Origin of the sequence: Microbacterium candidum, from assembly GCF_030315975.1 — a bacterium.
Lineage (GTDB): Bacteria > Actinomycetota > Actinomycetes > Actinomycetales > Microbacteriaceae > Microbacterium > Microbacterium candidum.
This window is the reverse complement of the sequence record NZ_JASXSZ010000001.1, coordinates 1-114,403: the sequence shown is the minus strand read 5'-3', so window position 1 is coordinate 114,403 and position 114,403 is coordinate 1. Positions and strand designations below refer to the sequence as shown.

The window sequence follows — 114,403 nt, the reverse complement described above, 5'->3', positions numbered from 1 at the left end:
TGCTGTCGTGGTCGGGGCCGCTGGCGGTGGGCGCGTCGGTCACAGTGCATTATTCGGTGACCGTGAACACACCGGACAACGGGGACAAGCAGTTGAGGAACCGCGTGGAGACTCCGACAGACAGCGGGGGAAACTGCGCGACGGGTTCGACGGACCCCGTCTGTCATATCGAAGTTCCCGCGAAGACGTTCGCCGTCGTCAAGACCGCGTCGTCATCGGTGACGGAGGAGGGGTCTGCGGTCACGTACACCCTGACGGTCACGAACACCGGACAGGTCGACTACACGACCGCGTCGCCGGCATCTCTCACTGATGACCTGACCGGCGTGCTCGACGACGCGACCTATAACGCGGACGCACAGGCCTCGGCCGGGACGGTCGCTTACACCCGTCCCGCATTGACCTGGTCGGGACCGTTGGCAGTGGGCGCCGTCGTGACCATCACGTACACCGTGACGGTGCAGGCCCCGGACACCGGCGACCACATGTTGACGAACGTCGTCATGAATCCGCCGGAATCGGGCGGCAGTTGCGTCCCGGGGAACACGGATCCCGCGTGTCGCAATGAGGTGCCGGTGCGGGCATACACGGTGGCGAAGAGTTCTCCGTCGGCGGGCTCCGTCTACCCCGGTCAGACCGTCCCCTACACGATCACGGTCACGAACACCGGCGGCGTCGCGTATACGGCGACCGACCCGGCGATGCTGTCTGATGACCTCAGCGGCGTGATCGATGATGCGACCTATCAGGGCGACGCGGCCGCATCGTCGGGCATGGTGTCGTACACCGCGCCGGTGCTGTCCTGGTCGGGTGCACTCGGGCTGGGCGAAAGGGTCACGATCACGTACACCGTCAAGGTCAACGATCCGCCGACGGGCGACGGCACATTGACGAACGCCGCCGTCCCGAACAGCGAAGGCGGGCGGTGCTGGAACCACACGCCAGGCCCGTGCGCACCCGTGGTGCGTCAGATCGCCCGGTACACCGTCACCAAGACGTCCTCGGCCACTAACGTCGTACACCCCGGCGACACCATCAGCTACACCATTACGGTTCACAACCCCAGCAATGGTGACTTCACGGTCGCGAACCCTGCGGGATTCACCGACGACCTCGCCGCCGTCGAGGACGATGCGACATACAACGGCGACGCCGCCGCGTCGGCGGGCGCCCTGGCCTATCAGAGTCCGACGCTGTCCTGGACGGGCGCGTTGGCCGCGGGATCGACAGCGACCGTCACCTACTCCGTCACCGTGCTCGATCCGGACACCGGGGACGGAATCCTGAGCAACGCGGCGACCCCGAAGACACCAGGCGGATACTGCGCGGATGGCTCCGCGGGACCCTGCGCGCCTGTGGTGCGTGACGTGCAGTCGTTCCACGTCGTCAAGACGGCATCCCCGAGCGGCCCGGTCCACCCGGGCGAGACGGTGTCCTACACGATTGCAGTCCACAACACCGGTCAGGTGCCCTACTCCGCGCAACAACCGGCGTCGTTCATCGACGACCTCAGCAAGGTGCTGGACGACGCGGCGTACAACGCCGACGCGACCGCCACGGCGGGCTCCGTCTCCTACCGCAAGCCCGTGCTCACCTGGTCGGGCCCTCTCGACGTCGGCGCGACTGTCACGATCACCTACACCGTGACCGTAGCGAATCCCGACGGTGGCGACCTCCATCTCATCAATCCAGTGGTCACCCCGCCCGGCATCGGCGGGAACTGCCCCGCAGGCTCGACGGACGCCGCGTGTTCCGTGACTCTTGACGTCTACTCGCTGCTTGTGGCGAAGAAGGCCGACACCACCCTTGCGGCCGCGGGTCAGAAGGTGACGTACACGATCACTGTCACCAACACCGGCCACGCCGCGTACACGGCGGCGGACCCTGCCGCGTTCACCGATGACCTCGGCAAGGTCGTCACGGGCGCAACCTACAACAGCGACGCCAAAGCGACCACGGGAACGCTCGCGTACCAGGCGCCGAAGCTCTCGTGGTCCGGCCCGCTCGCGGTGGGAGCCACTGCGACGGTCACCTATTCCGTCACCGTCGACCAGTCCGTCAGCATGGGTCAGACGCTGCGGAATGCCGTGGTGACGACGACGGATGGGAACTGCGCGGCAGGCTCAACCGATCCGGACTGTGAGGCGACCGTCATCGGAATCGTCATCCCGCCCTCCATCCTCGCGGTCACGGGAGCCGACGCCAGAATGCCTGCCATCGTCGGCGGTCTGCTGCTTGCGACCGGTCTCCTTCTGCTGACCATCCGTCGGTGGCGACGCAACACACGATGAACGCGCGCGGAACTGCACACGCCCGTCTGCGTGGATGCTGATGGTGACGACCGGGCCGAAGAGGGAAGGTGATCATGCTGCGCTGCCTCTCCATCCCTCACCGTTCTCGGACATGTTGCCGGGACTGCTGTCCGGACTCGCCCTGACGATCGCCGGCTTCGGCGCGCTCCTGTTCGGTCGCCGATTCGGTCGCGACCGTCAGGCGAGCTGACCTCGAGTCCTTCGCCGAGCTCGAGCGTCGCTACAGATTCAGCGACCCACCCGACGTTTCCGCCGATTGCCCAATCATCGAATGATGCTATCGTAGGATGTATGCGGGGTCCGGTGGGATCTGCGCGCGGCGTCGAGCAAAGGAGCCAGGCGATGCCACTTGGGCGACACCAGCGGGCTTTCCTTCCGTCACCGCCACTAGTGGTTCACCGCCTATCCGGTCACCCTCAGACACGCGTGGGCATCAATCGAGGAGCTGTTCGATGATCGTCGCCGATGAGACCAACGGGTTCACCTGGGGGAACGACAGTCTGCAATTGAGATTCCGCATCCTCGACGACGGCATCGTCACGCTCGAGACGATCAGCGTCCGCGATTCGACGGGCGGTGTGCGCGTGACGCACGGCGCGCGAACACCGCTGATCGAGGTCAGGACGGTCACCCACGGACCGACGAATCCGGCGGGAAGGGTCGTGGACTCCGCGATCGGCAGATCTCTGGTGTATCGAGGCCACACGACTCCTGCGTCGGACTCGCCCTGCCTCGTGCTCGAGGTCGGCGACGAAGAGCGGAAGGTCGGCGCGACGTTGACACTCTGCATGCCTGGCGAGGCAGCCGCCTTTCGGGCGTCCGTCACCGTCACGAATGAGGGGACCGACGCGGTCTCCCTTCTCGGGGTGTCATCTCTCGTCGTCGGTCTCGCCGTCGATTCACGAGCAGTGACGGTGATGTCGGCGGATAGTAGGTGGGGTGCCGAGTATCGGTGGCGAACCGACCGACTTCGGCCGGGCCTCCTTCCGCTGCTGCCGCCCGGGGTCTTCGAGAAGTGGCGCGACGACAAGTGGCTCAACAATGCCTTCCATGTCTCGTCGGAAGGCAACCTCTCCACGGGTCATCACGTGCCGACCGGTGTCGCTGAAGTCGACGGCGGGCCGTCGATTGCATGGGATGTCGAGGCGCCGAGCTCCTGGCGATACGAATTGGGCGACATTCCGGGTGGCGGCGTCTACATCGGGATGGAAGGGCCGAACGATGTCTTCGGACAGTGGTCGATGCGACTCGAACCGGGTGAGTCCTTCCGGGCGGTTTCGGCGTCCATGGCATTCGCAGCCGGAGGGTGGCAGGATGCGATCGGGCAGCTGACGACGCACCGGCGAGCGTCGCGCACGACTCGCGAGGTCTTCGAGACTGCCCCCGTCGTATTCAATGACTACCTCAAGGCGCTGAACGGCGACCCTTCGGAAGAGCGCCTCGAGCCGTACATCCATCGAGCGCATGAGCTCGGCGTCGATGTCTTCTGCATCGATGCGGGCTGGTACGACGATGATGCAGAGGGTTGGTGGGACAGCGTCGGCGAATGGCAGCCGTCTCAGCAGCGATTCCCCAACGGCCTGAGCGCCACGCTGGCACGTATTCGCGCCCTTGGGATGGTGCCCGGACTGTGGGTCGAGCCAGAGGTCATCGGCGTTCGCAGCCCACTCGCGAACCAGCTCCCGGAAGAGGCATTCTTCCAGCGGAACGGGTATCGCGTCGAGGAGCTCGGCCGATATCACCTCGACTTCACGCACCCCGCGGCCATCGGTCACCTCGACCGCACCATCGATCGCCTCGTGTCGATGGGGGCGGGCTATTTCAAGTTCGACTACAACGTCGCAGCGGCCCACGGTAATGACTCTGCGAACCGGAGCGCCGGACAGGGCCGACTCGAACATGCCCGGGCCTACCTGCAGTGGATTGATCGAATCCGCGAGCGACACCCGCATGTCGTACTCGAAAACTGCGCCTCCGGTGGCATGCGCACCGATCCGGAGACTGTGAAGCACTTCCAGCTGCAGCAGAGCACCGACCAATGGGAGAACCAGGCGGTCGTCCCCATCTCGATCTCAGGCCTCATGTCGGTGCCACCCGAGCAACTGGCAATGTGGTGCTTCCCTGACGTCGATGATGACAATGGGCGGATGCGCTTCGCGCTGGCATGCGCCCAGCTCGGCCGGTTCCATCTGTCCGGCGCCATCGATCGGCTTGAACCCGGGCAGCTTCAGATGGTGGCCGAGGCGATCGCCGCCTACAAGAACGTCCGGCGGGGAGTCATCGATTCGCGTCCGTTCTGGCCTATCGGTCTTCCCGAGTTCGAGGCAGACTGGATCGCGGGCGGCCTGATCCATGAAGACTTCACGAGAGTGGCGGTCTTCCGGCGGGGTGGAGATCAATCGAGGCAGCGACTGAGGATCTCCCATCTTGCGGGGTGCATGCCCACGATTACCTCCGTCCTCGAGAACGACGGCAATTCGTGGTCGTGGGATCCTGTCGCGGGTGAACTGGAGGTCGCCCTCGAAAGTGCCCCGGACGCGCTCGTTCTGGACCTGCGATCACAGGATCGCGTGACCGGCTGACGCGGCACCGTCCGACGGTCGACCACGGCCACCGCTCGAGCGATCGCTGACGGAACGGCGCGGGCTCGCACCTGCCCAGGATCCGTCTCGCACACCACAGGCTGGAAGATCGCCACGCACGCCTTGCGGGAGCCAGAAAAGCAGCATGCGCGGCGAACATTCAAACGCCGCGCGCGAATGGGGCCATAGGCCCGGAGCATGATCCCCGGGCCCGCGCTAGGCCCGTTGCCGTGTCAGGCTCCAGACCTGAGGCATCCCGACGCCCTCGGGCGGATCGACGAAGCGTTCGACGTGCCGGCCGATGACACGCTGCCAGTCCTCGTTCGCAGGATCGGTTCCGAGCGCGACAATCGCGGCGGTGAAGTCGTCGCAGTCGACCAGATGGAACAGGTGGCGCCCACTGCGCCAGATCGTCCAGTCGTGGATGTCGAGCCGAGCGAAAGCGGCCACCAGATCGTCGGGGATCGCGGCGTGGTCCTCCTCATAGGCGACCTCGTGGCCCTCCCGGAGTATGGAGTGCAGAGCGACGCGCATGGCGTTCCTTTCGCGGCTAGGGGAGGACGGGGGCTCAGCGGCGGAGACGCAGTCCTTGCATCCCGCCGTCGACGGCGATGCTCGTGCCCGTCGTCGAGCCCGCGCGGGGGCTCACGAGGTAGGTCACAGCGTCCGCGACCTCGTCCGCGGAGACGAGGCGTCCGTGCGGCTGGCGAGCCTCGAGCGCTATGCGTTCGGCCTGCGGCGACGGCGCAGATGACAACAGCCGATTGATCCACGGCGTGTCCGCGGTGCCGGGATTCACGGCGTTGACGCGGATGCCCTCCGACAGGTGATCGGCGGCCATCGCGAGGGTGAGCGAGAGCACGGCGCCCTTCGTCGCGCTGTACAGTGCCCGCTGCGGGATACCGGCCGTTGCGGCGATCGATGACGTGTTGCAGATCGCGGCGGCGGGCGAGCGGCGTAGGTGCGGGAGCGCGGCGCGGGAGACGCGCGCCATGCCGACGACGTTGATGTCGAAGACGCGATGCCACTCGGCATCCGGGTTCGTCGCGACGTCGCCCTGTGCGCCGATGCCGGCGTTGTTGACCACGATGTCGATGCGACCGAACTCCTCTGCGACCCGTTCGACACCGGCGCGGACCGAGGTGTCGTCCGTGACGTCCACGCGCACAGCGAGGTCGGCATCCGGCGCAATGTCCGGATTCACGTCGAAGACGGCGACGCGTGCTCCCTCCTCGCGGAGGCGGCGAGCGATGGCGGCGCCGAGTCCCGATGCACCGCCAGTGACGATCGCCACGAGGTCGGTCATGCTTGCGGTCATTCTGCGGCTCCTTCGGAGAGTGCGGCCGAAAGGGAGGAGGCGGTGGGCCCGGCGATCATCACCTGTCGTTGCCGTCCGAGGCCGTCGATCTCGAGTTCGACGATGTCTCCCGGTGCCAGGTAGGGGAAGCGGCCGGACAGGGCGACTCCCTCAGGGGTGCCGGTGAGGATCAGATCGCCGGGCTCGAGGGCCAGGTACTGGCTGAGCTCCCACACGATGTGATCGATGCCGAAGATCAGGTCGGCGGTCCGGGAATCCTGGCGCGGCTCACCGTTCACCCAGCTGCGCAGGCGGACATCGTGGGCGTCGAACTCGTCGGGGGTCACGAGCCAGGGGCCGGTCGGGCAGAATCCAGGACCGGACTTGCCCTTGGACCATTGCCCGCCGGAGAGGCCGAGTTGCCAGTCGCGCTCGGACAGGTCGTCGACGACGACGAAACCGGCGATGCGTTCTCGAGACTCTGCGGGAGACCCAAGGTATGAGGTCGGGACGCCGACGACGATGCCGAGCTCCACCTCCCAGTCCGTCTTGACGCTCCCGGCAGGGATCGCGACGCAGTCGTCGGGGCCGACGACCGTGTTCGGCGACTTCATGAACATCACCATGTGCTCCGGGGGAGCGGAGCCGGACTCAGCGGCGTGGGCCGCGTAGTTCATGCCGATGCAATAGACCGCGGAGGGGCGTGCGATCGGGGCGCCGACGCGGAGGTCTGCGGCACCCGGGAGCAGTGCCAGGGAGCCCGCGGCGAGAGCGCCGCGGACCCGCTCGACACCGCCCGAGGCGAGAAAGGCGCCGTCGATGTCGGACGTGAGCGGACGGAGGTCGTAGACGTCATCGCCTACGACGACGGCGGGGATCTCCGCGCCGCGGGGGCCAAGTCGAGCGAAGCGCACGATACTCCAAAAGATCGGAACTCTAAGATGCGCCGGCTCGGCGCTGGCCCGATTCTGACACACCATGCCCGTGATTGACAACCAATACATCTGATGTTTATCGTTACATCGGAAAGGAATCCATGTCTGTCATCACCGCCGTCGACACCATCGACATCCGGTTTCCCACCTCACTGAGTCTGGACGGCTCGGACGCCATGAACCCCGACCCCGACTACTCGGCGGCGTACGTGGTCATCCGCACCGATGCGCCCGACGGCCTCGAGGGCCACGCCTTCGTGTTCACGATCGGTCGGGGCAATGAGGTGGCGGTGGCGGCGATCGAGGCACTGTGGCCGCTCCTCCTGGGACGCGACCTGGAGGCACTCTTCTCCGACATGGGCGCCACGGCCCGGTCGCTCACCGACGACTCCCAGCTGCGCTGGCTCGGACCGGAGAAGGGCGTCATGCACATGGCGATCGGTGCGGTCGTCAACGCGTTGTGGGATCTGCGTGCGAAGCGCGCGGGCGAGCCGCTGTGGTTGCACCTGTCGCGACTGTCGCCCGCGGCGATCGTCTCGCTCGTCGACTTCCGCTACCTCAGTGATGCACTCACCCCCGTCGAGGCCCTTGAGATCCTGGAAGCGGCCGAACCGGGCAGGGAGGCGCGCATCGAACAACTGCGCACGGCGGGGTACCCGGCCTACACGACGAGCCCCGGCTGGCTCGGCTACTCGGATGAGAAGCTCGCGCGGCTCTGCCGCGAGGCCGTCGACCAGGGCTTTCCCCAGATCAAGCTGAAGGTCGGCGGGAACCTCGCCGACGACCTGAGACGGATGCGCGTCGCACGCGAGGTCGTCGGCGACGACTACCCGATTGCGATCGACGCCAACCAGCGGTGGGACGTCGCAACCGCCATCGAGTGGATCGCGGCGCTGGCCCCGTTCCGGCCCGCGTGGGTCGAGGAGCCCACGAGCCCCGACGACATCCTCGGCCACGCCGCGATCGCGTGCGCGATCGCGCCCATCCCCGTGGCGACCGGCGAGCACGTGCAGAATCGCATCGTCTTCAAGCAGCTTCTGCAGGCGGAAGCGATGGGTGTGATGCAGATCGACGCAGCCCGCGTCGGCGGGGTGAACGAGAACATCGCCAACCTGCTCCTGGCCGCGAAATTCGGCGTGCCCGTCTGTCCGCACGCGGGCGGCGTCGGTCTGTGCGAGGCGGTCCAGCACCTGTCAATGTTCGACTTCGTCGCCGTGTCCGGCAGCATGACCGGGCGGATGATCGAATACGTCGACCACCTGCATGAGCACTTCGAGGCGCCCGTCGAGCTCCGTGATGCGCGCTACGTCGCACCGTCGGCGCCCGGCGCGGGAACCGAGATGCGCAGGGCGTCCATCGAACGGCACACATGGCGTGGCGCGTTCGAGACCGAAGAGAAGGAGACCATGCAATGACCCCTGGGTTCGGCCCGCTCGGCTTCGGTGCCGCTCAGCTCGGGAACCTGCGCCGCGTCGTCAGTGACGACGAGGCGACCGCCGGCCTTCAGACGGCGTGGGATGCCGGCATCCGCTACTTCGACACGGCCCCGCATTACGGGCTCGGTCTCTCCGAGCGACGGCTCGGTGGATTCCTCCGCCAGCATCCGCGCGATGACTACATCGTCTCCACCAAAGTGGGGCGGCTGCTCGTGCCCAACCCCCGCTACAACGGCGGGCGCGACATCCTCAACGGGTTCGACGTCCCCGATGACGCCGTACGAGAGTTCGACCCGAGTCCCGACGGCATCCGGCGCAGCGTTGAAGCGTCGCTCGAACGGATGGGGATCGGCCGCATCGACATCCTCTACCTGCACGACCCGGAGGAGTACGACCTCGAGCGAGGCCTGCGAGAGGGGCTTCCCGCGCTCGCGGCGCTTCGCGACGAAGGCCTCGTGTCGCAGATCGGGGTAGGTGTGAACGACGCCGCCGTCGCCAGCCGCGCCGTGCGCGAGGGCGACATCGATCTCGTCATGATCGCGGGCCGATGGACGCTGCTGGACCAGTCCGCCGCTGAAGAGCTCCTGCCTGCGTGCGCACAGCACGGCGTGAAGATCGTGGCTGCCGGGGTCTACAACTCAGGTCTGCTCTCCCGGCCGCGTCCTTCCGAGGATGCGCAATACGATTACGCCGACGCGCCGCCGGAGCTGGTCTCCCGCGCCTGCCGGATCGCCGACGTGTGCGAGAGCTTCGGTGTCGATCTGCCGACAGCCGCGGTGCACTTCCCGAGCCTCGCACCCGAGGTCGCGACGGTCGTGGTGGGTGCTTCGCACCCCGACGCGGTTCGTCAGAACGTCGAGCGGATGGGCGTCGACGTGCCGGACAGTCTGTGGACGGCCCTCCGAGATGAATGGCTCATCGCCTCCTGAGCTGCTGAGGCACGCAATTCATGTCGTCGGCGCGAGACCGTAGAAGCGCTCGGCGGTGCCGGTGTCGACGGCATCTCGATCGGCTCCGACGGATGCGGCCACGCGCAGCACGCGGTCGCGCCATTTCGCCGGGCGCAAGCCCGCCCCCAGGCGGGCGCTGACGGGCCAATCGCTGCCGATCATCGCCCGTTCGGCGCCGAAGAGCTCGAGGCCGGCGGTCACGAACGCGTCACCGTTGTGGTCCAGCGTCGAGCGGTCGGCCGCTTCCGGAGCGAGCCCGGAGAGCTTGACATGAGTCAGCGGGCGCTCCGCGAGCCGGCGCATCGAGTCGAGCCACTGTCGGCCGGCCGCATCGTCGATCCCGGCGTCGACTGCCGGCTTGCCCAGGTGATCGATGACGACTTTCACGTCGGGCACGCTCTCGAGAAGCGGTGCGAGGGCCGTGAGCTGCCCGCGATGCACGCACGCGTCGAAAGTCAGCCCGCGCGCGGCTAGCACCCGAAGACCCGCGCGGAGGGCGTCGTCGTCGGCCCAGTCGCTCTCGTCCTCGCCCTGCAGCAGATGACGCACGCCAACGACGCCCGGCACCGTGGCGAGCGCGTCGAGGTGGTCGGACAGATCGGGCGAGCGCAGATCGGCGCCGGCGACGATGCCGCGCAGGCCCGACCAGTCGAGGTCGGCCACCCAGCGCGCCTCGTCGAGCGACTGCGTGCCTGCGCAGTCGGCCTGCACGAAGATCGCGCCGTATCCGGATGCCTCGCCGTCCAGATCCGAGGGGATGAAGGGCCGGTCGAGAATCGGCGCCTGACTCAGCCACGGATAGTCGAAGCGCCTCGGATCCCACATGTGGACATGAGCGTCGATCACGATGCGTCTCGCAGCCACTCGTCGATGCCCGCGACGTGTGCGAGCATCAGGGCCGACGCGAGCTCGGCATCGTGGCGGGTCAGGGCGCCCAGGATGGCGGCGTGCTCGGAGATCGTGCGAGCAGCGGCTCCGCGCTGGGTGATCCCACGCCAGATGCGTGCGCGCACGGTCGCGCTGGACATCGATTCCGTCAGGCGACTGAGGTACTCGTTCCCGGTCGCCTCGACGATCGCCTGATGGAACCGCACATCGTGCTGCACGAGCTCCTCGATCGTTCCGTCCGCGTTCGCCGTATCGACGATGTCCTGGAGGATCGTCATGTCCTCGTCGTTCATCGTGTGCGCGGCGAGCGCCGCGGCAGCGGGTTCGAGGATGCGGCGCACCGCGAAGATCTCGAGGACGGACCGGTCGGTATGCAGGTCGACGACGAACGACATCGCTTCCAGCAGGAGGGCCGGCTCGAGGCTTGTCACGTAGGTTCCGTCGCCCCGGCGCACGTCCAGGACGCGGATGAGCTCGAGCGCCTTGACGGCCTCGCGCAACGAGCTTCGCGACAGGCCCAGACGCTCGCTGAGGTCCTTCTCGGGAGGAAGCCTCTCACCCGGGCTCAACTCGCCCGAGATGATCATCTCCTTGATGCGTTCAATCGCCTCGTCGGTCACCGCCATGGGTCGAGCCTAACGGATCGATCACAAAAGATCGGATGTCTATCGGCTCGTCCATTTGCGTCACGGCGTGTCGTGCCGCCAGGTCCACAGGTCGCGGATGTGCCGGTCGAGCGCGACGACGGCGTCCTCGACGCGTCCGTCGCGCAGGGCGTTGTAGATGTCCCAATGGTCGAGGTTGGCGGCGTCGTACATCGCACGCGGCTCTCGCACCAGACGCTCGTTCGGCGGCATCTCCTCCATGAGGAGCATCACGATGCTCGACTTCAGTTCGTTGCCCGAGCGCGCCCGATAGACCCGATGGAACGCAAGATCGGCACGCTGCAGATCGGCGAGCTCGGAGGAGGCGTCCATGACATGGAGACACTCGTCCATGGTCGCGAAGTCGCCTTCGGTCAACTTCGGCGCTGCCTCCGTGATGAGCGTCGTATCAAGCTCTGCGCGCAGCGCGATCGCATCGTCGGCAAGGCGAGAGCCGATGTCGTAGGTGAGTGCGACAGGGAGGACTCGAGGGTCGAGGATGCTCCAGAGCCCCCGATCCCGGACGACGGTGCCGTCTCCCTGCCGTATGGACACGAGGCCTGCGGCCTCGAGCGACTTGACTGCCTCGCGGATGACAGTTCGGCTGACGTCGAATTCCACGACAAGAACAGGCTCGGGGGGCAGTTGCGTCCCAACGGGGTATGCCCCCGAGACGACGCGGCGTAGCAGCTCATCCGCGATCGGCGTACTGAGCCGCTGCCTTCTCCGCACCGGGCGGTCTGCGCTCGCAGATGTCGAGCCGCTCGTCATCGTCATGTCCTGAGTCTGGCGCGATCGGATCGAAAAGAAAAGGTTGAACGTCAAACATCAAACGTGTAACGTCTGCGTCAGTTCGATGATGACAGCGAGGAAGTGCTCAATGAAGATCACCCACATCGAGACGTACCCTGTGCGGGTGCCTCCCGTCGAGCCGCCGTTCCGGTGGCGGGCGGGTTTGCCCGGCAGCGCGGAGTACGGTCCCGCGGAGGGTGTGGTTCTGCGGATCGGGACGGATGAGGGCGCCGAAGGGGCTGCGTTCTTCTCCCGGATGAGCGCGGTCGCGATGGTCGAGTCCCTCGTCGAGCACGTGTACCGGCCTGAGTACCTCGGCAAGGACCCGCTCATGCGCGAATGGCACTATGACCGGATGTGGGAGCTCGATCGTCTGCACGAGTTCCCGCTGCCCGTTTTCGGCCTCTTCGATGTCGCTCTGTGGGATCTTGCCGGCCGGGCCGCTGGCCTCCCCGCCTACAAACTGATGGGAGGCATGCGCGAGTCCCTCCCCGCATACGCCTCGACCGTCACCTTCGGCACGACCGAGGAGTTCCTGGACGTCGCTTCACAGTGCATTGAGTTGGGGTATCCCGCGATCAAGCTCCACGCGTGGGGCGACGCGAAGCGGGATGCGGCTCTGTGCCTCGCCCTGCGGGAACACGTCGGCGACGAGATGGACCTCATGTACGACGGATCGGCGGGCTTCGATCTGCCCGACGCGATCTATCTCGGGCGGGCGCTCTCCGATGCGAACTATCGCTGGTACGAAGAGCCGATGCGCGAGTTCAGTGTGAGTGCCTACCGCGAGCTCGCCCGTGCGGTCGATGTGCCGCTGCTCTCGGCGGAGACGTCCGACGGGGCGTACATGAACAGCGCCGACTTCATCGCGGCAGGGGCGGCGACGTTCGGGGTCCGCACGAGCGCCGGGCTGCGCGGCGGGATGACGGGGGCCATGCGCACTGCACATCTGGCGGATGCGTTCCGCATCCGCGCCGAGGTGCACGGCGGAGGCATCCACGCCGAGCACCTCTGCATGGCCATCTCGAACACCACCTACTACGAGTCGCTGGTGCACTGCAGCACGGTCACACGGGAGGCCGTCGTGGATGAGAACGGGCTGCTGCATGCCCCCACCGAACCCGGAATCGCACTTCCCCCGGGCCTCGACTATCCCGAGGCCGTCCGCCACTTCGCCCGGGTTGCATAGACGCAGTCCTCGCGATCACCAAGAAAGGGCAATCACAGTGAATCACATCCTACAGAAGCGCCGTCTCCGGACGGCTGCGGGCGCGGCCGCGGCGATCGCGGCTCTCGCCCTGCTCGCCGGCTGCGCGAGCGCGACCCCCACCCAGTCGAACAGCGCGAGCGCATTCACCCCGGTCAAGCAGGACGACTCGGCGGCGATCAACGTGCTCGTCGACCCCACGCGGCAGGCGGCGGTCGAGGCCTACCAGAAAACGCATCCCGAGGTGAAGATCAACATCGAGACGTTCGATGGCCTGGGCCTGCAGACGAAGATGTCTCTGTACGACAAGTCGGGATCCGGCTGGCCGGATGTCGTCTTCTCCCCGGCCACGTCCGACTCGGCGTGGGCGTTGAAATCGAGCGGTGGCGGGGCGCAGCCGTACGCTGCACCGCTCAATCAGGGCCTCATCCCGAAGTCGACACTTGCCGGCTGGGCACAGGGTTCACTCGCGCCGTGCGAGGCGAACGGGAACGTCTACTGCCTGCGAAACGACATCGCCCAGACGGTGCTCTGGTACAACAAGACGATGCTCGACCAGTGGGGCTACACCCTGCCGACGACATGGGAGGACTTCCAGTCGCTCGGTGAGAAGATCGCCAAGGAGCACCCCGGCTATCTCGTGGGCGAGTTCGGCGACGCCAACATGCTCGACGTGTACTTCTGGGCCAGCCGCTGCGCGGTGCAGGAGCGTACCGGCGATCCGAACACGATCAAGATCGACATGACGTCGGCGCAGTGCACGAAGACGGCGAAGATGATCGACGCCCTCCTCGACTCCGGCGCGATGGGCAAGCAGAGCTACTTCGAGAAGGGCCTGGACGGGTCGAAGATGGTCATGGCCGTCGGCCCGTCGTGGTTCGGCAAGTACCTCTTCGATGCGACCTACAAGATCCCGGCAGGCCAGATCGGCATCGCCGACCAGCCGCAGTGGGCGGGCGACTCGACCGCGTCGAACGGCAACGTCGGCGGCGGCATCTGGATGGTCTCGTCGCACAGCCAGAACCTGAAGAATGCGACCGACCTCGTCACATGGGTCACGAGTGACACCGGCTTCCAGAAGACGGCGCCGACCTACCCCGCGAACACGGCCGCAGCGCAGGCGTGGCTGACCAACCCGGACAACATCAACTACTTCGCGACCCCCATCGCGGAGCCGTTCCAGAAGGCGGCCAATCAGGTCTGGAAGGGCTGGGCCAACACCACCTTCCTCGACCAGGACCCGTTCAAGAACGTCGTGGAGACGGGAATCAACGCAGGCAAGAGCGTGGAGTCGCTGATGCCCGCCTGGCAGACCGAGCAGATCAACACCGCGAAGGCGGCGGGCTACACGGTCACGAAGTAGGAACCCCCTGGTGTCCGGGTGGCGGCGTCGCCGCCACCCGGACACACCATCACCCGAGAGAGAGGCCCGCACTGGTGAGCACCCACACGCAGCTGTTGGAACGCTCGGCGCCGCGCGAACGGAACAAGACGCCGCGGAGCAAGGCGCAGCGCACCGCAGCACCGCGAGAGCGGAGCAACAAGACCGGCTACCTGTTCGTCGCCGGGTACACGATCCTGCTGATCCTCTTCGGCATCGTCCCCACGGTCTATGCGTTCGCGCTGGCGTTCACGAACGACCAGTGGCAGTTCACCGGGCTCGGGCAGTTCATCGTAGTCGTCACCGACTTCCGATTCGTGCGTTCGATGGCGAACCTGGCCAGCTACATTGCTCTCTGGCTCACCGTCATCGTCGTGTTCGCCGTCGGTCTCGCGCTCGTGCTGCGCAACCACATCCACGACCGGATGTCGGTCTTCTGGCGATTTCTCTTCTACCTGCCCGGCGCCCTGGCCGGCGTGGCGAGCGCGCTCGTGTGGATGTTCATGCTCTCGCCGCAGGTGAGCCCGATAGCACCGCTTCTGCAGGCGATGGGCTGGACGGACTTCGGGAAGATCGTGCAGCCGCAGAACCTCCCCGCCATCTTCACGGTGATGGCGTTCTGGGTCGGCGCCGGCGGCTGGATCATCATCATGTATGGCGCGGTGAACAACATCTCGGACGAGGTCATGGAGGCGGCCCGCATCGACGGCGCCTCGACGTGGCAGCTGGCCTGGCACATCCAGATCCCGATGATCCGCCAGTGGATCGTCTACATGGTGATCCTCGCTTTCGCGGCAGGCACCCAGATCTTCGTTGAGCCGCAGATGCTGGGCGTCGCCAGCAAGGTGGTCGACGTCACGTGGTCTCCCAACCAGCTCGCCTACCAGTTCGCGTTCGGCCCGATGTCGAACGCGAACGCGGCCGCCGCCCTCTCCGTGCTGCTGCTGATCGTCGGCCTCGTGGTCGCGGTCGTCCTGGTCACCCGATCGGGGCTGTTCGATGTGGAGGCGGAAGACTGATGAGCGAGACACGCAGCATGGTGGCTCCCGGGGCGTCCGGGACGATCTCCGCAATCCCTCAGCACGGACGGCGCCAGCCCGCCGGCGCCATCCTGGTCTGGCTGGTCCTCATCGTCTTCGGTGTGTTCTTCGTGCTCCCGATGGTGTGGCTCCTCCTCGCTCCGACGAAGTCCGAATACCAGGTGGAGCACCTCTTCCCCCTCGCCTTCGGGTCGTTCGCGGCGGTCGGCGACGCCTGGAACCACCTGGTCGCGTTCCAGGGCGGGATCATCTACCAGTGGTTCGGCAACTCCGCACTGTATGCGTTCGGAGGCCTCGCGCTGTCGCTCGTCTGCAGCATCCCCGCCGGGTACGGCCTCGCCCTCACCCGCTTCCGCGGGCGCAAGCTGCTGCTCATCGTGACTCTCATCGTCATGATCATGCCGGCGACGACGCTCGTCATCCCGCTGTTCCTCGAGCTGAACGCGATGAAGCTCATCGGCACGCCGCTGGCGCTGATCCTGCCGTTCGCGTTCTTCCCGTTCGGCGTCTACCTGACGTACATCTACTTCTCGACGAGTCTGCAGCGCTCGATGCTGGAGGCGGCACGGATCGACGGGGCGAACGAAGTGCAGATCTTCTTCCGGATCGCGCTTCCCCTCGCCCGCCCGATCATTGCGCTCGTCGCGTTCTTCAGCTTCGTCGCGAACTGGCAGAACTTCTTTCTGCCGTATCTGGTGATGCCCTCGAGCAGCCAGCAGCCCATCCAGGTGGGTCTGAGTCAGCTGATGTCATCCTCGTCGACGTTCAACCCGGGTGGCACCGCCAACCTCGGCATCGACACACCCGAGCTCGCGCTCGCCATCCTGATGTCGGTCATCCCCGTGCTCGTGCTGTTCCTGTTCGCACAGCGGTCGCTCGTCGCGGGCATGTTCGCCGGCGGCACGAAGGGGTAGGGAAGAGACGAACGGAGAGGAAGCTGCCGTCAGCTCCTCTCCCGCAGGGCGCGGATGGACCAGCCTGCCGCCACCGAAGAGTGCGGGGCGACCATGTGCAGATCGCGCTTCGAATTGAAGGCGTCCGGCGGGCATGTCATCGGTTCGATGGCGACGGCGTGTCGGTAGGATGCGCCATCCGCGACGTCCGAGGTGTACACCTGCACCCAGGGGCACCGGGTATCCCAGCTCACTTCGACGCCACCCCCGCTTTCACCTACGACGCTCACACGGGAGATCCCGTCCTCGTCCCGGCCCAGGTCGGTGAAGGCATGATTGACCGCCAGGCCGGTCAGACTTCGAGGTGAGCGGAAGTCGAGGCCGGGTTCGTCCTTCGTCGGCACGATCGCGAGTGGCAGCAGCCGATCCTCCGAGATCCGGAGAACAGCTTCTGCGGGGACGTGCAGCGTCCACCCGTCGACCGCTCCCGCCTCGTCCGGCCCGGCGAGCACGTACGGATGCCCACCGATTCCGACCGGGGCGGAAGAGCTGCTGTTGTTGATGACGCGGATCTCCTGCGTCAAGCCGTCTGCTCCGAGGGAGAATGTGACTCCGATGTCGAGTTGCCACGGATATCCGGTTTGAGGCTCGACAGTGCCGATCAGCACGACTTCGCTCGCCGTATGGCTCACCGACCGGAAGTCGAGCGACGCCGCCAATCCATGGATCGCGTTGCCGAGCAACGGCTCGGTGAGCGGGAGCTGGTAGCCCACGCCCTCGATCTCGTAGTGCCCGTCGGCGATTCGGTTCGGCCACGGGATCAGTGCCGCGCCGCGCATCGCAGGGCGGGGCTCGTCTGCGTCGAACGGCGCGATGATGTCGGTGCCGTTCAGAGTGAGTGTGCGCAGAGTCGCTCCCACGCTGGCGATCCGGGCCTCATAGCCGGCGGCGCGAATCGTGTGCTGGATACCCGAGATGTGCCGCGCCACGTCAACGTCCTTGTGCGGTCGACGCACCGGCCAGAATGAGGGCTCCGTCGATCCGGCGGGGGACGTCCGAATCGTTGCGCAGTTCCGTCGGCAAGACGTCCTCGGGCGCGTCCTGCCAGGCCAGGGGTCGCAAGAAGCGCCTGATCGCCGTGGCTCCGACCGAGGTGTGCTGCGTGTTCGTCGCAGGCCATGGGCCACCGTGGTGCTGCGCCCAGGACACGCGAACGCCTGTCGGATATCCATTGAAGACGATCCGCCCGACGCGGTCCTCAATGGCATCGACGACGGCGGCCCTGAAGTCCTGCTCTTGGGGCTCGGAGTGGATGGTCGCGGTCAAGGAACCAGGTACGGCATCCAGCGCCGGGGGAATCTCGGAGACATCGCGATATCGGACGATGACCGCGAGCGGTCCGAACACCTCCTCCGCGACCTCGCTCGTGAAATCGTGCGCCGGAATGACGAGCAGGGCCGGGTTCACGGAGAACTCGGTCTCGGGCCCGCTCCCGCGTGCAGCAGTCTCCGCGCCGGCATCGACGAGGCGCCCGGAGATCTCCCGGTAAGACGTGGCGATGCGGTCATTGAGAAGGACGTGCGAGCCTTCGCGAGATACGGCCGCCACGAGCGCATCGACGAGCTCCGTCGCCGCCCCCGGAACGAAGAGCAGCCCTGGCTTGGTGCACAGCTGACCGCTGGAGCCGAGCACCGACTGGATCAGCCCCTCAGCGATCTGCGTGGATCTCGCGACCGCCGCCTGCGCGCTCACGATGAGCGGGTTCAAGCTGCTCAACTCGCCGTAGAACGGAATCGGCTCGGCCCGACCGCGAATCACCTCGAGCAGCGCCTCGGCGGTCGACTGAGATCCGGTGAACCCCACGGCGCGGACGGCGGGGTGGGCGACCAGTGCGCGCCCCGCCTCCTGGCCGTAGACGATCTCCAGGGTGCCGGGAGGGGCGCCCGCCGACCTTGCGGCGGCGTCGAGTATCTCGAACGAGAGCCGCGACACTTCGATGTGCGAGCTGTGGGCTTTGAGGATCACCGGATTCCCGGCCGCCAGCGCAGAGGCCGTGTCTCCGCCGGCCACGGAGAACGCGAAGGGAAAGTTGCTGGATCCGAACACGGCGACGGGTCCCAGCGGTACGAGCATCCGCCTGATCTCCGGAGCCCGACCCGAGGGGCTCTCCACCGCATGATCGATGGCCGCTTCGAGGTAGCTTCCTTCATCGACGACGTCCGCGAACAGGCGGAACTGGCCGGCAGCGCGTGCGACTTCGCCTTCGAGGCGCGAACGGGTGAGTCCCGTCTCGGCGAGGGCCGCGGAGACGAGTTCCTCGCCACGTCGGGTGAGAGCATCAGCGAGCGATCGGAGCAGATGGGAACGCCACGCGCGTGGTTCGGAGCGCAAGACGTGCGCCGCGGCGGTCGCACGTTCCAGCGTGGCAGCCACCTCGTCATCGGATGTCGGTTCGATGTCGACGGCGGTTCGTCTACCCGAACGAGGGTCGGTTGAATACAGCATCTTGCCTCCAGCGGACATCAGCCGGTGAACGGTTGGACGGGCAGGCCGCGCGTGTTGTGATTGCGGACCTCGAAGACGGCACCGGCACCCGACTCGGGTCGTTCCAGCGCGTAGCTCGAGGTGGTCACGACCAGCCGGTTCAGATCAGGCCCGGCGAAGGTCAACGATGTCGGCTGGCTGACCGGCAGATCGACCACCTCATCGAGAACTCCTTCGGATGTGTAGTGGTGGAGGGCGCCACCTCCGTACATCGCGACCCAGACGCCGCCCTCCGAGTCCACGGCCAGGCCGTCGCCGGCGCCGGGGCCCGTGAGGGCCGCCCACGTCGTCCGGTCGGTGAGGCTTGTTTCGGGAGACCATCGAAATCGTTCGATCACTCGCGTCCCGGAGTCGATGTAGTACGCGAAACGTCCGTCGGCTGTCCAACCCAGTCCGTTGGAGACGCCGAGGCCAGTCAGGATGCGGCGGACGGAGCCGTCGGGATCCACTCGGAGGAGTTCTCCGAGGCCGTCGATGCCATCCCATGACGTGGACCCGATGAGCAGTCCCCCATCGGGGGCGCAACCTCCCTCGTTCGGTCTCACTGCGGGGTCGCTCCAGAGTTCGGAGACCAGCGTGAGGTCGGCGTCGAGGCGATCCTCGCTTGCCGCGAGCAATCCTCGATCGGTCACGCACACCCACCCGCCGGGCGCGCGCGGGCGCGTGAGCGCAACCACGTCTCCGACCTTGTGACGCGACGCTGTGCCATCGCCATCGATGGAGACGATCGTGCCCTCCAGCATGTCGAGCACTCGCAGCGAATCCCACGTCGGCGACCACACCGGCCCCTCGCCATGGACGCAGACGACATCGGTGATCTGCACGACTTCCGATGTCATCGCGGTGCTCCGTCGGATCGAGCCCGCAGGCCTCGCGCGCACATCTAGCTCGCCCAGTCGAGCACGAGCGGCCGCACACGACGGAGCATCTCCAGCAGGCCCCGTCGGGTTTCCTCCGAGACGCCCTCCAGAGGGGCTCTGCAGGCATCCGATCCGATCACGCCGCCCTCGGCCAACGCGATCTTCGCAGCACGCAGACCGCATTGACGGTTCTCGAACTGGATGAGGGGCAGTGCCCGCTCCCAACGGGACACAGCGTCGTCACGATCGCCTGCGAGGAAGGATCGGACCGCGGGGACGAGGAGATCCGGCAGCAGGGCGCTGCACATCGTGCCGACTGCTCCCGCATCAAGGTCGGGGATTAGAGTGACCGACTCCTCGCCGTCGAACAGGCCAGGCAGATCAGCGCCGGCGGACGCGGCGACGTCGCGGATCTTCTGCGCGGCGCGCGCGACCTCGATCTTCGCGTATCGGACCGTGGGGATCTCACGTGCAAGTCGACTCAGGAGGTCGACCGAAAGCGGTGTTGCGCTCATCGGTGCGTCCTGGATCATGACATCGATGTCGAGGCCGTCGGTGACTCGCTTGAAGTACTCGACCACGTCGTCGTCCCCACAGCGCAACGTGGTCCCGAAGAACGGCGGCATGAGCATGACCATGTCGGCGCCGGCGTCGCGGGCCTCCCGGCTGCGCTCAGCGGCGATGCGTGCGCTGAAGTGACTGGTCGTCACGACGACAGGCACTCGCCCTCGGACTGCTTCGATACTGGTGCGCATCACACTCGTGCGCTCGCCGTCGTCAAGAGAGAACTGCTCGGAATAGTTCGCGAGGACGCAGATCGCGGCGACTCCCGAGTCCACGAGAAAGTCCATCACCCGCCGCTGACCGATCTCATCCACGGTCTCGTCGGCCTTGAATATCGTGGGGGCGACCGGCAGCACGCCGGTTAGGATCTCAGGTGACACAGGCACTCCTTGCGCTCGATGATCGAATCATAGGATGATTGATCTATGAGCGCCACCCCTGTTCTGCCACCCCAGCGCACGCGGCACCGTGCGATCGTCGACGAGCTCGGCTCGGCCATCGTTGCCGAGCGCCTTCAGGGCACCCTGCCCGTCGAGGACATTCTCTGCAGCCAGCTCGACGTGAGCCGCGGCGCGCTGCGCGAGGCGATGAAGGAGCTCGTCGCCAAGGGCCTCGTCGAAGTGCGTCCGCGGACGGGCAGTCGCGTGCGAGAGGAGTCGTCGTGGAATCGCCTGGACCCGGACGTGATCCGGTGGTGGTGGGCTGCAGACCCCGACGGTGTCGGTCGGCACGTTCACGAACTCCGGGAGCTGCTCGAGCCGGCGACGGCCGTTCGCGCGGCGGCCCGGGCCAGCGATGAGGAGCGCGCGGCGCTGCTGGACTGCGCTGCGCGCATGCAGACCTCTGAGGGAGAGGACTATGTCCGCGCGGATGTCGACTTCCACATCGCGCTCTGGCAGATCAACGGCAATCCTCTGCTGGGCTCGATCGGTGCCGCGCTCTCAGCGGTCCTGCATCACGTCTTCCTCTGCTCCGCGACCGCGGGGCGGACGGCGGCGGCAGCGGACCTGCACAGGGCGCTCGCTGATGCCGTGAACGCCGGAGATGGCGCCGCGGCCGATGAGATCGCACAGGCGCTGCTTGCCGTGGCGAGCGCGGACTTCGCGACGGCCCGGAAAGGAAATTCATGAAGATCACGGCCATCGACACCCTTGTCGTGAACGCTGAACTGCGCAATTGGGTGTTCGTGAAGGTGTCCACCGATGTCGACGGATTGGTCGGGTGGGGCGAGGCGACTCTCGAGTGGAAGGCACGAGCTGTCCAAGGCGCGGTCGCCGACCTGGCTGACATCGTCATCGGGCAGGACCCCCGGAGGGTCGAGTTCCTCTGGCAGGCGATGTGCAGAGACCCCTTCTTCCAGGGCGGGGTCGTGACCATGAGCGCCCTGTCCGGCATCGATCAAGCTCTCTGGGACATCGTGGCGAAGCACTACGACGTTCCGGCCTACGAGGTCCTCGGCGGCAGGGTCCGCGACAAGCTGCGCATGTACGACCACCTGGGTGGCGGAAGCAGTTCGAGCGTCTACGGCGCGGCGGATGACGAGTTCGGTGCGGCGGCGCTCCGGTCCCGAGAAGACGGCTTCACCGCACTCAAGGTCCTGGCCGTTCCCTCCGGGACGGGCTTGCCCTCTGCCCCGGATCTTCGGCGGACCGCCGACATCATGCGATCGATCCGCGACGCGGTCGGCGATGACGTGGATGTGATGGTGGACTTCCACGGGCGGCCGTCGGTGGGCGCCGCGATCGCCTACGGTCGCGTGCTCGAGGAGTTCGACCCGTGGTTCATCGAAGAACCCGTCCAGCCGGGCAATTCTGCGGGATTGGTCCAGGTCCGCGATGCGCTGCGCGTTCCGATCGCCACCGGCGAACGCCTCATCAGCCTGCAGGACTTCCGCGACCACCTCGCCGTCGGGGCTGCAGCCGTCCTTCAGCCCGACATCTGTCACGTGGGCGGCCCGACCGCACTGCGAAAGATCGCTGCGATGGCCGAGAGCCATCACATTCCGCTCGCACCGCACAATCCGCTCGGCCCGCTCGCCACGGCCGTCAACCAGCACGTCGCATTCGCAACACCGGGCGTCATGATCCAAGAAGTGATGCGTTCCGACGTCCCCTGGCGCGACGAGGTTGTTTCCCCCGCTGCCCCGATCGTCGACGGCTTCATCACGGCCCCGGCCGGTCCGGGATGGGGCGTTTCCATCGACGAGGAAGCAGCAGCGCAGCATCCGTATCGCCCGGAACCCCAGCTGGCCGTGCGCGGTGCCGATGGATCGGTGGCCGACTGGTGAACGCGAAGCGCGTCGTCATCGTCACGGGCGCTGCACGCGGCATCGGACAGGCCATCGCCGGTGCATTCGGCGACAGTGGCGACACGGTCGTCCTCGTCGACCGGGATCCCGACGCACTGCACTCGACGGCATCGGCTTTGGAGCAAGGCGGTGCGGATGTGATGGCGCGCATCGTCGATGTCACGCGATCGACCGACATCGACCGATTGATGAGCGATGTCATCGAAGAGCGGGGCCGCATCGACGTCCTGGTGAACAACGCGGGGAAGAACACGTACTTCGATGCCGTGACGATGACGGAAGACGATTGGGACTCGGCGATGGACGTCGACCTGAAGTCGGTGTGGCTCATGGCTCGGGCGGCACTTCCATCGCTCATCGAGAGTCGCGGTTCGATCGTCAATGTGTCATCGATCCACGCGCGACTGACCACCCCCGGGATGTTCCCGTACGCGGCTGCGAAAAGCGGCGTGGAGGGACTGACGCGCAGTCTTGCCGCCGACTATGCGTCCGCCGGGGTGCGGGTCAACGCCGTGGCGCCCGGGTGGACCCAGACCCGGCTGGTCGATGAGTGGGCGGCCAGGAGTGACGATCCTGACGCCCTCTCGAAGGTCCTGCGGGCTCATCCGTTGCAGCGGATCGCCACTCCGGAGGATGTCGCCGCCGCTGTTGAGTTCCTGGCGAGCCCGGGTGCCCGGGCCATCACCGGGGCCGTCCTGCCCGTCGACTGCGGGCTGTCCATCACCTTCCGGGTCGACTGATCAGTTCCGGGGCCCACGCCTCGATCCCAGAACGCGGACGCATCATGTCGTCCCGACCGTTGGATTCGCCCCGCGCCATCTCCCCAGAAGACGCGACGATCCGTCGACTTTCCGCTCGAGCGGGACCACATAGGGGGATCGTTCCGCGCGCCCGTGCGGCCTGGTCCGCCGCGGGGAGACACGGGGGCGATGACGCCCCGCGGCCGCCTGACCTCGCTGGGGTGGGGGGTTGCGAAGTTTCAGCGAATCATATAATCATTAACCCAAGAGGGTGTGGGAGGTTCGTCGGTGATGACGACCTGACGATGAGTCGCTGCTGTGTGGAAGGTTCCGGCGCTCACGTTCGGGCCGGCCGTCTGGGTGCGATACCGATCTTGGCCTCCGCGCCACTGCCGCCGGCCGTGGTGCGTATGTCTCATGCGAGAGGGGAAATTCGTGCGTAGAGGACGTCTTCGGGGTGTGTTCGCACCCGTGACGCGGCGACCCGTGCCCGTGGTCGCGTCGAGTCTGCTTGCCGTGGCGATACTGTCGACGGGCCTGCTCGCGCCGGCGAGTTACGCGGACACGGCGACGAACTACTATGTCGATCCCGTGAATGGGAGTGATGCCAACGCGGGCACCTCGGTCACGACCGCGTTCAAGACGATCGGCGCCGCGCAGAGCGCCGTCCGGTCCGTGAATGCGAGCATGGCCGCGGACATCGACGTGAATCTTCTCGGTGGCACGTACACCGTGCCGAGTACCGTGACGTTCACGCCCGCGGACTCGGGGGCAAACGGACACGTCATTCACTGGCAGGCCTACCAGGGGCAGACTCCCGTTATTACGTCGGCGCAGACGATCACCGGCTGGACACAGAACACGGACGGCACCTACAGCGCGCCGATCGGTTCCCTGAACTTCCATCAGTTGTATGTCAATGGTGTCCGGGCGTCGGTTGCCCGGTATCCGGAGGCGGGGCAGAATTTCGTGCTGCGTTCGGTCGACAACACCAACAAACTCCTTGGGGTGGCGGCCTCTCAGGTCAAACAATGGGCCAACTTCACGAACGTGGAGATGGTTCTTCAGCAGTATTGGGGCGAAAGCTACCTGCCGCTGAAGTCTTACACCGTCAGCGGCGGAACCGCGAATCTGAGCATCAATGACGCGATGGCGGGGATCCTGTTCCAGCGACCGAACCCGGTCACGGAGGCGGGGGAACCCTTCTATTTCGAGAATGCGAAGGAATTCCTGACGGAGCCAGGTGAGTACTACGTCGACACGTCGACGCAAACGTTGACCTATAAGGCGCGCGCCGGAGAGGACCCGACGGTGACTTCGGGGGCGGCGGCGACCACGGTGACGGCACCGACGCTCCAGACGCTGTTCGATTTTGAGGGTACGGGCGTGAGCACGCCGGTACAGGGGCTCGCGTTCTCCGGGATCACGTTCGCCGACACGACCTGGACGCTCCCGCTGACCACCGGAGAGATGAATGCGCAGGGTGGGCAGTACAACAAGTCCGCAGATGCGACCTACCAGTATGTCTACCGTCCGCCGGCCGGCATTCATGCCAACTACGCGTCGAATCTGACGTTCAGCGGAGACACCTTCACACGGATGGGGTCGGCCGCGATCGACTTCGACCACGGGGTGAGCTCGAGCTTGATCATCGGCAATATCGTCTCCGACATCGCGGGCAACGGGATCATGATCGGGAAGTTCTCCGATCCGGACGTCCCGAACGATACGCCGTACAACCCCTCGGATCCGGGTGAGATCGTGAACAATGTGACCGTTCAGGACAATCTGGTCACCAATACCGGTGAGGACTATCCGGGAACGGCCGGTATCAACGCGGGATACGTGAGCTACACGAATATCGTGCACAATGATGTTTCCAACAGTCCGTGGGTGGGCATTTCCCTCGGCTGGGGCTGGACGTATGACGCCAACGCGCTCCAAAACAATCAGATCACGGACAATGCCGTCAGCAATGTGATGAACGCACTCTCCGACGGAGGCGGGATTTATCACCTGTCTAATGACAGGAGCACCACCATCAGCGGCAACTACGTTCATGAAGTCACTCGCGGCGCAGGCTCCCTGAACAGTGCAGCCACGGGAATCTATCTCGACCAGGGTTCGGCCAATATGACCGTGACCGGTAATGTCATTTCGAATGTCGACACATTCATGGTCCTGCACAACAACGGCCCGAGTGTGACGAACACCAACAACACGACAAGCGGCAGTACCGTGATCACGGCGGCCGGGCTGGAGCCGAGCTACGCCTCACTGAAGCAGGCCGTCAACCTCGCCTACGGAAAGACCGCGACCGCGTCTTCGCAGTACTCCGGGGCGTTCGCCGCGGGAAACGCGAACGACGGCGCTTCGAGCACTGGCTGGTTGTCTGCGGGCGCTGACACGGCGGCATGGTGGCAGGTTGATCTCGGAGCAGCGCATCAGCTGGGCCAGTTCACGATCACCACTCGGCAGGACCTCGACCAGGCGATGACACGGAACAACATCGAGGTGCGCGCGTCGAACGATCCGACTTTCGCCACCTACAACGTTGTCGGCAGGGTCGACTCTCGCACGATCCCGGACGCCGGCAGCTACACCCGGAGCATCGACCCCACGCAGGCGTACCGGTACATCCGCGTCGCGAAGACGGACGGGCAGTCCTTCTACCTCGCGGAGTTCGCGGTGCAGCAGGGCATCGGGGAGACCCTCACCCAGACGCCGCTCACGGTCAGTCCGAGCAGCTACTACACGCTGACCAACGTCAACAGCGGAAAGGTGCTCGACGTGAACGGCGCGTCCACCGCCAACGGCGGAACCGTGGACCAGTGGACGAACGTCACCGGCGCCACGAACGAACAGTGGAGCATCCAGAACGTGAGCGGAGACCTGTATAAGATCCTGAACCGCAACAGTGGCAAGGCCCTCGAAGTCAACAACCGCAGCCACCTGAATGGCGGCACCGTCGACCAATGGACCTACACAGGTGACAACCACCAGCTGTGGAAGTTCACGCCGGACGTCAACAGCGGATGGGTGATCACCAACCTCGAGTCGGGGCGTGTCCTCGACGTGTACGGTGCATCCCTCAGCAACGGGGGCAAGGTTGACCAGTGGTCCCCGCTGAGCGCCTCCAACGAGGCCTGGACCCTGACCCCAGTCCCGTGAGTCACGCTGCCTGCGCCGCCGACACCGGCGGCGCAGGCAACGCGCAAGGGTCTCACGAACGGAACGCGCGACAGCCATGAGGAAACTGCTGTCGGCTGGAGTACACAGTTCCCGAGGGCCGAGATGATGTTGGCATTCACGCTGGACCGGTAGCCGGCGAAGGCGCGCGGCGCACAGGTGGACGTCGGCCAGTCACGCTTCCGTCAGATCGCTGACGCGCGTCGCTCTGTCGGGCATGGCACCCCGGGAGTCGCGCTCGCGGGGCATACAGCCCACCGCGGCCGTGTTCACGGCCCCTCGGCAGGTTCGCAACCCGAGACTCGGGTGCACACACTTGTGCTCACAGGAAGATGGAGGGGCTGACGGGAATCGAACCCGCGCTGTCTGCTTGGGAAGCAGAAGTTCTGCCATTGAACTACAGCCCCGAAGCCTTGAAAACACGGGGACCCGGAGGTCTCGTCAAGACTCGGTGTTCACATATGGATGATGCCGTGGATCACGGCGTCCCGTACATACTACCCAGCAGTTCGCGGATCCCCTGAACATGCCCCCCGGCGGGCGTTCGATCGGGTCGATGTCTCGTGATGCCGTCCGTCGTCGCCGGCCGCGGCGTCAGGGACAGACGCGGACGCTGCGTCCCTCGAAAGTCACGACGTCGCCGAGCTGCAGCTGGCGCCCACGTCGGCGATCCACTTCGCCGTTCACAGTGACGTCGCCATCGGCGATGGCCTCTTTGACCTCTCCGCCCGAATCGAGGAGGCCGGCGAACTTCAGGAACTGTCCGAGGCGGATCCCCTCGCTGCCGATCGGGACGTCGTCGATCGGACCCTCGTTCGTCATCCCCGAATGCTAGCCGAGGCGGGTCAGCTCGCCGAACGCTCGGCGCGGCGCTTCGCGGCCGCCGTCAACACATTGCCGAGATAGCCTGTACCGCTCGGCCGATCAGGGGCTTGGTCGGGCAACCGATCTCGGACGGGAGGAGTCGATGGTCGGTGCGATGGAACGCTACGGCCCGGTCGTCGCGGCAGCCATCCTGGTCGGGATCCCTGCGGGCATCGCGGTCGTCTGGGCCTTGGCCCGATGGCGCCTGCGACACGGGGCAACCCGATCCTGGGCGTGGCGGGCGAGTACCGCGGAAGTGGGTCTTGTGCTCGGCACCATTCCATGGGTGTGGATGATCATGACGCCACGACCAGGCGTCGGCGGCGTCTCGCTCGTTCCGTTCCAAGACCTGATGGTGACGCTTCGTGGCGACGATGCGATCGTTCAGGTCGGCGGGAATCTCCTCGTCCTCGCCGCGGTCGGCTTCTTCCTCCCGATCAGGTTCCGCCTCGCGGCCCCGAAGTGGGTCCCTGCAGCGGTTGCCCTGATCGCCGCTGGGATCTCGCTGCTCCTCGAGATACTCCAGCATGTGCTGCAGCTCGGCCGGGTGTCCTCGATCGACGACGTTCTCGTCAACACCGTCGGGGCCGTGATCGCGTGCGTCGCATCACGCCACTGGTGGCGAAGCCGTGATCCCCATCCGCAGACTGCGAGCTGAGACGACGGCTCAGGTGTTCACACGACAGTGGTCATGCCCGCACGTAGCGCCCGCATCGCATCATAAGAGCCACCACACAGCAATGGCATAGAACCGGCCACCATTCATTCGAATGCCATTCCCGCTTCCATCCACGTTCACATCCGGTCGCGAACGTGTGAGCTGCGCGCGGCTGACTTCCGGCGGCACCCCCTTAACGCCATCACCCGCGCCGTGACGGAGGAATCCTATGAGCGGTAAGGCGAGGATGCGGGCGACGGTCGCCGCGTCGGGCATCGCGGCGCTGGTCGCGACCGGTGTCGTCGGTGCGGTGACGGCGACCAGCGCGTCGGCGGCGGACCACCCGGACGCCAACGGTCGATCGCAGCATGTGCTGCTGATCTCGGTCGACGGAATGCATCAGAGCGACCTGAACTGGTATGTCTCGCAGCATCCGGATTCGACCCTCGCGAAGCTCACCCGCGGCGGCACCGAATACACGAATGCGAAGACGTCCAACCCGTCCGATTCCGATCCCGGTGGAACAGCGCTGATGACCGGCGGCAACCCGAAGTCGACCGGCGTCTACTACGACGTCGAGTACAGCCACAAGGTCGACGAGGCGGGCGCCCAGTGCACCCCGGGCAAGGCGGCGACCGGCGGCGACGTGATCTACGACTCGCCCGACGACGCACTCGCCTCGGTGAACGACCTCGCGCCCACCGGCACCGGGTCGTTCCCGTCGTTCGACGAGAACGGCTCGATCTACCCGCAGGGCGTCGACACGAACCCGGCCGCGATCATGAACCTGACCTTCGACCCGAAGACGTCGCTCAACCCGGGGACGTTCCCGGTCGACCCGAAGACATGCCAGCCGATCACGCCGTGGGACTACCTCGGCGACAACACGATCTTCCAGGTCATCCACAAGGCAGGCCTGCGCACCGCGTGGTCGGACAAGCACGCCGTCTACGCCTCCTTCAACGGCCCGGGCTCGGGCGGCCAGAGCATCGACGACCTGTTCGCGCCGGAGATCGACTCGCAGGCCGTGATGCCGAACGGCATCCCGTACCCGCAGGACGACGACTGGGCGCACATCAATGCCGCCACGAAGCAGTACGACGGCTACAAGGTGCAGGCGGTCCTCAACGAGATCGGCGGCCTCGACCACTCCGGCAAGACGAAGGTCGGCACGCCGGCGATCCTCGGGATGAACTTCCAGACGGTGTCGGTCGCGCAGAAGATCCGCTCGACGCCGACGACCCTCATCCACAACCCCGACGGCTCGTACACGACGAGCGCACCGGAGGCCGGTGGCTACGCCTGGGTGCAGGGACAGCTGGTCCCCGGACCGGTGCTCTCGAGCGCACTCGACTACGTCGACGCCCAGCTCGGACGCATGGTCGCCTCCATCCAGAAGGCCGGCCTCACCGACAAGACGACGATCATCGTCACGGCCAAGCACGGTCAGTCGCCGCAGGACCCGAACAAGCTCGTCACGGTCAAGGACGGTCCGATCGTCGACGCGATCAACGCGGCGTGGGCGCAGACGCACCCCGGCACCGCGAGCCTCATCGTCGCCGGCACCGACGACGACCTGTGGCAGTCCTACCTGTCCGACACCTCGGCGGCGGCGACGTCGTTCGTCAAGGACTACCTCTGGAACCACACCGCGCAGGGCTACGACGTGAACAAGAAGCCGGTGACGGTGCAGCACTCCGGCCTCGCCGAGATCTGGGCGGGGGCGGATGCCGCATCCTTCTTCGGCGTCGCGGCCAACGACGGGCGCTACCCCGACGTGTTCGGCAAGGTGCAGGAGGGCATCGTCTACGCGAAGCCGACGAAGCTCGCCGAGCACGGCGGTATGAACAGCGGCGACACCCACGTCCTGATGGTGGTCGACGGGCCCCGCATCCCGGCCCGTGTCATCGGTGCGCCGGTCGAGACCACGCAGGTGGCCCCGACGATCCTGTCGGTGCTAGGGCTGAACCCGGCATCGCTGACCGCGGTCCAGAAGGAAGGGACCCGCGTCCTTCCGGGGCTCGCCGGATGGCGCCAGGACCGCTGATCGGGTGATGGATGCCGCGTGCGCGGCGTCCGGAAGAGGCCGGGGCTCGCACCCCGGCCTCTTCCGTTGGTGCACCATAGCGTCAGGGATCGCCGGACCGGCGGCCGGATGGGCAGGGCATGGACGCGCGGTACCACTTCGTCAGCACGTACCGCGTCGTCGGCGACCCGATGCGCGTGTGGGAGGTCCTGCGCGACGTCGAGGGGTGGGTGCAGTGGTGGCGCGGGCTCGAGCGCGTCGAACTGCTCCGCGCACCGGCAGGCGCCGCCGACGTCGGGGCAGCCCACCGGTACACCGTGCGTGCGCCCTTCGGCTATCGGTTCACGTACGAGACCGAGATCACCGCGATCGAGCCGATGCGGTTCGTCGAGGCGGTCGCCTCCGGCGAGCTCGTGGGGCGCGGGCGCGCAGCGGTGGAGCCGTTCCAGGACGATCGACTCACCATCTGGTTCGCGTGGCTGGTGGAGACGCCGAAACCGTGGATGCGGGCGCTGTCACCGCTGGCTCGTCCGGTCTTCACGTGGAACCACCACCGCATGATGGACGCGTTCGGCGCGGGCTTCGCGGGCGCGGCGGACGTGCGGCTCGTGTCGGCCGAGCACGTCGCGCTCGCACCGGGCGATCCGGGATTCTGGGTGCTGCCGGAACCCGGACGCTGACCGCATCCCGCCGCGAAAGCTAGGCTGAACGGGTGCTGCTGTCTGACCGGGATATCCGTCGCGAGATCGAGTCCGAGCGCATCGGCCTGGCGCCGTGGGATGCCGAGATGGTGCAGCCATCCAGCGTCGACGTGCGGCTCGACCGGTACTTCCGGCTGTTCGACAACCACAAGTACCCCTTCATCGATCCTGCGGTCGACCAGCCCGACCTCACGCACCTTGTCGAGGTCGACCCCGATGAACCCTTCATCCTGCACCCCGGCGAGTTCGCGCTCGGGTCCACGTTCGAGCAGGTCACACTCCCCGACGACATCGCGGCTCGCCTGGAGGGCAAGTCGTCGCTCGGCCGACTCGGGCTGCTGACCCACTCGACGGCGGGCTTCATCGACCCCGGCTTCTCCGGACACGTGACCCTCGAGCTGTCGAACGTCGCGACGCTTCCGATCAAGCTGTGGCCCGGGATGAAGATCGGGCAGATGTGCTTCTTCCAGCTCTCCTCCCCGGCGGAGAGCCCCTACGGGTCAGGCCTCTACGGCAACCGCTATCAGGGCCAGCGCGGGCCGACGGCATCCCGTTCGTTCCAGCGCTTCCACGTGACGGACGTGGGCGTGACGGATGCGGGTTCGCAGGGCCGCTGATCCGGTCGGTGCGGGTTCGTCATTCACACGGGAGTGGGTGACGCTACGGCACGCTGAGCGCTAATCTCAGTGCAGGAAACGGCCGCTGTTCCACGTCGCGGGGGGCGACATGTCACAGAATCCGACGGCCGGCTCTTCGGACCGGCGTGCCGACGCGACATTCGCGTCGGCGTTCAGTGACGCGCTCTCGGCGCGCGGCGTCACGTTGACCGCGCTCCGGCATCGGCTCGAAGGCCATGGGAATCGCGTGTCGCTCGCCGCCCTGAGCTACTGGCGCTCGGGTGCGCGCGTGCCCGACCTCGACGACCGCCGCGAGGTGATCGGAGACATCGAGGACGTGCTCGGCCTTGCGCCGGGAGCACTCGCGGAACTCGCCACTCGCAGGCGTCCGCCCGCTCCGCTGCCGCAGCCGGATGTCCGCTACCGGAAGGACTGGGGGATCGACTTCCCGGCGCTCGTGGCGGAGGCGCAAGGTGCCCTGGACACGGCGCCGAGCAGCACGTTCCGCGCGCTGTCCATGCAGCAGATCTGCGACGTCAGAGAGGACGGGACGCTGGAGCGCGCCGCCGTGCACCTGCTCCTGCGCTGCACGGGCGAGCGCATCGAGCGGTTCCGCTGGAGCACCGCCGCCCCGGACGGCTTCGCGGTGCTGCCCTCCGTCTCGGCGATCGAGGGCGGCACGCTGCAGGGCATCCACGTGAGTGCCGGGAACCGGATGGTGAGCGCAGCGGTGGCGCCCGACCGTCCGCTCGCCCAGGGTGACACAGCGATGCTCGTGCTCACCTTCGAGTACCCGCCGGGGCACTCCGCGGGACGCCTCGCGATCGTGGGGGTGAGCCAGCCGGCGCGGAAGCTCGGCAACTGGGTGCGCTTCAGCCCCTCGGGAGTGCCGGACTGGTTCGTCGAGGTGGAGGTCTCACCGAACGGGCAGAGGGCGGAGTTCCGTGGACTGGACGCGCCGACATCCATCCACCAGACGCGCTGGAACTTCGGGCCCGGCAGCATCTCGCTCGAGTGGGGATCCGGCGAACCCCCGGAGCTGTCGGCAAGGAGGGCGTCGTGACCGCCGCGGCACCGCCGGGCGACTCGTTCGCCGAGGCCTTCGACGTGGCGCTGCGGCTGCGATCGGCATCCCTCTCGTGGCTGCGGATGCGGCTGACGGAGGCGGGGGTGATCGTCTCGGCGTCGACGCTGAACTACTGGCGCAGCGGTGAGCGGCATCCGGAAGGCGGCAGGTCGCTGAGGGCGGTCTCCGCGATCGAGGATGTCCTCGACCTCTCGCCCGGATCGCTCACGCGCCATGTCATCGGGCGCTCTTCGCGCGTCGGAGCGGTGTCGGAGCAGGCGCCGGCGTTCGAGACGGACCCGGACTACCGCGAGCTGTATGCCGCGCTGGGCGTCACCCCGCCGGCGAAGACACGGGTCGTCTCGATGGAGGAGGTCATCGACGTGGATGCGCGGGGCTCGGTCTCCTCGGTCCGCGTGCTGATGCTCCTCCAGTGCGTGGAGGACGCGGTCGAGTCGGTGGGCTTCGTCCTCACCTCACCCGTCCCCACATCCGTCATGCCGGTCTTCACGGTCGACGGAGGCGGCGTTCCGGCGCCCGTCCTCGCCCACGCGAACGGGCGGATGTTCGGGTTCGGCGTCACGCTCGACCGGACGATCCGGCGCGGCGAGACGGCCATGGTGTGCCTGACGGTGGTGTTCCCTGAGGGCTATCCGATCCGCCGGCGGCACCTCTCCGGCTCGCGCCGGCCGCTGCGGGAGCTCATCCAATGGTTCCGCTTCACACCGGGCCACGTGCCGGACTGGTTCGACGAGGTGGAGTTGACGGCCGGGGCGCGGAAAGTCGCCAGCCCGGCGTTGAGCGCACCCGCATCCCTCCACCGCGTGCGCTGGAATTTCGGCCCGGGGGCGGTCGACCTCAGCTGGGGTTTCGACGAGGACCCGCTCGACGAGTCGTGAACTGCGCGGCATCGAGACCGCCCACATTCCGAATCCGGCTGTGAAACGCACGTGCGTAGTCTTCGTAGCGAGAAGTTCCGCGGGGATGAACGCCTGATCATCAGAACGGCCGAGGCCGGAAACCCGCAGAACGACAGCGTGTCGCCGGGGGTCGGCACGCCGTGCACCACAACGCCGGTTCCCCGAACATAGCCGGCGGCATCCCCTGGACGAGCCGAGTCCCTGCCTGTGGACTCGGCTCGTTCTCTGTCTTCGGTGCCCTTTGTCTCGGCCCGGCTCCGCTCAGTGGGCGGTGACGACGCCCACGAGATCGTGGACGATCACCGCGGCGGCGCGAGCGCCCTGGCCGGCGGCGACGATGAGCTGCTGCGGACCCGGGGCTGCCGCATCCCCCGCCGCGTACAGGCCAGGCACGTTCGTCCGTCCGGACCGGTCGACCACCAGGTGGCCGTGCTCGTCGCGGTACGCGTCGACACCCTCGAGGAACTCGAGTGCCGCGGTCCAGACCGGGCGCACGAAGCCGCCCTCGACCGCGACGGCCGTGCCGTCCGCCAGTCGGATGCCGGTGATGGCGCCCCGGTCGCCCTCGAGCTCGACGATCGGCGCGCGTTCGACGCGGACACCGGATGCGGCGAGTTCGGCCTCGTCCGCGGCATCCACCGTGTCCGCGCCGTTCGTGAACACCGAGAGGCTGTGCGTCCAGCGGGCGATGAGCCGCGCGCGTGCGGCGAGGTCGCCGGTCTCGCCGATGAGAGCGAGCGGGCGGTCCTGCAGCTCCCACGCGTCGCACGCGGCGCAGCTGAACAGGCTCATGCCATAGAAGCCGCGGATGTTCGGCACGTCCGGGAGCGTCTCGCGCAGGCCCGTCGCCACGAGGACGGCCCTCGCGGAGATGGATGCGGCGCCCCCGCGCCCCTCGGTCTGCACCCGGAACATGTCCGTGTCGTCGAGTTGCCGCGAATGGTCGGAATCGGGGGCCGCATTCTCGCCAGTTGTGGCACCTCGATGGATGGTGGTCGCGCGCGTGCGGGAGAGGATCCGGACGTTCGGGTACGCCTCGAGCTCGGCGCGCGCGAGGCGGCGGAGCTCCTGCGGCGGAATGCCGTCGCGCGTCAGGAAGCCATGGGAGCGGAGCGTCGCCGCATTGCGGGGTCGATCCGCATCCACCACCACGACCGTCGCGCGGGCGCGGCCGAGGTTCAGCGCCGCCGACAGACCCGCCGGGCCGCCGCCGACGACCACGACATCGACGACGTCCCCCTGCGGGTCGTTGAGCGAGCGAAGCGAGTCGAAACGCGGTGACGATACGAGGTCGGCTTGCGACGTGTCGTCTCGGTCGTTCCTCCCTCGCTCAACGGCCCGCGGGTCGCCGCTCATGAGCGGAGGAGCGCGCCGCGGGAGACCTCGACCTGCTCGTCGCGGGGGACGACCTTGACGCGCTCGCGGCTGTGCTCGTGGTCGGCGCCGAGGGCGCGCTCGTGGGCGTCGAGGGCGAGCCATCCGGCCCACGTCGTGTAGGCGACCTCGCGCTCGTCGAGGAGATCGAGGACATCGCCGTCGACGGTCGGCGCCGCGAGGGCCCCAGCCTCGACATCCGCGACCAGGTGCCCGATCGTCTCCATCGCGTCGGACTTCGTGTGGCCGATGAGGCCGACCGGTCCGCGCTTGATCCAGCCGGTCGCGTAGAGGCCGCTCGACACACGGCCCTCGACGTTCGGGATGACGCCGCGGGCGTCGTCGAACGGCGCGTCGACGATCGGCGACCCGAAGTATCCGACGGCGCGGTAGACCTGCTGCACCGGGATCTCGCGGAACTCGCCCGTGCCGACGACGCCGTCCTCCGTCGGGACCGTGCGCTCGAACCGCACCGCCTCGACGCCGTCCGTGCCGACGACCTCGACCGGCGCGTGCCAGAAGTGCAGATGCAGACGGCGGGATGCCTCACCCACCGGGCGGGTGCGCCACTGCTCGAGCGTGCGCAGCATGACCTTGTACTGGTTGTTCGGCGCGACCCATCCGTCGAGGTGCTCGAAGTCCTCGTCGTGCAGGACGATGTCCACATCGCGCACTTCGCCCAGCTCGCGCAGTTCGATCGGCGTGAATTTGATGTCCTGCGGCCCACGACGCCCGAAGACGTGGACGTCGGTGACGGGCGATGCCTCGAGACCTGCGAGCACGTTGTCGGGGACCTCCGTCGAACGCAGGTCCACAGCGTGCTTCGCGAGGATGCGGGCGACGTCCAGGGCGACGTTCCCGTTGCCGATGACGGCGACCTCGCGCTGGTCGAGCGGCCACTCGCGCGGGACGTCCGGGTGCCCGTCGTACCAGGCGACGAAGTCGGCCGCGCCGTAGGAGCCCGGCAGGTCGATGCCGGGGATGTCGAGCGCCGCATCCCGGATCGCACCGGTCGCTAGGATCACGGCGTCGTACCGCTCGTGCAGCTCGTCGAGCGCGATGTCGCGGCCGACCTCGACGTTGCCGATGAAGCGCGTCGTGCCGGCATCGAGCATCTCGTGCAGGGAGTTGACGATGCCCTTGATGCGCGGGTGGTCGGGCGCGACTCCGTAGCGGATGAGCCCGTAGGGCGCGGGGAGCGACTCGAACAGGTCGATCGCGACGGTGCCGCCCGCATCCGTGACGGCGTTGGTCAGGATGTTGCCCGCGTAGACGCCGGCGGGGCCGGCGCCGACGATCGCGACGCGGAGGTGGGAGAGGTTCGACGAGGTCACGAGATGGAGGCCTTCCGGGTGTGCTCGGTGGCGAGCGGGTCATAGGAATCGAGGTCGAGCGTGGCGAGCTCGGCGGGGGCGAAGGGGCTCAGCCGTACGACGTCGCCGACCACCACGACGGCGGGCGAGCGGACGCCACGCGCCGCGGCCTGGTGGGCGATCGTCGCGAGTGTGCCGATCGTGACGCGCTGGCTGGCGCCGTAGCCGTCCTCGACGATCGCCACGGGGCAGTCCGCGCCGCGATCGCCGCGGGCGAGGGTGATCGCCGAGTTCGCGAGCGTGCCGACGCCCATGAGGAGGACGACCGTGTGGTCTCGCCCGCCGCCGACCTGACGGATCTGGTCGTGCGCGGTGACGACCGTGAAGCCGGTCGCGACCCCGCGGTGGGTGAGCGGGATGCCGGCGACCGCCGGCACCGACACGGCACTCGTGATGCCCGGGACGACCTCGACGGCGATGCCGGCCTCTTGGCAGAAGAGGAGCTCCTCGCCGCCGCGCCCGAAGATGTACGGGTCGCCGCCCTTCAGCCGGACCACGTTCTTGCCGTCCTGTGCGAGCTGGACGAGCAGGGCGTTGATCGCATCCTGCGGCACGGCGTGGTGGCCGGGGAGCTTGCCGACATCGACGACCTCGGCCGTCAGTTCGACGCCGTCGGCCGCGAGTCCGTCGAGCACGGCACGCGCGCCGAGCCGGTCGGCGACGATGACGTCCGCCTGCTCGAGGGCACGCAGGCCGCGGAGCGTCAGGAGGCCCGGGTCGCCGGGGCCGGCGCCGACGAGCCAGACCTTGCCGCTCGTTGAGCGAGCTTGCGAGTCGAAACGCGGTGAGCCGTCCGCACTGCGTCTCGTCTCTGCGGTTCGTCTCGGTCGCTGCGCTCCCTCGCTCAACGACCCGCGATCGCTCAACGACCCGCGATCGACGGCGCTCATCGGCCTGTCTCCACGAGGAGGCCGCGGCGACGCAGCAGCCGTCGCTCGAACGGCGCGAACACGACGAGCTCGACCAGGATCCCGATGACGAGGATGACGAGGATCGCGGCGAGCACCGACGAGATGTCCGCGAGCTCGCGCGACTGGTCGAGCAGTGATCCGAGTCCGAAGCCCATGGTTCCTCCGACGGTGATGATCTCCGCGGCCATGAGCGACCGCCACGAGAAGGCCCAGCCCTGCTTGAGACCCGCCACGTAGCCGGGGAGCGCGGCGGGCAGGACGATGAGGGTGGCGAGACTGAACTTGCGCGCCCCGAGGACGGTGCCGACGCGCCGCAGCTGCGGCGGCACCTGGTCGACTCCCGAGATGAGCCCGTTGACGATGGACGGGATGGCACCCATCAGCACGACGAAGTAGGCCGTGGCGTCCGAGAACCCGAACCACAGGATCGCGGCGGGGACCCAGGCGACCGAGGGCAGCACCTGCAGCCCGGAGATGATCGGGCCCACCGCGCGGCGCATCGGGCGGACCTCGGCGAGCAGCAGCCCGATCGGCGTCGCGACGACGACCGAGATGAGGAAGCCGAGGACGCCGCGCTCCAGGCTCGTGGCGATCGCGGTCGGCAGGCGGCCGCTCTGCCACGCGTCGCTGAGGGCGAGGGCGACATCCGCCGGGGCGGGCACGATGTCCGGCCGCGGCTGCGCGATGACGACATACAGCTGCCACGCGGCGAGCAGTGCGAGGACGAAGAGGATCGGCGGAAGGACGCTCGTGCGGAAGCGGCGCCATGCGCTGGGCCGGGTCTCGGCGTCCGTCTGCAGGCTGTCGAGGCCGGCCGCGAGCGTGCGGAGCTCCTTATCGCTCGTTGAGCGAGCTTGCGAGTCGAAACGCGCCGAGCCGTCGTCACTGCGTTTCGTCTCGCTCGTTCCTCGCTCGCTCAACGACCCGCGGGCATCGAGGGTCTGAGTGTCATGCGGCATTGCGGGAGATCTCCTTCCGCAGCTGCGCGGTGATCTGCTGCTCGATCACGGCGTGGTCGGCCCCGGCGGTGCGCCACTGGCCCGCGATGCGGCCGGGACGGCTGGAGAGCAGGATGACGCGCTGGCCGAGGCGCGCGGCCTCCCGCACGTTGTGGGTGACGAAGACGATCGTTCGACCGGTGGCGCGCCAGACCCGCTCGAGCTCCTCGTGCAGCACGTCGCGGGTGATGGCGTCGAGGGCCGCGAACGGCTCGTCCATGAGCAGGACCGGACGGTCCTGCGCGAGAGCCCGAGCGAGCGCCACACGCTGACGCATGCCGCCCGACAGCTCGTGCGGACGCTTGTCGGCCGCATCCGCCAGCGACACGATGTCGAGGAGCTCGAGAGCGCGCGCGCCGCGCTCCGCCTTCGCGAGACCGCGCAAGCGCAGCGCCAGCTCGACGTTGCGGCGCGCGGTGAGCCACGGCATGAGCGCCGACTCCTGGAACATGAACGCGGCCTCGGGTGCTTCCACAGATCCGGTGGACACCGCGTCGAGCCCGGCGATGAGGTTCAGCAGCGTCGACTTGCCGCATCCCGAGGCGCCGAGCAGGCACACGAACTCGCCGGGGGCGATGTCGAGGGTGATGTCGTCGAGGATGACGGGCCCCGACCCGTACCGCTTGCCGACGTGTTGGAGGCGGATCGCCGGCGCCGGAGCGGCGGGTGCGGCGACGGCGGGCGTGGCCATGTCGAAGCTCGGCCCGAGGCGTCCCGGCCCCGAAGCACCGGCAGCCGGCGATCCGTTGCTCACTGCTCGCCCAGCCCCGCCGCGGACACGGTCTTCTGACCGTCGGCCTTCAGGATCTGGTTCAGCAGGCGCAGGTCGAACAGCCCGTCGATCGAGCCGCGCTTCTGCGTCCCGGCGTCGAGGCCGTGCTGCACGAGCTCCTGGAAGGTCTGCGCCTGCGGGTCGGCCGAGAACGTCACATGCTCGAGCGACCGGTTCAGCACGGCATCGGACAGACCCTTGCCCGCATCCGCCTTGAGCTTCTCGTTGATCGCGCTCGCGGCCTTCGCCGTGTTGTCGTTGAGCCAGGTGATCGCGTCGACGTCGCCCTTCACGAGCTGCTTGACCGTCTGCGGGTGCTTCGCGAGGAAGTCGGCGTTCACCAGCAGCACGGTCGTCGGGAAGGCGCCGTTCTTCCACAGATCGGCCTCGTCGACGAGCACCTTGGCGCCCGCATCCTCGACCAGTCGCGACACCCACGGCTCCGGCAGCCACGCGCCGTCGATCTTGCCCTGCTGGAACAGGGCGAGGGTCTGCGCGTTGTCGGTCGGCGTGATGTGGACGTCGCCGCCGCCGGTGGTGTCGGTCTGGAAGCCCTTGCCCTTCAGCCAGCTGCGCAGCGCGACATCCTGCGTGTTCCCGAGCTGGGGGGTCGTGAGGGTCTTGCCCTTGAGCTCCTCGGGCTTCGTGATGTCGCTCTTGACGACGAGCGCGGCGCCGCCGGTCGTCGCGCCGGCGACGATGCGCACCGAGCGTCCCGCGGACTGGATGTACGAGTTGATCGACGGGTTCGGGCCGATGAAGGCCGCGTCGATCGCGCCGGCCGACAGCGCCTCGATGGCTGCGGGACCCGCGTTGAACACCTGCGTCGTGATCTTCGCGTCGATGTCCTTGGCGAAGATCCCCTCCTGCAGGCCGACGAGCGCCGGAGCGTGGGTGACGTTGGCGAAGTAGCCGATGCGGATCTCGGATGCGGGGGTCCCCGCATCCAGGTTCGCGACGGGCTTCGTCGCGGCATCCGCGGAGGCGGCGCAGCCGGCGAGCCCGGTGAGCATCATGGCCGCCAGGGCCAGGGTCGTGAACTTCGCGGTCTTCTTCATGCGTTGCGCCTCCTTCTTCTTCAGCGGGGTCCTGGCCGGATCAGCCGAGGACGGTGCCGGCGGCGAGCGTGGCGCCGTCGGACGGGTGGATGACGAGGAACGAACCGCCCGCGCGTCCCTGCGCGTACGGCTCGACCGTCAGGTCGGCGGCGACGCGCACGCGGGCGCGTCCGATGTCGTTGACGTCGAGGGATGCGGCATCCCCGTGGGCCAGCGCGTCCAGGTCGTAGCGGCTCGTGATCTGGACGATGCCCTGCACCGTCGACGTGCCGTGCTTGATGAGCACGCGCGCGCCGGAGGCGAGCCCCCGCGCGTCGAGCTGGAACAGCTCGGCGTCGAACTCCCGGGTCGGAGCCGGCGCGGAGTCGGATGCGGCGAGCAGCGCGCCGCGCGCGGCATCCACGTCGTCCGCCAGTTCGATCGCGACCGACTGCGGAGCGGATGCCTCGTCCGCGGTCTCGCCCGCGATACGCAGCCCGGTGACGGTCGTCTCGATGCCGGCGGGGAGCACGGTGACGCGGTCGCCGACGCGGACGCGACCCGACGCGATGCGGCCGGCCGAGGCGCGGTAGTCGCGGAACACATCCGCATCGAGGCCCGGTGCGAGGCCGCCCTGCGGCCGGATGACGAGCTGCACCGGCAGGCGGAACGGCTCGTACGCGGTCTCGAGCTCGTCCTCGGAGGGGAGCGTCTCCAGCAGTTCGATCAGCGACGGGCCCTTGTACCAGGGCGTGCGGTCGGAGTGGTCGACGATGTTGTCGCCCTCGAGGGCCGAGACGGGGAGGACGTGGAGGTCCTCGATGGCGAGCTCGGCCGCGACCGCGCGGGCCTGCGCCTCGACATCGGCGAAGACGTTCTCGTCGAATTCGACGAGGTCGATCTTGTTGACGGCGACGATGACGTGCGGCACGCGCAGCAGCGCGACGACGGCGAGGTGGCGACGGGTCTGCTCGAGGACGCCCTTGCGCGCGTCGACGAGCACGATGACGGCATCGGCCGTCGCGGAGCCCGTGACCATGTTGCGCGTGTACTGCACGTGCCCGGGGCAGTCGGCGAGGATGAAGCTGCGCCGGTCGGTCGCGAAGTAGCGGTAGGCGACGTCGATCGTGATGCCCTGCTCGCGTTCTGCGCGCAGGCCGTCGGTGAGGAGAGCGAAGTCGAAGCCGGTGCCGTGCGCGAAGCCGCGCTCGGCGGAGGTGCGGGCGACCTGCTCGAGCTGGTCGGCGAGGATCGCCTTCGCGTCGTGCAGGAGACGCCCGACGAGCGTCGACTTCCCGTCATCCACCGACCCCGCCGTGGCGAACCGGAAGAGCGTCTGCCCCACCGGTCGCTGAGCCTGTCGAAGCGTCGCGGTGGTCATCAGAAGTACCCGTCCTTCTTGCGGTCTTCCATCGCCGCTTCGCTGATGCGGTCGTCGGCGCGCGTGGCGCCCCGCTCGGTCAGGGTGGACACGGCGACCTCGGCGACGATCGCCGCCGTCGTGTCGGCATCCGACTCGACCGCTCCGGTGCAGCTCATGTCGCCGACCGTGCGGTAGCGGACCGTCCGGCGCTCCACGGTCTCGTGGGCGAGAGGCTGCGAGACCTCGCCGACAGCACGCCACATCCCGTCGCGACGGAAGACGTCGCGCTCGTGCGCGAAGTACAGCGGGGGGAGGGCGATGTCCTCGCGCTCGATGTAGCGCCAGACGTCGAGCTCGGTCCAGTTCGAGATCGGGAAGGCGCGCACGTGCTGGCCCGGCGTGTGGCGGCCGTTGTACAGGCTCCAGAGTTCCGGTCGCTGGTTGCGCGGGTCCCACTGGCCGAACTCGTCGCGCAGCGAGATGATCCGCTCCTTCGCCCGGGCCTTGTCCTCGTCGCGACGGGCGCCGCCGAAGACCGCGTCGTGCTTGCCTGCGGCGATCGCATCGAGCAGAGGGGTCGTCTGCAGCGGGTTGCGCGTGCCGTCGGCGCGCTCGGCGAGGCGGCCGTCGTCGATGTAGTCCTGGACGCGGGCGACCTCGAGACGGATGCCGAGTCGCTCGACGGTCTCATCACGGAACGCGATGACCTCGGGGAAGTTGTGGCCGGTGTCCACGTGCAGGACGGGGAACGGCACGCGACAGGGGAAGAACGCCTTCGTCGCGAGATGGAGGACGACGACGGAGTCCTTGCCGCCGGAGAAGAGCAGCACGGGTCGCTCGAACTCCGCGACAACCTCGCGGATGATGTGGATGGCCTCGGCCTCGAGCAGGTCGAGCGCGTCGAGGCTCTCGGGCGTTGAGCGAGCTCGCGAGTCGAAACGCAGGGTGTCGGAAATGGTCATACGTGCAGCCCGCATTCCGTCTTCGAGGAGCCGGCCCAGCGGCCGGATCGGGGGTCTTCGCCGGCGGCGACCGGCTTCGTGCAGGGCTCGCATCCGATCGACGGGTAGCCGAAGTTCACGAGGAGGTTGACGGGCGCCTTGTGCTCGGCCGCGTAGCCGAGGAGGTCGTCGAAGGACCAGGATGCGACCGGGTTGACCTTCACGAGCCCGTTCCGCTCGTCCCAGGTGACGAGCGGCGTGTTCGTGCGGGTCGGCGCCTCGTCACGCCGGACGCCGGTGAACCACACCTCGTAGCCGCCGAGCGCCTCCTGGAGCGGAGCGACCTTGCGGCGTGCGCAGCACAGCGCGGGGTCGCGCTCGAACAGCTTCGCGCCGAATTCCGCGTCCTGTTCGGCGACCGTCTGCTCCGGCGTGATGTCGATGATCCGGACGTCGAGCACCCGCTCGACCTCGTCGCGCGTGGAGTAGGTCTCGGCGAAGTGGTACCCGGTGTCGAGGAACAGCACGTCGACGCCCGGGAGCCCCTCGGCGACGAGGTGGGGCAGAGCCGCGTCGGCCATCGAGCAGGCGACGGCCGCCGCATCCACTCCGAAGTTCTCCGCGACCCACGCGACGACCTCGGCCGGCGTCGCCTCGTGGTCGGTGAGGCTGCCGAGCTCGACCGCGCCGCGCTCCGCGATGGCCTTGAGCTCTTCGCGCGTCCGCTTGACGGGCACGCGCGGTGCGAGTGAGACGGTCACCGGGTCACCTCTCGATCGATGCCCGCCGCTGCGGTGCAGGACATGCGGAGAGCCGTTGCGGATATGTCGCCGACTGCCGACATGTCCTGATCCGCGGAGCGGAGGAGGTGCGGATGAAGGACGGTCACTGCAGTGCCTCCTCGTCGGCGCGGTGGGCCCACTGGGCGAACGTCTCGTCAGCCGCCGCGTCGCGGTCGGCGAGGAAGCGCGTCACCACCCGCTCGACGTAGTCGGCGATGCCGTCGGCGGCGACCTTCAGTCCCCGGACAGTGCGGCCCAGGCCCGGCTCGTCGCGGTCCTGGGACGCGAGTCCGCCGCCGAGGTGCACCTGGTAGCCCGGCACCTGCTCGCCGTCGATCGTGACGAGCTGGCCCTTGAGGCCGATGTCGGCGGTCTGGATGCGGGCGCACGAGTTCGGGCATCCGTTGACGTGGAGGGAGATGGGATGCGGCAGTTCGAAGCCCTTCAGGCGCTCTTCGAGATCGAGAACGGCGGCCGTCGCATTGACCTTCGTCTCGACGATCGCGAGCTTGCAGAACTCGATGCCGGTGCACGCGATCGTCCCGCGGCGGATGAGGCTCGGGCGCGCCTGGAGGCCGAGTTCGTCGAGTTCTGCGATGAGCGGCTCGACGTGGTCCTCGGGGATGTCGAGGATGACGATCTTCTGGTGCGGCGTGGTGCGCAGGCGGGCCGATCCGTGCGCCTCGACAATCTCGGCGAGCTTCGTGAGGGTCTCGCCGCTCAGGCGCCCGACGATCGGCGTGACGCCGACGTAGAACAGGCCGTCCTTCTGCTGGTGGACGCCGATGTGGTCGCCGGGCTCCGCGGGACGAGACGCGGCGGGGCCGTCGGCGAGGGCATAGCCGAGGTACTCGTCCTGGAGTACCTGGCGGAACTTCTCGGTGCCCCACTCCGCGAGGAGGAACTTGAGGCGCGCCTTGTTGCGCAGGCGCCGGTAGCCGTAGTCGCGGAAGATCTGCGTGACGCCGTGCCACGCATCCACGACCTGATCCGGCGCGACGAACGCACCGAGGCGCTCACCGAGACGCGGCGTGGTCGACAGTGCACCGCCGACCCACAGGTCGTAGCCGGGGCCGAGCTCGGGGTGGACGATGCCGACGAACGCGACGTCGTTGATCTCGTGCACGACGTCCTGGCTCGGGTGCCCGGTGATCGCGGTCTTGAACTTGCGGGGCAGGTTCGCGAGCGACGGGTCGCCGATGAAGCGCTCCGAGATCTCGCGGATCTGCGGGGTGGGGTCGATGATCTCGTCGGCGGCGATGCCGGCGACGGGCGAGCCCAGGATGACGCGGGGCACGTCGCCGCACGCCTCGGTGGTCTGCAGGCCCACGGCCTCGAGGCGGCGCCAGATCTCCGGGACGTCCTCGACGCGGATCCAGTGGAGCTGGATGTTCTGGCGGTCGGTGATGTCCGCGGTGCCGCGGGCGAAGTCGGTGGAGATGCCGCCGATGACGCGCAGCTGCTCGGTCGTCAGCTGTCCGCCGTCGATGCGGACGCGGAACATGAAGTACTCGTCCTCGAGCTCCTCCGGCGTGAGCGTCGCGGTGCGGCCGCCGTCGATGCCGGGCTTGCGCTGCGTGTACAGACCCCACACGCGGAAGCGGCCGTGCAGGTCGGTCGGGTCGATGCTCTGGAAGCCGCCCTTGGAGTACACGTTCTCGATGCGCTCGCGGACGCTCAGGCCGTCGTCGACCTGCTTCCACTCCTCGTTGCCGTTGAGCGGCTCGGTGCCGTCGATCTTCCACTGCCCGTTGGGCTTGGACGACGGGCGCGGCGGTCGGGCGCGCTCCGTGACGGCGCGCGCGTGCGTCGCCCGCTCGCCCGTCGCGGTCTCGCTGATGGTCACTTCACACCTCCCGGAGCTCCGGCACGCGGCCGGATCGGGCCGTCCGGCCCATCGCGAGGCTACGAGGATGTGCAGGTGCGTGACATCTCGTGTGTCACGGCGCGGAACGCGACGTCACAAAGAGACATCAACTTGACGCATGTATTACATAACTGGCGGTTATGTATGTCGGGAAGGCTATTCGCGAGGTTGTTGTCCCGCGTCCAGATATCGCTCGATGACGATGTCGACGAGGGATGCCGCGGGCTCGATGTCCGGCGTCAGGAGCGGCCGCGCGATCGGTCGGCCGTGCGCTTCGCGCGTCGCGAGGTCGTGGAAATAGCCTGGCGCGAGGAGGTAGTTCGCGACGACGGCGTCCGGGTGCGTGTCGACCGCGTCGCCCAGACGCGGGTCCGCGGCGGCGAGGAAGCCGATGTGCACCTCGCGGTTCAGGATGCTGCCCAGCATCCGCCCGACCTCGCGGCAGTCCTCGTTCGCGCGTTCGTCGCTCGACCCCGCCACGGCCAGCACGACCGGGACGCCGTCCCCGGTCGTCGAGCGCGAGGATCTGGCGAGCGGCGACGACCCCTCGACGGGCTCGGGGGCCGGTGGGGAGCTGTCGGGCGAGGTCCGGCCGGGGCGCGCCGAACCATCCCCGGTCGCCGAACCATCCCCGGTCGCCGAACCATCCCCGGTCGCCGAGCTTGTCGAGGCGTCGTCGGCGAACGGCGTCTGGATAGGCTCGCGGACTGGTCGGTCGGTGTCGCCAGTGAGCTCCGCGAGCCGCTCTGCGAGAAGCGCGGCGAGTCTCGGGTCGGGCCCGAGCGCGCGTGTGATCGTGACGTCGTCACGGTGGGCGCTCTGCTTCCGCAGGTCGACGCGCACGTGATACCCGGCCGAGAGCAGCAGCGGCACGATCACGACCGGAATGCCCTCGAGCCCGGCGAGGGAGGCGGCGACATCCGGCTGCTGCACATCGACGTGCCCGAGCCGCACCGTGACGTCGGGAAGCCGGTGCGCGACCGCATCCACGAGCGCCCGGACGGATGCCTGTCCTTCCGGCGACGACGTGCCGTGCGAGATCGCGAGCAGTGCGGGATGCGGCATCCCCTCATTCTCGGTGAGCGCGCGGATCCCCGGGGCCTCGCCCGTCTCATTCCGTCGCGATTCGCTGGGCTCGCGTCCATTCGAGACCAGGCAGGCTCCGGAAGCAGGAGATATTGACAGCATGCTGTCAAAGTTGGAAGATGGCCGCATGGCCGGCGAACCAGAAGGACTGTGGGATCTCTCGCTCGCGGTGTTCCGCATGAACGGGCTCCTGTCGCGGCACGGCGAGCGGCTCACCGCGCCGTCGGGGCAGAGCGGTGCGCGCTGGCAGGTGCTCGGGCGCGCGGACGACGCGCCCCGCACGGTCGCCCGGATGGCGCGCGAACTGGGCTTCGCCCGACAGAGCGTGCAGCGGGTCGCGGACGCGCTCGCCGCGGACGGGCTCGTGGCGTACGTGGACAACCCGTCCGACCGGCGTGCGCGGCTCGTGACGATCACGCCCGAGGGTTCGCGCGTCCTCGCCGACATCGTCGGCCGTTACGGCGAGTGGGCCGGCGAGATCGCGAAGGAGCTGGATGCGGACGACCTCCGCTCCGCGGGCGCCGCGCTCGAGCGGATCGCCGACGTCCTCGAGAAGGACCTCAACGAACGGAAGGGGAGGCTCTCATGAACAGGTACATCGTTCTGTACCACGCAGCGCAGGAGGTCGCCGAGCGCTTCGCAAGGGCGACCCCGGAGGAGGCGGCGGTCGGTCTTGCGCAGTGGCAGGCCTGGAGCGTGCGTCTCGGCGACAGCCTGGTGGATGCGGGCCGCCCGCTCGGCGCACCGGCCACCGTGACCCCGGACGCGGTGTCCGACGGCGGCAGTGACGTGATCGGCCTCTCGGTCATCCAAGCCGCATCCCGCGAGGAGGCGATCGCCCTGATGCGCGACCACCACCACCTGGCCTTCGGCTCGATCACGGTGCTCGAGGAGCAGATGATCCCCGAACTCGCCTCCGCGGAGTCCTGACGGATGCCGGGCTTCCATCACGTCGAACTGTGGGTCGCGTCGATCGACGACGCCCGCGCGGACTGGGCGTGGCTGCTCGCGCGCGTGGGGTTCGAGCTCGAGTCGGAATGGCCGGGCGGACAGTCGTGGTCGGCCGGCGGTGCGTATCTGACGCTCACGGAGTCGCCGAATCTGTCGGCGCCCGAGCATGATCGACGGCGCCCCGGGCTCAACCATCTGGCGTTCAAGGCCGGGGGCGTGGATGCGGTCGACGCGCTGATGGCCGACGCATCCGCGCACGGTTGGAATCCGCTGTATGCGGAGCGCTACCCGCACGCCGGCGGACCTGACCACTACGCCGGCTGGCTCGAGAACTCCGCGGGCTTCAAGGTCGAAGTGGTCGCCGATCCGGAATGATCAGGACCCGCGGGCGACGAGCTCCTGCAGGTGCCGATACTCCGCATCCATCCCGGGGTTCGCCCTGCGGGCGTCATCGGACGAGCCGCGGCCGATGACCTCGTCGAGATAGCGGCGATCCGCATCCAGCCGCGCGAGCGCGTCGGTCCCGACATGGCCGTGGCCGGGGATCACGAGTGCCGCGCGGGCCGCGTACGGCGCGAGGATGTCGAGCGCGGCGAGATAGGACGGCAGATCGTCGGGCCAGAACGGCAGCGGCAGCTCGACGTCGCTGAGCATGTCGCCCGCGATCAGGACGCGATGTTCGGAGAGCCACAACGCCGTGTGGCCAGGGGCGTGGCCGTCGTGGACGACGAGTTCGATCTCGAAGCCGGCGGACTCCGGGATGCGGTCGCCGACCGCATCCACACGACCCATGAGTTTCGGCGAGCTCAACGGGGAAGTCTGCCCCGAGACCCGCCACGAGATCTGCGCGCTCGGAGACTGCGAGCTCCGCCGTGCGGGCCGAAGCCCACCGCGGGGCGTCCCCGAAGCCCGGATTCCACAGCAGATGGTCGTAGTGGGCGTGCGTCGCGAAGCCGCCGACGACTGTGCGGCCATAGGTGCGCACGAACGCCGCGATATCCGCGAGCTCATCCGGCATCCAGCCCGGATCGATGAGGAACGCGCCGGAGCCGACGAGGATCGTCGAGTTCGTCAGCATCCGCCGGCTCGTGGACACGTGGATGCCGGGGGCGACCTCCCGCGGAACCGACATGCTTCACGCTAACGCGGTCCCGTCCCGTACGGATTGCGCTAACGCGTAACCGTCCCGTACGGATGGCGAGAGATTCCACGCCTGGCGGGGGAATCCGGCCGGAACCTCTCGCCATCCGTACAACCTCTCGCCATGTGCACGGCGGGGAGGGATGCGGGAGGCCCGCGCCGGGGAGGGATGCGGGAGGCCCGCGGAGGGAGGGGGCGGAAGGTGTGCGGAGGGGAGGGATGCGGAAGGTATGCGGAGGGGAGGGATGCGGAAGGTACGCGGCGGGGAGGGACGCGGAAGGCCCGCGGCGTCTCCGCCGCGGGCCTCGTCGACCTGGATCAGGCCTTGTCGTGCGCCGCGAACCCGGCGGCGAAGCCGCGTTCGTATGCGGCTTCGGCACCGCCGTGGTCGTGGTGACCCTGGTGCTCGTGACCGTCGTGTTCATGGCCGTGCGCCTGCGCGTGACCGCAGTCGGGGCCGAACTCGGCGCCGTGCGGGTGGTGGGGATGCCCCCATCCATCGCCGGAGCCGTGCCCATACCCGTGTCCGTATCCGTGGCCGTAGCCCGGACCGAACCCGCGGCCCGGTGCGAAGCCGGGGCGACCGAACCACGGTCCGAACGGCGGCATCCCGCCCTCGGGGCCGGGCCGGAATCCGCCGCGACCCGCCCACGCGCCCCACGGTCCGAACGGCGGCCTGCCGCCCGGGAATCCGCGGAATCCGCGACCGCGCCACGGGATCTCCTGCTGCTCGTCGAAGCCGAGCGCGACGGAGACCGCCTCGAGCGACGAGGCCAGCGCCTCGTACTGCTCGGCCCCGACCGCATCGCGGATCGTGGCGTGCACCGCGTCGAGCTTCTCGTTCAGCCTGTCGGCCGCCGCGCGGCCCTCGTCGGTCAGCGACCAGGTTCCGTCGCCGGCCTGCGTCGCCCAGCCCCGGTCTTCGAGGGAGCGCAGCTTCTTGTCGCGGTCGGTCGTCAGGGGGCCGGTCGCCAGGCGGCGCAGCAGCATGGCGTCGCGCCGCGAGAGGCCTTCCTCGGCGAAGACCGCCCCGAAAGCCTGTGCGACCTGGAAGTCGGCGATGCGGAGCCACTCGCGCAGCGAGCGGGCCCGTTCAGTGTTTTCGTTCTCGCTCATGAGAACTCCTTTCGATGAGTTACATGTCATCTGGCATGTACATGCAGTGTGACATGTATTCGCAATGCATGTCAAGTCACATGTATCGTCGGAGTATGAGCGAGGCCGACCGCGACACCGACATCGACCGCATCGCGAGCGCCCTCGCGCGGTTGAGAGGGCGACGGATGCCGTTCCCCGGTGCCCCCGGAGACGTTCCGCCCTGGCCGCGCCCCGGCATGCCCGGGATGCCCGGGATGCGCGGTGGATTCGGCCCGCACGGCGGTGCGCACCATGGACACGGAGACGGCGAGCACAGTCCGAACGGCTGGCCGCACCAGCCGCCGCCCTGGGCGGGGATGCACGGCCGCTTCGGTGGCCCCGCGCGCTTCCGGCTGCTCGAGGCGCTGGCCAAGGCGTCCGGTCCGCTGTCGGTCAGCGCGCTCGGCGACGCGATCGGCGTCGATCAGCCGCGCGCATCACGGCTCGTCCAGCAGGCGGTCGAAATGGGGCTCGTGCGCCGCGAGGCCGACCCCGACGATGCCCGCCGCACCCGCATCGCGCTGACGACGGACGGCGAGCGACTCGTGCGCGGATTCCTCGGGCAGCGTACGGATGCGGTCGCCTCCGCCATCACGGGATTCACGGATGCCGAGCGCGCGGAGCTCGCCCGCCTGCTCACGAAGCTCGCCGACGCCTGGCCGGGGCAGATCCCCGGCCGTTGAGCGAGCGAAGCGAGTCGAAACGCAGCGACGCAGCCTCAGAAGCTGGTGACGAGGTCTCCCAGCACCGACTTCACCTTTGTCGGATCGGTCGCGTCGTAGAAGTGCGCGCCGGATGCCTTGGAGATCGCCTGCAGCGTCGGGACGTCCGCATCCGCCCCGTAGGCCAGCGTGAAGACCAGGACCGGCGTCTGGTGGTGCAGCGCCGTCAGATCCGCTTCCGTCTGGTCGAGCGACACGGTCGGAATCGTCGGATTGACCATGTGCTCCTGGCCGTCGCTGAGCACCACGATCGCGCTGATCTTCTTCGGATCCCACGTCTGCGCCTGCTGCTTGGCGAACATGTCGACCGCCTCGTACAGCGGAGTGTCGCCCTGCGCGGACAGACCGTGCACCGCGGCTTCGAGGGCGGGGCGTGAGGTCGAGATGTCGGCCATCGGGCTCACCATGCCCGGGTTGATGCTGCCGGTCCCGCTCGCCTCGAAACCGGCGAGTCCGACCTGGTCGCCCGCCGTGAAGTGGTCGAGGGCGGCGATGATCGCGTCCTTGGCGTTCTCCAGTTTGTTGCGGCCGTCGGGCAGTGTGTCGTTCATCGAGCCGGACAGGTCGACGAGGAACAGCACCTGCGCGCGCTTGCGCACGTTCGGGAAGGCCTTGTTGATCTCCGAGACGACCTTGGGGCCGGGGAACGCGATCGTGGTCTTCGGCGAGGTCGTGAGATGGGCGGTGGACTGCACGCCCTGATCGAGTGCGCCGTGGAGGTCGCGGTAGCCGGACGTGCGGACGACCGCCTGCCCCTGCGCCGTGCCCGCGTAGCGGATGAAGTCCTTCGCCGCCGCGGTCTTGGCCGCATCCATCCAGGCGCCGGTGAGGACCACCGCGGGGTTGTCGGAGACGTACACGCCGTCGGTCGGATAGACGGGGACGAGCTGCTCCTTCGGCGGCTCGCCCTGCGTCCGCGTGATGCCGTCGCGGCTCGTGATTCCGCGGTCGTAGTCCCACACCGACTTCTCGTCGACGATCACGGCGGAGAGGAACTCGGCGGCGGTGCCCGTCGCCTCGGCCTGCCGCGCGTGCCAGAGGAAGTGCTCGGGCGTCGCCATGTAGTGGGTGGTGGCGAGCTCGTTCGACTTCACCTGGTCGACGACCTTCTTCTGGTCGACCTGGGCCGGGGTGAGCTTGTCGAGGCTGCCGGCGGCCGTGCCGTAGGAGGCGAGCATCGCGGCCTCGCCCGAGCTCGCGACGAGCGGGCTCGTCTTGCCGAGCTTGAACGACCCCCATTCCGGGTGGCCGAGGTTCTTCCACACGTTCGGGTCGCCGGACACTGCGAAGACCTGCTTCCAGGTCGGCGGCTTGGTCGTCCAGCTGATCGCCTTCGCCAGCGGCTCGGGCATCGCGAGGACGACGTTCGTCGTGCCGATGCTCGTCCCGGAGCCCGGCACGGTCGCGCTGCCGCCGTTCGTCTGGGCCTGGCCGATCCACGTGTGCGAGTCGGGGATCCAGACGGCCGGCTTCTGGGCGTCCGGGGTGGCGGAGAACCCGGATGCGGCGTTGTCGGCGGCGCTGCCCGACTTGTCCTTCACCATCGTCACGGTCACGCACGTGCCGTTGATGTTCCGCGGCTGGGCGTCGTACGCCTTCGCGAGGTTGTCGACCATCTCGGCGTTCTCGAAGGACGCCAGAACGGTGACGGTGGTGCACGGGCCTGCGCCGGCGGTCGGAGCCGGCGTGTCCTGCGTGAATGCGGCGGGCTGGGCGTCGATCTTCTGCGCCGAGCCGCCTGCGGCGGAGTGCTTGTCGGCGAGCGTGGTGAAGATCTTGGTTCCCACCGCGCCGATGGCGATGACGAGCACGGCGATCACGCCGACGCTGCCCCAGAGGATCAGCTTCTGCGCGCGCGACGGTGCGGGCGCAGACGGTCGATCGAGCGGCGACGGCTCGGCCGAGCTGCGACGAGGCTCAGACATGGCTCTCCGGCGAGGGTTCGGGCCGACCCCCAGCGTGTCGGCATTACCCGATGGTACCGAGATGAGTCGGCGTGTCCCTGTGGGATTGCCTACCGTGCTGCGGTATTGAGCATCCCGATGATGACGGCGGTCCACCACGCGAGCTGCGACACGATGCCGCTCTCGGTCGCCCACCAGCGCAGCGCCCGGGGCGTGCGGCGGAACGGCATGTCGTCCGGCAGCCGCTGCAGCTCGTGCGCGAGCCTGGTCACCGCGACTCCGTTCATCGACAGCACGAGGACGGCGGCCAGCTTCAGGTCGGTGAGCGGATTGCCCAGGTCGGGATGCAGGAACAGGCCGCTCGCGAGGAGCCCGGCGATTCCCATCCACACGACGAACGACAGGGTGTGCTCCGCCTCGTTGACCGCGCCGATGCGGCGGCGCCCCAGCATCCAGAGCAGGCCGTTGTACTCGACCATGACCGCGGCGCCGAGGCCGACGACGACGGAAGCGAGGTGCACGAACAGGGCGATCAGGCGGATCTGCGGCAGCGGATGGATGGCGACGCTTCCCGCGACCGAGAAGGTCCACGCGAAGAGCACGCCCCAGTACGCGAGAGCGCGGCGGTGCCGCCAGACGCGTCGCCGCTCGGAGAGCGGGATGGTGGGGGCGCTCACTGCTGTCGGACGGCTCTCTCTGGGCGCGGTCGAAGGGGGTGCCCCCGCGTGACTAAGGTACCCGACGATCCCGCCGCGGCCGCACCCCGATCTTCGGCGCTCGAATGGTGGCGGCGGGGTCGTCCTGGTGATTCACTGTGCGCATGACCAACGAGCCTGCGGCGGAGAAATTCAACGGGCGCCTTGCGATCCTCCTCGCGATGGCGATGTTCGTCCTCGTGGTCGACACCTCGATCATGAACGTCTCGATCTCCGCGGTGGTCAAGGAGCTGAACACGACGGCGAGCTCCGTGCAGAGCGCCATCGCGCTCGAGGCCCTCGTCTCGGCGGCGTTCATCCTCATCGGCGGGAAGACCGGCGACCTCATCGGACGCAAGCTCGCCTACATCCTGGGCCTGCTCGGCTACGCGGTCGGCGCCGTCGCGATGACGTTCGCGAGCAGCATCCTGGCCGTCATCATCTTCTGGGCGATCGTGGGCGGGATCGGCGCATCCCTGCTCCTTCCGTCGATGCAGTCGCTCATCCACGGCAACTTCGCCGGCGGGCACCAGAAGCGCGTCTACGCGCTCGTCGGCGCGTCCGCCGCGATCGCCGCGGCCGTCGGGCCGCTCCTCGGCGGGTTCATCACGACGTTCTGGTCGTACCGCGTCGCCTTCGGGCTCGAGGCGCTGATCATCCTCGTGGTGCTTCTCGGCGTGGGGCTCGTGAAGGACGTGAAGTACACGGGCGACCGGTCGATCGACCTCCTCGGGGCCGCCCTGTCGGTCATCGGCATGGGCGGCGTCGTCCTCGGCATCCTGGTGTGGCAGGAGGGCGGCGGATATGTCGGCCTCCTCATCGGGCTCGGGCTCGTCGCGCTCGGCGGGCTCGCATGGTGGCTCCGCTCGCGCAAGAAGCGCGGCAAGCCGGTGCTCCTGGACCCGGCGCTGTTCGCGTCGAAGATGTTCCGCACGGGCGTCAGCGGGCAGCTCATGCAGCAGATCGCGCTCGGCGGCACGATGATCGTCCTGCCCCTCTACCTGCAGATGGTGCTCGAGTACAACGCGCTGCAGGCGGGCCTGTCGATCGCGCCGCTGTCGCTCAGCATGTTCGTCGTCGCGCTGTGGGCGGGCCGCCGCGCGAAGGGACGACCGGCCAACCTCATCCTCATCGGCTTCGCGCTCGCCTTCGTCGGGCTCATCGCGATCGTGCCGCTCGTCCCCATCGCTACGTCCGGCTGGTTCCTGACCCTGCCGCTCATCGTCACCGGGTGCGGACTCGGTCTCCTCGTCTCGCAGCTGAACAACTTCACCCTGTCGCCCATCTCGAACGAGCGGGTCAGCGAGGCGGCCGGCGTCAACTCCGCGGCGGGCTCCTTCGGCCTCTCGTTCGGCCTGGCCTTCGCCGGTGCGATCATGCTCGCGACGCTCGCATCGGCGTTCACGTCGCTCGCGTACTCCAGCGACGTGCTGACCCCCGCGCAGCAGACGCAGGTGGCGAACGTCCTGGAAGAGGACGCACAGCTCATGTCGAACACGGGCCTGCAGCAGATGCTCTCCGACGAGACGCCCGCGACCCAGGCGGAGGTCATCGCGATCAACACCGAAGCGCGGCACATCGCGCTGCAGGTCGCGCTTCTCATCCCGATCCTCGCCGCGGGCGTCGGCGTGCTGAACGCGTTCCGCATGCGCCGCCTCCCCGACCCGCAGCCGAACGAGGCCGCGGAGGGCACGCTCGGCGGCTGACGCCTATCCGCTCTCGTCCCGGTGTCAGACGCCGGGGCGTCCGAGGAAGCCGTGGTCGATCGCGTAGAGGCTCGCTCCGACGCGGTTCACGACGCCGATCTTCGCGTAGGTGTGCTCGACATGGTTGCGCACGGTCTTCTCGCTGAGCGACAGGATGCCGGCGATGTCGCGGTTGCTGCGCCCCTGTGCGACGAGCATCAGGATCTCGGCCTCGCGCGGTGTGAGTCCATCGGGCAGAGCGCGCCGCGATGCTCGGCCCCTCACGGTCGTCGCGATGGCGGCGACCGCATCCGGATCGAGCTGTCCGCGTGCCGCCCGCTGCTCGAGGCGTTCGATCGCCTGCGGTGGTTCGAACGCCGGACGGTAGGGCCGCGGCTCGGTGGCGGACCGGTACGCGACGGCGGCGGCGAGCAGCCGGTCCGCGCGGCTGAGGCCCGTCGCCGCGGTCCCCGCCGGGTAGCCGCTGCCGTCGAGGCGCTCGTGGTGCGCGCGGACCAGCGCGGCTTCGGCGGCGAGCCCGGGCACGTGCGCGAGGACGCGACCGCCGAGGTACGGATGCATCCGCACGCGCTCCCAGTCCTCGGCGCCGAGCGGACCCTCCTTCGACCACACGAGGTTCGACACCCCGAGCCGGCCGACGTCGTGGAGGTGCGCGGCGCGACGGAGCGTGATGGTCTGCTCCGGCGCCATCCCCATCACGGGCGCGGCGGACTGGACCAGGTCAGCGACGCCGCGCGAGTGACCGACCATGAACGGGCACTTGAGGTCCGCGAAGTCGCCGATCGCGGCCAGGGTCTCGTCGAGCACGGCGTCGGTCAGCGGCTCCTGGTCGGGTGCGCAGTCGAGCGCTGCGGTCCAGGCGTCGGCGCCGTGCGGGATGTCGAGGAGCGTCGCGGCCTCCGCGACGAAGGCGTCGACGACGACCGGGTCGAACTGCCGTCCGCGCCGTTCGACCGCCATCGCGACGGCGGCGTCCACGCCGCCCAGGCGTGCATGGACCTCGGCGGTGTCGGCGAGCTGCGCGACCCGCATCTCGATCGGGATGTCCCCGCCGCGCAGCCCGTTCGGCAGGCCGCGACCGTCGTAGCGCTCGAATGCGGCGGCGATCGCAGCCTGGACGTCGCGCGGCATCCCGAGACGGGCCGCGAGCATGGAGGCGGAGAGGCAGTGCGAGTGCAGGAGCTGCGCGAGGTGCCCCCGCGCATCCACCATCATCTCGGCGAGCGTCGCGGCACGCGCGGTGAGCGGGCGCCCTTGCGCGACGTGTCCGACGAGGAAGCGCACGAACGGCAGCCCGGACCAGTCGACGAGGTAGGACGCGCTGCGCACGGCGATGTCGTCGCCGAACCATCGGGCGTACTCCTGCGAGTCCGCGGTGCAGCCGATCCACATGAGCAGCGTCGCGTCGTAGGCGCCGGCGCGCTGCGCCTCGGCGAGCTCGAGGCGCTCCGCGAGACGGCTCGCGAGGACGGCGGAGCGCAGCATGTGCTCCGCCGGCTGTCCGAGTCCCAGGTCGATGGCGATCGACAGGGCCGCGAGCAGCTCCGCTCGCGTGGGAGCCGCCCGTGTCACGCCCACGGCGACATTGTCGACCGTCGGCGGCTCTCGTGCCAGGGGGTCAGGCGGTCGCGACGCGCGGAGCGTCGTGCCTCGTCGGGTCGAACGCCTCGAAGCGTGCGTCGCCGACGTAGAACACGCCCCGCTGGGGCATCCAGAAGTCGCCGAGCCGGGTCTGACGGTCGAGAGGATGCGTCGTCCCCAGCGATGCACCCTCGATCGTCGCCGCGCTCGCGGCGACCCGCCAGACCCGCTCGGGCACCACCTGGAAGCGCTGCCGGTTCGGTGCCGCACCGACCATGCGCATCCGCCCCGTGCGCAGGACCGGCCGTGACATCGGCCCCATCGCGCCCAGGACGGCGTCGCTGCGCTTCGCGTTCGCCGGAATCATCTGCGCAATCGCGGACATCGCCTTCGTCGCCGGCGTCGCCTCCAGGTGGACGGTCCAGTCGAGCACCGACGGGATCCGCACGCGCAGGGCGGCGGCATCAGACCACTCGACGTCGATCCCCGCAACGCGCTCGAAAGACGCCGCGGCGCTGAAGTAGCGCGGACAGCTGCGCTCGGGGGCGGCCGTCACGTACATGTGCCAGGAGCCGGACGGGTCGCGGTGCCACACCGAGCGATAGGGCGCCCCGATCGTGGTCCGCGCCCACACGCGCAGCGCGAGGACGTGACCCGAGGCGAACGGGACCGCCATCACCCCGAATCCGGTGAACCGCTCGCCTTCGCCGTCCGGCAGGTGCGGGGTGGCGCTTGCGGCCTGTCGTGGGCTGGTCTGCATGCTCATGCATCCACGATGCGCCTGCGCGGACCAGGGCGCATGAGGCATCCGCCTCGTCTCCGCGCCGTCAGGCGGCCGGCGCCTCCTGACGCGCGCCGGCCTTCACCGGCAGCAGGAGCAGCAGCCCGATGAGCAGCACGAGCACGATGCCGAGGATCCCCCAGTACTGCGCGCCGCCGATGGCGACGAAGATGCCGAACAGCATCGGCGCGAGGAACACCGCGGCGCGGCCCGTCGTCGCGTAGAGGCCGAAGACCTCGCCCTCGCGCCCCGGGGGGATGAGCCGGGCGAGGAAGGTGCGGGATGCCGACTGCGCCGGCCCGACGAAGAGGCACAGCAGCAGGCCGAAGATCCAGAACACCGTCTGGCCGCCGTCGTGGAAGAGGAACACCGCCGTCCCGCACACGATCAGGCCGATGAGCGAGACGACGATGAGCGGCTTCGCGCCGAAGCGGTCATCGAGGGCGCCGCTCGAGATCGTCGCGATCCCGGCGACGACGTTCGCGGCGATCGCGAAGATGATGACCTCGCCGGCCGAGAACCCGAACGTGCCGGCGGCGAGGACGCCGCCGAACGTGAACACGCCCGTGAGTCCGTCGCGGAAGACGGCGCTCGCGATGAGGAAGTAGACGGTGTGCCGCGCCTCGCGCCACAGGCGTGCGATGTCGCGGAACAGCACGCGATACGAGCCGAAGAAGCCGACCCGGGCGCGCCCCCCGATCGGCACGTTCTCCGGCACGGCGAACAGCACCGGCAGCGCCGAGATGGCGAACCAGAGCGCCGCGAGCACCATCGAGACGCGCACCGACATCCCGTCGGTCCCGGTGACTCCGAACAGGCCGACGTCGGGGTGGATGAAGCCGAAGTAGACGACGAGCAGCAGCACGATGCCGCCGATGTACCCCATGCCCCAGCCGAAGCCGGACACCTTCCCGACGGTGCGTCGCGTCGACACCTGAGCGAGCATCGCGTTGTAGTTGACGCTCGCGAGTTCGTAGAACACCGTGCCGACCGCGAGGAGCACGAGCCCGAGCCACAGGAAGCCCGGCGCCGGCCGCACGAAGTACATGAGGCCGAGCATCGCGACGACGATCCCGGTGTTGACCGCGAGCCACAGCTTGCGGTGGGCCGAGGCATCCGTCCGCTGCCCGATGATCGGCGCGGTGACAGCCACCAGCAGTCCCGCGATGGTCAGCGCGAGAGACAGTGCGCCGGTCGTCGTCACCTTGTCGCCGAAGGCCTGGCCGGTGAGATAGACCGTGAACACGAACGTCGTCGCCACGGCGTTGAACGCCGCAGAGCCCCAGTCCCACAGTCCCCAGGCGAGCACCTTCCCGAAGCCGGGGGCGGTGGCCGCGGGTGCAGCGGTGGAGTCCATGTCGGTCACACTGACGCCTTTCGGTGAACGCCCGGTATCCGGCCTCACGGGGGACGGATGCGGCGCCGCATCGTCACGGCGCGCGCCCAGGCTATCGCGCCGGTCGTCCCGGGATCGCCTGCACCGGGCCACAATGGAAGGCCATGGGGCCTGTTCCGCGGATCCGCTTCGCGCTGCGGCGCTCGCTGGATCGTGCGCTCGTCGTGATCGCCGTCGCGGCGCTGCTGCTCGGCGTGTTCCAGTACGCCGTCATGCCGGTGGACGGCCCGGTCGGATTCATCCTGCGGTGGCTGCCCGTGATCTTCTGGGCCTACATCGCCGGCGGCATCATCGCCTGGCGGCGGCGCCCCAGCAATCCGATGGGCTTCCTCATCGTCGTGGCCGGCATCATCATCTATCTCGGCCTGCTCGGCAACGCCACGATCCCGATGCTGCAGGCGATCGGGGCGATCTTCGCGAGCGTCGCGCTCGCGGCGACGCTGCACCTCCTGCTCGCCTTCCCCTCCGGTCGGCTCACCCGGCCGGCATTGTGGATCGTCATCGCGGGCTACGTCGTGGCGGTCGTGCTGCAGGCGCCGCACTATCTCCTGGACCCGAACGGACCGTTCCCGCCCTTCGCGATCGCGGACGCGCCGGCGCTCGCGGCGATCCTCGGCACGGTGCAGGACGTGTCCGGGGCCGTCGTGATGGTCGCAGCAGCGGTCGTCCTGTTCCAGCGCGCGCGGAGGGCCGATCGTCCGCAGCGCCGCGTCCTCATCCCGCTGTTCGTCTACGGCATCGTCACGGTGCTGTACACGCCTGTCTCGACATTCCTCGGCGTGGACCTCCTCGGGATGGACCCGCTCGTTCGCACGGTGATCCAGCTGGCCCTCATCACCGGCATCCCCGTCGTCGTCGCCGTCGGCATCCTGCGCGGCGGCTTCGCCCGCACGAGCGAGCTCGAGGAGCTCGCGACGTGGCTCGGCAGCGCGACGCGCCCGAGTGTGTCGCTCGAGGCGCTGCTGGCGACCGCGCTCGGCGATCCGACGCTGAAGCTCGGGGTCTGGGTCGCCGAGCGCGACGCGTTCGTCGGCGATGACGGCGCCGAGCTGGGGCGGCCCGCCGCCGATGCCGGATGGCACGTCATCGAGCGCGACGGCCGCACGATCGGCGCCTTCACCTACGACGCGCAGCTGCAGGCGGACCGCGACGTCGTCGCGCGCGCCGGGAATGTCGTCGCCATCGCGGTGGAGGGCGAGCAGCTGACGGCGGAGCTGCTCGCGAGCCGCGAGGCGCTGCTGCGTTCGCGCGAGCGGATCGTCGAGGCCGCGGACCGTGAACGCCGCCGCATCGCGGGCGACCTCCACGACGGGCTGCAGGCTCAGCTCGTGATGCTCGCGCTCGAGGCCCACCGTCTGGCGTCGGCTCCCGCCGCCGACGTGCCCGCCCGGGCGCTGCGCCTGCGCGCCGACATCGATGCCGCCGCATCCGACCTGCGTGCGTTCGTCCACGACCTGGTGCCGGCGGCGCTCATCGAACGGGGACTCGCCGCGGCGGCGGAGGATCTCGTCGACCGCATGCCGATCGCCACGGTCCTCGAAGATGAGATGGATGGCGCGGACGTCGACCCCGCCGTCGAGAACACGGCCTATCACGTCATCGCGGAGGGACTCTCGAACATCGTGAAGCACGCCCACGCCCGCACCGCCCGGGTGCACCTGAGCCATGACCGCGACCTGCTGCGGGTCGAGATCATCGACGACGGGTCCGGTACCGCGGCGATCGACCACGGGACGGGTCTGCGCGGCCTCGCCGATCGCGTGGATGCGGCGGGCGGCGTCCTCACGGTGCGCTCCGAGCCCGGCAGCGGGACGACCCTCAGGGCGGAGCTGCCGTGCGCATCGTGATCGCGGAGGACGAGGCCCTCATCCGGCGCGGCCTTGAGCTCGTGCTGGCCGACGCCGGCCACGAGGTCGTGGCGTCGGAGACCGACGGGTCGCAGCTCAGCGAACGGGTCGGTGAGCTGAGTCCGGATCTCGTCGTCACCGACATCCGGATGCCGCCCTCCAACACCGACGAGGGCCTCGTCGCCGCGCTGGAGATCCGCCGCTCGCACCCGGACACGGCCATCGTCGTGCTCTCGCAGCATGTGCAGCGCCGCTACGCGCGCGAGCTGCTGGCGGACGGCGCAGGCGGTGTGGGCTACCTCCTGAAGCAGCGCATCGCCGACATCGACACGTTCCTGTCCGACCTCGAGCGCGTCGTCGCGGGCGGCACCGCGCTCGACCCCGACGTCGTCGCGGTCATGATGGGCCGCGCGCGCAACGCCGACTCGGCCATCGGCGCGCTGACACCGCGGCAGCAGGAGGTGCTCGCCCTCGTGGCGGAGGGCCTGTCGAACGCGAGCATCGCGTCGCGGCTCTTCCTCACGGAGAAGGCCGTCGTGCAGCACGTGTCGCGCATCTACGACGCGCTGGGCCTCACGGCGGACGCGGAGTCGCATCGTCGCGTGCAGGCCGTGGTGCGCTACCTCGACAGCTGACCCGACGCCGGACGTCCGCGGGCCCGCCGGCTGGTGGCGCGGTCGGCCCGACAAGAGGATGGGCCGGGAAGGGGCGCCCAGCCCGCCCCGTTCCCGTCCTGGCATCCGGGCCGTTTCGGCGACACTCCCCAGTGTGCGGCTTCGGCTCTCCGGATGCGGAATGCCCGGCGCTGAAGGTGCGGGGGCACTCCGTCATCCAACCTGCCCGGCACGCACGGGCATAGGGACCTAGGTCCCCACCTGGCTGTCAAGCAAAGTTGAGTGTGTTCATATCAAGTTAATTTGACGGGCGGGACGTGCCGGCGTATGGTTGAGTCATCGCGACTCAACATTGGCCGCGAGCGATTTTCAATAGATCAACAGCGGGCCGCGGCATCCGTCGCGACCCCCGTCAAGGAGAGAGAACACATATGCCCCGTGCAGTGGGAATCGACCTCGGTACGACGAACTCCGTCGTGAGCGTCCTCGAGGGCGGCGAGCCCAAGGTCATCGCGAACGCCGAAGGCTTCCGCACCACCCCGTCGGTCGTCGCGTTCACGAAGGACGGCGAGGTGCTCGTCGGTGAGACCGCGAAGCGCCAGGCCGTCACGAACGTCGACCGCACCCTGACCTCCGTCAAGCGCCACATGGGCACCGACTGGAAGACCCAGTCGATCGACGGCAAGACCTACACGCCGCAGGAGATCTCGGCCCGCATCCTGCAGAAGCTGAAGCGGGATGCCGAGCAGTACCTCGGCGATGCGGTGACCGACGCGGTCATCACGGTTCCCGCGTACTTCAACGACGCCGAGCGCCAGGCCACGAAGGAGGCCGGCGAGATCGCGGGCCTGAACGTCCTGCGCATCATCAACGAGCCCACGGCTGCGGCCCTGGCCTACGGCCTCGACAAGGGCAAGGAGGACGAGCTCATCCTCGTCTTCGACCTCGGCGGCGGCACGTTCGACGTGTCCCTGCTCGAGGTGGGCAAGGACGACGACTTCTCCACCATCCAGGTGCGCGCGACCGCCGGCGACAACCGCCTCGGCGGCGACGACTGGGACCAGCGTCTCGTCGACTACCTGATCAAGCAGTTCAAGGACACGACCGGCGTCGACGTCTCGGGCGACAAGATCGCGCTGCAGCGCCTCAAGGAGGCCGCGGAGCAGGCGAAGAAGGAGCTCTCCTCGTCGACCAGCACGTCGGTGAACCTGCCCTACCTCTCGCTGACCGACTCGGGCCCTGTGTCGCTGTCGGAGACGATCACCCGTGCGAAGTTCGAGGACCTCACGAAGGACCTCCTCGACCGCACCAAGAAGCCGTTCGCCGACGTCATCCGCGAGGCCGGCATCAAGGTGGAGGACATCGACCACGTCGTGCTCGTCGGCGGATCGACCCGCATGCCCTCCGTGTCGGAGCTCGTCAAGAGCGAGACCGGCAAGGAGGCCAACAAGGGCGTCAACCCGGATGAGGTCGTCGCCGTGGGCGCCGCCCTCCAGGCCGGCGTCCTCAAGGGCGAGCGCAAGGACGTGCTGCTGATCGACGTCACCCCCCTGAGCCTCGGCATCGAGACCAAGGGCGGCATCATGACGAAGCTCATCGAGCGCAACACCGCCATCCCGACCAAGCGCAGCGAGACCTTCACGACCGCCGACGACAACCAGCCGTCGGTCGCCATCCAGGTCTTCCAGGGCGAGCGGGAGTTCACGCGCGACAACAAGCCGCTCGGCACGTTCGAGCTGCAGGGCATCGCGCCGGCTCCCCGCGGCATCCCGCAGATCGAGGTCACCTTCGACATCGACGCGAACGGCATCGTGCACGTGTCCGCGAAGGACAAGGGCACCGGCAAGGAGCAGTCGATGACGATCACCGGCGGCTCGTCGCTGCCGAAGGACGACATCGAGCGCATGGTCCGTGAGGCCGAGGAGCACGCCGCCGAGGACAAGAAGCGCCGCGAGTCGGCCGAGACCCGCAACCAGGCGGAGACCCTCGCGTACTCGATCGAGAAGCTCATCAAGGAGAACGAGGACAAGCTGCCCGCCGACGTCAAGAACGACGTGCAGGGGGATGTCGACGCGCTCAAGACGGCTCTCGCCGGCGATGACGACGACGCGGTGAAGAACGCGTTCGACAAGCTCAACCAGAGCCAGCAGAAGCTCGGCGAGGCGATCTACGCCGGTCAGCAGGCGCAGGGCGAGCAGGGCGACCCGAACGTCGCCGACCCGGGCAACGGCTCTGTGCCGAACCCCGAGGAGGACGTCATCGACGCCGAGGTCATCGACGACGAGGAGCAGAAGTAAGCATGACGGACAAGGACTTCCCCGCGCCGGGTGACGGCGACGACGAGGTCCGTCCGGCAGGTGAGGGGTCGGAGGCGAATGCCTCCGGCCCCGAGCCGCAGGACGACGAGCTCACGGTCGACGACATCCTGGGTGCGGCGCAGAACGCGGATGCCGCGGCTGAGGATGCGGCACTCGCCGACCTCGAGTCGGCTCTTCTGAACGACCTCAAGCGCCTGCAGGCCGAGTACGCCAACTACCGTCGGCGCACCGAGGAGCAGCGCGAGGTCGAGATCGAGCGCGCCCAGGGCGCCGTCGCGAAGGGGCTCCTGCCCGTCCTCGACGACCTCGACCGGGCCGAGAAGCACGGCGACCTGGAAGAGGGCAGCCCCTTCGCCGCGATCGCCGACAAGCTTCGGACGGTCGCGGAGCGCATGGGCCTGTCCACCTACGGCGCCGCGGGCGAGGCCTTCGACCCCCAGCAGCACGAGGCGATCTTCCAGCAGCCCACGCCCGGCGTGACCGAGACCACGATCCTCGAGGTCGTCGAGACGGGATACCGCCTCGGCTCCGTCGAGCTGCGTCCCGCGAAGGTCGTCGTGGCGGTTCCCGCCGAGTAGGAGGTTCGATGGCCAGTCAGGACTGGTTCGACAAGGACTTCTACGCGGTCCTCGGCGTCTCGAAGGACGTCACCGAGGCTGACCTCAAGAAGACGTATCGCAAACTGGCGCGCAAGTATCACCCGGACTCCAACCCGGGGGATGCGGCGGCCGAGGCGAAGTTCAAGGAGATCAGCGAGGCGTACTCCGTGCTGTCGGACACCGACCAGCGCGCCGAGTACGACCAGATCCGTGCGATGGGCTCCGGTGCCCGCTTCCAGGCGGGCTCCGGAGGTCAGGGCGGTGCGGGCGGGTTCGAGGACGTCTTCAGCATGTTCGGCCAGGGCCGCGGCGGTTCGCGGTACCAGACCGCCGGCGACTTCGACGACATCTTCTCGATGTTCAACCAGCAGGGCGGCGGCTCGTTCGGGTCGGGGCGCTTCGGCCAGACGACCGGCGGCTACCGCGGATTCGGCGGCCCCACCAAGGGCGCCGATGTCACCGCCCGCACCACGGTCGACTTCGTCACCGCGACGAAGGGCGAGACCATCACCCTGCAGGGCGAAGACGGCAAGCCGTTCAAGGTGAAGATCCCGGCGGGCGTCTCCGACGGGCAGAAGGTGCGTCTGCGCGGCCGTGGCCGTCCGTCGCCCGATGGCGGCGAGCACGGCGACATCGTCGTGCAGGTCACCGTGCGTCCGCATCCCGTCTTCACCCGCGATGGACTGAATCTGCGCGTCACCGTGCCGGTCACGTTCACCGAGGCGACCCTCGGCGCCACGATCGAGGTGCCGACGCTCGGCGGCGATCCGGTGCGGCTGCGCGTCGCGCCGGGCACGCCGTCCGGACGTGTCCTGCGCGTCAAGGGGCGCGGCGTCACGACCTCCAAGGGCACCGGCGATCTCCTCGCCGAGGTCCAGGTCGCCGTGCCCGCGCACCTCGACGATGCGGCCCGCGAGGCGCTCGAGCGGTTCCAGCAGCTGGAGCCCAAGGAGAACCCGCGCGCCGAGCTGATGGCGAAGGCGCGGGCCTGACATGCTGTCCAGAACAGGAGATCTGGCGAGTACAGGATGATTCCTCGAGGAACGTCCTGCATCCGCCGGAACTCCTGTTCTCGTCGGTGAAAGGAGGTGAACCCGATGGCAGATCGACACGACATCGATGACGATGCCCCGATCTTCGCGATCGCGGCCGCCGCAGAGCTGTCGGGTATGCATCCGCAGACCCTCCGCCAGTACGACCGTCTCGGACTCGTCGTGCCCGCGCGCACCCAGGGCGGCTCCCGCCGCTACTCGCTGCGCCATGTCGCGAAGCTGCGCGAGGTCTCGCGCATGTCGTCCGACGGGATGAGCCTGCCGGCGATCGTGCGCATCCTCGAGCTCGAGGAGCGGGTGCGCGAACTTCACGGCCGCGTGCAGATCCTCGAACAGCGCGTGCAGATCGAGATCGACAACCGGCCCGGCGCACGCGTGTTCGCGGCCGAGGCGAGCGGCTCGGTCATCCGGCTGAAGTCGGGCACGCGCGTGCGCCGCAGCCGCGAGATCGTGGTGTGGCACCCGCGCGGAGAGCTCGGCACCGGCTCCGCCGCCGATACCGCCCCCGACGCCGACTGACGCGCGCGTCTCCGCCGCTGACTGGGGTGCGCGGCTCCGCCGTCGACGGGGGAGCGGTTCCGCCGCTGACGCCGCCCCGGATGCCGACTGACGCGCGGTGCCGACGCTGACGCCGCCCCGGATGCCGACTGACGCGCGCGGCTCCGCCGCCGATACTCCCTGAAACGTCCGGCGCGCGCGGCGACGCCGGGTGCGGTGGACGCGAGAGCGCGTCTCGGTGGATGCCGCCCCGGCCATGCGCGCCGAGATCAGCGATTCGCGCGGTCGCGCACCGCGTCGCGGGGAGTCTCGGCGCGCTCCGCTGATGTCGGCGGGACCGGCTGATGTCGGCGGGGCTCGGCTGGCCCGACGGGTCGGACGCTGAAACACACATCCACGTCCGCGGCGCGCGGCGTCGCCGGGTGCGGTGGACGGCAGCGCACGTCTCGGTGGATGCGGCGGCCCCGGCGCTCGCGCCGAGATCAGCTATTCCCGCTGTCGCGCATCGCGTCGCGGCGCGTGTCGCGGGAACCCGCTCACCTCGGCGGGATCCGCTGACCTCGGAGGGATCCGCTGACCTCGGCGGAATCCGCTGACCTCGGAGGGATCCGCTCACCTCGGCGGGAGCCCGCTCACCTCGGCGGAATCCGCTCACCTCGGAGGGATCCGCTCGCTTCGGAGGAACCCGCTCGCCTCGGAGGGATCCGCTGACCTCCGCGGATGCGCTGATGTCAGCGCGGACGGCCGACGCCGATACTCCCTCATCTGTCCACCGCACCCGGCGTCGCCGGGTGCGGTGGACGCGAGAGCGCGTCTCGGTGGATGCGGCGCCCCGCAGACCGTCAGCCGGCGAGCTGCACGAGCCCTTCGATGAGGCGCAGGCGGTCCTCCGCCGTGCGGGCGACCGGCGTGACGGTGAGCGTCGTGACACCCGCGGCCGCGAAGGCAGCGAGGCGTTCGGCGACCTCCGCCGGCGAGCCGATGAGGCTGATGCCGCGGGCGAACTCGTCGGGGACGGCCGCGCCCGCCTCCTCCTTGCGGCCGGACAGGTACAGCTCCTGGATGCGCTCCGCATCCTCTCCGTAGCCGTAGAGGGTCGCGACCTCGTTGTAGAAGTTCTTGCCGCGGGCGCCCATGCCGCCGACGTAGAGCGCGATGTGCTCCTTGACGACGTTGAGGGCGATCTCGGCGCCCAGTCCGATGTACAGCGCGGGGTTCGCGAAGATGTCGAGCGTGCCCAGGCTCGCGTCGCGCTTCGCGGCGCCCGCCGCCAGGGCGTCGCCCCAGACGGCATCGGCCTTCTCCGGGTAGTAGAGGGTCGGCATCCATCCCTCGGCGATCTCCGCGGTCTGCGCGACCGCCTTCTGCCCGAGGGAGGCGAGCACGATCGGGATGCGGTCGCGCACAGGGTGGTTGATGAGCTTCAGCGGCTTGCCGAGCCCGGTGCCCTGATCCGCCGGGAGCGGGATCGTGTACGAGCGTCCGGCGTATTCGACCTTCTCGCGCCGCCACACCATGCGGCAGATGTCGACGATCTCGCGCGTGCGTCCGAGCGGCAGGTCGTACGGCACGCCGTGGAACCCCTCGACGACCTGCGGGCCGGAGGCGCCGAGGCCGAGTGTGAAGCGGCCGTCGCTGACGTAGTCGAGCCCTGCGGCGGTCATCGCCGTGAGCGACGGCGTGCGCGTGTAGAGCTGCAGGATGCCGCTCGCGAGCTCGATCGTGCTGGTGCGCGCGGCAAGGAAGCCGAGCTGGCTCACCGCGTCGAAGGAGTAGGCCTCCGGCACGACGACGAGGTCGAGTCCGGCCGCCTCGAGCCGCTGGACCTCGTCGGCCGCCTCGCGGAAGCCGCCGGAGTAGTTGAGCATCATCCCGATCCGCATCCCTGGATGCTACCGGCAGAGCCGATGTCCGCGATCGCTGGTGCTCCCGGCCCTCCCGACGCAGGATGGGGAGATGGCGACGATCGACGACGTCCGCGCCATCGCGCGCACGCTCCCGCAGTCCGTGGAGAGCATCGAGGGGCATGGCGGCGGGATCGCGTGGCGCGTCGGAACCGGGATGTACGCGTGGGAGCGCGGTCCCCGCAAGAGCGACCTCGCCGCGCTCGAGGCGCTCGGGCGCGAATGGCCGCCGGGAGTCGTCATCGGCGTCCGCACCGACGGTGAAGAGGGCAAGGAGGCGCTGCTCGCCTCGTTCCCCGACGTGATCTTCACGATCCCGCACTTCGACGGCTACCCGGCGGTGCTCATCCGCCTCGACGACATCGCGCCCGATCTGCTCGCCGAGGTCGTCAGCGACGCGTGGCTCGTGAAGGCCCCCAAGCGCGTGGCGAAAGCGTGGCTCGCCGCCCGCGGACTCGACGGGGCGTGAGCGGGGCGCATTCGCGGACATGAAATCGATTTCGAGATCGGGTAGCGTTGCGGCAACCTGATCGAGGAGGACCATGCCGCGCGAGCGCACCCCGCGAGCCCGCCGAGCGGCCGCGGCCGCGTCATCCATCGCCCTCGCGGTCGTCCTCGGAGCCTGCAGCGCCGGAGGGACGCCCGTGGACACGAACCCGAACAAGCCCTTCCTCCTGCGAGGCGTCGAGCATCTGCAGCAGATCGCCCAGCTGACCGGGCCCGGCGCGATCAATGACACCGAGAAGGTCGCGGTCGCGGGCACGGACCTCGGATCGATGACGAATCTCGGCGACAAGACGTTCTTCTTCTTCGGCGACACGTTCGGCGAGCGCGATCCGAAGGCCATCGGCGGGCAGGGCGGCAACTGGAGATCGAACGTCTCCGCGTACACGACGGACACCGATCCGTCGGACGGCATCACGTTCGACGGATGGCGGCCGGTCGACGATGTCGGCCTGGCGAGTCCGCTCGTCGAAGGAGACCACGACGCGAACGACGGCACCGGTGAGGTCACGAAGATCCCGACCTACGGTTTCGCCGTCGGCGACACCCTCTACATCTCGTACATGTCGGTCCGGCACTGGGGTGCGGCCGGGGAGTGGGACGCGAACCGCTCCGCTCTCGCGAAGTCGACCGACGAAGGGCGCACATGGACGAAGCTGAAGGCGCCCACGTGGCCCGGCGACTCCAACTTCGTCCAGGTCGCGACGGCCCACGTCGACGAGGGCGGCACCGAGTACGTGTACTTCTGGGGCATCCCGGCCGGCCGGTTCGGCAGCGTCGAGCTGATGAGAGTGCCCGCGACGACTTCGGCGGTGGAGGATCCGCGCGCGTACTCCTACTTCGCCGGCACGGACCCCGGCGGGTCGCCGCGGTGGGGCGCGAAGCCCGCCGACGCTAAGGTCGTCGTCGATGGGACCATCGGCGAACTCTCCGTCATGTGGTCGACGTACCTCGACCGCTGGCTCATGACGTATTCCGACGGGGGCAACGCGTACATCCGCGAGGGCATCACGCCGTGGGGGCCGTGGGGCGATCCGATCGAGATGGCGTCGTCATCCGAGTACCCGGGCCTGTACTCGCCGTACATGAATCCGCGCTACGTGACCGACGGCGGCAGGCGCATCTACTTCACGATGTCGCTCTGGGGGCCGTACAACGTCTTCTGGTTCTCGATCGATCTCGACAAGAAGCCGTGACGTTGTGAAATCGATACAACGGCATGCTTCAGTGACCATGAAGGACGGTGGATGCGAGATTCCGCACTTCCAGGGGTGCTCCATGCACGCGCGCAGGCCGATTCCGGCCCCGCTCGCAGCGTGTCGGAGACATTTCGGTGATTGCGCTTGAAATCGATTTCGTCTAACGTGGCCCACGAGGTCGAGGATGCTCACGGATCGCACGCGATCCGCGGGGCCGGCAGTCGAGATCGACCGCACACAGCGACGACTCATCGATGAGTCGAGTTCCTGAGGAGGGACGAATGCACAAGAGAACGCGCAGGCTGGCGGCCATCGTCGCCGCGACCGCCGCAGCGGGACTGATCCTCTCCGGCTGCTCCGGCAGCGGAGGCAGCAGCGACGCCAACGGCGTCACGACGATCCAGTTCTGGCACCGGACGTTCACACCGCCGGAGAACGCCTGGTACAAGGACATCGTCAAGAAGTTCAACGCGTCCCAGAGCAAGATCAAGGTGGTCGACACCGAGGTCCCCGCCGACGCATGGGACCAGAAGATGAAGGCCGCGCAGGCGGCCGGCAAAGCACCCGACATCTACACCCACTCGGGGCCGATCCAGGATGCGGTCAACGCCGGACAGCTCTACGACCTCGACAAGGTCGTCAGCAGTAAGGCCCTTAAGGAGATCATGCCGTTCGCGCAGTCCGTCTCCGAGCTCAACGGCAAGTACTACGCGTACCCGCTGCTCATGGAGGCGCAGGCCGTGCTGTTCTGGAACCAGGACATGATGAAGGCTGCCGGACTCGACCCGAGCCAGGGCCCGACGACGTGGGACGAGCTGATGGCGGACTGCGCCAAGATCAAGCCGACCCTGAAGGACGGGCAGTACTGCATCTCGCCCGCCGGTGACGCGGTCACCTTCGCGTGGTCGACGGTCGGCCAGCAGTACAACTTCAGCGGTCACACGGCGCTCAACTCCACCTGGACGAAGCCGGACATCGACAACCCCGAGTACCGCGCCCTCATGAACCAGTACAAGCAGCTGTGGGACAACGGCTACATGCCCAAGCAGGCGCTCGCCGCCTACGTCGAGGGCAAGGACTACGGCCAGGAGAAGGTCGCCTTCAAGGTCTCCGGATCGTGGATGATGTCCGAGATCGGCTCGTCCTACCCCGACCTGCTCACGAAGACGGGCGTCGGCGCGTTCCCGAACTCGCCGAACGCGGACGGCCGCACGGCCACGACGCTCGGCAACTTCAAGTGGGTCATCGACGCGAAGTCGAAGCACGCCGACGCCGCGGGCACGTTCCTCGAGTGGGCGATCGCGGGCGACCCGGCGAACGTCGTGCCCTTCTTCGTCAACACGCAGTTCACGAAGATCCCCGTGCGCCAGGCGGTGCAGGATGCCGTCGCGAAGGACAGCAAGTCGGCGGATGCCCCGTGGTCGAAGATCCTCATCAACGAGATCGCTCCGACCGCGATTCCGGAGCCCACCTATCCGTGGGACGTCTCGCTGGCCGTCGGCACTGCGATGGAAGCCGTGATGAAGGGTGCGGCCTCGCCCGATGCCGCGATCAGCACGGCGGACGACGCGATCAACAAGGTGATCCAGCAGCAGGACCTGCCGAGCAAGGCACCGAAGAATTGATGCCATGACGATTCGGGGGTCGGCAGCTGCCGGCCCCCGAATCGTGCGAAACGGACACAGCGAGGTGGGACGATGACCGCGACGGAGATTCCGAGGACCGTCACCGAGGTGATGACGGTGGGTGATCCGCGTCAGGAGCGCAGGCGGCACAAGAAGTACGTGTACCGGGATGGGAAGGTCGCGTACTGGCTCGTGCTGCCGGCGATCGCCCTCCTCGGCGTCTTCGTCATCTGGCCGGCGATCTACGCCGGATACCTGTCCTTCCAGGACTGGAGCTTCTACAAGGACCCGGAGTTCGTCGGCTGGCGCAACTACGTCAACGTCCTCACCGACCCGCTGTTCTGGGCGGCGATCGGCCGCGGATTCGTGTTCGTCGCCATGACGGTGCCGCCGATGCTGATCCTCGCGTTCGCCTTCTCGAGCCTCGTCGTCGCCGTCTCCCGGCGTGCCGCCAGCGTCCTGAAGGTCTCGATCTACCTCCCGACGATCATCTCGACCGTCATCACGTCGATCATCTTCGTGATCATCTACGACTACTCGGGCGGTCTGCTCAACGCCGGCCTCGGGCTCTTCGGCATCAGTCCCGTCGCTTGGATCGGCGACCCGAAGTGGGCGCTGCTGTCGATCGCCATTCCGGCGATCTGGCTCGGCATGGGTCTCACGTCGCTCATCATGGTGGCGGCGATGGTCGACATCCCCGCCGAGTACTACGAGGCCGCCGCGATGGAGGGCGCCAACTGGTGGCAGAAGACCTTCTTCATCACGATTCCGCAGATGAAGAACATCATCCTGTACCTGCTCGTGACCGGGTTCGTCGCAGCCATCCAGCAGCTCGACCTGCCGCTCATCATGACCCAGGGCGGGCCGCTCGACTCGACCACGCTGCCGAACCTGTTCATCTTCAACCACTTCACCAACGACGTGAACGTGGGGTACTCGATCGCCGCCGCGCTGCTGCTCTTCGTCGTGCTGGGCACGGTGTCGGCGCTCATCTTCCGATTCGTCAACTCAGAGAGGCTGGTGGACTGACATGGCCGTCGTCGCACAGGAGCTCGCAGCGGTCCGCCGGCGTCCGAAGCGCACCACGGCAGGGTGGTTCTACACGATCGGAAAGGCGCTCGTCGGAGCGGTGTTCGTCCTGGCGGCGCTCTTCCCGCTGCTCTGGCTGGTGATCGCGGGCTTCAAGTCGAAGAACGAGGTCGTCTCGACGCCGTTCCAGTTCTTCCCCGAGGTGTGGAAGTGGGGGAACTACGTCCAGATCCTCGATGACCCCACCTTCCTCCTGACGATGGGATGGACGTTCCTCGGGGCCCTGCTGTTCACGCTGCTCGCGCTGTCCGTCAACTCCCTCGCCGCCTACGCGTTCGCCCGTCTCGACTTCCGGTTCAAGCGCACGCTCTGGGTCATCGTCATCACGACGATGTTCATCCCGGGGATGACGATCCTGCTCACGAGCTTCATCGTCGTGACCGACCTGGGGATGCTCGACAGCCTCGCCGTCCTGGTCGTCCCGGGGGCTGCGACCGCGGCGATGATCTTCTTCATCCGGCAGTTCTATCTCAGCATCCCGGCGAGCCTCGAGGAGGCGGCGATGCTGGACGGATGCGGACGCGTCCGCATCTTCTTCTCCCTGTTCCTGCCGCTCTCCAAGCCGCCGTTCGTCGTCATGGGCATCACCGCGTTCCTCGCGTACTGGAACTCGTACGTCTGGCCGATCCTCACGATCACGAGCCCCGAGAAGTTCGTCGTGCAGCAGTACCTCGCGACGTTCCGCACGGGACGCGGCAGCGCAGAGCTCGGCCTCCTCATGGCCGGGTCCGTCCTCGCGGCGGCGCCGGTGATCATCCTGTTCCTCATCTTCCAGCGGCAGATCATCGGCAACATCAAGCTGGCGGGCCTGAAGTAGGGATGCGGATCGTGACGACGGCTCGCGGCCGATGCTGCTGTCGCTGACCGGCGCCAGCGGGTCGGGAAAGTCGACCGTCCTCGAGCGGCTGCGCGCCGTTCGCTGGGGGCGGCCCGTCGAGTGCGTCGAGTTCGACTCCATCGGCGTCCCCTCGGGGGCTGACACGGCGTGGCGGCACGGGGCGATCGAGAGCTGGGTGCAGCGCGCGCTGGTCGCGCAGGATGCCGGCGCCGACCTGCTGCTGTGCGGTCAGGTGCCTATCGGTGAGCTGCTCGCGGCTCCGTCGGCCGATCGTCTCGACGGCATCGCCGTGTGCGTCCTGCACTGCTCGCCGGCGGTCCGCGAAGCACGCCTGCGAGGGCGCGGCGACCCTGAGGAGGCCTTGATCCACCACGTCCGATTCGGCGAGTGGTTCCGCGGTCACGCGCTGGATCCGCGGCATCTCCCGGAGGTGATCCGCGTCGAGACCTCGGTGCCCATGCGGTGGGACCGCTGGGACGATTGGTCGATGGGCGACCCGCGATGGGCGCCACGCATCATCCACACCGACGGTCTCACCGTGGGCGAGACGGCCGACATCGTCCAGGCGTGGGCGCGCGCCGCTCTCGCGCGCCGCCCGTCTCCCCTCATAGGCACATGATCGCCCTCCCCGAGCCGTACACCCCGCCGCCCGCCGGCATCACGCCCGGTCTCGGGTGAGACTGGGGACTTCACGCGAGGCTGAGCGCGATGGGCCCGGTCTCGGCCAATAGCCCCGGGCTCGCACCATCTAGACGAGGTCGGAGGCATCCACCGCCCGCCGCGGGCGAGACGGGCGGTGGATGCCGGGTGTCACTTCTTGATGACCGCGACGTCGTCGAGCTGCATCCAGATGTCGCCGCTGTTGGTCCAGACGCCGCCGTAGACCTGCACGGTGCTGTTCGCGCCGCTGTCGAAGTCGACCGTGAAGCGCGTCCACGGACCGACCGACACGAAGTGCGCCTCGGAGATGACCTTGCCGTCCGTCGTCCGCGCGCCGAAGTATCCGGCGTCGCTGTTGACCGACGTCCGGATGTATCCGGTCAGCTGATACGTCATGTTCGGCTGCACGTCGACGTTCTGCCACACGTTGCGCCACCCGCTGTTGAAGCGGACGAACGCGTTGTGGTCACCCGTGAACGCGCTCGCCGGCGCGGTGTCGATGCCGCAGTTCGGCGTGCAGGCCCACGTGCCGTTCGTCCCGTCGCCCATCGGCACGCCGCGTTCGAAGCTCGCGTTGTTGACGAGGTTCGGATTCACGATGTTCCCCTGGCGGTCGATCTGCATCCGCATGAGGTACACGTTGTATGGGCTCCACTGCGACATCGTGAAGTAGATCACGCCGTCCTTGTTCCACGGGTGGAAGTACCCGCCGTAGAGGGCGGGATAGTCGGCCGCGCTCGCGACGGTCTGCGGATCGCTCCACGGGCCCTCCGGGTTCACCGCCGTGCGCAGCACGATGTCGGGTCCCATCAGGGTCATCATGAGGTAGCGCCCGCTGTACGCGTCGTACTGCACGGACAGCTCGCTCGTGGGAGTGTCCACGATCGGCTTCGCCGCCGCTTCGCTCTTGTTCCAGCCCGTGCCGTCCCAATAGCGGTAGGCGGACTTGTCGAGGAGCTTCTGCGCCGGGACGCGGGCGACGGATGCCGGGCCGTTCCGGCCGTTCTGGGTGCCGAAGACGTAGATCTGGCCGCCCTTCTCGGCGTAGGCCTGCATCTGGAACGGGTCGTCGCCGGCGGGCGTGTTCTCCCATTTCGTGTCGGAGACGGTCCAGTTCTCGCCGTCGTCATCGGAGTAGGCGATGCCGGCGTAGTTCGTGTCCCACACGCCTGGCGGGCCCCACTGCTTCACGGACATGAAGCCCATGTACTGGCGCTTGCCGACGGAGATCCCCGCGGTCGGGATCGTCGTGATCTCGTCGCCGTTGATCTTCTTCGATGGGATGAGCTGCTTCGCGATGCCCTGCGGCGACTGCGGTGCGCTCTCGAAGAGCATCCCGTCCGCGAGGTCGTGCGAGCTCGAACGGGTGAGCACGTTGCTGCGCCAGTCGCCGTTCGGGCCGGAGCCGCCGCCGGGGCCGGTCCAGGCGTTGCCGAACGTGTCGCCGAACGCGGTGAGCACCCGACCCTGCCCGTCATCCCACATGATGCCGAGGTCGGTGGCCTTGATGTCCCACCGTCCCCACGTGTTGTTCGGCGCGTCCGGTCCGGTCAGTTTCTGCACGACCGTGACCGGGGTGTGCGCCCCCGGCTGCCACACCGAGGGCTGTGCGGCGGGCGCCGGGACCTCCGCCGTCCGCTCGGTGGATGCGTCACCCGCACGTGCCTGGGCGGACATCGTCGTCACCGCGCACAGCGCCACCGCGGCCGTCGCAGCGGCCGTGATGGTCAGGACTCTGCGTCTGTGAGGCGTCATTGACTCTCTCCTTTGTTCGCCCGCCCGAACGGCGGGACGTCACCACACGGTGTAGCCGCCGTCGACCGTGACGTCGGAGCCCACCATGAAGCTGCTCGCATCGGATGCGAGGAAGAGGATGACCTCGGCCACCTCCTCGGGGGTGCCGACCCGGCCGATGGGCGTGCGCGCCACCCACTGCGCGCCCATGTCCGGGTCGGCGGCCATGACACCCGCAGTCAGCTCGGTCGCGATGTAGCCGGGCGAGACGGCGTTGACGCGCACCCCGCGGTCGGCCCACTCGCCGGCGAGCGTCCGCGACAGGTGCGCGACGCCCGCCTTCGCGGCGTTGTAGGCCGACTGCTTCTGCGGGTAGTTGCTGATGCTGCCGCTCATCGACGCGATGTTGACGATCGAGCCGCGTCCCGCGCGCAGCATGAGCGAGCCGAGCGCCTGGCACACGATGAAGGTGCCGGTGAGGTCGATCTCCACGACCTGTCGCCAGTCCTTCAGCCTCATGTCCTCCGCGCTCGCGGACCGGACGATGCCGGCCGCGTTGACGACGACGTCTGGCGGGCCGAGGCGCCGCTCGAGGGCCGTGGCGAAGGACGCCACCGCATCCTCGTCGGTCACGTCCACGTCCGCGAAGTCGGCATGGAGCTCCCCGCTCACGCGCTGCCACCCGTCGGAGTCCGCCTCGCCGATGTCGCCGACGGTCATGCCGAGGTCCATGACGACGACGTGCGCGCCCTCGGCGACGAAGCGCCGAACCGTTGCGAGCCCGATGCCGCGGCCGCCGCCGGTGACCGCGACGACCTTTCCTTCGAGGTCGGGGAAGTGTGCGATGGCCATGAGATCCTCCGGAATCAGCTCTTCGGCTTCAGCTCGAGCTTTCGCAGCCCGAACCAGTACGACGACATGCCGGCCGGCGCGCATGGGCAGACGTTCGACTGCACCCACATCGTCAGGTCGTCGTCGGACACGAACTTCGAGGGGATCGTCGTGCCGTATCCGCCGTGACGCGCGTCGGTCCAGGGGTACGGCCCGAGTCCTCCGACAGGAACCGCGTGAACGGCCCCCACGGATGCTTCGCCTCGTAGAACTCGTACGTGAGCTCCGTCCACGACGTGTAGACATAGCGCCCGAGTTTCGGCAGATAGGTCACCCCGCCCTGGGACAGGACGCTGAGGTCGTGGGCGCCGACCGTCTGGCCAGGCGTCGCGCTCGCCCCGTCGGAGGGGTGGACGCGGCGCGCGTCGACGAGGATCGGCTTCTTGGCCGCGATGTCGTGCGTCCAGGTCGGCTTCGCGTCCTTCGCGGTCCCCGAGCCCGCCCCGGTCCCCGAGCCCGTCGAGGGGCCCGCGTAGAACTCCCACGTCGAGCGGTCCTGGACGGATGCCACGGGCACGCGCGCGAGGAACAGCTCGGTGGGGTCGGGGACGGAGTCGTCGAACGAGTCGCGCCAGTTGCCGTCGAGCCCGTACGCGTAGGCGTACTCCGGGTCGGGGGCCGCGGCCGCATCCTTCCCGAAGTCGGCGAACCAGATCGTCGTGAAGACGTGGTCGGCGAACATCGGCTTCGCGTGATCCCACGTCCAGGTGCGGCCGTGGTCGGTGCTCTTCGCGATCGTCGCCGCGGGCGCCTCGTTGAAGTCCTTCCGGAGGTCCTGCACCGCGAGATACAGGGCGCCGTGGACGCACAGCATCCCGGTCGGCTTGCGCGTGAAGTCGCTCCCGGACCACACCTGTCCCACGGCATCCCCGCTCGCGAGCCCCGTCCCGTTCAGGTCGCCGGATGCCGGCGATCCGGTGATGCGGTTCACGACGATGTCGCTCCGCGTGCTTCCGAAGCCCGATCCGTCCCCGTTCGCGGCATACAGCGCGTCGTCGTCCGCCCAGCAGCTCGGCCACAGGTCGCCGTCGGAGACGCCGACGGCGGTGTTGGCGTCGGCGACCCGCGCGGAGAACGCCGCGCCGGGCAGGGCACTGGGGAAGATGCCGCCCGGCGCCGACGAGGAGCCCCCGGCGGAGCAGCCCGCCAGGACGGCGGCGGATGCCGCGATCACGCCCACGATCGCGCCGCGACCTCGCACGACCTCAGGCCCGGGGCGGGGTCGCGCCCAGGTCGGGAACGGGGGCGGTGCCTAGGTGGACCTCCATGTCGTCGGCGCTCGGCGACTTCGGGCGCCGGGCCGTCGGGCGGTCGAGGTAGAACAGCGCCGTCGAGGCGATGTCGTCGCGCAGGGGCAGGTAGCGCCATCCGCTCCGCCAGCCGAGGGCCTGGATGTCGACCTTCGGCAGGCCGGTGGAGAAATGGATCGGGTCCGCCACATGCCAGCGGTACATCCCGAAGCGCTGCTGCGAGACGTAGAGGCCGTCGGGCCGGATCACCTGCGGCATGCCGAGGTACGGGGTCGAGAAGGCGGTGTAGCCCTGTCCGGGGATGTCGAAGTTCCATGCGCCGCCGAAGTAGTCCTCGGTGCCGGTGCCGCAGATCGTCGGGTAGTCGGTGTCGTCGTCGAGGTAGAACTTGATCTCGCCCTCGCCCCACCAGCCGTTGGAGTTCACGCCCCACGCGATGTACGTGCCGACGTACTGGCCCTGACCCTCGACGCCTTCGACGATCGTGTGCGGCACGAGCTCGTCGAGGGGGTTCGACCGCCGCCACTGCGCGTGGAAGTAGCCGTCCTGCGAGTGATCACCGCCCGTCTCGTACGTGACCTGGTAGTAGACCCGCACGTCGACGACCGACGTGTTCTCGATCGTGAGCCGTGCGCCGTCGCGGAAGGGCATCGGCCAGTACGAGTTGAAGCCGCCGTGCGGGTTGGCGGCGACCATGAGCGAGTCGACCTGCGCGAACACGCCCCACCCGTTGCAGAAGAAGTCGCCGTAGGGCACCTCGACGGCGGGCTCCTCGGCGCCGTCCCAGTACGCGCGCAGGATCAGCGTGCGCCAGTTGTCCGTGTGGGTCGTGATCCAGATGTGCGTGATCTTCCCGGCGCCGGCGATGTTCGCGAGCTCGAACGTCTCGCCCGCCTTGACGTCGACGCTCGGCGAGATCTTCCAGCCCGGGCCGAGGTCGCGGGCGCAGGACGCCCCGGTCCCCTCGGTCGCGCGACCGCCACCGCCCACGGCTCCGTCGATGTTCTCGGGCGAGATGGAGCGTGTCTGCACCGTGCGGAGGGCGGCGAGGGAGGCTGCGGGATGAGAGTTCATGACGGAGGACTTCCTTGTCGAGGGGGAAGATCGAGTACGTTTGGAATCGATTTCACGTTTCAGTCTTGCGGGGCGTCCCGCGACTGTCAACCGAACCGATGGGACGACATGGCCGACATCCTCGAGCAGCGCCTGCCGCACCGGGAGGTGCCCGCGCTGGCGATGCCGGTGGGCGGCATCGGCACCGGCGGGTTCGCCGTCAACGCCGACGGATCGCTCCGGCAGTGGCAGCTGCGCGGCATCCCGAACCACCGCGGTGCCCTGCCGCTGACCGGATTCTGGATGCGCGTCACACAGATCGAGCCGCCCCTCGACCTCGTGACGATGGTGCAGGGCGAGCCGGTCGCGGACCCCGCGGCGCCGCTCGTCACCGACGCGGAAGTGCCCGGATGGATGCGGCGCGCCGCCGATCGCGTCGGCTCCTTCCGCGACGCGAGCTTCAGCGGCACCTACCCGATCGCCGAGGTGGCCCTGCGCGACGAACGCAACCCCGTGGCCGTCGACCTGCGGGTGCTGAACCCGCTCGTTCCGGGCGACGCCGAGACCAGCGGCATCCCGACCGCGATGTTCGAGCTGACCCTCACCAACACATCGGACATCGCTGCGCACGGTACGCTCGCCGGCTCGCTCCTGAACGCCGTCGGCTGGGACGGCATGACCCCGATCGGCGACGACCCGATGATCGCCGCGACGCCCGGCCTCGGCGGCAACGTCAACCGCCTCGTGCGCGGCCGCGGCTGGACGCGCGTCGTCATGGACAACCCGGCGTTCGACGAGTCGCACGAGCTCGCCGGCCAGATGCTGCTGGCCGCCGACGACGAGAGCGCCGCCGTGCTCACCCGCTGCGCGAGCCTCGAGCACCTCGTCGCGTTCCTGGAGTCCCGTGCGCTCAACGACGGGCGCGCGAGGCTCGCGCAGGCGCCGACGGTCGCCGATCCGCAGCTGAACGCACCGGCCGACGGTGCAGGCCCCAGCGCGCCTGGATCCACGTGGGCGGGCGTCGTGGGGGTGCCGTTCTGGCTGGAGCCCGGTGAGAGCCGCACCATCCGGTTCTGCATGACGTGGTGGTTCCCGAACCGCTTCGTCGACGTCGAGCAGTTCGGGCAGCCGCAGGCGCAGTGGGGCGCATCGCGCTTCCACCTCGGCAACGCCTACGCGCTGCGGCACCTCGATGCGGTGGACGTGCATGCCTCCGTCGCCCGCGACTGGGAGTCGCTCGTCGCGCAGACGTGCGACTGGACGCGCACCCTGACACGCTCCGACCTCGACGCCCGCACGGTCGACCGCCTGGCGGCCCAGGCGTCACTCGTGCGCAGCCCGACGTGCTTCGTCGGCGCCGACGGCCGGTTCTACGGCTACGAGGGATCGCTCGGCGCGTCGACGACGATGTGGTCCGGGTCCTTCGGCGGATCGTGCCCGCTCAACTGCACGCACGTGTGGCAGTACGAGGCCGCGCTCGCAGGACTGTGGCCGGCGCTCGAGCGCGATATGCGCGACACCGAGTTCGACGTCATGCAAGCGCCGTCGGGCGCCATCCCGCACCGCCTGCGTGTGCCGACCTACCTGCCGCAGATGTGGCACGAGGCCATCGGCGGCCCGGAGGAGCCGGCGCTCGACGGCATGCTCGCGACGATCCTGAAGTCGCTCCGCGACGCGCAGCACGGCGCTGGACGCGACTGGGTCGACCGACGCTGGCCCGCGCTGCGTCGTCTGTACGCGCACATCTGCGAGCGGTGGGATGCCGACGGCGACGGCGTTCTGCGCGGCATCCAGCCGAGCACCCACGACATCGACCTCGCCGGCGTCAACCCGTTCATGGGCTCGCTGTGGCTCGCCGCGCTCCTCGCCTACGAGCGGCTCGCCGGCATCGTCGGAGACGAGGATGCCGCGACCGACGCCCGCCGCCGCTTCGCGTCCGGGTCGAAGCTCTACGACGAGCTGCTCTTCGACGGCGTGCATTACGTGCAGAAGCTCGACGACGGCGATCCCGTCGACTTCCAGTGGCTCACCGGAACGCTCAGCGATCAGGTGATCGGCCAGTGGTGGGCGCACCAGCTGGGGCTCGGCCGCATCCTTCCCGAGGGGCATGTCCGGAGCGCCCTGCGCCACGTCGTCGCGACCAACCTCCGCCGCGGGTTCCGCGACTTCGCGCACACCTACCGCGTGTACGCCGACGCCGACGACACCGGGCTGCTCATGTGCTCGTGGCCCGACGGCGGTCGCCCCGCCGTCCCCACGCGGTACGCCGACGAGGTGTGGAGCGGCATCGAGTACCAGGTCGCCGCCCACTGCCTCTTCGAGGGGCTGGATGCCGAGGGCGCGGCCGTGCTCGACGGCCTGTGGACGAGGCATGACGGGAGCCGCCGCAACCCGTACAACGAGATCGAGTGCGGCGACCACTACGCTCGGGCGATGGCCGGCTGGACCGTGCTGCAGGCGACCTCGGGCGTGCGGGTCGACGAGCTGGAGGGCACGATCACGGTGTCCCGGGAGGGTCGCTGGCCGTGGTTCTCGTCGACCGGCTACGGCACGGTCACGGTGTCGGGCGATGACGTCGAGGTGGCGTGCGCGCGCGGCCGGCTGGATGCGCGCATCGTGCATGTGTGACGCCGTCTGAGGCTCACAGGGGTGGAATCGATTTCAACAATGTAATGTTGACGCACCGACTCGACGGAAGAGTCGGGCAGGGGGAGCCATGGCCACGATCTACGAAGTCGCGAAGCTCGCCGGCGTCTCGCCGGCGACCGTGTCGCGGGTCTTCAACGGCATGGGGGTGTCCGAGGAGAAGGCGCTCGCCGTCCGCGAGGCCGCGAGGCAGCTGCGCTTCAGCCCGAATCGCACGGCGCGCACGCTCCGGCGCCAGGAGTCCGAGGTCATCGCGCTCGTCATCCCCGACATCGAGAACCCCTACTTCACCGAGCTCGCGCGGGGCGTCGAGGACGTCGCGCAGAGCGCCGGGTACTCCGTCGTGCTGTGCAACACCGACTCGGACCTCGACAAGGAGTCGACCTACCTCCAGATCGCGATCTCGGAGCATATGGCGGGCGTCATCCTCGCGGCGGCGTCCGACCACACCAACCTCGACGACATCATGGCCGCCGGGCGACCCGTCGTCGCGGTCGACCGCGGCACGGGCTACGACATCGACGGCGTCGTCATGGCGAACCGCACCGCCGGCCAGGCGGCCACCGAGAACCTCGTGCAGTCCGGCTATCGCCGCATCGCATGCATCACCGGCCCCGAGCACATCGAGACGGCGTACGAGCGCGCACAGGGATGGCGGGCTGTGATCGCCCGCAACTTCCCCGACGCCGACCCCGACGAGCTGCTGCGCTTCTCGACGTTCCGCGTCGACGGCGGCCGCGATGTCATGGAGGAGCTGCTCGCCCTCCCGGAGCCTCCCGACGCGGTCGTCGCGGCCAACAACATGCTGGGCGTCGGCGCGATCCAGGTGCTGACCGAGCATGGGCTCACGCCTCCCCGCGTCGGCGTCGCCGTCGTCGGATCGCTCCCGTTCACGACGCTCTCCCCCAGCGTGGTCACCGTCGTCCGGCTGCCCGCGCGCCACATGGGCGTGACCGCCGCCCGCATGCTGCTCGAGCGCATCAACGGCGACGATCAGCCCGCGCGGACGATCGTGCTCCGCAACGAGCTGCAGCCGGCCCGCACCGCGGCGCCGGCATCCTCGGCGACGCGCTCGTCGGCCGCCGCGTCGTCTACGGTACCGGCGACCGCCACGCCGGTCGCCGCGCCGGAGACCACTCGCGCCTGACTCCCCCGGGGGCACGAGGTTTCACGGGAAACGGTCGTTTCGTCGATTGTTCATGAAATCGATTTCGTGTAACGTGAGTGCACGTCGCGAGAACGCGACCCCGCAGGCACGCTGTGATCGAGGAGGATCCGATGAAGTGCACGCTCGGCGTCGACATCGGCACGTCCAGCAGCAAGGGCGTTCTCGTCGATATCGATTCCAGCGAATCCGCCGGCAGGATCGTCGCGACCGCGACCGTCGCGCACGACGTCGACCGCCCGCATCCGGGGTGGGTCGAGATGGACAGCCGGGTCTGGTGGGAGGAGTTCGCCGGCCTCGCCCGCGAACTCCTCGCCCAGGCGCCCGATGCCGAGATCGCCGCCGTCGGCGTGAGCGGGATGGGGCCCTGCATCCTGCTCGCCGACGAGGCCGATGAGCCGGTCCGCCCGGCGATCCTGTACGGCGTCGACACGCGCGCCGTCGCGCAGATCGAGCGGATGACGGCCGACCTCGGCGTCGAGGCGATCACCCGCGTCGGGGGGTCGCAGCTCACCACCCAGGCCGGAGGCCCCAAGATCGCGTGGATCGCCGACGAGGAGCCCGACGCCTACGCCCGCGCGCAGCGGCTCTTCATGCCGGCATCCTGGCTCGCCCGCCGGCTCACCGGCGCCTACGTCCTCGATCACGAGTCGGCGAGCCAGGTCTCGCCGCTCTACGACGTGGATGCCGAGGCCTGGCACGAGCCGTGGTGGGACGCCTACGCGCCCGGCATCGAGCGCCCGGAACTCCGGTGGGCAGGCGACGTCGCCGGCACGATGACGGATGCCGCATCCCTCGCCACCGGGATCCCCGCCGGCACGCCGGTCATCGTCGGCACGATCGACGCGTGGAGCGAGGCCGTCAGCGCCGGAGCGCACGAGGTCGGCGACCTCTTGCTCATGTACGGCACGACGATGTTCCTCGTCGCCACCGGCGAGGAGACCCTTCGCACGCCCTCGATGTGGACGACGGTCGGTGCCTTCCCCGGCACCCGCAACCTCGCCGGCGGGCTCTCGACGTCCGGTGCGCTCACCGCCTGGATCAAGGACCTGACGGATGCCGACTACCCGACCCTCCTCGACGAGGCCGCCGACTCCGGCGTCGGCGCCCGGGGCCTGTCGATGCTGCCGTACTTCGCCGGCGAACGGACGCCGATCCTCGACCCCGACGCGCGCGGCGTCATCGCGGGGCTCACCCTCGATCACGGCCGCGGCGACCTGTATCGCGCGGCCCTCGAGGCCACGGCCCTCGGGGTGCGGCACAACGTCGAGACGATGCGCGCCGCAGGCGCCGACATCCGCCGCATCGTCGCGGTCGGCGGCGGCACGCAGGGCGCGCTGTGGCTGCAGATCGTGTCGGACGCCACGGGGCTCGTGCAGGAGGTCCCGCAGGTGACGATCGGCGCCAGCTACGGGGCCGCGTTCCTCGCGGCGTGCGCGGTCGCGCCGGCGGGGGAGGCGCCCGGCATCCGCGACTGGAACCCGGTCGCCGACCTCGTCGAGCCGCGCCCCGAGAACGCCGCGGCCTACGACGCGCTCTTCGACCGCTACCTGCGGCTGTACGCCGCCACCAAGACCATCGCCCACGAGCTCGCGGCCGCGCAGCGCGACGACGCGCCGGCCCCCGCGCGACAGAACCTCACACCACAGGAGACGACATGACCGACTACGCCATGCCCGCGACGCACGTGCGTCCCGACGCCCCGGAGCGAACGGCCTACCTCATCACCTCGGGCGACCTGCGCGAATCCGCGAACATCGCCGGGTGGCCGACGCAGGTCGAGCTCGAGGCCGGGGTCACCGGCGTGCTGAACGACCTCGGCTGGCAGGTCGTGCGTCCGTTCGGCGTCGATCCCGCGACGGGCCACGGGTTCATCTCGAGCCAGCGGATGGGCATGGAGGTCTTCAAGAAGATCCCCGCCGATGCGCCGCTCGTCGTCGCGATCGCGAACTGGCAGTACTCCCACCACGTCCTCGCCGGCCTCCGCACGCACCGCGGGCCGATCCTCACGGTCGCGAACTTCGCCGGGGACTGGCCGGGGCTCGTCGGCCTCCTCGGGCTCAACGCCGGCCTCACGAAGATGGGGAAGCCCTACGCGACGACGTGGTCGGTCGACTTCACCGACGACTGGTTCCGCGACGGGCTGCGCGAATGGGTGGAGACCGGATGCATCGTGCACGACGCATCCCACGTCCGCCGGCTGCCGGAGCTGCCCGACACCCCGGAGGTCGCCCTCGGGCGCGCGCTCGGCGACGAGCTCCTCACGGACAAGGCCATCATCGGCGTGTTCGACGAGGGCTGCATGGGCATGTACAACGCGATCTTCGACGACGAGCTGCTGAACCGCATCGGCGTCTACAAGGAGCGCCTGTCGCAGTCCGCGCTGTACGCGGAGATGCTGCGGGTGACGGACGCCGAGGCCGATGCCGCGTACGACTGGCTGATCGACCACGGCATGACGTTCGTCTACGGCGAGGATGCGGCCACCGAGCTCACGCGCGAGCAGGTGCAGTGGCAGATGAAGATGTACATCGCGGCCCTGCGCATCGCGGACGACTTCGGGCTGGATGCCGTCGGCATCCAGTACCAGCAGGGCCTCAAGGACCTCGTGCCTGCGTCGGATCTCGCCGAGGGCATCCTCAACTCGACGGAACGGCCCCCCGTGTCCTCCCGCGACGGAGCGCGCGAGCTGCACGCCGGCCGCGCCTTCCCGCACTTCAACGAGGCCGACGAAGGTGTCGCGGTCGATGCGCTGGTGACCGACCGCGTGTGGCGCGCGATGGGGCTCGTGCCCGACAACACGCTCCACGACGTGCGCTGGGGCGAGGAGTTCGACGGCGAGTTCGTGTGGGTCTACGAGATCTCCGGGTCGGTGCCCGCATCCCACCTGGGCGGATGGCAGAACGCGGAGGGATGGCGCCAGGGCCACGTGTTCTTCCCCGCCGGCGGCGCGACGATCAACGGCGTCTCCAAGCCCGGCGAGGTCGTGATCTCGCGCGTCTTCATCGCCGAGGGCATCCTGCAGGCGGACATCTTCCGCGCCACCGTCGTCGAGCTGCCCGCGGCGGAGACGCAGCGACGCAAGGACGCGACGAACCCGGAGTGGCCGATCGCCAACGTCGTCCTGCACGACGTGACGCGCGACCAGTTCATGGCGCGCCACAAGGCCAACCACGCCCAGGTCGCCTACGCGCCCGATGCCGAGACCGCCGACAAGGCGCTCGCCGCGAAGGCCGCGATGTTCGATCGCCTGGGCATCAAGGTCAACCTCGTGGGCCGGGTGAACCTCTGACGTGGACGACTCCCTCCGTCTCGCCGCCGTCGACGAGACCGGCTGGCTGCGCCCTGCCGCGGGCGCGGGTCCTCGCGAGCCGCGCTGGGGGAACCCCGACGGGATGCAGATCGGCCTCCACCCGCTGGGCGGGCCGCGCGGCCTCATCCGCATCTACACGCCGTACCTCGGACACGATCGCGATCGCCTGATCAACTTCATCGCGATCGAGCCGATCCCGCTGGGAGCGACGGAGCGCGGGTACTCGGAGCTCGAGCGCTCCGGCCTGGACGACGTTCCGGGGCTGCGGTTCTGGTCTGCGGACCCGCCCGCCGATCCCGCACCCCGTGCCGGCGATGACCCGACGCGGGGGATGGTGGATGGCGACACCCTGAGCGTCAGCATCCTGTGCGAGCCGTTCGCGAACGGCGCCCATGTGCGGGTGACCGCGACCTTCATACGCGATCGGCCCCACGAGGTCGCACTCGCCGCGCACATCCGGGCCGATTCCGTGCCGCTGTACGCCTGCGTGCTCAGCGCGACGATGGGCAACTGGGCGCGGCTGCGCGAGCTCGAACTCGCGGGCGGCACCGCGACCTCGCAGACGCTCTGGCCGCGCCACACCGGGAACGGGTTCACCGACCACGCCGCCTTCGGCGTCGGGGTGCGCGTCGTCGAGGGCGATGAGGCCGTCGTGCGCGTCAAGCCCGATGAGGCCGATCCCACTGCCGCCGAGTACGCCGTCGGCACCGCGGAGCATTGGCACTTCAAGGGTCTTCGCGCGGTCCAGGAGTGGCGTGCGAAGGACCCCGACCCGGCCCTCCGGGCCCAGGTCAACGGCCGGGTCACGTACTGGATGAGCGACCACCCGATCCCGGGCGGCGTCGCGTTCGAAAACGTCGAGCTGGTCGAGCCGTTCCGCGACGGGCGCTCCTTCACCTTCCGGATCGAACCGCTGTGACCGTATCCTGCAGCGTGCGGCCGAGCAGCTGACCCGGCCAGCCGTCGATGTCGAAGGTCTGGATGCGGTCGTAGCCGCACGACTCGTAGAACTTCACGAGATCGCCCGTGCCACCGCCGTAGCAGTCGACGCGGAGGCGCTCGACGCCGGCCGCACGGGCCCGTTCGTCGGCGAACGCCATGAGGCGGCGGCCGATTCCGCGCGCTCGCTCGTCACGGCTCGCGAGCAGCAGACGCACGTAGACCTCGGGCTCGGTTGCCGCAGGGACGTACTCCATCGCGTCGCCGACGACCAGCACGCCCACGATGCCGAGATCAGGGTGCTCCGCGACCCATGCGTCGGGCAGGCCCAGTGCCTCGGTGACGCGCGCGATCCGCTTCTGTGACGAGGACCAGGGCTCCGTGCCCCACTGGCTCACGTTGCCCATGCTGACGAACCACTCGATGATGCCGTCCGCCATCTGCAGGACGGCCGGCGCATCCGCCGCACTCGCCCGCCGGATCTCGATCCCGTCGATCATTCCCGCGCTCCTCGTCGTAAGCTCCACCGTAGCGCGGGGCTCCGACTCAGCCGGCGGGGTGCAGCACCTCGCAGTCGGCACCGGGGGACAGCAGCCCCTCGTGCCCGTCGTCGTAGCGGATCACGAGCAGCGGCTCGTCATCCGTCCCGCGGATCTCGATCACCTCGCCGAGGTGGTCCGCCATCCCGACCGCCCGACCGTGCACGCGGATGCGGTCTCCCACTGTCGCTCGCATTGCGGCCTCCCTCCTCTTCCAACGGTACGCCGCGCACCGCGCCTGTGGGCCCCCGCGAGCGAGGGCTCGCATGGGGGAGCCGGCGCCGGCCTCGCCGCGGGGGATGATGGAGCCACGACGACGCGAAAGGGAGGCGCCGTGTCCACCACGCTCGATCATCGTCAGCTGCATCTGCGATCCGCCGCGCAGGCGGTGCAGGACGGCCTCGCCGCCCTGCGCGACCGGGGCGAGCGCGTGACGCCCGCTCGTCGGCTCGTCGTCGAACTGCTTGCGGAGAGCCCCGAGCATCTCACCGCGGACGCCGTCGCCGGGCGGCTCGCCGACGCGGGAGTGCACCGGGCGACGGTGTACCGCACGCTGGACCTGCTCGTCGAGTACGGCATCGCCGCGATGCGGCGTACGGCGGGCGGCGCCGTCAGGTATCACCTTGCGACCACGTCGACGGCGCACGGGCACCTCCACGGGCATTGCCGCCGGTGCGACAGCGTGGTCATCCTGCCCGCCGACGCGTTCAGCGACGCCATCGCGCAGCTGCGCGACCGGACGGGCTTCGAATTCCAGCCCGACTATGCCGCGTTGGAAGGGATCTGCGCCGACTGCAGGCGCTGACGACGCTCGGAGAAGTCCGCCTCCGCCCCTTCGGGTCCGCCGACCCGCACGATGATCGAGTCGCGGAACTGGCGGGGTGTCACGCCGACCTGCCGCTTGAAGTGCACGCGCAGCCGGTCGACGTCGCGGAACCCGCAGCCGAGCGCCACCTCGCGCAGCGACAGGGCGGGGAACTGCTCGATGAGCGACTTCGCGGTGAGGACGCGGCGCTCGGCGAGGAGGCCCGCGATCCCGGTGTGCTCGAAGTAGCGATAGACCTGGCGCCTGCTGAGGTGGAGCTCACGCGCGATCGAGGCGACCGTGATGTCCGGCTCGCGATGGCGCTGCTCGATGAGGCCCGCCACCTGCAGCCGGATCTCCTGCTCGCGCGCATCAGGCCCCGACCGGTTCCACGAGTCCGCGAGAAGGGAGCGCGTGAGGTCGGCGAGCGCGCCGAGCGGAACGGATGCCGAAACCCCCTCGCCCGCATCCTGCACGAGGTGGGCGAGCAGGGAGAAGAGGAAGGCCTGCACGGCGGAGGCGAGCGGGGAATCGGGGAGCACGGCGTTGCGTCGCGGCATCCCGCTCCCGATCAGTCGATCGGGCACGACCACGCCGACGATCTCGGATCCTCGTCGGACGGCCAGACGATCGCCCGTGTCGGCGAGCACGGCCATGCGTCCCGGCGGACACGCCCACCAGTCCGCCGAGGCGGCGGGGTCGGTGCCGGCGACGAGGCCCGCTCCTCCCGAGACGGTCGCGGCGAGCAGGCGATCCGTCGCACCGCCGCGACCGCTGCCGCAGACGCGGAGCTCGACCTCCGTGCTGTTCGACAGTGAGAAGAGGGCGAACCCGTCGACATGCGTCTCGGTGAGCGTGGCGGCGAACTCCGCAGGAGAGGTGACGTCGAGCGTGACGCCGGTGAGGCCCGTGAACCGGGCGGCCCCGCGTGCGCCGTAGAGGCGCTGGAAGCGTGTTGTCGCGACGGCCCCACCGTCCGCGCGGTCGTGCTGACGCATGCGCTCGACCTGCCGCGGTCGGATCGCCGCTGCCTGCTGCGACGTCGTCGACATGGCGACCCCCCGATCGTTCTGCCGCCAAGCTATCCATTCGGCATCGCGGCCACGTCATGTGGAATGCATGAAAACGGCGCCCGCGCAATCGGCCCCCCGGTCGAACTGAGACTGACAGCCGCCACTTTGTGTCGTCTCGGCGGCATTCGATGGTGTCCCGGTTCCCGGCATGCCACATTCGTGATCACCGACGGAGCTCGTTATCCGCTCCGCACATGAGCCGAGAGTTTGGAGTTGCGATGGATCTCTCTCCTCGCGAAATCGACAAGCTGTACGTCTACCAGGTGGCTGAGCTGGCGCGTCGTCGCCGGGATCGCGGCACTCTGCTGAACATGAGCGAGGCGCAGGCGCTCATCACGGAGACGATCCTCGAGGCGGCCCGCGACGGGAAGTCCGTGGCGACGTGCATGGAGCTGGGCAAGACGGTCGTCACCGTCGACCAGTGCATGCCGGGCGTGCGCGAGCGGGTCCAGCTCCTCCAGGTCGAGGCGACCTTCCCCGACGGCACGAAGCTCGTGTCGTGCCACGACCCGATCATGGGCTGAGGCACCGGATGCACGACGTCGCGGTTCTGCTGGTCGGCGGTCACGAGAGCGCCGACGGCGACGACTTCGTGCGGCTGCGCGACGCCGGGCTGGACGCCGTTCCGACGCCGGCGGGGCGAGCGCTGCACAATCGCGCCACCACGCTCCTCGCGGAGGGGAAGACGATCGTCGTCGTGCCGATGACCTTCGGCCGCGACGTGACGATGGTCGCCGACGCGGCGAAGACGCTCAACTGGCTCACCCCGCTGCACCCGGGCCGGATCGCGCTCGCCGCCTCATTCGGCGCGCCCGACCACCTGAGCGCGTGGCTCCGGACGGCGGCGAACCGCGTGAGCGCGGTCGACCCCTCCGCAGCGCTGCTCGTGCAGATCCCGCGGTCGAATCCGTTCGACGAGGCCGAGATGCATCGCGTCGCGTATCTCGTCGGCACGTTCGGCGCGCTCCCCGAGATCGCCGTGTCGGTGGGGGTCGATCGACCCGCGATCGAACGGTCGGCGGACCGGATGCGGCGGCTCGGCCACGGCTCGACCGCGGTCGTCCCCGGCGGGTTCGCGGCGGCGCCGCTCCTGCCGGACGGCGATGACGTCGTGAGCGCGGGACCGCTGATGTCCGATTCGGCGATCATGCGGGTCGTCCGGGAGCGCGTCGTGGACGCGCTCGCGGATCTGGCTCGCGGCCGGGACGGGATGAGCGCCGGGCTGATGGCCGATCACGGGCACGGGTACGCACATTCCCACGCGTTCGAGGAGGCGCAGGGCCGGGGCCACAGCCATGGGCACGGCCACAGCCACTCGCACTCCCACGGTCATGGTCACAGCCACTCGCACGACGACGACCACAGCCATTCCCACGACGACGGCCATGCGCACGACCACAGCCATGGCCATTCAGACGACCACACAACCGACGACCACCACGGGACCGCTGGGCACCGCGTCCACGATCCGGCCAGCTAGGAAGGAGCGACCGATGGTCAGCAGAAAGCCGAAGTATCACCACAACGACGATTCGATCGAGATCAATGCGGGGCGCGACAGCGTGACGATCCGGGTGACGAACACCGGTGACCGCCTGGTCCAGATCGGCTCGCACTTCCACTTCTTCGAGGTGAACCGGGCCCTCCGCTTCGAGCGCGAGCAGGCGTGGGGCATGCACCTGGACATCCCGGCGGGCACCGGCGTGCGCTTCGAGCCCGGCGGGACGAAGGAGGTCACGCTCGTCGCCTACGCGGGGGGCCGCAGCATCCACGGGTTCAACGGCCTCGTCGAGGGCGGCCTCGACGCGCAGCAGACGAAGGTGGACGCGATGCGCCGGCTCGACGAGCGCGGATTCGAGAACGGTGACCCGGACTTCGTTCCGGGATCGAAGAACGGGAGCAACTGAAGATGGCCGTCATCTCGCGAAAGCAGTACACGGACCTGTTCGGGCCGACGGTGGGCGACAAGGTCCACCTCGCCGACACGAACCTGGTCATCGAGATCGAGAAGGACTATGCGTCCGGCAGCTACGGCGACGAGGTCGTCTACGGCGGCGGGAAGTCCGCACGTGACGGCATGGCCTCGAACCCGCTCGCGACGCAGGATCAGGGCGCGCTCGACCTCGTCATCACGAACGCGATCGTCATGGACCCGATCCTCGGCATCGTCAAGGCCGACATCGGCGTCAAGGACGGACTGATCGTCGGGATCGGCAAGTCGGGCAACCCGCAGACCCAGGAGAACGTCGACCCGCACCTCATCGTGGGCGCGGGCACCGAGGTGATCTCGGGCGAGCACCTGATCGCGACCGCCGGCGCCATCGACACGCACGTGCACTACATCTCGCCGCAGCAGGCGTACTCCGCCCTGAGCAACGGAATCACGACGCTCTTCGGCGGCGGCACCGGCCCGACCGATGGATCCAACGGCACGACCTGTACGCCCGGCACGTGGAACATCCACCGGATGCTGCAGTCGGCCGAAGGGATGCCGGTGAACCTCGGCTTCCACGGCAAGGGCAACGCCTCGCAGCCCGAGGTGCTGATCGAGCAGATCAAGGCCGGGGCATCCGGTCTGAAGGTCCACGAGGACTGGGGGACGACCCCGGCCGCGCTCAGCATGGCGCTGACGGTCGCCGACCAGTACGACGTGCAGGTCTCGGTGCACACCGACAGCCTCAACGAGGCCGGATTCGTCGAGGACACGATCTCGGCGATCAACGGCCGGACGATCCACACGTACCACACGGAGGGCGCGGGCGGCGGGCACGCCCCCGACATCCTGAAGATCGCGTCGCACCACAACGTGCTGCCGTCCTCGACCAACCCGACGCTGCCGTACACGGTGAACTCCGTGGACGAGCTGCTCGACATGGTCATGGTGTGCCACCACCTCAGCCACGACGTCCCCGAGGACGTCGCGTTCGCCGAGTCCCGCGTGCGGGCGGAGACGATCTCGGCCGAGACGGTGCTGCACGACCTGGGCGTCATCTCGATCTTCTCGTCGGACTCGCAGGCGATGGGTCGCATCGGCGAGTCGGTCACGCGCGCGTTCCAGACTGCGCACCACTGCAAGGAGCAGCGCGGAAAGCTGCCGGAGGATGCCGAGGACAACGACAACTTCCGCGTGCTGCGCTACCTCGCGAAGGTGACGATCAACCCGGCTCGCGCGCACGGTCTCGACGATTACATCGGTTCGCTCGAGCCCGGCAAGATGGCGGACATCGTGCTGTGGCCCGTGGACTCGTTCGGTGCCAAGCCGAAGCTCATCGTCAAGGGCGGCCTCATCAACTGGGCGCAGATGGGCGACCCCAACGCATCCCTCCCGACGCCTCAGCCGGTGTACTACCGGCCGATGTTCGGCGCGTTCGGCCAGACGCTGCAGACGACGCGTGCGACGTTCATGTCGAAGGCGTCGATCGAGGCGGGCGTGCCCGAGCAGCTCGGTCTGAAGAGCCAGATCCTCCCGGTGCGCAACACGCGTGCGATCGGCAAGAAGGACATGGTCCGGAACTCCGCGACTCCGGTCATCGACGTCGACCCCGAGACCTACAAGGTCACGATCGACGGCGAGCCGGCGCACATCGAGCCGGCGTCCTCCCTGCCGCTGACGCAGCTGTTCTACCTCACCTGAGCGCGATGACGTCGACCGTCGATGCACCAGCAGCCGCCGTCGGGCGGCTGCTGGTGGCGATGCAGCTGACCGACTCGGCGTTCCCGAGCGGCTTCTACACGATGTCGCACGGCCTGGAGGGTTTCCACCAGGCCCGCGCCGTCACGAAGGCGACCGTCGGGGAGCTGCTCGAGGATCTGCTCGTCGCCACCGTCGGACCGGGAGACGCCACGGCGCTCGCCCGCGCGCACGGTGCGGCGTCCCAGCGCGACTGGGACGCCGTCGCCGCGCTCGACCGGGACCTGTACGCGACGAAGCTCAACGCCGAACTGCGCACGGCGTCGACCCGCAGCGGTCGGCAGCTGGCCGACATCGCCGCCGAGGTGTTCGACGGCACTCCGGGCGGCGAGGACATCGCGGTCTGGGCGGCGCGCATCGCGGCGAAGGAGACGCCGGGATGCCAGCCCGTCACCGTCGCCGTCTGCTACGCGGCGACCGGCGTCCCGGTGGAGCAGGCGGTCGCGGCCGACCTGTTCGCATTCTGCACGAGCTTCGTCGGTGCCGCGCTCCGCCTCCGGCTCACCGACCACCGCGGGGCCCAGGTGCTCCTGCGCCGCATCCAACCCGTCATCGAGGTCGTCACGGCGGACGCCGTCGTGCGGCCTTCTGCGGACATCGGCGGCTTCGCTCCTCTGAGCGACATCATGTCCGCCCAGCACGAGCGCGCCGAGGCGCGCCTGTTCACCAGCTGACCCGCTGTGCGGGCCCCATAGAGAAGGAGTGCATCCCATGAGTTCAGACGTCCTGCGAGTCGGCATCGGCGGACCGGTCGGGTCCGGCAAGACGGCGCTGACCGAGGCCCTGGTGCCGATCTTCATCGCCGCGGGCCGCACCCCCGGCGTGATCACGAACGACATCTACACACAGGAGGACGCGCGTCACGTGCGCCGCGAGCTCGAGGGCATCCTCGATCCCGAGCGCGTCGTCGGCGTTGAGACGGGCGCGTGCCCGCACACCGCGGTGCGCGACGACCCGACGATGAACCTCGCCGTCGGCGAGGAGCTCCTCGAGCGCTTCCCCGACATCGACACCCTTCTCTACGAGTCGGGCGGCGACAACCTCACCCTCACGTTCTCGCCGTCGCTCGCGGACGTGTTCGTCTTCGTGCTCGACACGTCCGAGGGCGAGAAGATGCCGCGCAAGCGCGGCCCGGGCATCACCGAGAGCGACATCCTCGTCATCAACAAGATCGACATCGCCCAGTACGTGCGCACCGACCTCGGCGTGATGGAGCGCGACGCGCACGCCGTCCGGGACGGCAAGCCGGTCGTCCTCACCAACTCCCTCGACGGAACCGGCGTGCGCGAGCTGTTCGACCAGATCATGGCGCAGTGGGCGGCGACGCGCCTCGAGCAGGTCGTGTGAGCATCGCGGTCCAGCCGGATGCGCGGCTCGAGCCCGGCTACTACGAGCCGTCGCGCGTCCCCGTCGAGATCGCCCGCTACGGCACCGACCCGCACACGCTGCGGGTCGGTGCCCCGGGCAAGGTCGGTCTGCTCGATCTCGCGTTCGAGCTCCGCCCCGACGGCGACGGCATGCGCACCGACCTGGTCCGGCACTACCAGAAGACCCCGCTGCAGATCATGAAGCCGATCTACTACAACCCGCAGCGGCCGGACATGGCGTACCTCTACCTGATGACAACCGGGGGAGGCATCCTCCACAACGACCGGCAGCGCATGGACCTCCGGTTCGGCCCGGGCACTGCCGCGCACGTCACCACGCAGGCGCACACCAAGGCGTACCGCATGGAGTCCGGGTATGCGACGGCGGTCTGCAACATCGAGGTCGGCGAGGGCGCGTACGTCGAATACCTGCCGGATCCCGTGATCCCGTTCGTCGACTCGCGGCTCTATCAGCGCACAGGCGTCGCCATGCAGCCGGGCGCATCGCTCGTGACGGGGGAGACGCTGTATGCGGGTCGCCTGTCGCGCGGGGAGCGCAACGTGTACGCCGCGTATGCGAGCGACTTCGAGGTGACGGGCCCCGACGGGAAGCCGGTGGCGACTGACCGCGTCCGGCTCGTGCCCGCCCAGGGCAGGCTCGACGCGCTCCTCGGCGGCCGGGATGTGGTCGCGTCGCTCTACGTCGTCTCCGACACCGTGCGCTCGTCGCGCATCGCCGACGTCCTGCGCGACGCGACAGCGGATGCCGTCGCATCCGACCCCTCCGCCGTCTTCGGCGTGAGCGTCCTGCCCTACGACCGCGGCGCGTGGCTGCGCCTGCTCAGCGACGACACGGTCGCGGTGGAGCGGGCGACGAGCGCCGCCGCGATGGCGGCGCACGAGCTCCTGCTCGGGACGACGGCACCCCTCATCCGCAAGACCTGAGCCCATCCGCACGACACGAGAGGACGAAACGATGACCGCGATGACACCGGCGGTGAGCACCCGCGCCCAATGGTGGCTGGGCTTCCTGCATGGGCCCTCCCAGATCTACTTCCAGCAGAACGTCATCACGGGCATCCTCGTGCTCGCTGCGTTCTTCGTCGCCGACTGGCGGATGGGCATCCTGGCGCTCCTGGGCTGCCTCGGCGGCATCCTCGGCGGGCAGGCGTGCCGGTTCCCGCTCTCGAGCGTCGGCGCGGGCATGCAGTCCTTCTGTGGAACGCTCGTCGGCGCCGCGGTCTTCGCAGCCCTCGGCGGGGACAACATCTGGGTGTACCCGCTCGCCCTCGTCGGCGGCTTCGTGACGGGGCCGGTCACGTGGCTCGTGAACGCGCTGTTCACCCGCACGGGGCTCAAGGTCTTCAACCTGCCGTACACGACGGCGCCGTTCGTCATCGTGGCGACGATCATCGCGCTGTCGACGGCGAAGTATGCGGTCAGCTCACCGCTGCCGCACGTGACGAACGATCCGCTCACCGCGTTCGGGCTCTCCATCCTGACGAACGTGTCGCAGGTCGTGCTCGTCGACAACCTGTGGTCGGGCGCCCTCATCCTGATCGGTCTGTTCATCGCCGGCTGGCGGGTGGGGCTCGCGGCTCTCCTCGGCAGCGTGGTCGGAACGCTCACCGCGTTCTTCGCCGGAGAGACGATGAACGAGATCGCCAACGGGCTCGCCAACTACTCGGGCGTGCTGACCGCGATCGCTCTGGCCGTCACGTTCATCAAGAGCTCGGTGTGGTCATGGCTGTACAGCGTGCCGTGGATCATCGTCACGGCCATCGTGACGCTCGTCATGCACAACGCCGGCGTCGAGACCTACACGTGGCCGTACATCCTGACCACCTGGGTCGCGCTGATCGTGGCACACTTCATTCGTGGTCTGAAGAGAAGCTGAGACCCGGCACCCCTCGAGAAGGAGCTCCATGAGCACTCCCGCGTCCGCGAGTCCCGGAGTCCGCCTCCTCATCCTGGCTGCCATTCCGGCCGTGCTCATCGGCATCGGCAGCGCCCTGATCCTCAAGGGCGTCTACCTGCTGTCGGACCTGCTGGAGCCGGTGCTGTGGCAGACGCTTCCGAAGGTGTTCGGCGCGACGGAGTCGACGCCCTGGTGGATCTTCACCGTGCTCACCGTCACCGGCGCGCTCATCGGCGCCGTGGTGTGGCTGGTGCCCGGCCATGCCGGTCCCGACTCGGCGACCACCGAGCTCGACGGGCCCTTCCCGAAGCTCATGGCGCTGCCCTCGCTCGCGCTCGTGCTGGTGCTGTCCCTCGCAGGCGGTGTGAGCCTCGGACCGGAGAACCCGATCCTCGCGATCAATGCCGTCCTCGCGATGACGCTCCTGGGTCGGCTGAAGCGGATGCCGCCGGCGCTCTTGTCGACCCTCGCGGTCGCCGGCACGATCGGCGCGCTGTTCGGCACGCCGGTGGCGGCAGCCCTGGTGTTCACCGGCGCCGTCGCGGGCAGCAAGCTGCCCGGCTCGCTGTGGGACAAGCTCTTCCTCCCCCTCGCGGCGGCCGCGGCGGGCTCGGGGACGACCCTTCTCCTCGACGGCCCGGTGTTCAGCATGGGGATGGCGCCGGTCGGACAGGTGCAGCCCTACGACCTGCTCATGGCGACCGTGATCGCGATGCTGGCCGCCGCCATCGGCGTGCTCATGATCTGGGTGTTCCCGTTCGTGCACCGCGGGTTCCACGCGCTGCGCAACCCCCTGCTCTTCACGCTGCTCGGCGGTGTCGTCCTGGGCGTGCTCGGCATGATCGGCGGCCCGATCACGCTCTTCAAGGGCGCGGAGCAGACCGGAGAGCTGCTGAAGAACGCCGGCCACTATTCGACAGGCCAGCTCGCCGCGATCGCCGGGATCAAGATCGTGGCGCTGCTGGTCGCCGCCGGCGCCGGCTTCCGCGGCGGTCGCATCTTCCCGTCCGTGTTCATCGGCACGGCGCTCGGGATGCTGGGCGCGGCGCTCGTCCCCGGCCTTCCGCTCCCGCTCGCCGTCGCGTGCGGCGTCATGGGCTTCGTCCTCGCCGTCGCCCGCGACGGATGGATCGCGCTGTTCATCGCCGTCGCCGTCCTCGGGACGGGCGATGTCGCCGTGCTCGCGACCCTGTGCGTCATCATCCTGCCGACGTGGCTGGTCGTGACGAAAGCGCCCGGGATGCTCATCAAGCCGAAGGAGCAGTTCGCACCCGCAGGCGTCAGGGCCAAGACGAGCTGACGGCCCCGCGGTCCGGCCGGTTCAGACCGGGTCGGCGGGGATGATCGGCCCGAACTGATCGCCGCTCGTGACGGTGGCCTTGTGGCCGGCCGCCTCGAGGGCGTCGGATGCGGAGCGGACCACCGCGGCCGTCATCTTCACGCGCCGCGCGGGGTGATGCCAGAAGCGGAGCTCCGCCGCGACCCGCACGGGGGTGATCGACGTGACCACGGCCTCGGCCTTCGGGTGCTCGTGCACGCCCTCGAGATCCATCGCCGCCTCGAGCATGTCGACGATGTCCTGCACGCCCGCGCCGCGCCGCTCGACCCGCACGTCGACGCTGCTGCGTCGGGCGCCGTGGGTCGAGTGGTTGACGAGGACCCCGGTGGTGAGCACGGTGCTCGGGATGTGCGCGGTGCGGCCGTCGAGCGTCACGAGGATCACCGAGCGGGCGTTGACCTCCTTGACCGTGCCCACGAGTGAGCCGGTCGGGCCGTCGACCTCGAGGCGGTCGCCGGGCTTGACCGCATGACGCGACTGCAGGAGCACTCCGGCGGCGAAGTTGTCGGCGACGCCGCGGAGCATGAGGACGACCACGACCACGATGATCAGCGTGATGGCCAGGAGCGGCTGCACGTTGGCGCCGAGGAACACGAGGGCGAGTCCGACCGCGAACAGCACGATGGTGTACTTGACGATGCGTGCGATGAGCTCGGCGGCACCGGGGCTGATGCCGGAGGCTCGGGCGAGGATCGCGAGGACGGCACGCCGCGCGATCACGCCGAGGATCCAGCCGAGGATGACGGTCGAGACGGCGGCGGCGAGCTGCCACCAGTTGATCGAGTTGAGCACCGAGGTGACCGCGGTGACCTCGGGGTTGGGGGTGGCGCTCATGAGTGCAGCTCGTCGACGATCGACGGGTCGAAGCCCCACGGCAGCTCGAGCCCGTGCCTGCGCATGAGCTCGGCGTCGGCGAGCAGATCTCGCGTCGCGCCGTCGGCCACGACCCGTCCGCCGTCGAGGATCACGGAGCGCGGACAGAGCTCGAGAGCGTAGGGGAGGTCGTGCGTCACGACGACGATCGTGCTGTCGAGGCCGGCGAGCGTGCCGCTGAGCTCGCGCCGGGCGGTCGGATCGAGGTTGGACGTCGGCTCGTCGAGCACGACCACGTCGACGTCCATCGACAGGATGGTCGCGATCGCGGCGCGGCGGCGCTGCCCGAGCGAAAGGCGCTGCGGGGAGGAGGCGCCGCGATCCTCGAGGCCGACCGCGGTCAGCGCGGCCGAGACACGCGCTTCCAGCTCCTCACCCGTGCTGCCGAAGTTGGACGGGCCGAACGCGACGTCCTCGGCGACCGTCGGCATGAAGAGCTGGTCGTCCGGGTCCTGGAAGACGAGGCCGACCCGTCGGCGGATGTCGCGGACCGTCGCCCGCGAGATCTCCGTGCCGTCGATGCGCACGGATCCGGCGCTCGCCATGAGGACGCCGTTGAGGTGGAGCATGAGGGTCGTCTTCCCGGCGCCGTTGCGGCCGAGCACCGCGACGCGTTCGCCCGGGGCGACCTCGAGGTCCACCCCGTCGAGGACGGGGGTGCCGTCGGGGTATGCGTAGCGCAGACCCTGGATGCTGATTCCTGCCGGCATCACGATCCTCCGTCGTATCCGCGCGAGACCATGGCGAGGTGCACGCGCTCACCGCGCGCGTGGGCGCGCCCGAAGCTCGACGCGACCGCCCTGGCGAGGATGCCCCAGGAACGGACGCCATGCGCATCGAACCCCCGGGATTCGCGCGCGATCCGCATCCGGTGCGACTCCGCGACGATGAGGTCGAGGTACCGCACCATGAACGTCATGATCGAGGTCAGCGCCCGGGGGAGGCCGATCTGGCCGAAGGCCAGGACGACGCGCCCGGGCTCCGTGGTGGCGACCAGGGCGATCGACATCGCCAGCGTGAGGGTGGCCTTGGCGAGGATCGCCCACGCGCCCCACAGGCCCGAGACCGACAGTGAGAAGCCCAGCACGTCCACCCGCGGCCCCGTCGCGACGATCGGCAGCAGCAGCGCGAAGATCAGGAACGGGATCTCGATCGTGAGGCGCCGCAGCACGTCGCCCGCCCGCACCCGCGCGACGGCGAGAACGATGACCGCGAACACGGCGTATGCGGCGTAGAACGGGATCCACTCCCGCGGTGTCGCGACGACGATGACGGCGAACAGCAGCAGCGCGACGAGCTTCGTGCGCGGGCTCAGCCGGTGCAGCGGCGTGGAGCCGGGGTGGTATCCCCAGCGGTTCGACGGGTCCGCCACCGCGGTCACCGGTCCGACGAACGCCCGGAGCGGCGTGACCGGCGGACGAGGAGCCCGATGCCGATCGCCACGGCGAACGTGAGGATGCATCCGACCGCGCCGGCCAGGGCCTTCGCGAGATCGGAATGGCCGATGCCGGCGAAGCCGTAGCCCGCCAGCGGGCTGCCCGCCGTGGCGCTCTGCTTCTCGGTGCTGAGGATGCCGATCGCCTTCGCGACGTGCATGAGTCCGTCCGGATGCGGCGAGGCCCACAGACTCACGACGGTCGCCAGCACGAGGCAGATGATGCCGCCGACGATGAAGAACGTGCGGGTCGAGACGCGCGGCTTCTCGTCATCGCGGGGGGTGGTGCTCATGCGGACGCCTCCTCGGCGACGGAAGCCGGCTCGGATTCGGGGCGCCGGGTGCGCCGGAAGCGCGCGCCGTACACGAGGTCCGGTCGTGTGGCCATGACGGCCGCCACGATCAACGCGGAGATCACCGCTTCGCCGATCCCGATGAGGACGTGCCAGCCGGTCATCGCGAGGAACAGGGCTTCGAACGGGACGGGGGCCTGGCCGCCGATCGCGAACAGCACCGAGAAGGCGGCCGCGGCCACCGGCACCGAGATGAGCCCGCCGACCCCCGTCGCGACGGGCACCGACCACTTCCGCGCGGGCAGCACGGCGATGACGAGACGGAAGAGCCCCCAACCGACGACGACCGTGATGACGCCCATCAGGAGGATGTTCGTGCCGAGCGCGGTGAGGCCGCCGTCCGCGAAGAACACGGCCTGCACGATGAGGACGACGCTGATGCATAAGAGCCCGGTGGCAGGGCCGACGAGGACGGCGGCGAGTGCGCCGCCGATGAGGTGGCCGCTCGTGCCGAGTCCGACCGGGAAGTTCAGCATCTGGGTCGCGAAGATGAGCGTCGCGACCATGCCGACCATCGGGGCCTTGCGCTCGCCGAGGCTCTCGCGGCGCGCGACCGGCAGCGCCACGCCGATCGCGCCGGCGGCGAGGACCCCGGTCACGACCGAGGTCGGCAGGTTCAGGAATCCATCCGGCACGTGCACGATGACCTCCATCTGCGACGAAATCGCATCTCGGTTCACACCGTAGCCGGGGGCATCCCGCCCGGCCAGGGCCGCATCCGCCGATCTGTGCCCATCTCGCCGATCATCTGTGCCGGATCGGAACGCGGACCTGGCGAGCACGGATCAGCGCGGAAGCATGAATTCCGAGAGAAGGGAATCGACATGACCAGTTCCCAGGGCGCTGCGGCAGACGAGGATCGGCCGAGACCGACATTCGACGCGATCCTCCTCGTCTCGTCGATCGTCTTCATCGCCGCGTACTCGTGGCTCGTGATCGGCGATCTGCAGGGGCCGCAGGAGACGGTCGCGCTGACCGGGATGGCGGTCGCCTGGGTGCTCCTGGCGATCGACTACCTGACCCGCCTGTTCCGTGCCAAGAGCCGCGGCGCATGGTTCCGCCGGCATCTGTTCGAACTCGTGGTGGTCGTGCTCCCCCCGCTGCGCGTCCTGCACCTGCTCGGCGCGCTCGCGATCGTGGGCCGCGGCGTCCGGGACTCGGCATCGGCGCTGCGCCGCAGCATCGCCTGGTACGGCGTCCTCAGCGCGATCATCCTCATGTGGGCCTGCTCCGTCACGGTGCTGGCGGCGGAGCGCGGTGCGCCGGGTGCGAACATCGAGACGTTCGGAGAGGCGAGCTGGTGGTCCGTGGTCACCTTCACGACGGTCGGCTATGGCGACTACTACCCGGTCACGACTCTCGGGCACTGGGTGGCTGTGGTCCTGATGTTCGGCTCGATCGCGGTCATCGGTCTCATCTCCGGCACGCTCGTGTCGTGGATCACCGACCGCGCGAAGGCGGCGGAGAGCACTCGGGCTGAACCTCAGCCCGAGCCGGCGCCCGCCGAGGACGAGACGCGCGCGGAGATCCGCCGCATGGCGGACGAGCTCGCGGCGCTGACGGCGGAGGTCAGGCGGAGATGACGGAGAGCGAGACCCAGGGAACGACGACGACGGCGGCGGACGCCGCTGCGCGCCCCGACTATCGGCGATGGGTCTACATCCTGCTGGTCTTCGCGGGCGGATGCGTCGGCGCGACTCTCCGCTACGTCCGCGAGCAGGCGATCCCGGAATGGAACGGCATCCCCATCGGCACCATGGTGGAGAACGTCGTGGGGGCCTTCATCCTCGGGTGGATCATCGAGGGGCTCACGCGCGGGGGCCCCGACGCGGGCGGCCGCAAGAAGGCACGCCTCCTCTTCGGCATCGGCATGATGGGCGGATTCACGACGTACAGCGCGCTCGCCGTCGACAGCGTGCAGCTGTTCGGCACCCACTCGGTGTGGGTCGGCATGCTCTACGGGTTCGCCACCGTGATCGTCGGAGCCGGGGCATCCTTCGCCGGCATCGGGATGGGGATCCTGACCGTCAGGAAGCACTCGTGACCGGCCCGCTCACGATCCTGCTCCTCTGCATCGCAGGCGGCGTGGGAGCCGCGTTGCGCTTCACCCTCGACGGCGCCGTCAAGGCGCGCGTCCATACGGTTCTCCCGCCTGGAACCATGCTCATCAACGTGCTCGGAGCGTTCGTCCTGGGGATCGTGACGGCGGTCACCGGAACGCTGATCTCCCCGGATGCGGAGCTCGTCCTCGGAACGGGGCTCCTGGGCGGGTTCACCACGTTCAGCACGGCGAGCCTCGAGACCGTCACCCTGGCGCGGGCGGGGCACTGGGGCCGCGCTGCTGCGAACGGGTTCGGGATGCTGATCCTCGCCCTCGCCGCGGCCGCGCTCGGCCTGTGGCTCGGAAGCCTATGGGCGGGGTAGGGGTCCGTCCTGCACGTTCGCCTCAAGTGAGCGCGGAGCCGGCGGCATCACAAGCACCTGAACGCATGCGCAACGACAGCGAGTGCCGCCCCGCCGAAGTTCACACGAAGTGTGCGATGTGGCAGGACCGGCTGTACCGGTTGAGTGCAGATGGGGTGATGTGCTCATGTTCACTTGCAGGCGAAGGGACGCGGGCCCGCTCATCCCCGGAGAAGAGTCGTCAGACGCAGGGATTCTGCAAGGACCATGGGGGGCCATGTCATGATCAAGAAACCGACAGTCGCGCTGGGGATCGTTGCATTCCTCGTGCTGTTGTTCGCCGTCTGCCTGGTGAGCGCGATTCACTTGCTCGAGCCGCGGAACATGCCGTTCGGTGTCACGGCGTCGTCGCCTGTCGTCGATGCTGTGAACAAGGACAACGCACTCGACGTGATCACGTATCCGAGCGAGTCGGCGCTCATGACGGCTGCGGAACAGGGCGACATCTACGGCGGGTATGTCGTCGGCACCGACTCCGACACTCTGGTCACGGTCCCGGCCAAGAGCTTCTTCGGCGAGATCTTCGTCCGCGGCGGATTCGAGAAGGAGGCCGCGGCGCAGGATCGCAAGATCACGACGACGGTCGTGGCACCCTTGCCGACTTCTGACCGGACAGGGGGAGTAGTGGGTCTGCTGCTCCTTCCGACGCTGATGGGCGGCTACCTCGTCGCGTCGCTTCTCTATTCCTCCACGAAGTCCGCCGCAGCACCCGGCCGGATCGGGTTCGTCCTGGGGTACGCGGCGCTGACCTCGCTGATCACGTGGCTGATCGCCGGTCCCGTGCTGGGGGCGATCCCGTCCGGAACCATCGCCCTGATCCCCGCCTTCTTCCTCGTCACGGTGGCGGTCGGCCTTTCGGCGGTCGCTCTCCAGGCGCTGGTCGGTCCGATGGGCTCGCTGCTGGCCGCGCTGCTGTTCGTCATCATCGGCGGTGCAGGCTCGGGGGGAGCCGGCGCCGCCCTGCTGCCCACGTTCTGGCAGACGGTCGGAAACTTCTTCCCGCCGCGACATGCGATCGAGCTCTACCGGAATGTGATCTACTTCGGCGGGCACAACATCGGATTGCCGATCCTGGTGCTCGGTCTCTACGCGGTCGTGAGTCTCATCGTCATCATCGCCGTGACGCGGCGATCCGCGCCTACGGAAGCGGCTGTCGCGGGCGCACCTCGTGGAACGTCGAAGGTCGTTCGGCGTGCGCTCCTCATACCCGCGGCATTCGCGTTCATCCTCACGACGCTGTTCGCCCTGAACTACACGAGCTCCGGTCACGAGCCCGTGGCGGAGCACATGCCGTTCGGCGTCGTCGGCTCGAGCGACCTTCCCGATGCAGCGCAGGGCCCGCTCCTGTCGCTGGACGTCATCTCGTATCCGAACGCGCAGGCTGCGACGGAGGCGATGGATCGCGGCGAGATCTACGGCGCCTTCATCGCCTCGGAGTCGCCGGCTCAGCTGATCGTCGTGCCGACGATGAGCGACGTCGCACCCCTCGATCTCACCCACGCGTTCGAGGCGGCAGCCGCTGACAAGAGCGAGCAGATCAGCGTCAAGCCGTACGAGCCGACACCGCTCCCGGCCGGCGACCCCTTCGCGCTCGTCTTGGCGACGGTCCTTGTGGCGCTGCTGGTCGGCGGATACATGTCGGCTTCGATGCTGACGAATGCCGTCGGCACCGCATCAGGACGCTGGCGTGGACTTTGGCTGGCGGGGTTCTCCGTGGTCACGGCGCTCGCCATCGATCTCGCCATCACGTTCGGGTTCCAGGCGATCCCGCAGAACTCGTTCTGGATCGCCTGGGCGATCATGTCCCTGATCATCGTCGTCGTGGCGTGGTTCACCGCCGTGCTTCGCCGACTGCTGGGGCCCGCGGGCGTGGTCGTGACGCTGATCGTGATCCTGCAGTTCGGCAATCCCTCGTCGGGAGGTTCGAACGGCGCCACCTACCTTCCCGGGTTCTGGAATCAGATCGGCCATCTCTTCCCGCCGCGCAACGATTTCCTGCTCCTGAGGAACGCGATCTACTTCGGCGGCAACGGTATCGAACAGCCGCTGACCGTGCTGCTCGTCTACGCCCTGATCGCGGGCGGCGTGCTCGCTTACCTCGACTGGTTCAGGTCGCCCGAACCGGTCATCCCGGGCCTGACGGACGAAGACGCTGCGGGAGCGGCTGTGGTCGCCATTCCGGTTGGACCCGTGGCCTAGCCGGTAGTCGCGCAACGAGAAAGGGCACCGCCGGTCGGCGATGCCCTTTCTTCGTTGCGGTGGGTCAGCTGAGGAGCTTGGCCTTCGCGGCGGCGAACTCGTCGTCGGAGAGGATGCCCTGCGCGTGCAGCTGTGCGAGCTGGGTGAGCTTGGCCATCATGTCGTCCTCGGCGGGCGCGGCGGGTGCGGCGGCGACCGGTGCCTGGGCGGCCTGCGCGTTGGCGACGGCCTGCGCGGCGGCGGCGTCCATCGCCGCCTGCTGCTGCTGGGCCTCGTACGCCTGCTGCTCCTCGCGTGCGTACGCCTTGTTCTGCTGGTGCGCGGCGACCCCGCCGGCCACGGCGGTGGCGGTGCCGGCGACGACGGCGGTGCGTGCAGCCATCCCGACCAGGCCGGGGCGTCCCATTCTTCTCAGAGGCATATTCGTTTCTCCTTCTACAGTCTCAGTCCGCGTATTCCGCGAGGAACGCGTTCACGATCGGTGCGGGCACGCCCTCGCGGGCGATCACGGCGCCGCCTGCCTCGAACAGGCGTGACGCGAACGCCTTCGCCCACAGCAGCTCGACGACGAGGATCGCCGCCGACCGGCCCGGCTCCAGGTCGTCGACGAGGGCGAGGATGTCGTCCTCCCCGGCAAGACCTGCGAGATCCAGGGCGGGGTGCGCGTCGTTCTCGATGGTGTCGGACATCTCCAGCACCTCGACCTCCCCCTCGGGGGAGCGGCGTGCGAAGACGAGGTCGAGCAGGTTCACCGTGCCCGACGCGACGAGGTCGTCCACCGCTTTCAGCACCGCGGGACCGGGGCGGTCGCCGTCGAACGCGATCGCGTAGAACTCGATGGGACCGTAATCGAAGTCCGTCATTTCTTCTCCTGTTCTGGCGTCACTCACGGCGAACGCCTTCGCCTTGAGGCCGTCGAATTCGGCTCGCCAAAAGGAGTGCCTCCGAATCGAACCCCCAGCACCCGCATCGCACGCGGGTCCCGCGTTCGCGACACTACTCCTTCGCTCGGCGACGGAGAACCGTCGGCCTCATGCAGATCGCGTGAATCTGGGGCGACGGCGATCGGTCAGGGGGCGCGCTGCGGTACTCAGGGTCGCGGCCGGGCGACGAACGCCTTCCAGTCCTCGTAGGCCAGGTCCGCGTACGCATCGGCCCACGCGACGACCGCATCGGCCACCACCGAACTGCTCCCGATGTAGCCGGCCACCTGAGCGGCGTCCGCGGTCCGCCCGTGGGCGTGGGCGAGCGTCGAGGCGCATGCCTCGCCGAACCTGGTGAACTGCTCGTCGGCGAGGGTCTCCATGTCGATCCCGCCCTTCATGTCCCGGAACTGACGCACGTAGTAGTCGCCGTTGTCGTCGCTCATATGCCCGAGGAACGGATCCGAGACGGCCTGGAGCACACGCTGCATCCCCACCACGCGGCCACCCTCGCCATACTCCTCCAGGAGTTCGAGCGCGCCGTCCGGCTGGGGGGCCTTGCCGTACTTGATGAGGACGCTCTGCTGCGCCTCCTTCGTCTGCAGGAGGATCGTGTTCCCGTCGCCGTCCTGGAGAACGGTGACGTAGCAGCGCGTGCCGACGCTCCCGACACCCACGGCGCGGAACGCCGTGTCCGACTTGGTGTAGTGCTGGAGGAGGAGCCGGATGTCGACGTTCGCGCTTCGCATGTACGCGCGCATGCGCGCTTCGGCGACCTCCTGGAGCGGCTCCGGCACGGCGATCATCGCGGGCGGTTCGATGATGAACCGCAGGCGGCCGTCGGCATCCGGGCGGGTCATCTTCCGGACCGCGCTCTCGCCGGTGCGCTTGCGCGCCGCGTTGATCGCGTCCTTCAGGACGTTCCGGGAGATCTTGTCGATCGCGTCGACCGAGGTGTGCTCGTCGAAGTGCGCCCAATACCTCTCGAGCGGGCTCGTCTCGGAAGCCTCGGCGATCACCAGCGTGTAGCGGCGCACGGCGCGGTACGCAGCGTCTCGGACCACGCCGCGGTCGCGATCCGTGGCGCGGCCCGCGATCACGATGCTCGTGACCAGCCGCTTGACATCCCACTCCCATGGCGCCCAGGCCGCCTCGTCGAAGTCGTTGACGTCGAAGAGGATCGTGCGCTGAGGGGATGCATAGAACCCGAAGTTCGCGACGTGCGCGTCGCCGCACGACCCCACCGAGATGCCGGTGTCCGCATCGTTGGCGAGGTCCGCGGCCATGATGGCCGCGGTGGCGCGGTAGAACGCGAAGGGGCTGGCCGACATGCGCTCGTGACGAAGGGGCACCATCTGCTGGACCCGCGTCGCATCCTGCTCTTCGAGGATCGCCATCGGATCGCGCCCCGTCGTCGTCAGGTTCGCGAGCGTGGTGCGGGGTTTGTGCTGACGCGCCGCAGCGCCCTCCGCGCGCCGTTCGGCGAGTGCGGGACGCGCCTTCCACTGTGCTTCTGTGCCGCTCATGGAGTCATCATCCTCCTGGCGACGCCCCTGAGGGCGATTGGATCTCCGCCGCCGCGTGCCATGCCGGAGACGACCGCACCCCCTAGGCTCGCAAATGCACCCGGCGTCGTCCGTGCCGGCCACCTCCAGGAGCCCCATGACCGAGAACGCCGCCGAGATCGCTTCGGCAGAGCCCGCCCTCACCGCATCCCCCGTCGTGCGCAGCGTGCGCTCGCGCGAGTCGCTCGCGCTCGCGATCGGCGCGATCGCCTTCGTCGTCGTGGCTCTCGTCGCCCTCCCAGTGCTGCACTTCCAGTCCGTCCCGATCGATGGCGCCGGCTCGCTCGGTCAGTACATCGCGATCTCGACCGCCGTCATCAGCGCCCTGGCGTTCGCGTTCGGTCGCTACGTCGTGCGGGACCGCGTGCGGCGCGTCGGGTTCCTCGACGTCGTCGACATCGTGGTCGTGGCGATCGCTCTGGGCGTCATCGCACTCCTCACGTGGACCCTGCTCGCCGACATCCTGGGCCGCTCGTTCGAGGGCGCCGAAGTGTTCGCACTCCCGTCGCTGCTGATCGCGGGCGCCGCCGCGGCCCTCACCGCGTATGCAGCCTTCGTGGCCTCGACGCAACTCACGCTCGAGTTCCTCGCGTTCCTCCTGGCGCTCTTCCTCGTCGAGGGAATGATCACGTCGATGCTGACCTCCGCCGATCCTGCGTGGTGGAAGCTCAACCTCAGCGAACTGGGCTCGACCGGCGACTTCTCGGCCCTCGCGTTCAACGCGACGCTGATCGTCTCCGGCGCGATGGTCGTGACGCTCGCGCGGCACGCGACGCGCGGCGTCGCGGCGGCGTCGCGCAGGAGTCTGCTGTGGGTCCGCGGCCTGCTGATCACGATCGGCGTCTTCCTCGCGTGCGTCGGCATCTTCCCGGTGAACGAGTTCCTGCTCGTTCACAACAGCGTCGCCACGGGGATGGCGGTGGCCTACACCGTGCTCATCATCGGGCTGCCCAGATGGCTCCCCGGCATCCCGCGCGCGTTCCTCATCGTGAGCTGGGTGTTCGTCGCGATCATCGTCGTCGCCGGCGTCCTGTTCGGCATCGGCTACTACACGCTGACGGCGACCGAACTCGTTGCGGCGGGGCTGATCTTCTCCTGGATCATCCTCTTCCTGCGCAACGTCGCGGCGCTCCAGCAGGATGCGTCGGGAGTCGCCGCCGAGTGACTCCGGACACGCGCGATACGGTCATGGGATGAGCACGACCGTTGCGCCCACCAAGACTCGCTGGTGGCTCCCATCCCTCGTCGGCTATCGGCGGTCGTGGCTCGTCCCGGACATCGTCGCGGGACTCTCCGCCGGAGCCGTCGTGGTGCCCCAGGCGATGGCGTACGCCACGATCGCCAACATGCCCGTCCAGGTGGGCCTCTACACGTGCATCGTGCCGATGTTCGTGTACGCGATCCTCGGCGGCAGCCGCGCGATGAGCGTGTCGACGACGTCGACGATCGCGACGCTGACGGCCACCACCCTCGTGTCGGCCGGCATCGCCGCCGGATCGAAGGACGCGCTCGGGTCGCTCATGACGCTGATGCTGATCGTCGGCGTGATCCTGGTCCTCGCCCGGCTGCTGAAGCTCGGCTCGCTGGTCGAGAACATCTCGAGCGCCACCGTGCTCGGCGTGAAGATCGGCGTCGGGGCGACCGTCGCCGTCGGCCAGGTGCCGAAGCTCCTCGGCGAGACGACCAACACCTCCGGTGAGGGCTTCTTCCGGTCGGTCGTCGCCATCGGCGATGCCCTCCCGAGCCTCAACTGGCCGACCGTCGCGTTGTCGGTCGGAACGATCCTGGTTCTGGTCCTGCTCAAGCGCTTCGCGCCGATGGTCCCCGGCGCGCTCGTCGTCGTGGTCGGCGGCATCCTGCTGGTCGCGTTCGCGGGGCTCCCTGACCTCGGCGTGAAGCTCATCGCGCCGGTGCCCTCCGGGCTCCCGGTGCCGGGGCTCCCCGACTTCACCCACCTCGGGGCACTTCTGCCCGGAGCGCTCGCGATCGCCGTCATGGCCTTCCTCGAGTCCGCCGCCGTGTCGCGCACGATCCGCAAGATGAGCGAGCCGCCGGTCGACTCCAACCAGGAGCTCTTCGCGACCGGCGCGGCGAACGTGCTCGGGTCGTTCTTCACCACGATGCCCGCCGCCGGGGGCTTCTCGCAGAGCGCGGTCAACCGGAACGCCGGGGCGAAGACCCAGCTCGCGACGATCGTCACCGTCATCCTGGCGATCGCCGTGGCGCTGTTCCTCGCGCCGGTCCTGAGCCTCCTGCCTCAGGCGACCCTCGCCGCGATGGTCTTCGTGGCGGTCGTCGGGCTCATCGACATCCCGGAGCTCGTCCGGTGGTGGAGCATCAGCCGCAGGGACTTCTGGATCGCTCTGTCCGTCGCGTTCATCGGCCTCACGGTGGGACTCCTCCTCGCCGTCGCGGTAGGCGTCGCCGTCACGCTCATCCTCGTGCTCCGCGAGCTCAACATCCCGCGCGTCATCGTCGGCGACCGGCGCGGCGATGCGATCGTGCTGACCCTCGATCAGGGGCTCTACGCCGCGAACGCGAACGCGAACGCGAACGAAGTCGTGCGGATCGCATCGATGCAGGATCCACCCGTCACGGCGGTCGTGCTGGATGTCGCGCGCCTGCGCACCATCACCATCACCGTCCTCGAGGCGATGGAGGGTCTGGACCGCGAACTCGAGCACCGCGGCGTCACGCTGCATCTGGCGGCTCTGCCGGAGAACGCGACCGCGACCGCGACGCACGTCGACTGGTATCAGGGCCTCACGGCGGCAGGACGCGTCCACGCGACCGTCGAGGAGGGTCTCGCCGAGGCATCCGCCCCCGTGGTGTGAACGAGGGTCGGCGTCAGGCGGAGTCGCCTGTGAAGACGCGCGACCAGTCGTCCTTGACGCTGATCACGGTGTAGCCGCGGTCGGCCGCCGCGGCGAGCGCCCTCTCCGCGCCCTTGTCGTACGCGACGTCGCGGCCGGGGTCGTCGTGGTGCACGAGCATCGCAAGGGCGGGCCGTGCCCCCTTCAACGCGAAGTCGAGCATCTCCATGTCGCCGTTCGAGTTCCCGACGGCGACCAGGGGCCGCCGCCCGATGCGCGTCCAGATGCGCACCGGCTTCTGCGCGCCGTCGTCGAAGAACGCGAGGGATGCCGCGTACCGGACGTCGCCCGATTCCGCGTCGTAGTCCAGACCGAACGCGGATCCCACGACCCGTTCTGGCGGGATGCCGTAGAAGTCCTCGGCGATGGGGCGCATGAAGTCGCGCTCGCCGCCCGAGACGATGTAGCACGTGAAGCCGTTGGCCTCGAGATAGCGCAGCAGTTCGACCATCGGCTGGTAGACGGCCTCGGCGTACGAGCGCTGCAGCGTGACGTGCTGCTGGGTGCGGAAGAACTCGGAGACGGATGCCGCGTACTCCTCGACGCTCACCCCGTGCACGAGCCCGACGAGCGATCCGATCAGGACCTTCAGGTCCGAGTCGTCGCCGAGGTAATGCTTGTCGATCGCGCCCCCGAGCCACGCGAAGTCGCCGGTGACCGCGGCACGGTACGGCTGCTGCTGCGCGAGCGACGGGTCGGCCTCGGCCGCCGCGCGCCAGCCGTTCACGATGTAGTGCAGCTGCGTGGGCATGGGCTTCTCGGACCACAGCGTGCCGTCGTTGTCGAAGACCGCAACCCTCTCCTCGACCGGGACGGCGTCCGGACCCGACGTGACGCGGGCGACGAAGTCCTCGATCGCTCGGCGGGTGGGGGAGTCGGTCCACGAGCTGAGATCGGCCATAGGCCGATCCTGGCATGGACCCACCGTGTCCCGATCCCCCTCCTGCCTGGCGCGTCCCGCCTCGGTGCGCGCGCCTCACCCGACAAGATATGACCCGGGGCGGGTCCTCAGGCGGGCCCGCACACCTGACGTGGGCGGGCGGAAGGGGATCCGATGAACACGGTCGCCGACATGCGGGATGCCGTCTTCTTCGACGGCGAGAAGATGCGCACCCGCTTCAGCAGGTTCTGGATCCTCCTCGTGCTGGCGGCGGTGATCGCCAGCGCCGGCGTCGTGGGCGACTCCACGGCGACGGTCATCGGAGCCATGATCGTCGCTCCGCTCATGACGCCGATCATGGGGATCGCCCTGGCGACCGTGCTCGGCGATCGTCGGAATCTGCTGCGGTCGTGGCTGCTCGTGGTGACCGGCGCGCTCGCGGCGATCGCGATCGGATACGTCGTCGGACTCTTCGAGGTGGCGCCGGTCACGGCGGCCACCAATCCGCAGGTCGCGTCGCGCGTCGCGCCGGACGTCATCGACCTCGTCGCGGCGCTCGCGACGGGAGCCGTCGGCGCCATCTCCCTCGTCCGCTCCGACATCTCGGACACGCTCCCCGGCGTCGCCATCGCCATCTCGCTCGTGCCGCCGCTGTGCGTCGTCGGGCTCACGCTGGAGTCCGGCGTGTGGCTTCAGGCGCTCGGCGCTCTGCTGCTGTTCGCCACGAACGTCGCCGCGATCATCGCGACGGGAGTCGTCATCCTCGCCGCCCGGCGCGTCGGGCCGGACGTGGACGCGGTCGACGAGAGCACGCGCGCACGCCGCCGGCCGCGCGCGATCGTCTTCACTCTGCTCACCCTCGTCGTCATCGCCATCCCGCTCGCGGTCATCTCGGTGCAGCTGACCCAGCAGGCCGTGCTGCAGAGCCGCATCCATGCCGCCGCCGACCCGTGGGCGACCCAGAACCGCTGGGACGTCGCGGATGTGAGCACTTCCGGATCGACCGCGGTGGTGCGCCTCACCGGCCCCATGCCGATCCCGGACACCGTCGAACTCGTCACCGCGCTGAAGGCCCAGGGCGTGGACCCCTCGCATGTGACGCTCGAGTTCGTGCCCGGGTACGAGGTGACGCTGGGCCACTGACGCAGGCGGGTGGCCGGTCCGGCCGGTGTCTGGATGCGGCCCCGGACGCCGCGCTACGGTGAGCGGACAGGCACTTGCGCCGAATGGAGGAACTCTGCCATGGCACGTCCGGCTTTCAACGGAGTGATCAAGCTCGACGTCCGCGACTCGGTCGCGGATTGGGCGCCCTACGAGACGCCGAAGGCGCCGGAAGGGGCTCCCAACATCCTCGTCATCCTCTACGACGACACCGGCATGGCGTCATGGTCGCCGTACGGCGGGCGCATCAACATGCCCACCCTCGACCGCCTGGCCAAAGACGGCCTGACCTACACGCAATGGCATACGACGGCGCTGTGCTCGCCGACGCGCTCGACGATGCTCACGGGGCGCAACCATCACGCCAACGGATTCGGCGTGATCACCGAGGCCACGAACGGCTTCCCCGGCGCCTCCGGCCGACTCCCCGAGGAGTGCGCGACGATCGGCCAGGTGCTGCAGAAGAACGGCTACTCGACGTTCTGGATTGGCAAGAACCACAACGTGCCCGAAGAGGACGTCTCCACCGGCGGCAGCAAGGAGCAGTGGCCCCTCGCGATGGGCTTCGACCGCTTCTACGGCTTCATCGGCGGCGAGACCAACAACTGGTACCCCGATCTCGTCGAGGACAACCACTTCATCGACCAGCCGTATCTGCCCGAAGACGGCTACCACCTCTCCAAGGACCTGGTGGATCAGACGATCCGCCTCATCCGCGACCAGAACGCGTCGAACCCGTCGAAGCCCTGGTACACGTGGTTCTGCCCGGGCGCCAACCACGCCCCGCACCATGCGCCCAAGGAGTACATCGAGAAGTACAAGGGCGTCTTCGATGACGGGTACGACGCGTATCGCGAGTGGGTGCTGGCGCGCATGATCGAGCGCGGCATCCTGCCCGAGGGCACAGCGCTGACCCCCATCAACCCGCTTCCGGACGACCAGGCGAACCCCGCCGACTACGTCAAGCCGTGGGAGACGCTGTCGGAGGACGAGAAGCGCCTCTTCATCCGGATGGCCGAGGTGTTCGCCGGATTCAGCGAGTACACCGACGTCCAGGTCGGGCGTCTGATCGACTATCTCGAGCAGACGGGTCAGCTCGACAACACCCTCATCTTCTACTGCGCCGACAACGGCGCCTCGGGTGAAGGCTCCCCCGACGGGTCGGTCAACGAGAACAAGTTCTTCAACGGCTTCCCCGACGACCTCGCCGAGAATCTGTCGAAGATCGACGTGCTGGGTGGGCCGGAGACCTACAACCACTACCCGACCGGCTGGGCGACGGCGTTCTCGACGCCGTTCCAGATGTTCAAGCGCTACTCGCAGTTCTCCGGCGGCACGTGCGACCCGATGGTGATCCACTGGCCGGCCGGCATCAAGGCCAAGGGCGAGGTCCGGCATCAGTACCACCACTCTGTGGACATCGTCGCGACGGTGCTCGACGTCATCGGCATCGAGATGCCCACTGTCTTCCGCGGGGTGGAGCAGCGCCCGCTCGACGGAGTCTCGATGAAGTACTCGTTCGATGCGGCGCCGGACGGTCCGACGCAGAAGCACGTGCAGTACTACACGATGATCGGCACGCGCGGGATCTGGAAGGACGGCTGGAAGGCCGCGACGATCCACGCTCCGCTCACCGGTCACGGGCGCTTCGACGAGGACCGCTGGGAGCTGTACCACGTCGACGTCGACCGCTCCGAGTCGAAGGACCTCGCGGCTGAACACCCCGAGAAGCTGAAGGAGCTCATCGACACGTGGTTCGAGGAGGCTGGGCGCAACAACGTCATGCCCCTCGACGACCGTTCCGCTCGCGAGCAGCTCACGATCGAGCGGCCTCAGTCGGAGCCGCCCCGCACGCGCTACATCTACTACCCCGACACGACGGCGGTCGCCGAGAGCGTCGCGGTCAATGTCCGCGGGCGGTCGTACAAGATCATCGCCGACGTGGTGCTCGAGGAGGGGGCCGAGGGCGTGCTCTTCGCGCACGGCTCGCGCTTCGGCGGTCACTCGCTGTTCATCAAGGACAACAGGCTGACCTACGTGTACAACTTCCTCGGCATCCCGCCGGAGCAGGTGTTCACCTCGGGTGAGCTGACCCCGGGCAAGCACGCCCTCGGCATGGAGTTCGTCCGCGAGGGCGCCGGCGACCACGGTGAGTCGGTGGGCACGTGCAAGCTCTACATCGACGACCAGGTCGTCGCCGAGGGGCCGATGCGTGCGCAGATCGGAAAGTTCACGCTTGCGGGCGACGGCCTGTGCGTCGGGTTCGACAGCGGCGATGCCGTGAGCGGACAGTACTCCGACGGCTTCCCGTTCAGCGGCGGAAAGCTCCTCGGCGTCGGCATCGACGTGAGCGAGGAGCAGTACCTCGACCTCGAGCTCGAGGCGCTCGCGGCTCTCGCTCGCGAGTAGCCGGGCAGACGAAGAAGGCCGCACCCGGTGGGGTGCGGCCTTCTTCGTTGCGGTGGGTCAGCTGAGGAGCTTGGCCTTGGCGGCGGCGAACTCGTCGTCGGAGAGGATGCCCTGCGCGTGCAGTTGTGCGAGCTGGGTGAGCTTGGCCATCATGTCGTCCTCGGCCGGTGCGGCGGGTGCGGCGGCGACCGGTGCCTGGGCGGCCTGCGCGTTGGCGACGGCCTGCGCGGCGGCGGCGTCCATCGCCGCCTGCTGCTGCTGAGCCTCGTAGGCCTGCTGCTCCTGCGCCGCGTACGCCTTGTTCTGCTGGTGCGACATCACGGCACCCGACACGGCGGTGGCGGTGCCGGCGACGACGGCGGTGCGTGCAGCCATCCCGACCAGGCCGGGGCGTCCCATTCTTCTCAGAGGCATATTCGTTTCTCCTTCTACAGTCTCAGTCCGCGTATTCCGCGAGGAACGCGTTCACGATCGGTGCGGGCACGCCCTCGCGGGCGATCACGGCGCCGCCTGCCTCGAACAGGCGTGACGCGAACGCCTTCGCCCACAGCAGCTCGACGACGAGGATCGCCGCCGACCGGCCCGGCTCCAGGTCGTCGACGAGGGCGAGGATGTCGTCCTCCCCGGCAAGACCTGCGAGATCCAGGGCGGGGTGCGCGTCGTTCTCGATGGTGTCGGACATCTCCAGCACCTCGACCTCCCCCTCGGGGGAGCGGCGTGCGAAGACGAGGTCGAGCAGGTTCACCGTGCCCGACGCGACGAGGTCGTCCACCGCTTTCAGCACCGCGGGACCGGGGCGGTCGCCGTCGAACGCGATCGCGTAGAACTCGATGGGACCGTAATCGAAGTCCGTCATTTCTTCTCCTGT

The 114,403-nt window shown here is 68.8% G+C and carries 106 protein-coding genes, 1 tRNA gene and 1 pseudogene (1 of these 108 cut by a window edge); 58 read left to right on the top strand and 50 right to left on the bottom strand.

The window, feature by feature from the left end:
• Both QSV35_RS00540 and QSV35_RS00535 read left to right on the top strand, forming a co-directional pair.
• On the top strand, positions 1-2,291 hold the end of the coding sequence (locus tag QSV35_RS00540) for a DUF7927 domain-containing protein (RefSeq protein ID WP_286285604.1). 2,581 nt of this gene lie to the left of the window's left edge; only the last 2,291 of its 4,872 coding nucleotides appear in the window; its start codon lies off the left edge, out of view; it ends in the stop codon at positions 2,289-2,291.
• Positions 2,292-2,764: 473 nt separating this feature from the next.
• On the top strand, positions 2,765-4,894 hold the full coding sequence (locus QSV35_RS00535) for a glycoside hydrolase family 36 protein (RefSeq protein ID WP_286285602.1): 2,130 nt from the start codon (positions 2,765-2,767) through the stop codon (positions 4,892-4,894).
• Positions 4,895-5,110: 216 nt separating this feature from the next.
• Here QSV35_RS00535 and QSV35_RS00530 read toward each other — a convergent pair whose 3' ends face one another.
• From QSV35_RS00530 to QSV35_RS00520, 3 genes are read right to left on the bottom strand one after another with little or no spacing between them, the layout of a single operon-like run.
• Complete coding sequence (locus QSV35_RS00530) at positions 5,111-5,428, bottom strand: L-rhamnose mutarotase (RefSeq protein ID WP_286285601.1); 318 nt, start codon at positions 5,426-5,428, stop codon at positions 5,111-5,113.
• A 34-nt stretch (positions 5,429-5,462) separates the two neighbouring features.
• Positions 5,463-6,212 carry an SDR family NAD(P)-dependent oxidoreductase gene (locus tag QSV35_RS00525; RefSeq protein ID WP_286285599.1) on the bottom strand — a complete coding sequence of 250 codons (750 nt, stop codon included), beginning with the start codon at positions 6,210-6,212 and terminating at the stop codon, positions 5,463-5,465.
• Positions 6,209-7,105 carry a fumarylacetoacetate hydrolase family protein gene (locus QSV35_RS00520; protein ID WP_286285597.1) on the bottom strand — a complete coding sequence of 299 codons (897 nt, stop codon included), beginning with the start codon at positions 7,103-7,105 and terminating at the stop codon, positions 6,209-6,211. The genes QSV35_RS00525 and QSV35_RS00520 overlap by 4 nt, the downstream gene beginning before the upstream one ends.
• A 122-nt stretch (positions 7,106-7,227) precedes the next feature.
• On the opposite strand from QSV35_RS00520, the gene QSV35_RS00515 reads away from it, so the two are divergent.
• Both QSV35_RS00515 and QSV35_RS00510 read left to right on the top strand, forming a co-directional pair.
• Positions 7,228-8,541 (top strand): enolase C-terminal domain-like protein, encoded by a 1,314-nt coding sequence (locus tag QSV35_RS00515; protein ID WP_286285595.1) that lies wholly within the window; start codon positions 7,228-7,230, stop codon positions 8,539-8,541.
• Positions 8,538-9,491 (top strand): aldo/keto reductase, encoded by a 954-nt coding sequence (locus tag QSV35_RS00510; protein ID WP_286285593.1) that lies wholly within the window; start codon positions 8,538-8,540, stop codon positions 9,489-9,491. The genes QSV35_RS00515 and QSV35_RS00510 overlap by 4 nt, the downstream gene beginning before the upstream one ends.
• Before the next feature lie 18 nt (positions 9,492-9,509).
• Here QSV35_RS00510 and QSV35_RS00505 read toward each other — a convergent pair whose 3' ends face one another.
• From QSV35_RS00505 to QSV35_RS00495, 3 genes are read right to left on the bottom strand one after another with little or no spacing between them, the layout of a single operon-like run.
• Positions 9,510-10,358 (bottom strand): amidohydrolase family protein, encoded by an 849-nt coding sequence (locus QSV35_RS00505; protein WP_286285590.1) that lies wholly within the window; start codon positions 10,356-10,358, stop codon positions 9,510-9,512.
• Complete coding sequence (locus tag QSV35_RS00500; RefSeq protein ID WP_286285588.1) at positions 10,355-11,026, bottom strand: FadR/GntR family transcriptional regulator; 672 nt, start codon at positions 11,024-11,026, stop codon at positions 10,355-10,357. Before QSV35_RS00500 ends, QSV35_RS00505 begins: the two co-directional genes overlap by 4 nt.
• Before the next feature lie 60 nt (positions 11,027-11,086).
• Positions 11,087-11,815, bottom strand: a complete 729-nt coding sequence (locus tag QSV35_RS00495; RefSeq protein ID WP_286287795.1) for a FadR/GntR family transcriptional regulator — start codon at positions 11,813-11,815, stop codon at positions 11,087-11,089.
• Positions 11,816-11,924: 109 nt separating this feature from the next.
• Between QSV35_RS00495 and QSV35_RS00490 the strand changes: the two genes are divergently transcribed.
• The 4 genes from QSV35_RS00490 to QSV35_RS00475 all read left to right on the top strand — a co-directional run bounded on the left by QSV35_RS00490 (position 11,925) and on the right by QSV35_RS00475 (position 16,378).
• Positions 11,925-13,025, top strand: a complete 1,101-nt coding sequence (locus tag QSV35_RS00490; RefSeq protein WP_286285586.1) for an enolase C-terminal domain-like protein — start codon at positions 11,925-11,927, stop codon at positions 13,023-13,025.
• Between the two features lie 37 nt (positions 13,026-13,062).
• Positions 13,063-14,406, top strand: coding sequence for an ABC transporter substrate-binding protein (locus tag QSV35_RS00485; RefSeq protein WP_286285584.1), 1,344 nt, complete (start codon positions 13,063-13,065; stop codon positions 14,404-14,406).
• Positions 14,407-14,480: 74 nt separating this feature from the next.
• Positions 14,481-15,443 carry a carbohydrate ABC transporter permease gene (locus QSV35_RS00480; RefSeq protein WP_286285582.1) on the top strand — a complete coding sequence of 321 codons (963 nt, stop codon included), beginning with the start codon at positions 14,481-14,483 and terminating at the stop codon, positions 15,441-15,443.
• Positions 15,443-16,378, top strand: a complete 936-nt coding sequence (locus QSV35_RS00475; protein WP_286285580.1) for a carbohydrate ABC transporter permease — start codon at positions 15,443-15,445, stop codon at positions 16,376-16,378. Before QSV35_RS00480 ends, QSV35_RS00475 begins: the two co-directional genes overlap by 1 nt.
• Positions 16,379-16,407: 29 nt before the next feature.
• Here the strand turns inward: QSV35_RS00475 and QSV35_RS00470 are convergent, their stop codons facing one another.
• The 4 genes from QSV35_RS00470 to QSV35_RS00455 are packed head-to-tail and all read right to left on the bottom strand — an operon-like array spanning position 16,408 to position 20,705.
• A complete protein-coding gene (locus QSV35_RS00470) occupies positions 16,408-17,346 on the bottom strand; it encodes an aldose 1-epimerase family protein (protein ID WP_286285579.1) in 939 nt (312 codons plus the stop codon).
• A 1-nt stretch (position 17,347) separates the two neighbouring features.
• Positions 17,348-18,862, bottom strand: coding sequence for an aldehyde dehydrogenase (NADP(+)) (locus tag QSV35_RS00465; protein ID WP_286285577.1), 1,515 nt, complete (start codon positions 18,860-18,862; stop codon positions 17,348-17,350).
• Between the two features lie 17 nt (positions 18,863-18,879).
• The gene (locus QSV35_RS00460; protein WP_286285575.1) at positions 18,880-19,740 is read right to left on the bottom strand and encodes an SMP-30/gluconolactonase/LRE family protein; all 861 of its coding nucleotides are present in this window, start codon (positions 19,738-19,740) and stop codon (positions 18,880-18,882) included.
• Between the two features lie 44 nt (positions 19,741-19,784).
• Positions 19,785-20,705 (bottom strand): dihydrodipicolinate synthase family protein, encoded by a 921-nt coding sequence (locus QSV35_RS00455; protein ID WP_286285573.1) that lies wholly within the window; start codon positions 20,703-20,705, stop codon positions 19,785-19,787.
• A 45-nt stretch (positions 20,706-20,750) separates the two neighbouring features.
• Here QSV35_RS00455 and QSV35_RS00450 point away from each other — a divergent pair, with 45 nt between their 5' ends.
• The 4 genes from QSV35_RS00450 to QSV35_RS00435 all read left to right on the top strand — a co-directional run bounded on the left by QSV35_RS00450 (position 20,751) and on the right by QSV35_RS00435 (position 26,544).
• Complete coding sequence (locus tag QSV35_RS00450; RefSeq protein ID WP_286285571.1) at positions 20,751-21,455, top strand: FadR/GntR family transcriptional regulator; 705 nt, start codon at positions 20,751-20,753, stop codon at positions 21,453-21,455.
• Positions 21,452-22,612, top strand: a complete 1,161-nt coding sequence (gene dgoD, locus QSV35_RS00445; protein WP_286285569.1) for a galactonate dehydratase — start codon at positions 21,452-21,454, stop codon at positions 22,610-22,612. Before QSV35_RS00450 ends, dgoD begins: the two co-directional genes overlap by 4 nt.
• Complete coding sequence (locus QSV35_RS00440; RefSeq protein ID WP_286285568.1) at positions 22,609-23,373, top strand: SDR family NAD(P)-dependent oxidoreductase; 765 nt, start codon at positions 22,609-22,611, stop codon at positions 23,371-23,373. Before dgoD ends, QSV35_RS00440 begins: the two co-directional genes overlap by 4 nt.
• A gap of 486 nt (positions 23,374-23,859) precedes the next feature.
• Complete coding sequence (locus QSV35_RS00435; RefSeq protein WP_286285566.1) at positions 23,860-26,544, top strand: RICIN domain-containing protein; 2,685 nt, start codon at positions 23,860-23,862, stop codon at positions 26,542-26,544.
• Between the two features lie 351 nt (positions 26,545-26,895).
• On the opposite strand, the gene QSV35_RS00430 is transcribed toward QSV35_RS00435, so the two are convergent.
• Both QSV35_RS00430 and QSV35_RS00425 read right to left on the bottom strand, forming a co-directional pair.
• A tRNA-Gly gene (locus QSV35_RS00430) sits at positions 26,896-26,969 on the bottom strand.
• 187 nt (positions 26,970-27,156) lie between these two features.
• Positions 27,157-27,384 carry an RNA-binding S4 domain-containing protein gene (locus QSV35_RS00425; protein ID WP_286285563.1) on the bottom strand — a complete coding sequence of 76 codons (228 nt, stop codon included), beginning with the start codon at positions 27,382-27,384 and terminating at the stop codon, positions 27,157-27,159.
• A gap of 157 nt (positions 27,385-27,541) precedes the next feature.
• Between QSV35_RS00425 and QSV35_RS00420 the strand changes: the two genes are divergently transcribed.
• The 6 genes from QSV35_RS00420 (at position 27,542) to QSV35_RS00395 (ending at position 33,393) form a co-directional block, all read left to right on the top strand.
• Positions 27,542-28,084, top strand: a complete 543-nt coding sequence (locus tag QSV35_RS00420) for a VanZ family protein (RefSeq protein ID WP_286285561.1) — start codon at positions 27,542-27,544, stop codon at positions 28,082-28,084.
• Between the two features lie 229 nt (positions 28,085-28,313).
• Complete coding sequence (locus QSV35_RS00415; RefSeq protein WP_286285560.1) at positions 28,314-30,131, top strand: alkaline phosphatase family protein; 1,818 nt, start codon at positions 28,314-28,316, stop codon at positions 30,129-30,131.
• 119 nt (positions 30,132-30,250) lie between these two features.
• The gene (locus QSV35_RS00410) at positions 30,251-30,790 is read left to right on the top strand and encodes an SRPBCC family protein (protein WP_286285559.1); all 540 of its coding nucleotides are present in this window, start codon (positions 30,251-30,253) and stop codon (positions 30,788-30,790) included.
• Positions 30,791-30,822: 32 nt separating this feature from the next.
• A complete protein-coding gene (gene dcd / locus QSV35_RS00405) occupies positions 30,823-31,428 on the top strand; it encodes a dCTP deaminase (protein ID WP_286285557.1) in 606 nt (201 codons plus the stop codon).
• A gap of 109 nt (positions 31,429-31,537) precedes the next feature.
• Complete coding sequence (locus QSV35_RS00400; RefSeq protein ID WP_286285556.1) at positions 31,538-32,491, top strand: hypothetical protein; 954 nt, start codon at positions 31,538-31,540, stop codon at positions 32,489-32,491.
• A complete protein-coding gene (locus QSV35_RS00395) occupies positions 32,488-33,393 on the top strand; it encodes a hypothetical protein (RefSeq protein ID WP_286285555.1) in 906 nt (301 codons plus the stop codon). The genes QSV35_RS00400 and QSV35_RS00395 overlap by 4 nt, the downstream gene beginning before the upstream one ends.
• Positions 33,394-33,675: 282 nt before the next feature.
• Here the strand turns inward: QSV35_RS00395 and QSV35_RS00390 are convergent, their stop codons facing one another.
• The 11 genes from QSV35_RS00390 to QSV35_RS00340 form a co-directional block, all read right to left on the bottom strand.
• On the bottom strand, positions 33,676-34,770 hold the full coding sequence (locus QSV35_RS00390) for an NAD(P)/FAD-dependent oxidoreductase (protein WP_286285554.1): 1,095 nt from the start codon (positions 34,768-34,770) through the stop codon (positions 33,676-33,678).
• Positions 34,767-36,122 carry an FAD-dependent oxidoreductase gene (locus QSV35_RS00385; protein WP_286285553.1) on the bottom strand — a complete coding sequence of 452 codons (1,356 nt, stop codon included), beginning with the start codon at positions 36,120-36,122 and terminating at the stop codon, positions 34,767-34,769. The genes QSV35_RS00390 and QSV35_RS00385 overlap by 4 nt, the downstream gene beginning before the upstream one ends.
• Positions 36,119-37,051: a uroporphyrinogen-III C-methyltransferase gene (gene cobA, locus QSV35_RS00380; RefSeq protein WP_353618944.1), complete on the bottom strand. Its 933-nt coding sequence runs from the start codon at positions 37,049-37,051 to the stop codon at positions 36,119-36,121. The genes QSV35_RS00385 and cobA overlap by 4 nt, the downstream gene beginning before the upstream one ends.
• Positions 37,048-38,031 carry an ABC transporter permease gene (locus tag QSV35_RS00375; protein WP_286285552.1) on the bottom strand — a complete coding sequence of 328 codons (984 nt, stop codon included), beginning with the start codon at positions 38,029-38,031 and terminating at the stop codon, positions 37,048-37,050. The genes cobA and QSV35_RS00375 overlap by 4 nt, the downstream gene beginning before the upstream one ends.
• The gene (locus tag QSV35_RS00370; protein WP_286285550.1) at positions 38,021-38,761 is read right to left on the bottom strand and encodes an ABC transporter ATP-binding protein; all 741 of its coding nucleotides are present in this window, start codon (positions 38,759-38,761) and stop codon (positions 38,021-38,023) included. Before QSV35_RS00370 ends, QSV35_RS00375 begins: the two co-directional genes overlap by 11 nt.
• A gap of 59 nt (positions 38,762-38,820) precedes the next feature.
• The gene (locus QSV35_RS00365; RefSeq protein WP_286285548.1) at positions 38,821-39,900 is read right to left on the bottom strand and encodes an ABC transporter substrate-binding protein; all 1,080 of its coding nucleotides are present in this window, start codon (positions 39,898-39,900) and stop codon (positions 38,821-38,823) included.
• A gap of 40 nt (positions 39,901-39,940) precedes the next feature.
• Entirely contained in the window at positions 39,941-41,260 is a 1,320-nt protein-coding gene (locus tag QSV35_RS00360; protein WP_286285546.1) for a sulfate adenylyltransferase subunit 1, read from the bottom strand.
• A complete protein-coding gene (gene cysD / locus QSV35_RS00355) occupies positions 41,260-42,204 on the bottom strand; it encodes a sulfate adenylyltransferase subunit CysD (RefSeq protein ID WP_286285545.1) in 945 nt (314 codons plus the stop codon). Before cysD ends, QSV35_RS00360 begins: the two co-directional genes overlap by 1 nt.
• Positions 42,201-42,944 (bottom strand): phosphoadenylyl-sulfate reductase, encoded by a 744-nt coding sequence (locus tag QSV35_RS00350; protein ID WP_286285544.1) that lies wholly within the window; start codon positions 42,942-42,944, stop codon positions 42,201-42,203. Before QSV35_RS00350 ends, cysD begins: the two co-directional genes overlap by 4 nt.
• 124 nt (positions 42,945-43,068) lie before the next feature.
• Positions 43,069-44,805, bottom strand: a complete 1,737-nt coding sequence (locus tag QSV35_RS00345) for a nitrite/sulfite reductase (protein WP_286287794.1) — start codon at positions 44,803-44,805, stop codon at positions 43,069-43,071.
• A gap of 183 nt (positions 44,806-44,988) precedes the next feature.
• Complete coding sequence (locus QSV35_RS00340) at positions 44,989-45,897, bottom strand: sirohydrochlorin chelatase (RefSeq protein WP_286285543.1); 909 nt, start codon at positions 45,895-45,897, stop codon at positions 44,989-44,991.
• Between the two features lie 148 nt (positions 45,898-46,045).
• Between QSV35_RS00340 and QSV35_RS00335 the strand changes: the two genes are divergently transcribed.
• From QSV35_RS00335 to QSV35_RS00325, 3 genes are read left to right on the top strand one after another with little or no spacing between them, the layout of a single operon-like run.
• Positions 46,046-46,507, top strand: a complete 462-nt coding sequence (locus tag QSV35_RS00335) for a MarR family winged helix-turn-helix transcriptional regulator (protein ID WP_286285542.1) — start codon at positions 46,046-46,048, stop codon at positions 46,505-46,507.
• Positions 46,504-46,848 (top strand): YciI family protein, encoded by a 345-nt coding sequence (locus QSV35_RS00330; protein WP_286285541.1) that lies wholly within the window; start codon positions 46,504-46,506, stop codon positions 46,846-46,848. Before QSV35_RS00335 ends, QSV35_RS00330 begins: the two co-directional genes overlap by 4 nt.
• A gap of 3 nt (positions 46,849-46,851) precedes the next feature.
• Entirely contained in the window at positions 46,852-47,244 is a 393-nt protein-coding gene (locus QSV35_RS00325; protein ID WP_286285540.1) for a VOC family protein, read from the top strand.
• Here QSV35_RS00325 and QSV35_RS00320 read toward each other — a convergent pair whose 3' ends face one another.
• The 3 genes and pseudogenes from QSV35_RS00320 to QSV35_RS00310 all read right to left on the bottom strand — a co-directional run bounded on the left by QSV35_RS00320 (position 47,245) and on the right by QSV35_RS00310 (position 49,125).
• Positions 47,245-47,679 (bottom strand): MBL fold metallo-hydrolase, encoded by a 435-nt coding sequence (locus tag QSV35_RS00320; protein WP_286287831.1) that lies wholly within the window; start codon positions 47,677-47,679, stop codon positions 47,245-47,247.
• Between the two features lie 58 nt (positions 47,680-47,737).
• A pseudogene (locus QSV35_RS00315) lies at positions 47,738-47,887 on the bottom strand (MBL fold metallo-hydrolase); the annotation flags it as partial.
• 440 nt (positions 47,888-48,327) lie between these two features.
• The gene (locus QSV35_RS00310; protein WP_286285539.1) at positions 48,328-49,125 is read right to left on the bottom strand and encodes a MarR family winged helix-turn-helix transcriptional regulator; all 798 of its coding nucleotides are present in this window, start codon (positions 49,123-49,125) and stop codon (positions 48,328-48,330) included.
• A gap of 95 nt (positions 49,126-49,220) precedes the next feature.
• Here QSV35_RS00310 and QSV35_RS00305 point away from each other — a divergent pair, with 95 nt between their 5' ends.
• Entirely contained in the window at positions 49,221-49,829 is a 609-nt protein-coding gene (locus QSV35_RS00305) for a MarR family winged helix-turn-helix transcriptional regulator (protein WP_286285538.1), read from the top strand.
• Between the two features lie 35 nt (positions 49,830-49,864).
• On the opposite strand, the gene QSV35_RS00300 is transcribed toward QSV35_RS00305, so the two are convergent.
• Complete coding sequence (locus tag QSV35_RS00300) at positions 49,865-51,793, bottom strand: vWA domain-containing protein (protein ID WP_286285536.1); 1,929 nt, start codon at positions 51,791-51,793, stop codon at positions 49,865-49,867.
• 89 nt (positions 51,794-51,882) lie between these two features.
• The gene (locus QSV35_RS00295) at positions 51,883-52,449 is read right to left on the bottom strand and encodes a hypothetical protein (RefSeq protein ID WP_286285534.1); all 567 of its coding nucleotides are present in this window, start codon (positions 52,447-52,449) and stop codon (positions 51,883-51,885) included.
• Positions 52,450-52,592: 143 nt separating this feature from the next.
• On the opposite strand from QSV35_RS00295, the gene QSV35_RS00290 reads away from it, so the two are divergent.
• Complete coding sequence (locus tag QSV35_RS00290; RefSeq protein WP_286285532.1) at positions 52,593-54,173, top strand: MFS transporter; 1,581 nt, start codon at positions 52,593-52,595, stop codon at positions 54,171-54,173.
• Between the two features lie 24 nt (positions 54,174-54,197).
• On the opposite strand, the gene QSV35_RS00285 is transcribed toward QSV35_RS00290, so the two are convergent.
• From QSV35_RS00285 to QSV35_RS00275, 3 genes are all read right to left on the bottom strand, one after another.
• Positions 54,198-55,751, bottom strand: a complete 1,554-nt coding sequence (locus QSV35_RS00285) for an HD domain-containing phosphohydrolase (protein WP_286285530.1) — start codon at positions 55,749-55,751, stop codon at positions 54,198-54,200.
• 40 nt (positions 55,752-55,791) lie between these two features.
• Complete coding sequence (locus tag QSV35_RS00280) at positions 55,792-56,520, bottom strand: hypothetical protein (protein WP_286285529.1); 729 nt, start codon at positions 56,518-56,520, stop codon at positions 55,792-55,794.
• Between the two features lie 61 nt (positions 56,521-56,581).
• A complete protein-coding gene (locus QSV35_RS00275; protein WP_286287793.1) occupies positions 56,582-57,892 on the bottom strand; it encodes an MFS transporter in 1,311 nt (436 codons plus the stop codon).
• Between the two features lie 143 nt (positions 57,893-58,035).
• Here QSV35_RS00275 and QSV35_RS00270 point away from each other — a divergent pair, with 143 nt between their 5' ends.
• The 6 genes from QSV35_RS00270 to QSV35_RS00245 all read left to right on the top strand — a co-directional run bounded on the left by QSV35_RS00270 (position 58,036) and on the right by QSV35_RS00245 (position 64,880).
• Complete coding sequence (locus QSV35_RS00270) at positions 58,036-59,778, top strand: sensor histidine kinase (protein WP_286285527.1); 1,743 nt, start codon at positions 58,036-58,038, stop codon at positions 59,776-59,778.
• The gene (locus tag QSV35_RS00265; protein ID WP_286285525.1) at positions 59,766-60,413 is read left to right on the top strand and encodes a response regulator transcription factor; all 648 of its coding nucleotides are present in this window, start codon (positions 59,766-59,768) and stop codon (positions 60,411-60,413) included. The genes QSV35_RS00270 and QSV35_RS00265 overlap by 13 nt, the downstream gene beginning before the upstream one ends.
• A gap of 410 nt (positions 60,414-60,823) precedes the next feature.
• Positions 60,824-62,689, top strand: a complete 1,866-nt coding sequence (gene dnaK, locus QSV35_RS00260) for a molecular chaperone DnaK (RefSeq protein ID WP_286285523.1) — start codon at positions 60,824-60,826, stop codon at positions 62,687-62,689.
• Between the two features lie 2 nt (positions 62,690-62,691).
• On the top strand, positions 62,692-63,288 hold the full coding sequence (locus QSV35_RS00255) for a nucleotide exchange factor GrpE (RefSeq protein WP_286285521.1): 597 nt from the start codon (positions 62,692-62,694) through the stop codon (positions 63,286-63,288).
• A gap of 8 nt (positions 63,289-63,296) precedes the next feature.
• Complete coding sequence (locus tag QSV35_RS00250) at positions 63,297-64,301, top strand: DnaJ C-terminal domain-containing protein (protein ID WP_286285520.1); 1,005 nt, start codon at positions 63,297-63,299, stop codon at positions 64,299-64,301.
• A 105-nt stretch (positions 64,302-64,406) separates the two neighbouring features.
• The gene (locus QSV35_RS00245) at positions 64,407-64,880 is read left to right on the top strand and encodes a heat shock protein transcriptional repressor HspR (protein WP_286285519.1); all 474 of its coding nucleotides are present in this window, start codon (positions 64,407-64,409) and stop codon (positions 64,878-64,880) included.
• An 821-nt stretch (positions 64,881-65,701) separates the two neighbouring features.
• On the opposite strand, the gene QSV35_RS00240 is transcribed toward QSV35_RS00245, so the two are convergent.
• Positions 65,702-66,742, bottom strand: coding sequence for an LLM class F420-dependent oxidoreductase (locus tag QSV35_RS00240; RefSeq protein ID WP_286285517.1), 1,041 nt, complete (start codon positions 66,740-66,742; stop codon positions 65,702-65,704).
• 73 nt (positions 66,743-66,815) lie between these two features.
• Between QSV35_RS00240 and QSV35_RS00235 the strand changes: the two genes are divergently transcribed.
• The 6 genes from QSV35_RS00235 (at position 66,816) to QSV35_RS00210 (ending at position 72,637) form a co-directional block, all read left to right on the top strand.
• A complete protein-coding gene (locus QSV35_RS00235; protein ID WP_286285516.1) occupies positions 66,816-67,232 on the top strand; it encodes an MmcQ/YjbR family DNA-binding protein in 417 nt (138 codons plus the stop codon).
• A 73-nt stretch (positions 67,233-67,305) separates the two neighbouring features.
• Positions 67,306-68,463: a DUF4185 domain-containing protein gene (locus tag QSV35_RS00230; RefSeq protein ID WP_286285514.1), complete on the top strand. Its 1,158-nt coding sequence runs from the start codon at positions 67,306-67,308 to the stop codon at positions 68,461-68,463.
• A gap of 284 nt (positions 68,464-68,747) precedes the next feature.
• Entirely contained in the window at positions 68,748-70,091 is a 1,344-nt protein-coding gene (locus QSV35_RS00225) for an ABC transporter substrate-binding protein (RefSeq protein ID WP_286285513.1), read from the top strand.
• 72 nt (positions 70,092-70,163) lie between these two features.
• A complete protein-coding gene (locus QSV35_RS00220) occupies positions 70,164-71,120 on the top strand; it encodes a carbohydrate ABC transporter permease (RefSeq protein WP_286285511.1) in 957 nt (318 codons plus the stop codon).
• A 1-nt stretch (position 71,121) separates the two neighbouring features.
• Positions 71,122-71,997 (top strand): carbohydrate ABC transporter permease, encoded by an 876-nt coding sequence (locus QSV35_RS00215; protein WP_286285509.1) that lies wholly within the window; start codon positions 71,122-71,124, stop codon positions 71,995-71,997.
• Positions 71,998-72,028: 31 nt separating this feature from the next.
• Positions 72,029-72,637 (top strand): AAA family ATPase, encoded by a 609-nt coding sequence (locus QSV35_RS00210; protein WP_286285507.1) that lies wholly within the window; start codon positions 72,029-72,031, stop codon positions 72,635-72,637.
• 191 nt (positions 72,638-72,828) lie between these two features.
• Here QSV35_RS00210 and QSV35_RS00205 read toward each other — a convergent pair whose 3' ends face one another.
• The 4 genes from QSV35_RS00205 to QSV35_RS00190 form a co-directional block, all read right to left on the bottom strand.
• Complete coding sequence (locus tag QSV35_RS00205) at positions 72,829-74,433, bottom strand: DUF4185 domain-containing protein (protein ID WP_286285505.1); 1,605 nt, start codon at positions 74,431-74,433, stop codon at positions 72,829-72,831.
• A gap of 39 nt (positions 74,434-74,472) precedes the next feature.
• Positions 74,473-75,264, bottom strand: coding sequence for an SDR family NAD(P)-dependent oxidoreductase (locus QSV35_RS00200; RefSeq protein ID WP_286285503.1), 792 nt, complete (start codon positions 75,262-75,264; stop codon positions 74,473-74,475).
• Positions 75,265-75,376: 112 nt separating this feature from the next.
• A complete protein-coding gene (locus tag QSV35_RS00195) occupies positions 75,377-76,504 on the bottom strand; it encodes a DUF4185 domain-containing protein (protein WP_286285501.1) in 1,128 nt (375 codons plus the stop codon).
• Between the two features lie 4 nt (positions 76,505-76,508).
• Positions 76,509-77,627: a glycoside hydrolase family 172 protein gene (locus QSV35_RS00190; protein WP_286285499.1), complete on the bottom strand. Its 1,119-nt coding sequence runs from the start codon at positions 77,625-77,627 to the stop codon at positions 76,509-76,511.
• A 108-nt stretch (positions 77,628-77,735) separates the two neighbouring features.
• Here QSV35_RS00190 and QSV35_RS00185 point away from each other — a divergent pair, with 108 nt between their 5' ends.
• The 5 genes from QSV35_RS00185 (at position 77,736) to QSV35_RS00165 (ending at position 85,649) form a co-directional block, all read left to right on the top strand.
• Entirely contained in the window at positions 77,736-80,234 is a 2,499-nt protein-coding gene (locus QSV35_RS00185; RefSeq protein ID WP_286285497.1) for a GH116 family glycosyl-hydrolase, read from the top strand.
• Positions 80,235-80,322: 88 nt separating this feature from the next.
• Positions 80,323-81,399, top strand: a complete 1,077-nt coding sequence (locus tag QSV35_RS00180) for a LacI family DNA-binding transcriptional regulator (RefSeq protein WP_286285496.1) — start codon at positions 80,323-80,325, stop codon at positions 81,397-81,399.
• Positions 81,400-81,530: 131 nt separating this feature from the next.
• On the top strand, positions 81,531-83,078 hold the full coding sequence (locus QSV35_RS00175) for an FGGY-family carbohydrate kinase (RefSeq protein WP_286285494.1): 1,548 nt from the start codon (positions 81,531-81,533) through the stop codon (positions 83,076-83,078).
• Positions 83,075-84,709: a fucose isomerase gene (locus QSV35_RS00170; RefSeq protein ID WP_286285492.1), complete on the top strand. Its 1,635-nt coding sequence runs from the start codon at positions 83,075-83,077 to the stop codon at positions 84,707-84,709. The genes QSV35_RS00175 and QSV35_RS00170 overlap by 4 nt, the downstream gene beginning before the upstream one ends.
• Before the next feature lies 1 nt (position 84,710).
• Entirely contained in the window at positions 84,711-85,649 is a 939-nt protein-coding gene (locus QSV35_RS00165; protein ID WP_286285490.1) for a hypothetical protein, read from the top strand.
• Here QSV35_RS00165 and QSV35_RS00160 read toward each other — a convergent pair.
• Both QSV35_RS00160 and QSV35_RS00155 read right to left on the bottom strand, forming a co-directional pair.
• On the bottom strand, positions 85,624-86,169 hold the full coding sequence (locus tag QSV35_RS00160) for a GNAT family N-acetyltransferase (RefSeq protein ID WP_286285488.1): 546 nt from the start codon (positions 86,167-86,169) through the stop codon (positions 85,624-85,626). The two genes, QSV35_RS00165 and QSV35_RS00160, sit on opposite strands and share 26 nt — an antisense overlap.
• 46 nt (positions 86,170-86,215) lie before the next feature.
• Complete coding sequence (locus QSV35_RS00155; protein ID WP_286285486.1) at positions 86,216-86,404, bottom strand: DUF1918 domain-containing protein; 189 nt, start codon at positions 86,402-86,404, stop codon at positions 86,216-86,218.
• A 138-nt stretch (positions 86,405-86,542) separates the two neighbouring features.
• Here QSV35_RS00155 and QSV35_RS00150 point away from each other — a divergent pair, with 138 nt between their 5' ends.
• Entirely contained in the window at positions 86,543-87,013 is a 471-nt protein-coding gene (locus tag QSV35_RS00150) for a Fur family transcriptional regulator (RefSeq protein WP_286285482.1), read from the top strand.
• On the opposite strand, the gene QSV35_RS00145 is transcribed toward QSV35_RS00150, so the two are convergent.
• Positions 86,971-88,065, bottom strand: a complete 1,095-nt coding sequence (locus QSV35_RS00145) for an AraC family transcriptional regulator (RefSeq protein WP_286285479.1) — start codon at positions 88,063-88,065, stop codon at positions 86,971-86,973. The genes QSV35_RS00150 and QSV35_RS00145 overlap by 43 nt on opposite strands.
• A gap of 239 nt (positions 88,066-88,304) precedes the next feature.
• Here QSV35_RS00145 and QSV35_RS00140 point away from each other — a divergent pair, with 239 nt between their 5' ends.
• From QSV35_RS00140 to QSV35_RS00100, 9 genes are read left to right on the top strand one after another with little or no spacing between them, the layout of a single operon-like run.
• Entirely contained in the window at positions 88,305-88,610 is a 306-nt protein-coding gene (locus QSV35_RS00140) for an urease subunit gamma (RefSeq protein WP_286285476.1), read from the top strand.
• A gap of 8 nt (positions 88,611-88,618) precedes the next feature.
• Entirely contained in the window at positions 88,619-89,566 is a 948-nt protein-coding gene (locus QSV35_RS00135) for a sirohydrochlorin chelatase family protein (protein ID WP_286285474.1), read from the top strand.
• 13 nt (positions 89,567-89,579) lie between these two features.
• Positions 89,580-89,993, top strand: coding sequence for an urease subunit beta (locus QSV35_RS00130; protein WP_286285472.1), 414 nt, complete (start codon positions 89,580-89,582; stop codon positions 89,991-89,993).
• A gap of 2 nt (positions 89,994-89,995) precedes the next feature.
• Complete coding sequence (ureC, locus tag QSV35_RS00125; protein WP_286285470.1) at positions 89,996-91,720, top strand: urease subunit alpha; 1,725 nt, start codon at positions 89,996-89,998, stop codon at positions 91,718-91,720.
• A 5-nt stretch (positions 91,721-91,725) separates the two neighbouring features.
• Positions 91,726-92,451: an urease accessory protein UreF gene (locus QSV35_RS00120; protein ID WP_286285469.1), complete on the top strand. Its 726-nt coding sequence runs from the start codon at positions 91,726-91,728 to the stop codon at positions 92,449-92,451.
• Positions 92,452-92,488: 37 nt separating this feature from the next.
• A complete protein-coding gene (ureG, locus tag QSV35_RS00115; protein WP_286285467.1) occupies positions 92,489-93,124 on the top strand; it encodes an urease accessory protein UreG in 636 nt (211 codons plus the stop codon).
• Complete coding sequence (locus QSV35_RS00110; RefSeq protein ID WP_286285465.1) at positions 93,121-94,089, top strand: urease accessory protein UreD; 969 nt, start codon at positions 93,121-93,123, stop codon at positions 94,087-94,089. The genes ureG and QSV35_RS00110 overlap by 4 nt, the downstream gene beginning before the upstream one ends.
• A 31-nt stretch (positions 94,090-94,120) precedes the next feature.
• On the top strand, positions 94,121-95,041 hold the full coding sequence (locus QSV35_RS00105; protein WP_286285463.1) for an urea transporter: 921 nt from the start codon (positions 94,121-94,123) through the stop codon (positions 95,039-95,041).
• Between the two features lie 28 nt (positions 95,042-95,069).
• Positions 95,070-96,362 (top strand): ion channel protein, encoded by a 1,293-nt coding sequence (locus QSV35_RS00100; RefSeq protein ID WP_286285461.1) that lies wholly within the window; start codon positions 95,070-95,072, stop codon positions 96,360-96,362.
• A 21-nt stretch (positions 96,363-96,383) separates the two neighbouring features.
• Here the strand turns inward: QSV35_RS00100 and QSV35_RS00095 are convergent, their stop codons facing one another.
• Genes QSV35_RS00095 through QSV35_RS00075 form a run of 5 tightly spaced genes read right to left on the bottom strand, consistent with a single transcriptional unit; the run spans position 96,384 to position 99,703 of the window.
• Positions 96,384-97,235, bottom strand: a complete 852-nt coding sequence (locus tag QSV35_RS00095) for a mechanosensitive ion channel family protein (protein ID WP_286285459.1) — start codon at positions 97,233-97,235, stop codon at positions 96,384-96,386.
• A complete protein-coding gene (locus tag QSV35_RS00090; RefSeq protein ID WP_286285458.1) occupies positions 97,232-97,984 on the bottom strand; it encodes an energy-coupling factor ABC transporter ATP-binding protein in 753 nt (250 codons plus the stop codon). The genes QSV35_RS00095 and QSV35_RS00090 overlap by 4 nt, the downstream gene beginning before the upstream one ends.
• On the bottom strand, positions 97,984-98,655 hold the full coding sequence (gene cbiQ, locus QSV35_RS00085) for a cobalt ECF transporter T component CbiQ (RefSeq protein WP_286285457.1): 672 nt from the start codon (positions 98,653-98,655) through the stop codon (positions 97,984-97,986). Before cbiQ ends, QSV35_RS00090 begins: the two co-directional genes overlap by 1 nt.
• Positions 98,652-99,002 (bottom strand): PDGLE domain-containing protein, encoded by a 351-nt coding sequence (locus tag QSV35_RS00080; protein ID WP_286285455.1) that lies wholly within the window; start codon positions 99,000-99,002, stop codon positions 98,652-98,654. The genes cbiQ and QSV35_RS00080 overlap by 4 nt, the downstream gene beginning before the upstream one ends.
• Entirely contained in the window at positions 98,999-99,703 is a 705-nt protein-coding gene (locus QSV35_RS00075) for an energy-coupling factor ABC transporter permease (RefSeq protein WP_286285452.1), read from the bottom strand. Before QSV35_RS00075 ends, QSV35_RS00080 begins: the two co-directional genes overlap by 4 nt.
• A gap of 183 nt (positions 99,704-99,886) precedes the next feature.
• On the opposite strand from QSV35_RS00075, the gene QSV35_RS00070 reads away from it, so the two are divergent.
• The 4 genes from QSV35_RS00070 to QSV35_RS00055 all read left to right on the top strand — a co-directional run bounded on the left by QSV35_RS00070 (position 99,887) and on the right by QSV35_RS00055 (position 103,724).
• Entirely contained in the window at positions 99,887-100,645 is a 759-nt protein-coding gene (locus QSV35_RS00070) for a potassium channel family protein (protein ID WP_286285450.1), read from the top strand.
• Entirely contained in the window at positions 100,642-101,106 is a 465-nt protein-coding gene (locus QSV35_RS00065; protein ID WP_286285448.1) for a fluoride efflux transporter FluC, read from the top strand. The genes QSV35_RS00070 and QSV35_RS00065 overlap by 4 nt, the downstream gene beginning before the upstream one ends.
• Positions 101,103-101,486: a fluoride efflux transporter CrcB gene (gene crcB / locus QSV35_RS00060; protein ID WP_286285447.1), complete on the top strand. Its 384-nt coding sequence runs from the start codon at positions 101,103-101,105 to the stop codon at positions 101,484-101,486. The genes QSV35_RS00065 and crcB overlap by 4 nt, the downstream gene beginning before the upstream one ends.
• 261 nt (positions 101,487-101,747) lie before the next feature.
• Positions 101,748-103,724, top strand: coding sequence for an ABC transporter permease (locus QSV35_RS00055; RefSeq protein ID WP_286285445.1), 1,977 nt, complete (start codon positions 101,748-101,750; stop codon positions 103,722-103,724).
• Between the two features lie 64 nt (positions 103,725-103,788).
• Here QSV35_RS00055 and QSV35_RS00050 read toward each other — a convergent pair whose 3' ends face one another.
• The 3 genes from QSV35_RS00050 to QSV35_RS00040 all read right to left on the bottom strand — a co-directional run bounded on the left by QSV35_RS00050 (position 103,789) and on the right by QSV35_RS00040 (position 106,173).
• The gene (locus tag QSV35_RS00050) at positions 103,789-104,130 is read right to left on the bottom strand and encodes an SHOCT domain-containing protein (RefSeq protein ID WP_286287792.1); all 342 of its coding nucleotides are present in this window, start codon (positions 104,128-104,130) and stop codon (positions 103,789-103,791) included.
• A 37-nt stretch (positions 104,131-104,167) separates the two neighbouring features.
• Entirely contained in the window at positions 104,168-104,587 is a 420-nt protein-coding gene (locus QSV35_RS00045) for a DUF6325 family protein (protein ID WP_286285435.1), read from the bottom strand.
• Between the two features lie 227 nt (positions 104,588-104,814).
• Complete coding sequence (locus QSV35_RS00040) at positions 104,815-106,173, bottom strand: DUF2252 domain-containing protein (RefSeq protein WP_286285444.1); 1,359 nt, start codon at positions 106,171-106,173, stop codon at positions 104,815-104,817.
• Positions 106,174-106,309: 136 nt separating this feature from the next.
• On the opposite strand from QSV35_RS00040, the gene QSV35_RS00035 reads away from it, so the two are divergent.
• Entirely contained in the window at positions 106,310-107,377 is a 1,068-nt protein-coding gene (locus QSV35_RS00035; RefSeq protein ID WP_286285442.1) for a DUF998 domain-containing protein, read from the top strand.
• Between the two features lie 28 nt (positions 107,378-107,405).
• On the top strand, positions 107,406-109,046 hold the full coding sequence (locus QSV35_RS00030) for a SulP family inorganic anion transporter (protein ID WP_286285441.1): 1,641 nt from the start codon (positions 107,406-107,408) through the stop codon (positions 109,044-109,046).
• Between the two features lie 13 nt (positions 109,047-109,059).
• Here QSV35_RS00030 and QSV35_RS00025 read toward each other — a convergent pair whose 3' ends face one another.
• On the bottom strand, positions 109,060-109,986 hold the full coding sequence (locus QSV35_RS00025) for an HAD family hydrolase (protein ID WP_286285440.1): 927 nt from the start codon (positions 109,984-109,986) through the stop codon (positions 109,060-109,062).
• 153 nt (positions 109,987-110,139) lie between these two features.
• Here QSV35_RS00025 and QSV35_RS00020 point away from each other — a divergent pair, with 153 nt between their 5' ends.
• On the top strand, positions 110,140-111,108 hold the full coding sequence (locus tag QSV35_RS00020) for a TIGR00341 family protein (RefSeq protein ID WP_286285438.1): 969 nt from the start codon (positions 110,140-110,142) through the stop codon (positions 111,106-111,108).
• A gap of 99 nt (positions 111,109-111,207) precedes the next feature.
• Positions 111,208-113,535, top strand: a complete 2,328-nt coding sequence (locus QSV35_RS00015) for an arylsulfatase (protein WP_286285437.1) — start codon at positions 111,208-111,210, stop codon at positions 113,533-113,535.
• A gap of 57 nt (positions 113,536-113,592) precedes the next feature.
• Here the strand turns inward: QSV35_RS00015 and QSV35_RS00010 are convergent, their stop codons facing one another.
• Both QSV35_RS00010 and QSV35_RS00005 read right to left on the bottom strand, forming a co-directional pair.
• A complete protein-coding gene (locus tag QSV35_RS00010) occupies positions 113,593-113,934 on the bottom strand; it encodes an SHOCT domain-containing protein (RefSeq protein WP_286287791.1) in 342 nt (113 codons plus the stop codon).
• Between the two features lie 37 nt (positions 113,935-113,971).
• The gene (locus QSV35_RS00005; protein ID WP_286285435.1) at positions 113,972-114,391 is read right to left on the bottom strand and encodes a DUF6325 family protein; all 420 of its coding nucleotides are present in this window, start codon (positions 114,389-114,391) and stop codon (positions 113,972-113,974) included.
• Positions 114,392-114,403: the final 12 nt, after the last annotated feature.

Bases quoted from the DNA above. Each gene is read 5' to 3' on its own strand.
- QSV35_RS00175 (WP_286285494.1), top strand. From the start codon at position 81,531: ATGAAGTGCACGCTCGGCGTCGACATCGGCACGTCCAGCAGCAAGGGC.
- dgoD (WP_286285569.1), top strand. From the start codon at position 21,452: ATGAAGATCACGGCCATCGACACCCTTGTCGTGAACGCTGAACTGCGC.
- QSV35_RS00425 (WP_286285563.1), bottom strand. From the start codon at position 27,384: ATGACGAACGAGGGTCCGATCGACGACGTCCCGATCGGCAGCGAGGGG.
- QSV35_RS00080 (WP_286285455.1), bottom strand. From the start codon at position 99,002: ATGAGCACCACCCCCCGCGATGACGAGAAGCCGCGCGTCTCGACCCGC.
- QSV35_RS00305 (WP_286285538.1), top strand. From the start codon at position 49,221: ATGAGCGAGGCCGACCGCGACACCGACATCGACCGCATCGCGAGCGCC.
- QSV35_RS00340 (WP_286285543.1), bottom strand. From the start codon at position 45,897: ATGCCGCATCCCGCACTGCTCGCGATCTCGCACGGCACGTCGTCGCCG.
- QSV35_RS00500 (WP_286285588.1), bottom strand. From the start codon at position 11,026: ATGGCGGTGACCGACGAGGCGATTGAACGCATCAAGGAGATGATCATC.
- QSV35_RS00065 (WP_286285448.1), top strand. From the start codon at position 100,642: ATGACGGAGAGCGAGACCCAGGGAACGACGACGACGGCGGCGGACGCC.
- QSV35_RS00045 (WP_286285435.1), bottom strand. From the start codon at position 104,587: ATGACGGACTTCGATTACGGTCCCATCGAGTTCTACGCGATCGCGTTC.
- QSV35_RS00510 (WP_286285593.1), top strand. From the start codon at position 8,538: ATGACCCCTGGGTTCGGCCCGCTCGGCTTCGGTGCCGCTCAGCTCGGG.
- QSV35_RS00130 (WP_286285472.1), top strand. From the start codon at position 89,580: ATGGTCAGCAGAAAGCCGAAGTATCACCACAACGACGATTCGATCGAG.
- QSV35_RS00280 (WP_286285529.1), bottom strand. From the start codon at position 56,520: ATGAGCATGCAGACCAGCCCACGACAGGCCGCAAGCGCCACCCCGCAC.
- QSV35_RS00465 (WP_286285577.1), bottom strand. From the start codon at position 18,862: ATGCTGTATTCAACCGACCCTCGTTCGGGTAGACGAACCGCCGTCGAC.
- QSV35_RS00205 (WP_286285505.1), bottom strand. From the start codon at position 74,433: ATGACGCCTCACAGACGCAGAGTCCTGACCATCACGGCCGCTGCGACG.
- QSV35_RS00240 (WP_286285517.1), bottom strand. From the start codon at position 66,742: ATGCGGATCGGGATGATGCTCAACTACTCCGGCGGCTTCCGCGAGGCG.
- QSV35_RS00020 (WP_286285438.1), top strand. From the start codon at position 110,140: ATGAACACGGTCGCCGACATGCGGGATGCCGTCTTCTTCGACGGCGAG.
- QSV35_RS00120 (WP_286285469.1), top strand. From the start codon at position 91,726: ATGACGTCGACCGTCGATGCACCAGCAGCCGCCGTCGGGCGGCTGCTG.
- QSV35_RS00495 (WP_286287795.1), bottom strand. From the start codon at position 11,815: ATGACGAGCGGCTCGACATCTGCGAGCGCAGACCGCCCGGTGCGGAGA.
- QSV35_RS00360 (WP_286285546.1), bottom strand. From the start codon at position 41,260: ATGACCACCGCGACGCTTCGACAGGCTCAGCGACCGGTGGGGCAGACG.
- QSV35_RS00375 (WP_286285552.1), bottom strand. From the start codon at position 38,031: ATGCCGCATGACACTCAGACCCTCGATGCCCGCGGGTCGTTGAGCGAG.
- QSV35_RS00255 (WP_286285521.1), top strand. From the start codon at position 62,692: ATGACGGACAAGGACTTCCCCGCGCCGGGTGACGGCGACGACGAGGTC.
- QSV35_RS00050 (WP_286287792.1), bottom strand. From the start codon at position 104,130: ATGGGACGCCCCGGCCTGGTCGGGATGGCTGCACGCACCGCCGTCGTC.
- QSV35_RS00010 (WP_286287791.1), bottom strand. From the start codon at position 113,934: ATGGGACGCCCCGGCCTGGTCGGGATGGCTGCACGCACCGCCGTCGTC.
- QSV35_RS00155 (WP_286285486.1), bottom strand. From the start codon at position 86,404: ATGCGAGCGACAGTGGGAGACCGCATCCGCGTGCACGGTCGGGCGGTC.
- QSV35_RS00335 (WP_286285542.1), top strand. From the start codon at position 46,046: ATGGCCGGCGAACCAGAAGGACTGTGGGATCTCTCGCTCGCGGTGTTC.
- ureG (WP_286285467.1), top strand. From the start codon at position 92,489: ATGAGTTCAGACGTCCTGCGAGTCGGCATCGGCGGACCGGTCGGGTCC.
- dnaK (WP_286285523.1), top strand. From the start codon at position 60,824: ATGCCCCGTGCAGTGGGAATCGACCTCGGTACGACGAACTCCGTCGTG.
- QSV35_RS00415 (WP_286285560.1), top strand. From the start codon at position 28,314: ATGAGCGGTAAGGCGAGGATGCGGGCGACGGTCGCCGCGTCGGGCATC.
- QSV35_RS00140 (WP_286285476.1), top strand. From the start codon at position 88,305: ATGGATCTCTCTCCTCGCGAAATCGACAAGCTGTACGTCTACCAGGTG.
- QSV35_RS00190 (WP_286285499.1), bottom strand. From the start codon at position 77,627: ATGAACTCTCATCCCGCAGCCTCCCTCGCCGCCCTCCGCACGGTGCAG.
- QSV35_RS00365 (WP_286285548.1), bottom strand. From the start codon at position 39,900: ATGAAGAAGACCGCGAAGTTCACGACCCTGGCCCTGGCGGCCATGATG.
- QSV35_RS00275 (WP_286287793.1), bottom strand. From the start codon at position 57,892: ATGGACTCCACCGCTGCACCCGCGGCCACCGCCCCCGGCTTCGGGAAG.
- QSV35_RS00170 (WP_286285492.1), top strand. From the start codon at position 83,075: ATGACCGACTACGCCATGCCCGCGACGCACGTGCGTCCCGACGCCCCG.
- QSV35_RS00200 (WP_286285503.1), bottom strand. From the start codon at position 75,264: ATGGCCATCGCACACTTCCCCGACCTCGAAGGAAAGGTCGTCGCGGTC.
- QSV35_RS00490 (WP_286285586.1), top strand. From the start codon at position 11,925: ATGAAGATCACCCACATCGAGACGTACCCTGTGCGGGTGCCTCCCGTC.
- QSV35_RS00215 (WP_286285509.1), top strand. From the start codon at position 71,122: ATGGCCGTCGTCGCACAGGAGCTCGCAGCGGTCCGCCGGCGTCCGAAG.
- QSV35_RS00420 (WP_286285561.1), top strand. From the start codon at position 27,542: ATGGAACGCTACGGCCCGGTCGTCGCGGCAGCCATCCTGGTCGGGATC.
- QSV35_RS00460 (WP_286285575.1), bottom strand. From the start codon at position 19,740: ATGACATCGGAAGTCGTGCAGATCACCGATGTCGTCTGCGTCCATGGC.
- QSV35_RS00310 (WP_286285539.1), bottom strand. From the start codon at position 49,125: ATGAGCGAGAACGAAAACACTGAACGGGCCCGCTCGCTGCGCGAGTGG.
- QSV35_RS00030 (WP_286285441.1), top strand. From the start codon at position 107,406: ATGAGCACGACCGTTGCGCCCACCAAGACTCGCTGGTGGCTCCCATCC.
- QSV35_RS00400 (WP_286285556.1), top strand. From the start codon at position 31,538: ATGTCACAGAATCCGACGGCCGGCTCTTCGGACCGGCGTGCCGACGCG.
- QSV35_RS00100 (WP_286285461.1), top strand. From the start codon at position 95,070: ATGAGCACTCCCGCGTCCGCGAGTCCCGGAGTCCGCCTCCTCATCCTG.
- QSV35_RS00035 (WP_286285442.1), top strand. From the start codon at position 106,310: ATGACCGAGAACGCCGCCGAGATCGCTTCGGCAGAGCCCGCCCTCACC.
- QSV35_RS00535 (WP_286285602.1), top strand. From the start codon at position 2,765: ATGATCGTCGCCGATGAGACCAACGGGTTCACCTGGGGGAACGACAGT.
- QSV35_RS00005 (WP_286285435.1), bottom strand. From the start codon at position 114,391: ATGACGGACTTCGATTACGGTCCCATCGAGTTCTACGCGATCGCGTTC.
- QSV35_RS00055 (WP_286285445.1), top strand. From the start codon at position 101,748: ATGATCAAGAAACCGACAGTCGCGCTGGGGATCGTTGCATTCCTCGTG.
- QSV35_RS00090 (WP_286285458.1), bottom strand. From the start codon at position 97,984: ATGCCGGCAGGAATCAGCATCCAGGGTCTGCGCTACGCATACCCCGAC.
- QSV35_RS00515 (WP_286285595.1), top strand. From the start codon at position 7,228: ATGTCTGTCATCACCGCCGTCGACACCATCGACATCCGGTTTCCCACC.
- QSV35_RS00270 (WP_286285527.1), top strand. From the start codon at position 58,036: ATGGGGCCTGTTCCGCGGATCCGCTTCGCGCTGCGGCGCTCGCTGGAT.
- ureC (WP_286285470.1), top strand. From the start codon at position 89,996: ATGGCCGTCATCTCGCGAAAGCAGTACACGGACCTGTTCGGGCCGACG.
- QSV35_RS00300 (WP_286285536.1), bottom strand. From the start codon at position 51,793: ATGTCTGAGCCTCGTCGCAGCTCGGCCGAGCCGTCGCCGCTCGATCGA.
- QSV35_RS00290 (WP_286285532.1), top strand. From the start codon at position 52,593: ATGACCAACGAGCCTGCGGCGGAGAAATTCAACGGGCGCCTTGCGATC.
- QSV35_RS00210 (WP_286285507.1), top strand. From the start codon at position 72,029: ATGCTGCTGTCGCTGACCGGCGCCAGCGGGTCGGGAAAGTCGACCGTC.
- QSV35_RS00225 (WP_286285513.1), top strand. From the start codon at position 68,748: ATGCACAAGAGAACGCGCAGGCTGGCGGCCATCGTCGCCGCGACCGCC.
- QSV35_RS00410 (WP_286285559.1), top strand. From the start codon at position 30,251: ATGGACGCGCGGTACCACTTCGTCAGCACGTACCGCGTCGTCGGCGAC.
- QSV35_RS00530 (WP_286285601.1), bottom strand. From the start codon at position 5,428: ATGCGCGTCGCTCTGCACTCCATACTCCGGGAGGGCCACGAGGTCGCC.
- QSV35_RS00180 (WP_286285496.1), top strand. From the start codon at position 80,323: ATGGCCACGATCTACGAAGTCGCGAAGCTCGCCGGCGTCTCGCCGGCG.
- cysD (WP_286285545.1), bottom strand. From the start codon at position 42,204: ATGACCATTTCCGACACCCTGCGTTTCGACTCGCGAGCTCGCTCAACG.
- QSV35_RS00475 (WP_286285580.1), top strand. From the start codon at position 15,443: ATGAGCGAGACACGCAGCATGGTGGCTCCCGGGGCGTCCGGGACGATC.
- QSV35_RS00220 (WP_286285511.1), top strand. From the start codon at position 70,164: ATGACCGCGACGGAGATTCCGAGGACCGTCACCGAGGTGATGACGGTG.
- QSV35_RS00135 (WP_286285474.1), top strand. From the start codon at position 88,619: ATGCACGACGTCGCGGTTCTGCTGGTCGGCGGTCACGAGAGCGCCGAC.
- QSV35_RS00330 (WP_286285541.1), top strand. From the start codon at position 46,504: ATGAACAGGTACATCGTTCTGTACCACGCAGCGCAGGAGGTCGCCGAG.
- QSV35_RS00145 (WP_286285479.1), bottom strand. From the start codon at position 88,065: ATGTCGACGACGTCGCAGCAGGCAGCGGCGATCCGACCGCGGCAGGTC.
- QSV35_RS00095 (WP_286285459.1), bottom strand. From the start codon at position 97,235: ATGAGCGCCACCCCCAACCCCGAGGTCACCGCGGTCACCTCGGTGCTC.
- QSV35_RS00025 (WP_286285440.1), bottom strand. From the start codon at position 109,986: ATGGCCGATCTCAGCTCGTGGACCGACTCCCCCACCCGCCGAGCGATC.
- QSV35_RS00235 (WP_286285516.1), top strand. From the start codon at position 66,816: ATGGCGACGATCGACGACGTCCGCGCCATCGCGCGCACGCTCCCGCAG.
- QSV35_RS00450 (WP_286285571.1), top strand. From the start codon at position 20,751: ATGAGCGCCACCCCTGTTCTGCCACCCCAGCGCACGCGGCACCGTGCG.
- QSV35_RS00230 (WP_286285514.1), top strand. From the start codon at position 67,306: ATGCCGCGCGAGCGCACCCCGCGAGCCCGCCGAGCGGCCGCGGCCGCG.
- cobA (WP_353618944.1), bottom strand. From the start codon at position 37,051: ATGAGCGCCGTCGATCGCGGGTCGTTGAGCGATCGCGGGTCGTTGAGC.
- QSV35_RS00245 (WP_286285519.1), top strand. From the start codon at position 64,407: ATGGCAGATCGACACGACATCGATGACGATGCCCCGATCTTCGCGATC.
- QSV35_RS00070 (WP_286285450.1), top strand. From the start codon at position 99,887: ATGACCAGTTCCCAGGGCGCTGCGGCAGACGAGGATCGGCCGAGACCG.
- QSV35_RS00370 (WP_286285550.1), bottom strand. From the start codon at position 38,761: ATGGCCACGCCCGCCGTCGCCGCACCCGCCGCTCCGGCGCCGGCGATC.
- QSV35_RS00525 (WP_286285599.1), bottom strand. From the start codon at position 6,212: ATGACCGCAAGCATGACCGACCTCGTGGCGATCGTCACTGGCGGTGCA.
- QSV35_RS00185 (WP_286285497.1), top strand. From the start codon at position 77,736: ATGGCCGACATCCTCGAGCAGCGCCTGCCGCACCGGGAGGTGCCCGCG.
- QSV35_RS00160 (WP_286285488.1), bottom strand. From the start codon at position 86,169: ATGATCGACGGGATCGAGATCCGGCGGGCGAGTGCGGCGGATGCGCCG.
- QSV35_RS00015 (WP_286285437.1), top strand. From the start codon at position 111,208: ATGGCACGTCCGGCTTTCAACGGAGTGATCAAGCTCGACGTCCGCGAC.
- QSV35_RS00325 (WP_286285540.1), top strand. From the start codon at position 46,852: ATGCCGGGCTTCCATCACGTCGAACTGTGGGTCGCGTCGATCGACGAC.
- QSV35_RS00105 (WP_286285463.1), top strand. From the start codon at position 94,121: ATGACCGCGATGACACCGGCGGTGAGCACCCGCGCCCAATGGTGGCTG.
- QSV35_RS00040 (WP_286285444.1), bottom strand. From the start codon at position 106,173: ATGAGCGGCACAGAAGCACAGTGGAAGGCGCGTCCCGCACTCGCCGAA.
- QSV35_RS00250 (WP_286285520.1), top strand. From the start codon at position 63,297: ATGGCCAGTCAGGACTGGTTCGACAAGGACTTCTACGCGGTCCTCGGC.
- QSV35_RS00390 (WP_286285554.1), bottom strand. From the start codon at position 34,770: ATGAGCGGCGACCCGCGGGCCGTTGAGCGAGGGAGGAACGACCGAGAC.